Origin of the sequence: Agrococcus sp. BE272 (assembly GCF_031457935.1) — a bacterium.
Lineage (GTDB): Bacteria > Actinomycetota > Actinomycetes > Actinomycetales > Microbacteriaceae > Agrococcus > Agrococcus sediminis.
In genome coordinates this window covers 276,554-386,734 of record NZ_JAVDXL010000002.1, presented here as the reverse complement: position 1 = coordinate 386,734, position 110,181 = coordinate 276,554, and the positions used below count along the sequence as shown (strand labels likewise).

Here is a 110,181-nt window from a genome sequence, read left to right as displayed (position 1 = left end):
GCGGTCGACGGCATCCGCTACGCCAAGCCGCAGATCGTGCTGGCGTACGCCGCCGCCGAGCAGGCCGACGTCGCCTGGCTCGACGAGGCGCTCCCGGCCCTCGACGCCGAGGCCCGCGCGTGGCTCGCCGAGCGCATCGCCGAGGACCACCCCTGGCGCAAGCGCCTGCTCGCCGCGGGCTGAGCGCCGCTCAGCCGGTCGGCTGCGGCGCGTCGACCGCGCCGCCGAAGCGCCGGTCGCGCCCCGTGTACTGGTCGAGCGCGTACCACAGGTCGCGCCGCGTGAAGTCGGGCCACAGCCGGTCGAGGAAGACCATCTCGGCGTAGGCGCCCTGCAGCGTGAGGAAGTTCGAGATGCGCTGCTCGCCGGAGGAGCGGATGTAGAGGTCGACGTCCGGCACGTCCGGGTTGTACATGCGGCTGCGCACGAGCCGGTCGTCGACGGCGGAGGGCTTGAGCCGCCCGGCCGCGACGTCCTCGGCGATCGAGCGCACCGCATCCGCGATCTCGTGCGTGCCCCCGTAGTTGACGCACATCTGCAGGGTCATCGCGGTGTTGCCCGCGGTGCGCCGCTCGGCCTCCTCGAGCTCGCGGATCACCGACGGCCACAGGCGCGGCCGGCGCCCCGCCCAGCGCACCCGCACGCCCCACGCGTCGAGCTGGTCGCGCTGGCGACGCAGCACGTCCTTGTTGAAGCCCATGAGGAAGCGCACCTCGTCGGGGCTGCGCTTCCAGTTCTCGGTCGAGAAGGCGTAGACCGACAGGTGCTGCACCCCGACCTGCAGGGCGCCCGCGACGACGTCGAGCAGGCGCTCCTCGCCCGCGGCGTGCCCCTGCGTGCGCGTGAGGCCGCGGGCGTTGGCCCAGCGCCCGTTGCCGTCCATGATGATCGCGACGTGCGCGGGCAGGCTGCCGGCCGGGTACGCGGGCGGCTGCTCGCCCGTCCAGTCGATGGGCCGCGTCTCGCTCACCTGGCTCCTCGGTCGACGTGCTCGAGCGAGCGCAGGCCCCGCTCGAGGTGCCACTGGACGTAGGCCCCGACGGCGCCGGATGCGCGCGTGCGGACGCCGTGCGGGGTCGCCTCGGCCGCGGCCCAGTCGCCCGTGAGCAGGGCGCCGAGCAGCGCGAGCGTCGGCTCGTCGATGCGCATCGCCCCGGGCGGCGCCGCGTGGTCGGCGACCATGCCGCCGAGCTGCGGCACGAACGCGCGATGCGGCCCCGGCTCGCCCGTGACGGCGCAGTCGGCGAACGACGGCGCCCAGCCGGCGACCGAGAGGGCGCGCAGCAGGTACGAGTCGAGCGTCAGCGACGGGTCGTGCTCGCCGCGCGAGAGCGACCGCAGCGCACCCACGAGCAGCAGGTACTGCTGGCGCGAGCCGTCCTCGTCGGTGAGCCGGTCGGCGGTCTCGACCATCGCGGTCGCGGCGGTGTAGCTGCGGTAGTCGGCGACGATGACCGGCGCGTAGGAGCCGAGGGTCACCGCTTGCGTGACGATGTCGAGGCTGCGGCCGACCGCGAGCTGCAGGTCGGCGACCATGAACGGCTCGAGCCGGCCGCCGAACCGCGACGAGGTGCGCCGCACGCCGCGCGCGACCGCCCGCACCTTGCCGTGCTCGCGCGTCAGCAGCGTGACGATGCGGTCGGCCTCCCCCAGCTGGTGGGTGCGGAGGACGACTCCCTCGTCGCGGTAGGTCGGCACGGGTCAGCCGACCGGGATCGCCCTGCGGTCGTGGATGCGGAGGCCCCGGTTGACGCCCGAGACGATCGCGCGCAGCGCCGCCGACGTCGAGCTCGGGTCGAGGCCGACGCCCCAGACACGCTCGCCGTCGACCTCGAGCTCGATGTAGGCGGCGGCCGTCGCGTCGGAGCTCGCGCCCATCGTGTGCTCGACGTAGTCGGTGAGCGTCACCTCGACGCCCTCCTCGCGCAGCAGCGACAGCATCGCGTCGATCGGCCCGTTGCCGGCGGCGCGCACCTCGCGGACGCTCTCGCCGTCGCGGAGCCGCGCCGTGAGGGTCGTCGCGCCGTCGTTCGAGGAGGTCGTCTCGAACGCCACCAGCTCGAAGCGGCCCCACCGCTCGGCCGCGGTGTGCGGCCCGGCGGGCAGGTACTCGTCGGTGAAGATGTGCCAGATGTCGGCGCTCGAGACCTCGCCGCCCTCGCTGTCGGTGCGGGACTGCACGATGTTCGACAGCTCGATCTGCAGGCGTCGCGGCAGGTCGAGCCCGTGGTCGGACTTCAGCAGGTAGGCGACGCCGCCCTTGCCCGACTGCGAGTTCACGCGGATGACGGCCTCGTAGCTGCGGCCGACGTCCTTCGGGTCGATCGGCAGGTACGGCACGGCCCACGTGATCTCGTCGACGCTCCGGCCCTGCGCAGCCGCGTCCGCGGCCATCCGCTCGAAGCCCTTCTTGATCGCGTCCTGGTGCGATCCCGAGAACGCGGTGTAGACGAGGTCGCCGGCCCACGGGCTGCGCTCGTGCACCTTCAGCTGGTTGCAGTGCTCGGCGACGCGGCGGATCCCGTCGAGGTCGGAGAAGTCGATCTCGGGGTCGATGCCCTGCGTCAGCAGGTTGAGGCCCAGCGCGACGAGGTCGACGTTGCCGGTGCGCTCGCCGTTGCCGAACAGGCAGCCCTCGATGCGGTCCGCGCCGGCCATGTAGCCGAGCTCGGCCGCCGCGACGCCCGTGCCGCGGTCGTTGTGCGGGTGCAGCGACAGGATGACCGACTCGCGCCGCGCCAGGTGGCGGTGCATCCACTCGATCGAGTCGGCGTAGACGTTGGGGGTCGCCATCTCGACGGTCGCCGGCAGGTTGATGATCACGGGCCGCTCGGGGCGCGCGTCGAGCACCTCGATGATCGCGTTGCAGACCTCGAGCGCGTAGTCGAGCTCGGTGCCGGTGTACGACTCGGGGCTGTACTCGTAGAAGACCTGCGTGCCGCTCAGCATGCCCTCGAGCTCGAGGCACAGCTTCGCGCCGTCGATCGCGATCTGCTTCACGCCCTCGCGGTCGGAGCGGAACACCACGTCGCGCTGCAGCGCGCTCGTGGAGTTGTAGATGTGCACGATCGCCTGCTTCGCCCCGTCGATCGACTCGAAGGTGCGGCGGATGAGGTGGTCGCGGCACTGCGTGAGCACCTGGATGGTGACGTCGTCGGGGATGAGCCGCTCGTCGATGAGCTTGCGCACGAAGTCGAAGTCGGTCTGGCTCGCCGACGGGAAGCCGACCTCGATCTCCTTGTAGCCCATCCGCACCAGCAGCTGGAACATCTCGAGCTTGCGGTCGGGCGTCATCGGGTCGATGAGCGCCTGGTTGCCGTCGCGCAGGTCGACGGCGCACCAGCGGGGCGCGCGCTCGATGCGCTTGGAGGGCCACGTGCGGTCGGGCAGGTCGACCTTGATCTGCTCGTGGTAGGGGGTGTAGCGGTGCGCCGGCATCCCGGACGGCTGCTGCATGTTCTTCATCGATCGCTCCTGTCGCTTGCTCCTGAAGTCCGGGCAGGACGACCTCCGCGACGAGGAAGCCCGGGGTTCAGGCCTCGTCGCGGCGAGGAAGGAGCAGCACGCTCTGCATGGGTCCAGGCTACACCCCTCGCCATCCGCGGGGCAGGATGCCGCGGCCGCGCGGTCGCGGGCGCGGGGACTACGCCGCCTCGCCCGCGAGCCCGTGCTCGTAGGCGAAGACGACGAGCTGCACGCGGTCGCGCAGCCCCAGCTTCGCGAGGATGCGCGAGATGTGCGTCTTCACCGTCGCCTCGGAGACGAACTCGGTGCGCGCGATCTCGGTGTTCGACAGTCCCTTCGCCGCGAGCGAGAAGATCTGCCGCTCGCGCTCGGTGAGCCCGCCGAACGCGGGCGGCGCCGCCTGGCGCTGCCGGCCGAACGCCTTGAACAGCTCACGGGTCGCGCTCGCGGCGACGAGCTCGTTGCCCGCGTGCACCGTTCGGATCGCCGCGAGCACGAGCTCGGGCTCCGCGTCCTTGAGGATGAAGCCGGAGGCGCCGGCGCGGATCGCGCGCGCCGCGGCCTCGTCGAGGTCGAACGTCGTCAGCACCACGACCCGCGCACCGGGCCGCGCGCGCACGATCCGGTCGGTCGCCGAGATGCCGTCGAGCACGGGCATGCGCACGTCCATGAGGATCACGTCGGGCTGCTGCTCGTCGGCCAGGCGCACGGCCTGCGCGCCGTCGGCCGCCTCGCCGACGCACACGAGGTCGGGCTGCGACTCGACGAGCATGCGGATGCCGCTGCGGAACAGCGCCTGGTCGTCGACGATGAGCACCCGGATCATGCGCGGCCTCCCAACGCCCGGGCTGCCATCGGGTGCTGCATGCCCGCCGGGAACGCCGCCCGCACGCGGAACCACCCGTCGTCGATGCCCGACCACAGCTCGCCGCCGGCGAGCCGCGCGCGCTCGTGCATCCCGCGCACGCCGTGGCCCGCGCGGCCGGGCATCGCGAGCATCCGGTTGTGCACGTCGATCACCGCGCCGGCACCGCCGAGCAGGCGCACGTGCACCGGCTGGCCGCGGTCGCCGTGCCGCAGCGCGTTCGTCAGCGCCTCCTGCAGGATCCGGTAGGCGGCGATGTCGGCCGTGCGCGGCAGCGCGACCGGGCCGCCCGCCCGCTCGAGCCGCACGTCGAGGCCGGCCGCGCGCATCCGCTCGACCAGCACGTCGACGCCGTCGAGCGACGCGATCGGGTCGGGCGCCTCGCTGTGGCGAAGCTGCTCGAGCAGCAGCCGCACATCGCCGAGCGCGTGCTTCGCGGTGCCGGCGATCGTCTCGAGCGAGGCGTCCTTCACGGCGGGATCGGGCGCGTACCGGGCGCCGTTGGCCTGCGCGATGACGACGGCGAGCGAGTGCGCGACGACGTCGTGCATGTCGCGGGCGAGGGCGGCCCGCTCCTCCTCCTGGTCGGCGCGCCGCTGCGACACCTGCGCGACGACCGTCGCCGCCTCGGTGCGGGCGGCCGCCGCGACGCCCCAGCCGATGAGGATCGCCATCGAGAACAGCAGCATCGGCGGGATCCAGAGGATCGCCGTGAGGCGCACGACCTCGCTCGCGGCCGCGCCGGGGGACGCGAACCCGCCCGTGGTGGTCACCCACCACGACGCGAGCAGCGACGCGGCGAGCGCGAGCGCGAAGGCTGCGAGCCGGCCGGGCCAGCGCGAGAAGCGGCCCGCCGAGTAGAGCACGACGAGCACCGCGAACCAGACCGGGAAGAGCGGCGCGGCGAGCAGCACGTGCACGGCCCCGAGCGCGGTGAGCGCGGCGAGCGCGAGCACCGGGCGGGCGCGGCGCACGAGGATCGCCCCGACCATGGCGACAGCGACGACCGCCGCGAGCAGCCACGGGGTGTCGATCGGCAGCGCCGCCATCAGCACCATCGGCAGCCCGAGGAGGGCGAGCGTGACCGCGGCGAGGATGGCATCCGCGCGGAGCGTGCGCCGGTCGAGGCGCCCGCCGCCGGCGGGGCGCCGGGGGTTGACGGCGGATGCGGTGGTCACGCACGCCAGCGTAGGGCGGCGTCGGGCGCGGGCCGGGCCCGCCCGCCGGGAATCATCCGCTCGGCGGAGGCCGCCCGCGCGGGCCGGTCGCGCCTGGCGCGCGCGTGCGGCCTCGCCGGATAGGCTCTGCCTCGCTGCACCGGTGCAGCTCCCGACCAGGATCGAGGGCACGTGGAAGACACCGCGATCGAGACGGCCCCCGACCGGCCGGAGCGCACCCGTGCGCGCAGCCGGCTCGCGGTGGCCGCCGCCGGGATGCGCGCCGCGGCCCGGCTGCGGCTCGTCGAGCCCGAGATCCGCGGCCTGCATCACCTCGTGCGGCGCGGCGACGTCTGCTTCGACGTGGGCGCCGCCTACGGCATGTACTCGATCCCGCTCGCCGACCTCGTCGGCCCGGACGGCGCCGCGCACAGCTTCGAGCCGCAGCCCCGCCCGCGGGCGCTGCTGTCGGCCGCCCGGCGCGCGACCGGCGCCGGCCACATCCGGCTCTCCGACTCCGGCATGGGCCGCACCGCCGGCCACCTGCCGCTCGTGCTGCCAGTGCGCTTCGGCCTGACGATCAGCGGCCACGCGCACCTCGCCGACGGCCTCGCCACGACCGTGCCGGCGCGCCCGGGCGCCACCCGGCGCATCCACGTGCCCGTCACCACCATCGACGACGTGTGCGCCGCGCGGTCGATCGAGCGCGTGCACTTCATCAAGGCCGACGTCGAGGGCTTCGAGCCCGAGGTGCTGCACGGCGCCGCCGCGGTGCTCGAGCGCGACATGCCGTCGCTGCTGCTCGAGATCGAGAACCGCCACCTCGCGCGCTACGGCCGCACCGCCGACGAGGTCGCGGCGCTGCTGCGCGAGCGCGGCTACGCGATGGCCACGTGGCGCGATGACGGCTGGCAGCCCGCGGAGCGCGTCGTGCTCGGCACGCGCAACTACCTCTTCCGCGCCGCGGCCTGAGCGCTCTGCCGCTCGGCCGCAGGTAGGCTCGCCCGGTGCCGCAGCCCGCTCGACGACCCCGCCCCCGACGACTGCTGACCGCGCTCGCGCTCGCGGCGCTCGCGCTGCTGGGACCCGCGCTGCTCGTCGTCGGCCAGCTCGGCGTGGCGGCGGACGAGGCGCTCGCGGCGTCCGGCGACCGGGTCGCGGGCACCGTCGTGGAGGCGTCCGACTCACAGCGCGCGTCGCAGCGCGACGTGGTGGTGGCCTACCGCGGGTACGACGGGGTCGAGCGCACGGTCGTCGCGAAGTCCGACCACGAGCAGGTCGCGCGCGCGGGCGACGCGGTGGAGGTCGCGGTCGACCCCGCCGACCCTGACCGCGCCGTCGTGCTGGGCTTCGAGAGCGGCTGGACGCCGGTCGCCGGCATGGGCGTCGTGCTGTCGGCGATCGCGGTGCTCATCGCCGCGATCGCGCTCGTGACGAGGCGCGCCCGGGTCAGAAGCCGAAGCGGCCGAGCTGCTTCGGGTCGCCCTGCCACTCCTTCGCAACCTTGACGCGCAGGTCGAGGTGCACCTGCGTGCCGACGATGCGCTCGATCTCGGCCCGCGCATCCGCGCCGACCTGGCGCAGCCGCGAGCCCTTGTGGCCGATGATGATGCCCTTCTGGCTGTCGCGCTCGACCCACAGGTTGGCGTAGACGTCGGTGAGGTCGCGGTCCTCGCGGCGCACGATGTCGTCGATGGTCACCATGATCGAGTGCGGCAGCTCGTCGCGCACGCCCTCGAGCGCGGCCTCGCGCACGAGCTCGGCGATGCGCACGTCGAGCGGCTCCTCGGTCGTCGTCTCGGCCTCGTAGAGCGGCGGGCCCTCCGGCAACAGGCCCACGAGCGCGTCGACGAGCACGTCGAGCTGCGTGCCGGCGACCGACGAGAGCGGCACGACGGCATCCCACTCGCGCAGCTCGGTCACCGCGAGCAGCTGCGCGGCGACGCGCTCGCGCGAGGCGGCGTCGGTCTTCGTCACGACCGCGACCTTGCGCGCGCGCGGGAAGCCCTCGAGCTGCTGGTCGATGTAGCGGTCGCCCGGGCCGAGCGGCTCGTCGGCCGGCACGCACAGGCAGATGACGTCGACGTCGCCGAGCGTCGTCTGCACGACCGCGTTGAGCCGCTTGCCGAGCAGCGTGCGGGGCTTGTGCATGCCCGGCGTGTCGACGATGACGAGCTGCGCGTCGTCGCGGTGCACGACCCCGCGGATCGCGTGCCGCGTCGTCTGCGGCTTCGACGAGGTGATCGCGATCTTCTCGCCCACCAGCGCGTTCATGAGCGTCGACTTGCCGGCGTTCGGCCGGCCGACGAAGGTGACGAACCCGCTGCGATGCGGGCCCTGCTGCTGCTCGGTCATGCTGCCCCCTCGGGCTCCGCCGCGGCCGCGACCTGGCGCGACACCTCCATCTCGCCCGCGTTCCGGCCGCGCCCGTCGAGCGAGCGCACCTCGATCCGCAGGCCGTGCACGTGGACGACGTCGCCGACCTCGGTGATGCGCCCCAGCTCCTTCTGCACGAGCCCGCCGACGGTGTCGACGTCCTCGTCGTCCAGCGTGAGGTCGAACAGGTCGCCGAGCTCGTCGATCTGGAGCCTGGCCGAGACGCGCCACACGTCGTCGCCCGCCTCCACGACCTCGCTGCGCCCGCGGTCGTGCTCGTCGTGGATCTCGCCGACGAGCTCCTCCACGAGGTCCTCGAGCGTGACGAGGCCGGCGATGCCGCCGTACTCGTCGACGACCATCGCGACGTGCACGCGCTCGGCCTGCATGAGCGCGAGCGTGTCGTCGGCCTTCTTCGACTCGGGCACGAGCAGCGCCGGCCGCGCGAGCTCGCCCGCGGTCTCGGTGGCGTCGGGCCGCCAGGTGCGGCTGCGCACCACGTCGCGGAGGTACAGGATGCCGTCGACCTCGTCGGTCGACTCCCCCACCACCGGCATGCGCGACAGGCCGTTGTCGAGGAACTGCCGCAGCGCATCCGTCGCCGTCGTGTCGCGGTCGACCACGATCATGTCGGGCCGCGGCACCATGACCTCGCGCACGAGCGTCTCGTTGAACTCGAAGATGGAGTGGATGAGCTCGCGGTCGTCGTCCTCGAGCACGTCGGACTCGGCGGCCGCGTCGACCATCGACAGCAGCTGCGCCTCGGTCGTGAACGCGGTCTCGCGCTGGCGGCCGGGCGTGACCTTGTCGCCGACCGTCGCGACCAGGATCGCGACCGGCCCCATGAGCACGCGCCAGAAGCGCAGGAAGCCGGCGGATGCGCGCAGCAGCGCGATCGCGTGCGTGCGGCCGACGGCGCGCGGGCTCGTGCCGACGAGCACGAACGAGACGACGATCATGACCCCCGCGGCGATGAGGAGCGTGATCCACCACTCGGTCACGAGCGAGTCGACGGCGAGGGTGATGAGCACCGCCGCGATCGTCTCGCACATGATGCGGCCGAACTGCAGCGTCATCAGGTGGCCGCGCAGGTCGTCGGCGATCGCGAGCATCGCCCGGGAGCGGCGCGCGGTCATCGCCGACATCTGCAGCTCGGCGCGCGAGACGACGCCGAGCGCCGCGTCGCACGCGGCGAGCCAGGCGCCGAACGCGATGAGCAGCGCCGCGACGACGAAGAGGACGGTCTCGAACATCAGGGCATGCGCCCCGGCGTGGCCCGGTCGTGCTCCTCGAAGCCGGCGAGGAGCCGGTCCTGCAGCGTGAACATCTCGTCGCGGTCGGCGGGCTCAGCGTGGTCGAAGCCGAGCAGGTGCAGGAGGCCGTGCGTGGTGAGCAGGCGGAGCTCGGCCATGAGGCTGTGGCCGGCCTCGGCCGCCTGCGCCTGCGCGACCTCGGGGCACAGCACGATGTCGCCGAGCAGCCCGGCGGGCGTCGGGCGGTCGTGCGAGCCGGGCCGCAGCTCGTCCATCGGGAACGACAGGACGTCGGTGGGGCCGGGCTCGTCCATCCACTGCACGTGCAGCTGCTCCATCGCGGCGACGTCGACGAGCACGAGCGACACGTCGGCGTCGGGGTGCACGAAGAGCTTCTCGAGGTCGAAGGCGACGAGCCGCACGAGCTGCGCCTCGTCGACGGTCGCCTCGGTCTCGTTGAGCAGGTCGATCGCCATCAGTGCCTCCCGCGGCGGGCGTGGTGCGACTGCTGCGACTGCCGCGCCTGGCGCGCCATCGCCCGCTGGTCGTGCTCGGTGTAGGCGTCGACGATCTCGCCGACGAGCGTGTGCCGCACGACGTCGGCGCTCGTGAGCATGGCGAAGTGGATGTCGTCGATGCGGCCGAGCACCTGCTGCGCCACCTGCAGGCCCGAGGTGCCGGCGGGCAGGTCGACCTGCGTCGCATCGCCCGTGACGACCATCTTCGAGCCGAAGCCCAGGCGCGTGAGGAACATCTTCATCTGCTCGGGGCTCGTGTTCTGCGCCTCGTCGAGCACGATGAACGAGTCGTTGAGGGTGCGCCCGCGCATGTAGGCGAGCGGCGCGACCTCGACGACCCCGGTCGCGAGCAGCTTCGGAACGAGCTCGGGGTCCATCATCTCGTTGAGCGCGTCGTAGAGCGGCCGCAGGTAGGGGTCGATCTTGTCGGTGAGCGTGCCGGGCAGGAAGCCCAGGCGCTCGCCCGCCTCCACCGCGGGACGCGTGAGGATGATGCGGCTGACCTCCTTGCGGTGGAGCGCCTGCACGGCCTTCGCCATCGCGAGGTAGGTCTTGCCGGTGCCGGCGGGGCCGATGCCGAAGACGATGGTGTGGTGGTCGATCGCCTCGACGTAGGAGCGCTGCCCCTCGGTCTTGGCGCGGATCGACTTCCCGCGCGAGGTGAGGATGACCTCGCCGATCGCGTCGGAGAGGCTGCGCGTGGAGTCCTGCCGGAGGATGCGCGAGCCCTCGGAGACCTCGGTCTGGCTGAGGTTCGCGCCCTGGCGCACGAGGTCGACGAGCTCCTGCACGAGCCGCGTCGCGACCTGCACGTCGTCCTCCGGCCCCTCGAGCGTGACGAGGTTGCCGCGCACCGCGACCCGCACGTCGGGGTGCTCGCGCTCGAGGCGCGTGAGCAGCCGGTCCTGCGGCCCGAGCAGCCGCACCATCTCGATGCCGTCGATCTCGATCGACTGGGAAGCGTCAGGCAAGCGAGCCCTCTCCGAGCGAGCCGGCGAGCACGTGCGCGTGCGCGTGGAAGACCGTCTGGCCCGCCAGCTCGCCGGTGTTGAACACGAGCCGGAAGTCGCCCGCGGCGCGCTCCCGGGCGATGGCCTGCGCCATCTGCACCATCTCGGCGAGCAGCTCCGGGTCGCCGGCAGCGAGCTCGACGACGTCGCGGTAGCGCGCCGTCTTCGGCACCACCAGCACGTGCATCGGCGCCTGCGGGTGGATGTCGCTGAAGGCGATGATGCGGTCGTTCTCGAGCACGATCTCCGCCGGGATCTCGCGCGCGACGATCTTCTCGAACACGGTCTGCTCAGCCATGGGCCCAGCCTACCCGCGGCCCGCTCACCAGCGGCCGAGTCGCATCGACAGCGCCGCGATGCCCGCGAGGCCCGCCGTCGACGTGCGGAGCACGTGGTCGCCCATCCGCGCCCGCACGGCGCCCGCCGCGTCGAGCCGCTCGAGCTCGGCCGGATCGATGCCGCCCTCGGGGCCCACGATGAGCAGCACGTCGCGGTCGACCGGCACGTCGGCGATCGAGCCGGGCGCGGCCGGATCGAGCACGACGAGCCGCCAGTCGCCGGCGAGCGCGGCGAGGCCCTCCGTGTCGACGACGCCCTCCACCTCCGGCAGCCGCGCACGGATCGCCTGCTTCCCCGCCTCGCGCACCACCCGGCGCCAGCGCTCGAGCGCCTTGTCGCCGCGCTCGCCCCGCCACTGCACGACGCTGCGCCGCGCCTGCCAGGGCACGATCGCGTCGACGCCGAGCTCGGTCGAGGCCTGCACCGCGAGCTCGGCGCGGTCGCCCTTCGCGAGCGCCTGCGCGAGGCCGATGCGCGGGCGCGGCGCCGCGACCTCCTCGACCCGGTGCAGCACGACGTCGACCGCGCGCGGCTCGGCGCGCTCGATGACGCCCTCCGCGAGCACACCCCGGCCGTCGCTCACGAGCACCCGCTCGCCGCGGCGCATCCGGGAGACGACCGCGGCGTGGTGGGCCTCCTCGCCGGTGAGCGTGACGACGTCGCCCGCCGCGCTCCCGGCGAGCGCGTCGTGCCAGTAGCAGTGGGCCATCAGAGGCGCAGGCGGTCGCGCATCTTCGCGAACAGGCCCTGCTTGAACGCGGCCAGGTGCGGCGCGGGCGCCTTCGTGCGCTCCCGCAGCTCGCGCAGCAGCTCCTCGGTGCGGCGGTCGATGCGCGACGGCGTCACGACCTGCACGCCGAGCTTCAGGTCGCCCCGGCCGGCGCCGCGCAGCCGCGTCACGCCGCGGTCGTCGATCGTGATGACGTCGCCCGACTGCGTGCCGGCGCGCACCTCGACGTCGACCGGCCCGTCGATGCCCTCCACCGTCGCGCGCGCCCCGAGTGCCGCATCCGGCATCGACACCTCGAGGGTGCCGAGCAGGTCGTCGCCCGCGCGGCTGAAGACGTCGTGGTGCCGCACGTTGACCTCGAGGTACAGCGTGCCCGCGGGGCCGCCGGCCTCGCCGACCTCGCCCTGCCCGGGGAGCTGGATGCGCAGGCCCGTGTCGACGCCCGCGGGGATGTCGACCGGGATCGTGCGCTCGGCGCGCACGCGGCCATGGCCGGCGCATGTGGGGCACGGCTGCGGGATCACGCTGCCGAAGCCCTGGCAGACCGCGCACGGCTGGGTGGTGACGACGTTGCCGAGCAGCGAGCGCACCTGGCGCTGCACGTGGCCGGAGCCGCCGCACATCGTGCAGCGCTCCTCGCTCGTGCCCGGTGCGGTGCACGCGCCGTCGCACGTCTCGCAGAGCACGGCGGTCTGCACGCGCAGCTCGCGGTGCACGCCGAAGACGACGTCGGCGAGCTCGAGGTCGACGCGCAGCAGGCTGTCCTGCCCCGGCTGCCGGCGCGAGCGCGGCCCGGCCGAGCGGCCGCCGCCGAAGAACTGCTCGAAGATGTCGCCGAAGCCGAAGGCGCCGCCGCCGAGGCTCGGCCCCCGGTCGTACTCGGCGCGCGACTGCGGGTCGCCCAGCACGTCGTACGCGTGCGTGACGTCCTTGAACCGCTCGGCCGCGTCAGCGCTCGGGTTGACGTCCGGGTGCAGCTCGCGCGCGAGCCGCCGGTACGCCTTCTTGATCTCGTCCTGGCCGGCGTCGCGTGCGACGCCGAGGGTCTCGTAGTGGTCGGTCACTCAGTCCTCGCTCAGCAGCCGCGTCAGGTAGCGCGCAACTGCGCGCACCGCGGCCATGTTCCCTGCGTAGTCCATCCTGGTCGGGCCCAGCACGCCCACGTGCCCCTCGCTGTCGTCGGCGCTGTAGGTCGAGGCGACGACGGACGCCTCCCCCAGCGGTCCCGCGAGCTCGCGCCCGATGCGGGTCGCGACCTCGCCCTCGGCGCCCATCTCGTGGAACAGGCGCAGGAGCGTCACCTGCTCCTCGATCGCGTCGAGCACCGGGGTCACGGTGCCCTGGAAGTCGCGCTCCTCGCGCACGAGGTTCGAGGCGCCCGCGATCACGATGCGGTCGCCGCCCGCCGCCTGCAGCATCTCGGTCAGCGTCTGCGCGACCGCGGCGGTCGCGCGGGCGATGGATGCGGGGGCGGATGCGGCAGCGCCGGCGAGGCGGGACGCGGCCTCCTTGGGCGGCAGCTCGGCGAGCGTCTCGGTGAACGCCCGCCCGAGCGCTGTGGCCTGCTCGGGCTCGATCGCCTGCTGCGCGTCGAGCAGGCGCTGCTCGACGCGGCCGGAGTCGAGGATGAGCACGGCGAGCAGCCGCGTCTCGGCGATCGCCACGAGCTCGACCCGGCGCACGGCCGCGGGCCGGCGGAGCGGCACCTGCACGAGCGCGACCTGGTTCGTCAGCTGCGAGAGGAGGCGCGCGGTGCGCGCGAGCACGTCGTCGCGGTCGACCGACTCGTCGAGGAAGCGGTGGATCGCGGCGCGCTGCGCCGCCGTGAGCGGCTGCATGCGCTGCAGCCGGTCGACGAAGACGCGGTAGCCCTTGTCGGTCGGCACCCGGCCGGAGGAGGTGTGCGGGGCGACGATCAGCTCCTCCTCCTCGAGGAGCGCCATGTCGTTGCGGATCGTGGCCGCCGAGACGCCGAAGGTGTGCCGCTCGACGATCGACTTCGAGCCCACGGGCTCCCGCAGCGCCACGTAGTCCTGCACGATCGCGCGCAGCACCTCGAGGCCGCGATCCGAGACCATGCCGCGCTCCCCTCGTCGTCCGGGCGACCGCCCGTCGTCCCTGCCGCGGCGGCGCTCGCCCGCGCGCTGGCACTCCCGTCTGCTGACTGCCAATCCTACCGCCTCGCGCCGAGGGGCCGGTCGCGGCGGTTCGGATGCCATCCCCAGCCACCCGGGCGCACAATGTGCACAGCGGGACGCCCCAGCGTGCCGTCCGAACTGACACGAGAGGCACGTCATGTCCGATCCCAACGCTCCGCGCCGCGAGGGGCAGCACGATCCCGCGGACCAGCCCGCCGAGGGCTTCTCCGTGACGGACGAGCAGCACGCGGCCCCCAGCGCGCCCGCCGCGCCCGGCACGCCCGGCGTCGGCCAGCCCGCCCAGTCCTTCACCGCGCCGGCGGCCGACCAGGCCCCCGGCCAGCCCGCCTTCAGCGGGACGCCCGACGACGAGCCCGCGGTCGGCCAGGACTGGCAGCACGGCCAGCACCAGCCGGAGGGCAGCCACCTCGGCCAGCCGTCCGCGCCGCAGGCGCCGCCCGCGTGGGGGCAGCCGGGCCAGGGTGCGTCGGCCCCGCAGCAGCCGGGCGGCTACGGCCAGCAGGGCGGCGCGCAGCAGCCGTTCGCCCAGCCCGGCAGCGCACCGGTCTACGGCGCTCCCGGCCAGCAGGGCGCGGGCTACGGGCAGCCCGGCTACGGGCAGCCGCAGCCCGGGTACGGCCAGCCCCAGCAGGGGCACCCGCAGTACGGGGCGCCCGGCCAGCCGCAGTACGCGACCTCCGCGCCGATGTCGCCCGTCGACGAGAAGAACGCCGGGATGTGGGGGCACCTGTCGGGGCTCTCGACCATCGTCACCGGCGGCTTCGGCGGCTGGATCGGCCCGCTCATCGTCTACATGATCTACAAGGACCGCAGCGCCTTCGCGAAGCAGGAGTCGAAGGAGGCGCTGAACTTCGGCATCTTCATGACGATCCTCGCCGTGGGCCTCATCGTCATCGGCACGCTCACGAGCATCATCGGCATCGGCTTCCTGCTGCTCAGCATCTACTGGGTGCCGGCGCTGCTGCAGGTGATCTTCTCGATCATCGGCGCGATGCGCGTCAACGGCGGCGGCTCGTACCGCTACCCGTTCAACTGGCGGATGGTGAAGTAGGCCCGCTCAGGGCAGCAGCCGGCGCACCACGGCGTCGGCCAGGAGCCGCCCTCGCAGCGTCGGGACCACCCGGCCGGCGAGGGCGGCTCTCCCGTCCACGAGCTCCTCGGCGACGAGCCCCGCGACCGCGCGCCTGCCCTCGTCGTCGAGCAGCGCGATCGGGAGCCCCTCGGCGATGCGCGACTCGAGCAGCACCCGCTCGACGCGCCGCGTCTCGTCGTCGAGCACCTCGCGCGCGAGCGCCGGCGATGCGCCGGCCAGCAGCCGGTCGCGGTACGCCGCCGGGTGCTTGACGTTCCACCACCGCACGCCGCCGACGTGGCTGTGCGCTCCGGGGCCGAAGCCCCACCAGTCGTGCCCGCGCCAGTAGGCGAGGTTGTGCCGGGCGACGCGGTCGCCGCGGGCCCAGTTGGAGACCTCGTACCAGGTGTATCCCGCTGCGCCGAGCGTCGCATCCGCCGCCTCGTACATCGCCGCCTGCGCGTCGTCGTCGGGCGCGACGAGCTCGCCGCGCCGGATGCGGCGGGCGAGCGCCGTGCCCTCCTCGACGATGAGCGCGTACGCCGAGACGTGGTCCGGGCCCATCGCGACCGCCGCGTCGAGCGAGCGCTGCCAGTCGTCCTGCGACTCGCCGGGTGCGCCGTAGATGAGGTCGAGGCTCACCTCGAGCCCCGCGTCGCGCGCCCACGCGACGACCTGCGGCACGCGCGCCGGGTCGTGCGTGCGGTCGAGGGCCGCGAGCACGTGCGGCACCGCCGACTGCATGCCGAACGACACCCGGGTGACCCCGCCGTCGCGCAGCCGCGCGAGCCCGCCCGCGTCGATCGAGTCGGGGTTCGCCTCGACCGTGACCTCCGCGCCCTCGGCCAGGCCGAACGCATCCGCGACCCCGGCGAGCATGCCCACGAGGTCGTCGGCCGGCAGCAGCGTGGGCGTGCCGCCGCCGAAGAACACCGTCTGCGCGGGCCGCACCGGGCCGAGCGCCCCGAGCACGCGGCCGGCGAGCGCGAGCTCGGCGGCGACGTCGGCCGGGTAGCCCGCGCGCGTCGCGCCCCGCAGCTCGTCGGCGGTGTAGGTGTTGAAGTCGCAGTAGCCGCAGCGCACCGAGCAGAACGGCACGTGCACGTAGACGCCGAACGGCGCGTCGACCGCGGTGCCCCGCGGCAGCGCGCCGTCGGCGGGCGCGGTCTCGCCCTCCGGCAGCCTGCCCATCGTCAGCGGACGTCGATCGACCGCAGCACGTCCATGTAGCGGTCGTGGTAGCGGCGGCGCATCGCGCGCGCGATCGGCGAGCCGAGCCGCGCCCACCACTTCGCGTCGCGCACGAGCGCGCGGAAGTGCAGGAAGACGGTCTCGTCCTCGACGATCTCGATCGTGAAGCGCTCCTCGCCCGCCTCCGGGTGCCCCTCGAGGGTGCCGAGGATCACGCCGTGGCTGCTCGCCTCCTCCTCGATCGCGATGACGCGCATCGGGGCGTGGATCTGCATGCCGAGCACGCGCACGCGCTGGTCGATCGAGTCGCCCGGCTGCAGGAACGGCTCGCCGTCGGGGCCGAAGTCCTGCTGCGGCTCGATGCTCGCCGCACGGGTCGCCTCCGTGCCGTCGAAGCCGACGGGGCGGTAGACGGTGCCCTCCTCCGAGCCGACGACGTCGACCTCGATGCCCGACAGCCGCTGCACCTTCCAGGTGCGCAGCGCCGCGACGGCCGCGTCGTAGCGCGGCCGGCCGTGGCCGATGCGCGCGCGGCGCTGGATGACCTCGAAGCCCTTCGGGGGGAAGCGCGAGAAGTCGAAGTGGGCGGTCGCGCCGACGGCGCCGTAGTTGGTGGCGCGCTCGTGGATGGGCTTCACTGCGATCCGTCCTTCACTTCGCGTCCTTCTTCGTCTCGCCGGTCGAGAGCGCGGCGATGAACGCCTCCTGGGGGACCTCGACGCGACCGACCATCTTCATGCGCTTCTTGCCCTCCTTCTGCTTCTCGAGCAGCTTGCGCTTGCGCGTGATGTCGCCGCCGTAGCACTTGGCGAGCACGTCCTTGCGGATCGCGCGGATCGTCTCGCGGGCGATGATGCGCGCGCCGATCGCGGCCTGGATCGGCACCTCGAACTGCTGGCGCGGGATGAGCTCGCGCAGCTTGCCCGCCATGAGCACGCCGTAGGCGTACGCCTTGTCGCGGTGCACGATCGCGCTGAAGGCGTCGACCTGCTCGCCCTGCAGCAGGATGTCGACCTTCACGAGGTCGCCCTCCTCCTCGCCGTCGAGCTCGTAGTCGAGCGAGGCGTAGCCCTGGGTGCGCGACTTCAGCTGGTCGAAGAAGTCGAAGACGATCTCGCCGAGCGGCAGCCGGTAGCGCAGCTCGACGCGGTCCTCCGACAGGTACTCCATGCCGCCGAGCGTGCCGCGGCGCGTCTGGCAGAGCTCCATGATCGCGCCGACGTAGTCCTTCGGCGCGAGGATCGTCGCCCGCACCATCGGCTCGATGACCGAGTGGATCTTGCCGTCGGGGAACTCGCTCGGGTTCGTGACGATGTGGGTCTGCCGGTCCTCGGTCTGCACCTGGTAGACCACGCTCGGCGCGGTCGCGATGAGGTCGAGGTTGAACTCGCGCTCGAGACGCTCGGTGATGATCTCGAGGTGCAGCAGCCCCAGGAAGCCGCAGCGGAAGCCGAAGCCGAGCGCCACCGAGGTCTCGGGCTCGTAGACGAGCGCCGCGTCGGAGAGCTTCAGCTTGTCGAGCGCCTCGCGCAGCACCGGGTAGTCGCTGCCGTCGATCGGGTAGAGGCCCGAGAACACCATCGGCTTCGGGTCGGCGTAGCCCTTGAGCGGCGTGGTCGCGGGCGACTTCACGGTCGTGACGGTGTCGCCGACCTTCGACTGGCGCACGTCCTTCACGCCCGTGATGAGGTAGCCGACCTCGCCGACGCTCAGCCCCTTCGACGGGATGGGCTCCGGGCTCGAGACGCCGATCTCGAGCGCCTCGTGCTTGGAGCCGGTCGACATCATCACGACCTGCTCGCGCGGCCGCAGCGTGCCGTCGACCATGCGCACGTAGGTGACGACGCCGCGGTAGGCGTCGTAGACGGAGTCGAAGATCATCGCGCGCGCGGGCCCGTCGACGTCGCCGACCGGCGCGGGGACGGTGCGGACCACCCGGTCGAGCAGCGCATCCACCCCCTCCCCCGTCTTGCCGCTCACGCGCAGCACGTCGTCGGGGTCGCCGCCGATGAGCCGCGCGATCTCGGCCGCGTACTTCTCGGGATCGGCTGCCGGCAGGTCGATCTTGTTGAGCACCGGGATGATCTCGAGGTCGTTGTCCATCGCGAGGTACAGGTTCGCGAGGGTCTGCGCCTCGATGCCCTGCGCCGCGTCGACCAGCAGGATCGCGCCCTCGCACGCGGCGAGCGAGCGCGACACCTCGTAGGTGAAGTCGACGTGGCCGGGGGTGTCGATCATGTTGAGCGCGAAGGTCTCGCCGTCGAGCTCCCACGGCATGCGCACGGCCTGCGACTTGATCGTGATGCCGCGCTCGCGCTCGATGTCCATGCGGTCGAGGTACTGGGCGCGCATCGAGCGGTCGTCGACGACGCCCGTCAGCTGCAGCATCCGGTCGGCGAGGGTCGACTTGCCGTGGTCGATGTGGGCGATGATGCAGAAGTTGCGGATCCTCGCCGGATCGGTCGAGGCAGGCTCGAGTGCCTTGGAGGCTCGGGGGCTCACGGGTCCTTCTCGTCGGGATGGGCTCGGTGGAGCTGGGTGCGGAAGGTCCCATTCTTCCACAGCGGATGCGGTCGGCCGCGTTGCGAGCGGGCCGCGGCCGCTGGTAGAGTCATCCGTTGGCTTCCCCTTCTCCTGCGCGCCCGTCGCGCGGGGTCGGGTCGCGGCGGGGCTCTGACGAGCACGAGCCGCCGCCAACCACGCTTCGAACCAGGACAGGACACCATGGCGAACATCAAGTCGCAGATCAAGCGCATCCTCACCAACGAGAAGGCGACCCTCCGCAACCGCGCCGTCAAGAGCGAGCTCAAGACCGCTGTGCGCGAGGCCCGCAAGGCCATCGCCGCCGGCGACAAGGAGGCCGCGCAGGTCAAGGTCGCCGCCGCGAACCGCAAGCTCGACAAGGCGGTCTCGAAGGGCGTCATCCACCGCAACCAGGCCGCGAACCGCAAGTCGGCCATCGCGAAGCAGGTCGCGTCGCTCTGAGCTGAGCCGCACGCACGCGAGGGGGTCCCGGACGGGGCCCCCTTCGTCGTGCGCGCCGGCGCCCGCGCTGCCCACGCCGGCGCATCCCCCACCGACCGAGTGGCGCCTCCGGCGATCGAGTGGCGCCCCGTGACATCGGGTGGCGCCCTCGGCGATCGGGTGGCGCCCCGCGACGTCGAGTGGCGCCTCTGGAGAGCGAGTGGCGGCTCCGGCGATCGAGTGGCGCCTTGGAGCGCGCGGTGCAGCGGGCGCCACTCGATCGCGCACGGCGCCACTCGATCGCGCACGGCGCCACTCGATCGCGGGAGGCGCCAGTCGGATGCGCTGGCGGCGTCAGGCGGGGAAGGCGACCGCGCGCACGGGGGCGCCGTCGCCGGCGAGCCGCAGCGGGAAGAAGCCGACCCGCACGCGGTCGGGCACGAGCTCGAGGCCTCGCACGTTCTCGACGATGAGGCCATCGGCGCCGAGCACGGCCTCGTGGACCGGGAACGACGCATCCGCCTCCCCCGTCGCGTCGGGACTCAGGGTGTCGACGGCGAGCACGCGCATGCCCCGGCGCAGCAGCTCGGCCGCGGCCTCCGCCGCGAGCGACGGGTGCCGGAGGCGCCGCGCATCGCCGAACCATCGCGCCCAGCCGGTGTCGAGCAGCACGATCGGCGGGAGGTGCTCCGGCAGCGGTGCCACGGCCTCCAGCCGTTCGAGGTCGATGCGCTCGCCGTAGCCGAGGCCCGGCACGCGCAGCACGATCGCGTCGCCGACGAGCTCGTCGAGCGCCACCTCCGCCATCGTCCGCCCGCCCGGCACCGTGTGCGAGGGCGCGTCGACGTGCGTGCCCGTGTGCGAGCCGAGCTCGAGCCGCACCACGTCGACGCCGTCGGCCGCGACCGTCAGCGCCGGCGCGATCCGCACCTCGGGGTCGCCCGGGTAGACGGGCATGCCCTGCTCGATCGGGTGGCTGAGGTCGATCAGGCCGCTCGCCTGCGCGCGCGACGCCGGCGCGCCCGCCGCGTCAGCGCGCATCCGCCGTCTCGGCCAGGTGCGGCGCCGGCGCCCCGCCCTTCGTGCGGCCCGGCAGCGAGACGAACAGGTAGAGCAGGAAGGTGACGGCGAACGCCGGCACGGTCGCGCCGATCGGCAGCGGCCAGACGTACGCCCACGCGTAGGCGAGCGTCGCGCCGACCGCCCAGCTGCCGATCGCGAGCCAGTTGACGCCGCCGCGGTACCAGTAGCGGCCGCCGCTCGGGCGGAGGATGTCGGCGTCGTAGGAGCGGCGCCGCAGCAGGTAGTAGTCGACGATCATGATCGCGAACACGGGTGCGAAGAGCGCGCTGATGAGCACGAGGAAGGTCGTGAACTGCTCGAGGAGCCCGAAGAACGTCGCGCCGATGATCGAGATGACGCCGAGCACGAGCGCGGTCGCGAGGAACGGGATGCGGCGGCCCGGGATCGCGTTCACGACCGACGTGACCATGCCGTAGACGACCATCGTGTTCGTCGCCATCACCGACAGGAAGATCGCGACGGCGAAGATCGCGCCGAACGGGTCGATCACGGTCACCGGGTCGAACGGCACGGCCTCGCCGCCGCTCAGCACGACGTAGCCGATCGCGGTGGCGCCGAGCGTCATCGCCGTCACCGTCGACAGCGTGTAGCCGATGCCCGAGCCGATCGCGCCTCCCCGCGTGGTGCGCGCGAAGCGGTTGAAGTCGGCCGAGAGCACCGTCCACGAGATGGCGGTCGCGAGCACGACGTCGAAGACCAGGCCGGGCGTGTAGAACGGCTCGGCGGTGCCGGGGATCGCGGCGAACTCGGCCGGCGAGAACGACGAGAAGGCGACGACGAAGACGTAGGCGGCGATCGCGAGGATGACGGCGGCGAACCACGGCTCGACGCGGGCGACGCCCGCGTGGCCGAAGATCGCGAGCACGACCACGATCGTCTGGCAGAGCACCGCGAAGATCACCGGGCTCGAGAAGCCGGTGACGGAGGCGACGATGTAGTCGAGCGAGATGCCGGCGAGCATCGCCTGCACCCAGCTCCACCCCATCAGGATCACGACGTTGGCGACGAGCGGCAGCAGGCTGCCGCGAATGCCGAACGGGCCGCGGGTGAGCGCCATGGTCGGCAGGCCCGTGCGAGTGCCGATCGCGCCGACCAGCACGAGCACGGCGGCGCCGAGCACCGTGCCGCCCACGATGAGGCCGAGCACGAGGCCGAACGGCACGTCGGGGACGAACAGCGTGCCCGTGAGCAGCGTGGTCACGACGAGGTTCGCGGCGAGCCAGATCATGAGCATGCGCCCGGAGCCGTAGGTGCCGCGCACCGGCCCGGCGTCGTCGGCGTTCGCCTGCAGTCGGCGTTCGAGGCGGGAGTAGAGCGACATCGGTCTCCTTCAGCGGTGGGTCGGTGGGTCTCAGCCGAGCGGCGAGAGGTGCTCGTGCACGGCGACCAGGCGGTCGCCGTCGACGGCGAAGACGATCGACTCGCGCTCGCGGTACGACTCGCGGCCCTCGCCCGTCTCGACGGTCGTGTCGACGGTGTGGGTGAAGACCGCGGCGCCCGGCAGCGGCTGCACGAGGCGGTCGCTCGAGCCGCACGCGACCACGCGCCAGCCGCTGTCGACCCACTCCTGCCAGAGGCGCTCGTACGCGGCTCGGTCGTCGAGCCGGGCCGGCTCGGTGTGGAAGACGAAGGATGCGTCGGCGGCGAAGGCGGCGAAGTAGCGCGGCCCGTCGGTGGCGGCGAACGCCTCGACGATGGCGTCGGCCGCCGCCTCGACCTCGCCGCGATCAGGCGTGCGCACGGGACGCTCCCTCGCGGGGCGCCATCGCGCTCAGCAGCTCGTAGACGACGTGGCTCGCGGCGACGGCCGTGAGCTGCGCGTGGTCGTAGGCGGGCGCGACCTCGACGACGTCGGCGCCGACGATCCGGAGGTCGGCCAGCGCCCGCAGCATGCGCAGCAGCTCGCGGCTCGTGAGCCCGCCGGCCTCGGGCGTGCCGGTCCCGGGTGCGTGCGCCGGGTCGAGCACGTCGATGTCGATCGAGATGTAGAGCGGCGCGTCGCCCACCCTGCCTCGGATCCGCTCGATCGCGGCCCCCGCGCCGTGCTCCTCGACGAACTCGCTCGTGACGACAGCGAATCCGAGGCGCTCGTCGTCCTCGAGGTCGCCCTTGTCGTAGAGCGGCCCGCGGGTGCCGACGTGCATGCTCGCCGTCAGGTCGATGAGCCCCTCCTCGGAGGCGCGGCGGAACGGGGTGCCGTGCGTGACGGGCGCCCCGAAGTACGTGTCCCAGGTGTCGAGGTGCGCGTCGAAGTGCAGCACCGCGACGGGGCCGTGCTCGGCGTGCACCGCGCGCAGCAGCGGCAGCGCGATCGTGTGGTCGCCGCCGATGACGACGAGGCGGTCGGCGTGCCGGCGCAGCTCGCGCGCGCCGGCCTCGATCTCGGCGACCGCCGCGGCGATGTCGAAGGGGTTCGCGACCAGGTCGCCCGCGTCGGCGACCTGCTGCGAGGCGAAGGGGAACACGTCCTGCGCCGGGTTGTACGGCCGCAGCAGCCGCGACGCCTCGCGCACGTGCGCGGGGCCGAAGCGCGCGCCGGGGCGGTAGCTCACGCCGCTGTCGAACGGCACGCCCGCGACGGCGATGTCGGCGCGCCCCACCTCGTCGAGGCGCGGCAGGCGGGCGAAGGTCGCGATGCCTGCGAAGCGCGGCACGGCGCTCGCGTCGACCGGTCCGCGCGGGCTCTGGGCGGCGTTCGGAGAGGGTTGCATGCTAGACAACTTTCGATACTCTGGGCGCAACGATTGACCACACGGTACGCCGGGGCCCCGACCGCGTCAAGCGGGCGGCCGGCGAGGCAGGAGCAGCATGCGCGCGATCCACCCTTCGGCCGACGAGACCGCGCTCGCCATCGGCGCGAAGCTGCGGGCGGTCCGCACCTCGCAGGGCATGTCGCTCAGCCAGGTGGCGACGAGCACGGGGCTCTCGAAGGGCTTCCTCAGCCGACTCGAGCGCGATGAGACCTCCCCGAGCGTCTCGACCCTGGTGCAGCTGTGCCAGGTGCTGTCGCTGCCCGTCGGCGCGCTCTTCGCCGAGCCCGACGTGCAGCTGATCTCCTACGCCGACGCGCCCAGGATCAATCTCGGCGGGTTCGGCGCGGACGAGCGGATGCTCTCCCCCCGCAGCCAGGAGCGGGTGCAGGTGCTGCGGTCGGAGCTCGAGCCCGACGCGCACGGCGGCAGCGAGCTCTACACGATCAGCTGCGACGTCGAGGTGCTCCACGTCGTCGAGGGCACGCTGTCGGTGCGCTTCGCCGACCGCACGGTCGTCGTGCGCGCCGGCGACGCGCTCACGCTGCCCGGCCGCGAGCCGCACACGTGGCGCGTCGAGGAGGACCGCCCCGCGGTCGCGATCTGGGTGCTCGTGCCGGCGCCCTGGAGCGGATCCGCGTAGCGGCGCTCAGGCCGCCTGGCGGGTCGCGAGCTGCCGCACGAGGCGCTCGACCGCGTGCTGCGGGTCGCGCTCGGCGCCCTTGACCGCGGCGTCGGCGTGCGCGATCGCCTCGATCGCGTCGCACAGCAGCGCGTCGGAGAGGCCGCGAAGGTCGCGGCGGGCGTTGCGCACCTGCCAGTCCTGCATGCCGAGCTGCCGCGCCGCCTGCCCGTCGCCGCCGCCGGCACCCGAGACCTTCGCGAGCTGCCGGTAGCGCATGGCGAAGGCGGCGACGATCGGCACCGGGTCGGCGCCCGTGGCGATCGCCTGCCGCAGCGTGACGAGGGCGCGCGCGACATCGCCGGCGATCACGGCGTCGACCACGGCGAACGCCGTCGTCTCGACCCGGCCGGCGTAGTAGGTGCGGACGACCTGCTCGGTGACGGTGCCGTCGGTGTCCTGCGCCACCTGGCGCACGGCGTTCGCGAGCTCGGCGATGTCGGAGGCGAACGCGTCGACGAGCGCGGCGATCGCCCCGGGCGTCGCGTCGCGCTCGAGCAGGCGCAGCTCGGCCCGCACGAACGGCACGAGCTCGTCGCGCTTCAGCGGCTGGCACACCACCTCGATCGCGCCCGGCGTGGAGCGGATGGCGTCGAGCATCTTCTTGCCGCGCACGGTCGAGCCGTCGTGGCGGATGACGAGGGTCGTGCCGTCGACGGGCGCGGCCAGGTAGCGCAGGGCGTCGGCGATGAACGCGTCGGTCGCCTTGACGCCGTTCTCGACGCGGATGAGGCGCGGCTCGTCGAACAGCGAGGGGCTCGCGATGAGCTCGAGCGCGCCGTCGCTGTACTGGCCGGCGTCGACGTCGTGCACCTCGAGCTCGGGATCCTCGAGCAGCAGCAGCGCGCGCAGCCGCTGCAGGGCGCGGCCTGCGAGGTACGACTCCTTGCCGAAGACCAGCACGACCGGCGCGGGAGAGATCTGCTCCCAGCCGATCTTCGGGATGCTCGCCGCCATGCCCTCAGCCTACGGCGGGGCGCCCACGCGCTCCGACCAGACGCGCACCTCGCCGGCCTGCTCGTCGCCGACCGACAGCGCGACGGTGCCGAGCTCGTCGGTGCGGAGCACGACGCCGCCCGCGTTCCGCACGATCGCGAGCGCCGCATCCGTCGGGTGGCCGTACTCGTTCTCGCCCACCCCGACGAGCCCCACGGCGGCGCCCAGTCGGCGGTAGAGTGCCGGCAGCTGATCGGCAGAGCCGTGGTGCGCGACGACCACGACGGCGGCCGGCGGCACCCCAGCACGCAGCAGCCGCGACTGCGTCTCGGCGCCGAGGTCGCCCAGCACGACGAGCTCGAGGCCCTCGCCCGGCAGGTCGATGGCGACGGCGACGCTCGCGTCGTTGCCGGGCTCCAGCTCGCCCATCGGCCACAGCGCATCCACCCGCACCTCCCCCGCCTGCCAGGCGTCGCCGCGGCGCGCCTCCTGCGTCGCGGCGCCCGCCGCCGCGAGCTCGGCGACGAGCGGGGCGGCGCGATCGTCGACCGGCCCGTGCACGAGGAGCCCCACGCGGCCCACGAGCGCGGGCGTCCCGCCGACGTGGTCGGCGTCGAAGTGCGTGAGCACGAGCAGGTCGATCCGCTGCACGCCGAGCATCCGGAGGCACCCGTCGATGCGCGCCGGCTCCTGGCCCGCGTCGACGAGCACGACCGCGCCGCCGTGCCGCACGACCGTGGCGCTCCCCTGCCCCACGTCGCACTGCGCGATGCGCCAGTCGGCGAGCGCGCCGAGCCGCACGGCGGGCCACGCCGCGGTCGAGCCGGCGACGAGCGCGACGACGAGCGCCGCCGCGATGCCGCGCCCGAGCCTGCCGCGCGCGTGCGCGGCGACGACGAGCGCGAGCATGGCGGATGCGGCGGCCACGCCCCAGGGCGCGGCCGGCCAGGGCGTCTGCGCGGCCGGGAGCTGCTGCGCGACCATCGCGACCTGCGCGATCCACGCGGCCGGCAGCCACGCGATCCACGCGAGCGCCGTCGCGACGGCCGGCGCGAGCGGCGCGGCGAGGCACGCGGCGAGGCCGACCACCGTGACGATCGGCGCCGCGGGGCCTGCGAGCAGGTTGGCGAGCATCGAGACGACGCTCACGCGCGCGTCGAGGCCGACGAGCACCGGCAGGCACCACAGCTGCGCCGCGGCGGGCACGGCGATGAGCGCGGCGAGCGGCATGGGCACGACGCGCGCGAGCCAGGCGGCGATCGGGCGGGCGTGCACGATGAGGCCGCAGGTGGCGAGCACCGAGAGCGCGAAGCCCGCGCTCGTCGCGAGGTGCGGCTGCGCGGCGAGCACCACGAGCACCGCGAGCGCCAGGAGCGCGATGGCGCCCGTGCGGCGTCCGGTGACGATGCCGACGAGCGCGATCGCCGCCATCGTGCCGGCCCGCACCACGGACGGCTCGGGCGTCACGAGCACGACGAACCCAGCGAGCGCAGCGCCCGCGACGGCGACCCGCACCGGGCGGCGCGCGCCGGCCGCAGCGGCGGCCTGGAACGCCGCACCCACGACGATGACGCAGTTGGCGCCCGAGACGGCGGTGAGGTGGCTGAGCCCCGCGTCGAGCATGGCGGTGCGCAGCACGGGGCTCACGCGCCGCTCGTCGCCGATCGCGAGCCCCGGCAGCAGCTCGCCGCCCATGCCGGGCAGCTGCGCCGAGGCGGTGAGCAGGCCGTCGCGCAGCGCTCCCGCCCACGACGCCCACGGCGGCGGCTCCGCGACCTCGAGCCGCTCGCACGTGATGAGCCAGCGGATGCCGTCGAGCCACGCGTCGCAGCCGCCGGTCGCGGTAGCGCCGATCCGCAGCGGCGCCTCGGTGCGCAGCAGCACGGCGCTGCGCACGATGCCGCCGCCGTCGCAGCCGGTGGCGAGCACTTCGGCGGGCGCCGCCTCGCCGAGCACCAGCAGCGACAGGGCGTCGCACTCGTCGAGCGCGGCCGCGGCCCCCGCGTCGGCGCCGGCGAGCAGCGGCACCGCGAGCGCCGCCCCGACACCCGCGGTGCGGAGCGCCGCTGCGAGGCGGCTGTCGGGACGGCGCGCGGATGCGCCGCGCGCGCCGAGCAGGCACGCGCCGGCCACGAGCGCACAGATGACCGCCGCCGGGCCGACCGCCGCCGCGTGCGGGCTGAGCGCCGCCAGCACCGCCCACGCGAGAGCGACCGGCAGCGCGAGCCGGAGGTCGCGCATCAGCCCGGGCTCGCGATCACAGCGTCACGAGCGGCGTGAGGGTCGCGAGCAGCGCCGGCCCGATGCCCGGCACGTCGTCGAGCTGCGCGACGTCGGTGAAGGGGCCGTGCTCGTCGCGGTGCGCGACGATGGCGGTCGCGAGCGACGGCCCCACCCTCGGCAGGGTCTCGAGCGCCGCCTGGTCGGCGCGGTTGAGCGAGACGAGCCCGCCCTCCTCCGGCGCGGCCGAGGCGAGCGCCGCCTGCTCCTCGGCGGTCGGCACCACCAGCTGCTCGCCGTCCACCACCGCCCGCGCGAGGTTGAGCGCGCCGGGCGCGGCCCCGTGGACGGTGCCGCCGGCGCGGGCGACGGCGTCGAGCACGCGGGCGCCGGCCGGCAGGCGGTAGACGCCGGGCTCCGCCACCGCGCCCTGCACGTCGACGACGAGCTCGGCGGAGGCCGTCGCGACCGGCGCGGGCACGATCGCGGCCGGCTGCGCGTCGACGACCATCCGCTGCGCGACGCCGCCCGCGACGGCGCCGAGCACGAGCAGCACCGCGGCCCCCGCGCCCAGCCGCCAGCGCGCATCCGGGCGCCGCCCATCCCCACTGGCCATCCGGGCACGGTACGGCCGCGCCCCGCCGGCGGGTGCGGGCGGGGCGGGAGGCTGTGGAGGAGGGGGCCCGGGTGGTCTCGACTCGCGCGGCTGCGCCGCGCGGCTCGACCAGCGGAGGGCTGCTAGCCGATCACGAAGTTCACGAGGCGCGGCGCCCGCACGACGACGTGGCGCACCTCGGCGTCGCCGATCGAGCGCACGACGCCCGGCAGCTCGCGCGCAGTGCGCTCGAGGTCGGCGTCGGCGATGTCGGCGGGCACGTCGACGCGGTCGCGCACCTTGCCGTTCACCTGCACGACGGCGGTCACCGACTGCTCCACGAGCAGCGAGCGGTCGGCCTTGCGCCAGCCGGCGTTCGCGATCGACGGCTCGAAGCCGAGGTTCGCCCACATGTCCTCGGCCGTGTACGGCGCGAAGAGCGACAGGCCGAGCGCGATCGTCTCGACCGCCTCGCGCACCGCAGGGTCGGCGGCGCCGGGGCCGGAGTCGACCGCCTTGCGCGTGGCGTTCGTCAGCTCCATGAGGCGCGCGACGACGACGTTGAACTTCAGGCTCTCGATGAGGCCCGGCGAATCCGCGAGGAACCGGTGCGTCTCGCGCCGCAGCGCGCGGTCGCCCGGCTTCGGGTCGGTGCCGGCCCGCGCGAGCGGCTCCTTCGACAGCCGCCAGGCGCGCGCGAGGAACTTCTGCGCGCCGGTGGGGCTGACGTCCTTCCAGTCGATGTCGTCCTCGGGGGGACCGGCGAAGCTCATCGACAGGCGGATGGCGTCGACGCCGAACTGCTCGAGCTCCTCCGAGAGCGTGACGAGGTTGCCCTTCGACTTCGACATCTTCGCGCCGTCGAGGATCACCATGCCCTGGTTGAGCAGCGACTCGAACGGCTCGGTGAACGGCACGTGGCCGAGGTCGAACAGCACCTTCGTGATGAAGCGCGCGTACAGCAGGTGCAGGATGGCGTGCTCGACGCCGCCCACGTAGCGGTCGACGGGCGCCCAGCGCTCCACCTGGCGCGGGTCGAAGGCCTGGGTGTCGTCGTTCGGGCTCAGGAACCGCAGGTAGTACCAGGAGGAGTCGACGAACGTGTCCATCGTGTCGGGGTCGCGGCGCGCCGGGCTGCCGTCGATCGGCGACGGCACGTTCACCCAGTCGTCGGCGGCGCCGAGCGGGCTCGTGCCCTTCGGCGACAGGTCGAGGCCCGCCGAGTCGGGCAGCGTCACGGGCAGCTGCTCGAGCGGCACGGGCACCTCCTGCCCATCGGCCGTGTGGACGATGGGGATGGGCGTGCCCCAGTAGCGCTGCCGGCTCACGAGCCAGTCGCGCAGCCGGAACGACTTCGCGGCGCGGCCGACGCCCTTCGCCTCGAGCAGCTGCACCATGCGGCCGATCGCGTGCTGCTTCGACATCCCGTCGAGCTCGCCCGAGTTGATCATGCGGCCGTCGCCGGTGAGCGCCTCGCCGGTCGTCTTCGGGTCGAGCGCGGGCAGGTCGTCGGGCAGCACGGCGTTGCCGTGCTCGTCGAGCGGGATCGCCGGCATGACGCCGGTGACCGGCGCGTTCGTGTCGACCACGACCTTGACGGGCAGGTCGAACACGCGCGCGAAGTCGAGGTCGCGCTGGTCGTGCGCGGGCACGGCCATCACGGCGCCGTGGCCGTAGTCGGCGAGCACGTAGTCGGCGGCCCACACGGGCAGCCGCTCCCCCGTGAGCGGGTGGATGGCGAAGCGCTGCAGGTCGACGCCCGTCTTCACGCGCTCGGTGCTCTGGCGGTCGATCTCGGTCATGCGGCCGACGTCGTCCAGGTAGGCCTGGAACCGCATCCGCACCTCCGCCGGGGCGCCCGCGACGAGCTCGGCGGCGAGGTCGGAGTCGGGGGCGACCACCATGAACGTGGCGCCGTAGAGGGTGTCGGGCCGGGTCGTGAACACCGGCACGCGCGAGTGGTGGCCCTCGATCTCGAACTCGACCTCGGCGCCCTCGGAGCGGCCGATCCAGTTGCGCTGCATGCGCAGCACCTTCTCGGGCCAGCGGCCCTCGAGCTGGTTGAGGTCGTCGAGCAGCCGGTCGGCGTAGTCGGTGATCTTGAAGTACCACTGCGTCAGCTTCTTCTTCACGACCGGGGTGTCGCAGCGCTCGCAGCGGCCGTCGACGACCTGCTCGTTCGCGAGCACCGTCTGGTCCTTCGGGCACCAGTTGACGTTCGACGGCTTGCGGTACGCGAGGCCCGCCTTGTACAGCTCGAGGAACAGCCACTGGTTCCACTTGTAGTAGGCCGGGTCGGAAGTGTGCAGGATGCGGTCCCAGTCGAACGCCGTCGCGTACTGCCGCATCGAGCGCTTGTGCTGCTCGATGTTCGACTCGGTCCAGGCCTTGGGGTCGACGCCTCGCTTGATCGCCGCGTTCTCGGCCGGCAGGCCGAAGGAGTCCCAGCCGATCGGGTGCAGCACGTTGAAGCCCTGCTGGCGCCAGTAGCGCGCGAGCACGTCGCCGTAGGCGTACGACTCGGCGTGGCCCATGTGCAGGTCGCCGGAGGGGTACGGGAACATGTCGAGCACGTACTTGCGCGGCCGGGCGTCGGTCTCGTCGTCGGTCGCGAAGGGGCGCAGGCGATCCCACACGGGCAGCCAACGCTGCTGGATGCGGGCGAAGTCGTAGGTCTCGTCGGTCACTGAAGGCTCCTGGGTGGCGTCGGCCGGTTGCGGCCGCACATCCTCCGAGTCTACGGCGACCCGTGCCGGGCACCTCGTGACACAATCGAGCGCGAGCGGGGCAGCGAGCCTCGGAGGGAGGTCGTCGGTGCCGGAGTTCGAGAACCCGCCCGCGACCGTCGACGTGCCCGGAGCGCGCGTCACCCGCATCGTCGCCGTCGACGCGCCGCGCAGCGCCGTCTGGCGCTGCCTCACCGAGCCCGAGCTGCTCGCCCGCTGGCTCGGCGACATCGCCGCCTTCCCCGACGGCGTCGTCGCCGGCGCGACCGGCCGCTTCGCGTGGTCGGGCGAGGTCGTGCTCGCCGCGCGCGTGCAGGAGCTCGACCCCGAGTCGCGCTTCGTCTTCGACTGGGCCGAGGGCATCCTCTCCGAGCGGGCGTCGACGGTCGAGATCACCCTGCGCGACGTCGACGGCTCGACGCAGGTGCACCTCGTCGAGCACGGCTTCCCGCTCGAGGGCGACGACGCGACGCGCCGTGAGGCGCTGCGCGCGCTCGCCGCCGGCTGGACGGTCGAGCTCGACGAGCTCGTCGACCTCGCCGAGTCGCTCCGCGCCGCCTGAGCGCGGCCCTGACGCAGGTGCGCAACCCAACGGTTGCGCTTCGCTGTCGCGAGGCGTAGCGTCACCTGCAACCGGACGATTGCAGGAGGAGCCATGGAGGACGCACGCGGCCACGAGCCCGAGGCGCGCATCGACGAGGCGGGGATGCGCGTGATCCGCACGATCGAGGTGCGCGCGCCGATCGACGTGGTCTGGGAGACCCTCACCGACCCGCGCGAGATCGCCGAGTGGTTCGGCCAGCGGGCCGACTTCCCCGACGGCACGGGCACCGGCGCGACCGGCTCCTTCGGCTGGCCGGCGCACGGCGACTTCCCGGGCGCGATCGAGCGCTGGGAGCGCCCGCACGCGTGGGCGTTCCGCTGGGGCACGCCGGGCGAGCCGCTCCGGGAGGACAACAGCACGCTCGTCACCTTCACGCTCGAGCGGACCGCGGATGCGACGCGGGTGACGGTGGTCGAGACGGGCTTCGAGCTGCTCGGCGACGACGCAGCGGCCCGGCGGGCGATGGTGGACAACCGCGAGGGCTGGACGGAGGAGCTCGACGACCTCGTCGCCCTGCTGGCGCGCCGCTGGACGCCCGCGGTCGTCGACCGCGTCGCCGGCACGATCACCCGCAGCCTCGACATCCCGGCGCCCAAGGAGCTCGTCTGGCGCCACCTCACCGACCCCGCGTCGATCGAGGCCTGGTGGGGGCATCCGGCCGACTTCCCCGGCGGGCTGCGGGAGGGCGTCACCGGCACGTTCGAGCACGAGGGCCGCCGGTGGCCGGTCGCGATCCGGCTGCTGCGCGCGCCGGACGCCTTCGCGTTCCGCTGGGGCGACCTCGACGAGGCGGAGCCCGGCCCCGAGTCGTGCGACGTGCGGTTCGACCTCGACGAGACCGAGCACAGCGGCACGCGCGTCACCGTGGTGGAGTCGGGGTGGATGCGCGTGCCCGCCGACCTGCGGGACGAGCGCATGGAGGGCAACAGGGTCGGCTGGGAGCTCGTGCTCGACGGCCTCCGCGCGCACGTGCTCGCGGCGGTCTCGTGAGCGCGCGCCCGACGGCCCTCCAGGCGCCGACCCGGCAGCTCGCCGCGCTCGCCGACGACACGCGCTGGGCGATCCTGGAGCTGCTGGGCAGCCGCGCGCGCTCGGCGAGCGAGCTCGCGGCCGAGCTGCCGGTGAGCCGCCAGGCGATCGCGAAGCATCTCGCGATCCTCGAGGCCGCGGGCCTCGTCGACTCGGTGCGCGAGGGCCGCTCGGTGCGGCACCGGGCGATCGGCGCGAGCCTCAGCGCGCTCGCCGACCGGCTCGAGGCCATCGGTCAGCAGTGGGAGTCGCGGCTCGACCGGCTCGCGCAGCGCGCCGAGGCGCGGGCGGGGGCCGGCGGGGACTGACCCGCGCGGCGCGAGCGACGCTCAGGCGCCGAGCGGCACGAGCGACGCGAGCATCGCAGCGGCCTTCACGTGCAGCTCGTCGACCTCGAACGCCGCCTCCGACAGCGCCGTCACGCCGCCGCCGACGCCGATGTGGGCGCCCGCCGCGTCGGCGACGACGCCCCGGATGGTCATCGCCAGCTGGCACGACTCCCCCGCGACCAGCCCGAAGCATCCGGCGTACACGCCCCGCGGCGCGCCCTCGAGCGCCTGCAGCAGCTCGACCGTGCGGCGCTTCGGCGCGCCCGTCATCGACCCGGCCGGGAAGAGCGAGCGCACGGCGTCGAGCGGCCCGAGGCCCGGCAGCAGCCGGCCCTGCACCGTGGAGACGAGCTGGTGCACGGTCGGGTAGGTCTCGACGCCGAGCAGGCTCGTCACGTCGACGGTGCCCGGCACGCACACGCGCTGCAGGTCGTTGCGGCACAGGTCGACGATCATGACGTTCTCGGCGCGCTCCTTCTCGCTCTCGAACAGCTCGGTCGCGAGCGCCGCGTCGTCGTCGGCGCCGCGGCGGCGCGTGCCCTTGATGGGCCGCGTGGTGGCGACGCCGTGCTCGACGCGGAGGAACGTCTCGGGGCTCGCGCTCGAGAGCGTCACCCCGGCGATGCGCAGCAGCCCGCCGTGGTGCACGGGGCTCGCGGCGCGCAGCCGCGCGTGGGTCGCGACCATGTCGAGCGGCGGCGCCTCGATGGCGGTCGTGAGGCACAGCACGTACGAGTCGCCGTCGTGGATGTGCTCGCGGCAGCGCTCGACCTTCGCGGCGTAGCCGGCGTCGTCGTCGCGCCAGCGCAGCCGACGCGCGTCGACGTGCGCGATCGGCGGCAGCGCGACCGGCGGCGCGGGCGGCAGCGCCCAGGGCTCGCCGAGCCGCGACTGCAGCTGGGCCCGCCCGCCCTCGACCACCACCCACCGGTCGAGCAGCAGCCACGCCGCCTCGGGGAAGCGGCCCGCGGCGGGCTCGAGCCCGAGCATCCGCACCCCCGCCTCGTAGCCGAGCCAGCCCACCCACGCGCCCGGCAGCACGGCGCGTGCCGCCTCGAGCGCCGCCACCGCGTCGGCGGCCTCGAGCGGCTCGCCGTCGAGCGTCGCGGCGCCGTCGCGCACGACGAGCACGTGCTCGCCCGTGCCGATCACATGGGCGCCCGACGAGGAGGAGTCGAGCCACACGACGTCGGCCGCCGCGGCCTCGAGGGCGGCGAACGCCGCCTCCGCGCTCGTCTCGACCGGAGCCGTCCACCGAGCGCCGAGGTGCGGCAGGAGAGCCGCAGAGGTCGCTGGCATAAGGTGCATCCTATGAGCGGGGACGGCGGCGTGCGCGCCTGGACGGGCACCCGCTTCTCCCCCGTCGACGAGCCGGTCGGCGCCACCCTCGCCGCCGACTCGTGGCTGAGCGTCGACGGCGCGGTGCTCGCGTTCGAGCGGCACCGGGCGCGCTTCGCGGATGCCGTGGCCGACGCGGGCGGGAGCCGGCACGACGCGCTCGCCGCGGCCGACGCCGTCGCGCAGCTCGTTCCCGTCGGGCGCTGGTCGCCGCGCCTCGACCTGACCCCCGCCGGGATCCGCCTGCGCCTCCGCACGCCGCCGCCCGCGGGCGGCACGGTCGAGGTCGTCACCGCGTCGCGCGACCCGCGCACGCTGCCGCTGCGGAAGGGCCCCGACCTCGCCGCGCTCGGCGACCTGCAGGCCGAGGAGCGGGCGCGCGTGGGCGCCGACGTCGAGCCCGTGCTCATGCACGAGGGGCTCGTCGCCGAGGGCACCTGGTCGGCGCTCGTGTGGTGGCGCGGCGACGCGCTGCACGTGCCGGATGCCGCGATCCCGCGGCTGCCGTCGGTCACCGCCGCGGTGCTCGCCGAGCTCGCCCGGGAGGCGGGCGTCGCGCTGCGCGAGGAGCGGGCGCGACCCGAGGACCTCGCGGGCGCGGAGGTGTGGCTCGCGAACGCGCTGCGCGGCATCCGCGTCGTCTCCGCATGGCACGGCGGCCCCGCGCTCGCCCCCGGCGACACCGGCCCGGGAAGCCGAGCCGCCGCCTGGCGGGCAGTCCTCGAGGCTGCCCGCACGAACCCGGCGGGCCGGCCGTGATCGACGACCTCATCGACGTCGCGCTCGAGACGATCGGCTCGATCGACCCGTGGCTGCGCACCCTCATCGCCGGGCTCGCGATCCTGCTCGAGACGAGCGTGCTGCTGGGGCTCGTGGTGCCCGGCGACACGATCGTCATCATCGCGGCGCTCGCCGTCGAGGAGTGGCCGTGGTGGCTCGCGCTCATCGGCGCGACCGTGGTCGGCGCGCTCTGCGGCGAGACCATCGGCTTCGCGATCGGCCGGTGGCTCGGGCCCTCGATCGACCGGTGGCTCGCCCGCCGCTGGCCGCGCGCCTCGGAGCGCTGGCGCCGCACCGAGCGCTACCTCTCCCGCCGCGGCGGCATCGCCATCTTCCTCTCGCGGTTCCTGCCGGTCGCGCACTCGCTCGTGCCGCTCATCGTCGGCGGCGCGGGCATGCCGTACCGGCGCTTCCTCGCGTGGACGCTCCCCGCGTGCGTGCTGTGGGCGAGCGCCTACGCCACCGCGGGCTGGCTCGCCGGCGGCACGTACCGCGAGCTCGCCGACGAGCTCCACGGCGCCGGCTTCGTGCTCGTCGGCGCGGTCGTCGCGTTCCTGCTGCTCGTGTGGCTCGTGAAGCACCTCGTCTCGCGGGGCGAGGCGCGCCACATGGAGGACTGAGCCCGCCCCGCGCTCACGCGGCGCGCACCGCGACCATGCGATCGACGAGGTCGGCCGGCAGGGGCGTGTGGCTGATGGCGAGCACGATGCGGCCGTCGCCGCGGGCAGCTTGGAGGATGTCGCGGAGCATCGGCTCGGCGAGCTCGCGGTCGACGGATGCGGTGGGCTCGTCGAGCACGAGGACGCGCACGTCGGCGAGCAGCGCGCGGGCGAGCGCGATGCGCTGCGCCTGCCCGCCGGAGACGAGGCCGCCGCGCTCCCCCAGCTGCGTCGAGAGCCCGTCGCGCTCGCGCGCCCAGTCGGCGAGACCGACCCGCTCGAGCACCGCCCACAGCTCGGCGTCGTCGGCGGTGTCGCGGGCGAAGCGCAGGTTCTGCTCGAGGTCCTCGTCGAAGATGTGCGGGCGCTGCTCGACCAGCAGCACCGAGCGACGCAGCGCGTCGGGGTCGGTGCCGCGCACATCGCGCCCGCCGATGCGGTAGCCGCCGGTCGACTCGAGCAGCCGCACGAGCGCGAGCGCGAGGGTCGACTTGCCGGCGCCCGAGGGGCCGACGACCGCGACGGTCTCGCCCGGCTGCGCGACGAGGTCGACCGGCCGGAAGGCGGGCGCGCGCCCGGGCCACGCGGCCTGCAGGCCCGAGAGCTCGAGCGCGCCCGACGGCGGCACCGCGTCGCCGCCGTCGGCGGGCACGGCGGCCGCCGAGGCCTCGTCGGGCAGTGCCTCGGCGACCCGCTCGGCGGCGGCGCGCGACTCTCTCCAGGCGATCACCGCCGGCGGCACGGCGCCCCACACCTCGAAGACCGCGAGCCCGATGAGCGCCACGAGCGCGGCGAGCGGGCCCGAGAGGCGGCCCTCCGCGACCGCCGGGGCCGCGATGAGCACGGCGGCGAGCACGCTGCCGCCGGCGGCGAGCGCGATGAGCCCGGCTCCTGCCCCGGCGGCGAGCGCGTGCCGGCGGGCGCGGCGCGCGAGCTCGGCGTCGAGCGCCTCGAGCGCGCGGCGCCGCTCGCGCTCCGCACCGTAGGCGCGCAGCAGGTCGAGGGCGCGCACGTGGTCGACGAGCGCCGCCTCGAGCCGCGACCGCAGCGGCCCGAGCGCCGCGTCGGCGCTGCCGGCGATGCGCGCGGTCACGAGCGCCGCGAGCCCTCCCGCGACGACAACGGCCACGAGCAGCGCCGCCCCGGCGGCGGGCAGGATCCATGCCACGGTCGCGATCGCGAGCCCGACCGCGATGCCGCTCGCCGTCAGCGGCCCGACGACGCGCAGCGGCCAGTCCTGCAGCCGGTCGACGTCGCCCACGAGCCTCGGCATGAGCTCGCTCGAGCGGCCGACCCCGACGGGCGCCACCGGCCGCAGCCGGTCGAAGGCCGCGCGCCGGGCCGAGCCGAGCATCCGGAACGCCGCCTCGTGCGAGACGAGCCGCTCGAGGTAGCGACCGGCGGCGCGGCCGATGGCGAAGGCGCGCACGCCCACGATCGCCATCTGCAGGTGCAGGATCGGCGGCTGGGCCGACGCGGCGGCGAGCAGCCAGCCGGCGGTGGCCATGAGCGCGATCGCGAGCGTCGCGGTGAGCGCCGCCGCCGCGATGCCGCCGGCCATGCGCCGCCGCTGGCCGAGGGTCCTGAGCACCTCGCGGCCGGTCACGCGGCCACCTCCGCGCCCAGTCGCACGACCCGGTCGGCGGCCGCGATCACCGCGGGCCGGTGGCTCGCGACGAGCACGATCGCCCCGTCGTCGGCCGCCGCGCGCAGCCCATCGAGCACCCGCAGCTCGCTGTCGGCGTCGAGCGCGCTCGTGGGCTCGTCGACGAGCAGCACGGCGGCGCCGGTCGCGACGCGGTGGAGCGCCCGCGCGAGCACCACGCGCTGCGCCTGGCCGCCTGAGAGCCCGAGCGAGCCGCCGGTCGCCGGCTCGAGCCGGGCCTGCAGTTCGACGGCGATGCCGGCGCGGGCGAGCGCGGCCTCGACGGCGCGGTCGACTTCGGCGGCGCTGTCGGTTCCGGCGGCGCTGCCGGATGCGTCGGGCCGGCCGAGCGCGACGTTGTCGCGCACCGTGCCGGTCACCACGGCGTCCCAGGCGCCCTGCGGCGCCCAGGCCAGCGCCGACGCATCCGGCACCGCGCCGTCGAGGCCGACCCGGCCGCGCGCCGGGGCGAGGCCGAGCAGCCCCGCGAAGGCGCTCGACTTGCCCGCGCCCGACGCCCCGGCGAGCACCACGAGCTCGCCGGGCATCGCGCGCAGCGACACCGGCGGCAGCCAGCGCTCCCCGCGGCGCACCTCGAGCGACTCGACGACGAGGCCGGGCCCGGCGGCGGGCGCCGGCCGCACGGTGCTCGCCGGCGCCTCGATGAGGTCGAGCACCGCGCGGGACGCCTCGAGGCCCTCGGTCGACGCGTGGTACGCGGCCCCGACCTGCCGGACCGGCAGGAACGCATCCGGCACCAGGATGAGCACGCTGAAGGCGAGCCCGAGCGCGATGTCGCCCTCGACGAGTCGGATGCCGACCGAGACGGCGACGAGCGCCACCGAGAGCGCACCGGCGAGCTCGAGCACCATCGACGACACGAACGAGACGCGCAGCACCGCCATCGTGCGCTCGCGGTGCTGGTCGCTCAGCGCGTCGACGCGCGCGGCCGCGCGCCGGTCGCGGCCGAACAGCCGCAGCGTCGCGAGCCCCTCGAGGGTGTCGAGCCACGAGCGGGCGAGCTTGGCGGTGGACGCCCACTGCTCGCGCTGCAGCCGCTCGGTCGCGAGGCCGATGAGCACCATGAAGACGGGGATGAGCGGCAGGCACAGCAGCACCGCGATGCCGCTGAAGGGGTCTTGCAGCCACAGCGCCGCGACCACGATCGGCGTCGCGACGACCGTGCGCACGAGCTGCGGCAGGAACTGGCCGAACCAGCCGTCGAGCGCAGCGAGCCCCCGGCCGAGCGCCGTCGCGGTGTCGGCGGCCCCGGCGGGGCTGCCGTGCTCGCCGATGCGCGCGAGCGCCGCGGTGCGCAGCTGCGACTGCACTCGCGCGGCGGCTGCCGGCGCCAGGGAGCCCGACAGCCACGCGGTCGCGGCCCGCACGAGCACGGCGACCGCCGCGAGCGCGACGTCGGGCACGACCGACGCCGGCGGCGCTCCCTGCACGACGGCGCCGATCGCGTGCCCCGCGAACCACGCGAACGCGACGATCGCCCCCGTCTGCACGAGCGCGACGACCCCCTCCCGCAGCAGGTGAGCTCGCGCGCCGGGGGCGTGCCGCAGCAGGCGCGGATCGAGCGGGGCGCGGCTGGCGCGCGCGGGCGGCTGCGGCCGGTGGGCCCTCGGCACGTCGGCGATCGGGAGGCTCGGCTCGGTCAGTGCGCTGCCGCTTCGACGGCCGCGACGGTGACGCGCCGGCGGAAGACCCAGTAGGTCCACGCCTGGTAGGCCAGCACGAGCGGCAGGCAGATGAGCGCCGCCCACGTCATCACCTCGAGCGTGTAGGGGCTCGAGGAGGCGTTCGCGACGGTGAGCCCGACGAAGTCGGCGGTCGGGTTCGACGCCGGCATGACGAACGGCCCGCCCGCGCGAGTCAGCAGCGAGCCGAAGAGCGCGAGCACGGCGAAGGCGACGGTCGCGGCGGTGAGGGCGAACGCGCGCCCGTCGCGGCCCACGCCGTTCATGAGCCAGGCGCCCACGAGCGCCACCGCGGCGAGCGCCGAGAGCACGACGACGAGCGGCGTGGGGTTCTGGGCGACCGTCCACGCGAGGAACACGACGGCGACGACGCCGGTGCCGAGCAGCGCCCGGCCGGCGAGCGCGTGCGCGCGCTGCTTGAGGTCGCCGTCGGTCTTGAGCGCGAGGAACACGGCGCCGTGCGCCAGGAAGAGCCCGAGCGTCGTGATGCCGCCGAGCAGCGCGTAGGGGCTCAGCAGCGACAGCAGGCCGCCGGTCATGAGCGCTCCGCCCTGGTGCGGCTCCATCGGCAGGCCCTGGGCGAGGCTCGCGAACGCGACGCCCCACAGCAGCGCCGGGATGGCGGAGCCGACGACGATGCAGAGGTCCCAGCCCGCGCGCCAGCGGGCCGAGTCGCGCTGGTGCCGGAACTCGAAGGACACCGCGCGCACGATGAGGCCGAGCAGGAGCACGAGGAGCGCGAGGAAGAACCCCGAGAACATCGTCGCGTACCACTCGGGGAACGCGGCGAACAGGCTCGCGCCGGCCACGATCAGCCAGGTCTCGTTGAGGTCCCACACCGGCCCGATGGCGTTGATGATGCGGCGCCGGTCGGTCTCGGAGCGCCCGAGCACGGGCAGGCTCATGCCGACGCCGAAGTCGAAGCCGTCGAGCACGAAGTACATGACGAACATGAACCCGATGAGCAGGAACCAGATGAGCGAGAGGTCCATCGCCGCCTCCTAGTAGACCGTCACCGGCTGCGCGGGCCGGCCGGTCTCGTCGAGCTCGGGGGCGTCGGCCGGGCCGCGCTGGGCCGCGCGCTGCATGAGGCGGAACTCGATGACGCCGAGGATGCCGTAGATGAAGGTGAAGGCGATGAGCGAGGTGAGCACCTCGGCGCCGGTGACGCCCGGGCTCACGCCGTCCTCGGTGCGCATCTGCGAGAAGACGAGCCACGGCTGCCGGCCCATCTCGGTGAAGATCCACCCGACGGTCATGCCCAGCAGCGGCAGCGGCAGGCTCCAGATCGCGACCGTCCACACCCAGCGCGGCAGATCGACGCGGCCCTTGCGCGTGAGCCACAGGCCCACGAGCGCGATGCCGAACGAGAGGAAGCCGAGGCCCATCATCCAGCGGAACGACCAGTACGTGACCCAGATGATGGGCGTGTAGTCGGCCTCGCCCCAGAGGGCGGTGTACTCGGCCTGCAGGTCGTTGATGCCCTCGACGGTGCCGAGCGGGTCGTGCGTCGACAGCAGCGCGAGCAGGTAGGGCACGCGCACCGAGAAGATCTCGTGCTCGCCGTCGGGGGTGCCGAGGCTGAAGAGGGAGAAGGATGCGTCGTAGCCGGAGGCCGTGTCGTAGAGGGCCTCGGCGGCGGCCATCTTCATCGGCTGGGCGGCGACCATCGCGAGCGACACCATGTCGCCGGTGACGAACGTGAGCATGCCGCCGCCGACGACGCTCCAGAGGCCGACGCGAAGCGACCGGTGCATCATCCCGGTGTGCTGGCCGCGCTTGAGGTGCCAGGCCGAGACGCCGACCATCACCGCGCCCGCCACCATCACGGAGGCGAACATCGTGTGCGGGAACGACGCGAGCGCGACGGGGTTGGTGAGCACCGCGCCGATGTCGGTCAGCTCGGCGCGCTGCCGGTCCTCGTTGATCACGAACCCGACGGGGTTCTGCATGAAGGCGTTCGCCGCGAGGATGAAGTAGGCGCTCGCCATCGTGCCCAGCGCCGTCATGTAGATCGTGAGCAGGTGCACCTTGGGCGAGAGCCGGTTCCAGCCGAAGATCCACAGGCCGATGAACGTCGCCTCGAAGAAGAAGGCGATGAGCCCCTCGAAGGCGAGCGGGGCGCCGAAGACGTCGCCGATGAACCGCGAGTAGTCGGACCAGTTCATGCCGAACTGGAACTCCTGCACGATGCCCGTCGCGACGCCGATCGCGAAGTTGATGAGGAAGAGCTTCCCGAAGAAGTGCGTCAGCCGCAGGTGCTCGACGTTGCCGGTGCGCACCCACGCGGTCTGGAAGCCCGCCGTGAGCCAGACCATGCCCAGGGTGATGGGCACGAACAGGAAGTGGTAGACCGTCGTCAGCCCGAACTGCCACTGGGACAGGACGAGCGGATCGAGCTCCTGCGCGAGGGGGACGATGGGCATGGGCCGCCTTTCGACACCCTCCATTCAACGCCGGTCGCCCATCGATCGGCAAAGACACGCCGAGCGCTATCTGATCCCTCCCGGGTCCCCGAGGGAGGGGTCGCTCAGGCCTCGCCGAAGGCGGCCGTGAGGTGCCGGAGCGCGCACTCGCGGCCGAGCTCGAGGTAGCGCGCATCGCCGTCGGCGTCGTGCAGGAACGCGTACGTCACGAGCGCGTCGAGCCCGCCGATCGCCTTCTCCAGGTCGATGCGGCCGGCGTCGTCGAGCTCGATCCCCCAGCGCTCCCGCACGTGGGCCTCGACGACCGCGGCGAACTGCGGCGCGACCGGCTCGCGGTGCTGCGGGCCGAGGTCGAGGCCCTCGCCGGCGCGCAGCGAGCGGAACGACGGCAGCTCGCGGAAGATCTCGATCATCGTGTCGAAGAGCGCCTCCGCGGCCTCCTGCCACGTCTCGTGCGGCATCGCCAGCACCCGCCCGACGGCGTGCCGCATCCGCTCGTGGTTGCGCTCCGCGAGCGCGACGAGCACCGCGACGCGGTCGGGGAAGTAGCGGTAGACGGTGCCGATCGAGGCGCCGGCGCGCTCGGCGACCAGCGCGGTCGTCAAGTGCTCGATGCCGTGCTCGACGACGACCGCCGCCGCGGCGTCGAGCAGTGCCTCGACCCGCTGCGCCGCCCGGGCCTGCACCGGCTCGTGGCGGACGGTGACCGACGGGACTGACGGCCCGTCGTCGCTGCGATCGTTCATGGGCACATCATCTCGCATGGCGGCGCCGCGAGGTGAGACCCTTTCATCCATGTGCGGCCGCTACGTCCTCGCCACCCCCACGCCCGACCTCGTGGCGCTCTTCGAGATCGACGAGGCGGGCGCCGACCTGCCCGAGCCCAGCTGGAACATCCCGCCGACGACACAGGTGCCGATCGTGGTCGAGCCGCGGCCACGCGACGACGCGCCGCCCGCGCGACGGCTCGAGTCGGCCCGCTGGGGGCTCGTGCCCGCGTGGGCCGACGACGTCTCGGTCGGCCAGCGCGCCTTCAACGCCCGCAGCGAGACCGCGGCCTCGAAGCCGATGTTCCGGGATGCGGTGCGCGAGCGGCGCGCACTGGTGCCGGCCGACGGGTGGTACGAGTGGCGGCGCGCCGGCGACGAGAAGACGCCGTTCTACATCCACGGCGACGCGCCCATCGCGTTCGCCGGCCTGTACGCGTGGTGGAAGCAGCCCGACGGCACGTGGCTCCTCTCGACCAGCATCCTCACCACGGCGTCGGCCGGGCAGCTCGCCGGCATCCACGAGCGCATGCCGCTCGTGGTCTCGCCCGAGCTGCGCGACGCGTGGCTCGACCCGACCGAGGACGGCGAGGCCGCCCTCGAGGCGGTCGTCGCCGAGGCGCCGGACGTCGTCGCCTCGCTCGCGCTGCACCCGGTCGACCGACGGGTGGGCAGCGTGCGCGAGCAGGGGTCCGACCTCATCGCGCCCGCTCCCACCGAGTAGGGTCGAGTCGCATCCACGGCTCGGGAGGTCACGCATGGAGGAGCTCGATCCGCTCGCGCGCATCCCTGAGCCGATCAAGCACACCGCGGCGCGCGTCGAGGACTGGCTGCACGAGCAGCGCGAGGCCATCGCGCTGCGCGCCGGCCGGCTGCCCGCGATCGTCGCCTACCCCGGGTACGGCGGCGACGGCTGGGTGCGCGTGCTCGCGCGCGTGCTGCTCGTGGAGCCCGGCGGCGAGCGCGGCGCGCAGTACGAGGACGTGCGCGGCTGGCGCTCGTTCACGTCGCTCTCCCTCAACGACGTCGACGTCACGATCGAGGGCGGGGGCGTGCGGCACGTGGTGACCGCCGACCGCGGCGGCGTGCTCGACGCCATCGTGCCCATCCGCCTCGATCCCGGCTGGCAGGAGGTGACGGTGTCGGTGCCCGGCTCCGCGCCCGTCGTCGCGCCGGTCTTCGTCGTCGATCCCGCCACGCGCTTCGGCATCGTCAGCGACATCGACGACACGGTGATGGTGACGTCGCTCCCCCGGCCGCTGCTCGCCGCCTGGAACGCCTTCGTGCTCGACGAGCACGGGCGCACGCCGGTCCCCGGCATGGCCGTGCTCTACGAGCGCATCGCGCAGCAGCACCCGGGCAGCCCCTTCATCTACCTCTCGACCGGTGCCTGGAACGCGGCGCCCGCGCTCACGCGCTTCCTCTCGCGCAACCTCTACCCCGCCGGCAGCCTGCTGCTGACCGACTGGGGGCCCACGCACGACCGCTTCTTCCGCTCCGGCAAGGAGCACAAGCGCGCGCAGCTGCGGCGGCTCGCGCGCGAGTTCCCGCACATGCAGTGGCTGCTCGTCGGCGACGACGGCCAGCACGACGAGGAGCTCTACGGCGAGTTCGCGAACGCCCACCCGCAGAACGTGCGGGCCGTGGCGATCCGCGCGCTGTCGACGCAGGAAGCGGTGCTGGCCGGTGGCCGCAAGCACGCCGAGACGCGGTCGATGCACCCGTGGGTGTGGTCGTCGAACGGCGGCGGCCTGGCGAAGGAGCTCGGCGCCATCCCCGAGCTCGCGGTGCTGTGACGCCGTGAGGCTGCAGATCTCGGGCACCCACGACGGGCCGCGCGCCATCGCGGTCGCGGCCATCCGCGACGCCGCGGGGCGGCTGCTCGTCACGAGCGCGGGCGTCGAGGGTCGCACCTACGCCCGGCCGCCGGGCGGCGGCATCGACCTCGGCGAGCGGGCGGCGGATGCGGTGGTGCGGGAGCTGCGCGAGGAGCTCGGCCTCGAGGCGGTCGAGCCGCGGCTGCTCGGCGTGCTCGAGAGCCCGCTGCGGCTGCCGCAGGGCCTGCGCCACGAGATCGTGTTCGTCTTCGAGGTGCACGTCGACGCGGAGGCGATCCTGCCGTGCACGACCGACGCCGGCCATCCGGTGTGGTGGCTGACCGCCGAGCACCGCGCCGACCCCGACCTCACGCTCGTGCCCGAGGGGCTCACCGAGCTGCTCGGCCTCGATTGACCGAGCGCCTGCCTAGCGGGCGAGCACCTCGCCCGCGTGCCCCGAGGCACGCACCCAGCCGCCGGCCTCGGTGACGCGCACTGGCGCGTCGCCCAGGAAGCGCATGGCCACGAGCGCCGCCGCCTGCCCGGCGGTCAGCCCGCTCGGGTCGACCGCGCGCGCCCAGACCGCGCGCTCCGCGCGGCGCCGCACCGCCTCGCCCGGCGAGCGCGGCAGCGCGGCCTCGACGTCGGCCGCCGCCTGCGCGGCGAGCGCCCGCACCGCCTCCGCATCGACGTCGCCCGCGTGCGCCCAGCCGCCCCGCGGCGGCGAGACGGCCGCCCACGCCGGGCGACCCACGGCATCCGGCACCTCGACGTCGGCGCCCTCGCGCAGCGCGTCGCGCAGCGCCGGCAGCGCCACGACGCCGTCGAACCTCGCCGGCTCGCGCATGCGCGACGCCCGCGCGACGAGGATCGTCGGGCCGGTGTCGAGCAAGCCGCTCGAGGCGGTCATGGGCGTGGTCAGCAGCGCGACGTCGCCGTCGGCCGCGAGCCGCACCGTGCCGTCGCCGAAGACGGCGGCGCGGTCGAGCAGGAGGACGAGGTCGGCGCGGGCGCGCTCGTCGAGGGAGAGGATGGCGTGCATGCGCTCCCTAGACTAGAGCGGCCCCGTCGGGCACCGTTCGAGAGGACCCGCATGACCGAGCGCATCCGCATCCTGCTGGAGACCCTGGCCCTGGCCGAGACGGGCGCCCGCACGAGCGAGGACATCTTCACCGGCACGAGCCACCCGATGCCGTTCGGCCGCGTGTTCGGCGGCCAGGTCATGGCGCAGGCCGTCGTCGCCGCGCAGCGCACGGTCGCCGAGGCGCGGCGCATCCACTCGGTGCACGGCTACTTCGTGCGGCCGGGCGACGTCGAGCTGCCGATCACGCTCGCCGTCGAGCGCATCCACGACGGCCGCTCGTTCTCGACGCGGCGCGTGCAGGCCTACCAGCAGGGCGTGCCGATCATGTCGATGATCTCGTCCTTCCAGGACGACGACCCCGGCCCCAGCTCGCAGCACACGATGCCGGAGGGCCTGCCGCGGCCCGAGGAGCTGCCGAGCTCGGAGGACCTCCTCGCGCCCTACGCCGGCCACCCGCAGGCGCGCGCCGTCATCGCCCGCCCCTTCGACATCCGCCACGTCGAGGGGCCCGTCTACGTGCCCGACCCCACGCGCCCCCGGCACGGCAAGCAGCACGTCTGGATCAAGGCGAAGGACCGCCTGCCCGACGACGACGCGCTGCACCGCGCGGCGCTCGCCTACCTCTCCGACTACGCGATCCTCGAGCCGATCGTGCGCATGCACGGCGCCGCCTGGGCGACGCCCGGGCTCAAGGCCGCGAGCCTCGACCACGCCGTCTGGTGGCACCGGCCGGCGCGGGTCGACGAGTGGCTGCTGCTCGAGCTCGAGACGAGCTCCTCCGGCGGCGGTCGCGGCCTCGCGAACGGCTTCGTCTACACGGCCGACGGCACCCACGTCGCGACGATCGCGCAGGAGGGCATGGTGCGCGTGCCCGAGCAGCCGGGCGACCCCGCATGAGGGTCGAGCCGATCGCCCCCGCCGAGGCCATGCGCACCCTGCGCGACGCGCTGCCGCTGCGCACCGAGCGCCTCGTGCTGCGCACGCTCCGGCCCGACGACCTCGACGCCGTGCGCGACTACCGCAACGCCCCCGGGCAGCGGCGCTGGACCTACAACCGCGACCAGACCGAGGCCGAGCTCATGGCCTGGACGGCCGGCGGCGCCCCCGTCTACCTGCGCGACGGCGACGCGGCGCAGCTGGGCATCGAGCTCGACGGCCGGCTCGTCGGCGACCTCATGCTGCGCATCACGAGCCTCGCCGGCCGGCAGTTCGAGCTCGGCTGGATGATCGCCGCCGACGCGCAGGGCAAGGGCATCGCCACCGAGGCCGCGCGGGCGGCGCTGCAGCTCGCGTGGGCGATGGGCGCGCACCGCGTGATCGCCGACCTCGACGAGGAGAACGTCGCCTCGCGGATCGTGGCCGAGCGGCTCGGCATGGCGGTCGAGGCGCGACTGGTCGAGAACGAGGTCAACCCGGCCACCGGCGAGCTCGGCACCGCGCTCATCCTCGCCGTCCGGCGCGACGCGGCATAGCGACGGCGCCCCGTCCGGAGGCGGGGCGCCGTGCGCTCAGGGCTCGTACTCGGGGCTAGTTCTCGGGGAAGCCGAGGTTCAGGCCGCCGTGGCTCGGGTCGAGCCAGCGGCTCGTGACGACCTTCTCGCGCGTGTAGAACTCGAACGCGTGCTTGCCGTAGGCCTTGCCCTGGCCGAAGATCGAGCGCTTCCAGCCGCCGAACGAGTGGTAGCCGACGGGCACCGGGATCGGCACGTTGATGCCGACCATGCCCACCTGCACCTCGTTCTGGAACCGGCGCGCGGCGCCGCCGTCGTTCGTGAAGATGGCGGTGCCGTTGCCGTAGGGGTTGCTGTTGATGAGCTCGAGGCCCTCCTCGTAGGAGGCCACGCGCACGACCGAGAGCACCGGCCCGAAGATCTCCTCCTTGTAGGCGGCGGAGTCCGTCGGCACGTTGTCGATGAGCGTCGGCTTCAGCCAGAAGCCGTTCGGGTCGCCGTCGACCTCGGGGTCGCGGCCGTCGACGACCAGGTCGGCGCCGTCGTCGGCGGCGGTCTGGATGTAGCCGGCCACCTTGTCGCGGTGCGCGCCGGTGATGAGCGGGCCCATGTCGTTGTCGCGCGTGCCGTCGCCCGTGCGGATCGCCGCCATCTTCTCCTTGATCTTGGCGGTCAGCTCGTCGGCGATCGAGTCGACGGCGACGACGACCGAGATCGCCATGCAGCGCTCGCCCGCCGAGCCGAAGCCCGCGTTCACGGCCGCGTCGGCGGTGACGTCGAGGTCGGCGTCGGGCAGCACGAGCATGTGGTTCTTCGCGCCGCCGAGGGCCTGCACGCGCTTGCCGTGCTTCGAGCCCGTCTCGTACACGTACTCGGCGATCGGCGTCGAGCCGACGAACGAGATCGCCTGCACGTCGGGGTGCGTCAGCAGCGTGTCGACGGCCTCCTTGTCACCGTGCACGACCGTGAGCACGCCGTCGGGCAGGCCGGCCTCCTGGAAGAGCTCGGCGATGAAGACCGCCGCCGACGGGTCCTTCTCGCTCGGCTTGATGACGACGCAGTTGCCCGCGGCGAGCGCGACCGGCGCGAACCACAGCGGGATCATCGCCGGGAAGTTGAACGGGCTGATGATCCCGACCACGCCGAGCGGCTGGCGCAGCGAGTAGACGTCGACGCCCGTCGACGCGTTCTCCGAGTACTCGCCCTTCGTGAGCAGCGGGAACGCGGTGGCGAGCTCGGCGACCTCGATGCCGCGCGCGATCTCGCCGAGCGCGTCGGAGTGCACCTTGCCGTGCTCGCGCGTGACGATCGTCGCGAGCTCGTCGCGGCGCTGCACGATGAGCTCGCGGAAGCGGAACATGATCGACTGCCGCTTCGCGATCGACAGGTCGCGCCAGGCGGGGAACGCCGCCTTCGCGGTCGCGATCGCCTCCGAGACCTCGTCGGCGCTCGCGAGGCCGACCTCCGACACGGCGACGCCGATCGCGGGGTTGAACACGGGCGCCGTGCGGCCGTGGCCCTCGCGGCGCCGGCCTGCGATCCAGTGCGGGATGCGGGTGGGGGCGGTGGACTGCTCGGTGGTCTCGACAGCGGTGTCGGTCATGGTGGGAGCTCCTCCAGAAGGGTGGCCTCGTTGCGCTGCCAGCCTACCGGCGGGCCTCAGCCCCGGCGGAACTCGACCGGCGCCTCCACGTAGGGCGCCCAGGCCTCCCGCTCCGCGTCGCTCAGCCGGCGCGGCCGGCCCGTCGACGCATCCAGCATCACCACGGTCGTCGCCGCCCGCGCGTACACCTCGGAGCGATCGGGCGAGAGTACCTCGTAGCAGACCTGCATGCTCGCGCCGCCGAGCTGCCCGACCCAGATGTCGACGACGATCGGCTCGCGGTGGTGCGGGATCTGCCCGAGGTACTCGGCCTCCTGCCGCGCGATGACGGTCACGCTCGTCGCGCCGGGCCCGGCATCGATGATCGCGGTGGTGGGCGAGCCCTCCGGCCCGCCCGCCCAGAACGCCGAGACGCGGGCCTCCTCGAGCAGGGTCAGCAGCGCCGCGTTGTTGACGTGCCCGTACGCGTCGAGGTCGGACCAGCGCACGCGCACCGGCACCGCGAGGCGCATCAGTCCCTCGTGAGCTTGCGGTACGCCGAGCGGTGGGGCTTCGCCGCCTCCGGGCCGAGCCGCTCGATCTTGTTCTGCTCGTAGGCCTCGAAGTTGCCCTCGAACCAGTACCACTCGGCCGGGTGCTCGTCGGTGCCCTCGTAGGCGAGGATGTGCGTGGCGATGCGGTCGAGGAACCACCGGTCGTGGGTGATCACGACGGCGCAGCCGGGGAACTCGAGCAGCGCGTTCTCGAGGCTCGAGAGCGTGTCGATGTCAAGGTCGTTCGTGGGCTCGTCGAGCAGCAGCAGGTTGCCGCCCTGCTTGAGCGTGAGCGCGAGGTTGAGGCGGTTGCGCTCACCGCCCGAGAGGACGCCGGCCTTCTTCTGCTGGTCCGGGCCCTTGAAGCCGAACTTGCTGACGTAGGCGCGCGACGGGATCTCGACGTTGCCGACCTGGATGTAGTCGAGCCCGTCGGACACGACCTCCCACAGGTTCTTGTTGGGGTCGATGTTGGAGCGGCCCTGGTCGACGTAGCTGAGCTTGACGGTCTCGCCGATCTTCAGGTCGCCGCCGTCGAGCGGCTCGAGGCCCACGATGGTCTTGAAGAGGGTGGTCTTGCCGACGCCGTTCGGGCCGATGACGCCGACGATGCCGTTGCGCGGCAGGCTGAACGACAGCCCGTCGATGAGCATGCGGTCGCCGAAGCCCTTCTCGAGGTCGTTCGCCTCGAGCACGATCGAGCCGAGGCGCGGGCCCGGCGGGATCTGGATCTCCTCGAAGTCGAGCTTCTTGGTGCGCTCGGCCTCGGTCGCCATCTCCTCGTAGCGGGCGAGGCGGGCCTTCGACTTCGCCTGGCGGCCCTTCTGGTTGCTGCGCACCCAGTCGAGCTCCTCGGAGAGGCGCTTCGCGAGCTTGGCGTCCTTCTTGCCCTGCACCTGCAGTCGCTCGGCCTTCTTCTCGAGGTAGGTCGAGTAGTTGCCCTCGTACGGGTAGAGGCGGCCGCGGTCGACCTCGCAGATCCAGCCCGCGACGTGGTCGAGGAAGTACCGGTCGTGGGTGACGGCCATGACCGCGCCGGGATACTTGGCAAGGTGCTGCTCGAGCCACAGCACGCTCTCGGCGTCGAGGTGGTTGGTGGGCTCGTCGAGCAGCAGCAGGTCGGGCTTCTCGAGCAGCAGCTTGCACAGCGCCACGCGGCGCTTCTCGCCGCCGGAGAGGGTGGTGACCGGCCAGTCGCCGGGCGGGCAGCGCAGCGCGTCCATCGCCTGCTCGAGCTGGGAGTCGAGGTCCCACGCGTCGGCCGCGTCGATCTGCTCCTGCAGCGTGCCCATCTCGGTCATGAGCGCGTCGAAGTCGGCGTCGGGGTTCGCCATCTCGGCCGAGATCTCGTTGAAGCGCGCGATCTTCGCCATCATCGGGCCGAAGGCCTCCTGCACGTTCTCGAGCACGGTCTTCGACTCGTCGAGCTCGGGCTCCTGCATGAGGATGCCGACCGAGTAGCCGGGCGAGAGCTTTGCCTCGCCGTTCGAGGGCGTGTCGAGGCCGGCGATGATCTTCAGGATCGTCGACTTGCCCGCGCCGTTGGGGCCGACCACGCCGATCTTCGCGCCGGGGATCACCGCGGTCGTGACGTCGTCGAGGATCACCTTGTCGCCCACCGTCTTGCGGGCGCGCACGAGGGAGTAGATGTATTCGGCCATGCCCTCAGTCTACGGTGACGATCTCCCCCACCAGGCACCGGCCGCTGCCGAGCGCGCTCGCCCGGACGGCGGTCGCCTCGCCCTCGCCGACGCTGCCGACGAGGCATCCGTCGCGCTCCCTGACCGCGATCTGCACGAACGTGACGGGCGCGCCGAGCGAGTCGACCTCGCGCGTGCGCTCGATCGCCGACCGCTCGAAGCCAGCGGCCTCGACCGCCGCCACGAGCGCGTCGGGGGCGCTCGGCGACTGCCCCTCGAGCGCCGAGCGGAAGACGGCGAGCGCCTCGTCGCCCTCGTCCGAGGGTGCGGGAGCGTCGGCGAGGCCGCCGGCCTCCGGCGATGCCGCGGGGACCGGCTCAGCCGGCCCCGGCGACGACGCGCAGCCGGCGAGGACGAGCGAGGCGAGCAGCACGACTGCCGCGAGCTGGCGCACGCGCCCTCCTCCACCTGCCGGACCGGACGGCCCCAGCCTAGGGCTCAGAAGGGCGGATCGGCGTCGGCTCCGGGCGCGAGCCACTGCTCGGCGCCTGCGCCGACCAGTGCCGGCGCAGGCGCCTGCGCCTCGCGGTCGGCGGGTGCCGGCTCGCGGTGCTCAGCGTCGGGCTGCGGCTGCCGGCGCTCGCGCGTCACCGGGCCGACGCGCAGCGAATGCCCGACGTGCTCGGCGCGGATCTTGACGCTCGTGCCGCGCTTGTCGCCCGACTCCCACTGGTCGACCTTGAGCTTGCCGAGCACGACGACGAGGTCGCCCTTGCGCAGCGACGATCCGACGTGCTCGGCGAAGCCGCCCCACGCCTCGACGGAGAACCAGTTGGTGTGGGCGTCGACCCACTGCTCGTCCTCCTTGCGGCGACTCGTGCTCGCGAGCCGGAACTCGGCCACGCGGTCGCCGTTGACGGTCTTCACGATCGGGTCGCCTCCGAGGGACCCGACGACGGTGATTGCATCGTTCATGCCGCGAGGATGCACCGCGGTGCTCGGCGCGCGGGCGCGGCCGGGCCCGAGCTGTGGAGAACCCCGATCAGCCGCGCAGGTACTCGGCGAAGCCGGCGCGGATCTTGTTGACCTTCGGCACCGCGACGGCGAGGCAGTAGCCCTGCGTCGGGTTCTTCGCGAAGAAGTCCTGGTGGTGCTCCTCGGCGTCGAAGAACTCGCCGAGCGGCTCGAGCGTCGTGACGATCTCGCCCGGCCACCACTCGCCGGCGCGCGCGATCGCGGCCTCGAAGGCCTCGCGCTCGGCGTCGTCGCGGTAGAACATCGCCGACCGGTACTGCGTGCCGACGTCGTTGCCCTGCCGGTTGAGCTGCCGCGGGTCGTGCATCGTGAAGAACATGTCGAGCACGACCTCGGTCGGCAGCCGCTCCTCGTCGTAGACGACCTTGACGGCCTCGGCGTGCCCGGTGGTGCCGGTGCACACGAGGTCGTAGCTCGGGTGGGCGACGGAGCCGCCGGTGTAGCCGGAGACGACCTCCTCCACGCCCTCGACGACGCGGTACGCCGCGTCGAGGCACCAGAAGCAGCCACCGGCAAGCACGATCTCACGCATGCGTCGAGCCTAGACGGCGAGCCTGTGCGCACCCCATGCCCGCGGGCGCGCCCGCGGCATGTGGGTGGCCGCTCGTAGCGTCGGTGGTGCGGAAGGAGTCGCGATGGCCATCATGAGCAGCACCCAGCGGGGCACAGCCCCTCGAGCGGCGCACGTCGCCACGCGCCGCGTGCGCGACGACCTCTGGCGCGTGGTGAGCGCATCCGGCCTCGCCCTCGGCTACATCGCGCGCGTCGACGGGCCGGGCGGCCCCGCGTTCGAGTCGCGCCGCCTGCTGCCGGGCGGCACCACCCTGCTGCCGATCGGACGCGGCTGGTCGCTCGACGACGCGCTCGCCTGCTTCACCGGCCCCTGATGCCGGCCGCCAACATGCGAGGAGCGGGGCCGGGGCGTGCGCCCCGACCCCGCTCCGCAGGTGTGTGCCGCCGGCTCAGGCCGCGACGGGGGCCTGCTGGATCGCCGAGATCTCGATCTCGATGTCGACGTCGTCCGACAGCATGACGCCACCGGTCTCGATGGCGACGTTCCAGCTGATGCCGAAGTCGCTGCGCTTGATGCGCGTGCGGGCCGAGGCGCCGGCGCGGGTGTTGCCCCACGTGTCGGGGCCGATGCCGCCGAACTCGAGCAGCAGCGAGACGGGCTTCGTCACGCCGCGCAGCGTCAGGTCGCCGTCGACGTAGAGGTCGTCGCCGTCGACGCGCGCGCCAGTGGAGACGAAGGTCCACTCGGGGTGCTCCTCGATCGCGAAGAAGTCGTTCGAGCGCAGGTGCTGGTCGCGGTCGGCGTTCTTGGTGTTGATCGTCGACGGGTCGACGGTCGCCGTGATCGACGACTCCTCGGGCTGCTCGGCGAGCACGATGGTGCCCTCGAGGCCCTCGATCTCGCCGCGGACCTTCGCCACCATCATGTGGCGCACGGAGAAGGTGACGTTCGAGTGCGAGCCGTCGATGACGTAGGTGCCGGGCTGATAGCCGGGGATGTTCTGCAGCATGGGAGCCTTTCGGTGAGTCGGAAGTCCTTCAGAATCGAACCAACCGGCGGCGACGCGATCGCATTCCCGATCCATCCGAGCATCCCCGCCGCTCACTCGCCGTGCAGGAGGTCCTTGCCCTCGCGGCGGTTGCGCAGCACGCGCGCGGTCACCCACCACGCGATCACGACGAGCACGACCGCGACGACCACCCACTGGAGCGTGTCCATGTAGGGCTCGATCACGTGGTAGTTCCGGCCGAGCGAGAAGCCGATCATGATGAAGATCGTGTTCCAGATGGCCGAGCCGACGAGCGTCAGGCCGAGGAACAGCGGCAGCGGCATGCGCTCGATGCCCGCCGGGATCGAGATGAGGCTGCGGAAGATCGGCAGGAACCGCCCGAAGAGCACCGTCTTCCAGCCGTGCCGCGCGAACCACGCGGTCGTCTTGTCGATGTCGCTCGCCCGCACGAGCGGCACGCGGCTCGCGATCCTCGCCAGCCGCTCGTGGCCGAGCCACCTGCCCAGCAGGTAGAGCGCGAGCGCGCCGACGACGGACCCGATGGTGGTCCAGATGATGGCCTCGGCGAGCGTGAAGCCGCCCTGCGCCGCGGTGAAGCCCGCGAGCGGCAGGATCACCTCGCTGGGGATCGGCGGGAACAGGTTCTCGGCGGCGATCGCGATCGCCGCACCGGGAGCGCCGACCGTCTCCATCAGGCTGACGGCCCAGCCGGCGACGCCGGTGAGGTCGTCGGCGGGCTGGGTCTGGGTGAGGACGTCGAGCATGGAGGGCATGTGCCCCCGGCAGGAGTCGAACCTGCGACCAAGAGATTAGAAGGCTCCTGCTCTATCCGCTGAGCTACGGGGGCGGGCACAGCGATTCTAAGCGGGGGCATCTGAGCCGATCCTGCGGCTGACGAGCGACGCCCGGTCGCGGCGCCGCCGGTCCTGGAGCCCGCGTCATGCCAGGCTAGGCTCATGACCGGCGCACTCCTGTTCGACATGGACGGCACGCTCATCGACTCGGAGCCCATGTGGCACGACGAGATGCGCCGATTCGCGCGGGCGCACCGCATCGAGTGGACGACCGAGGACTGCCACTGGACCACGGGGCGGCCGATGGTCGAGTGGGGCGAGCGGATGCGCGAGCGCGGCGTCGACATGGACCGAGCAGCGATCGTCGCCGAGATCGCCGGCGCCGTCGCGGCGGGCGTCCGGGAGGACGTGCCGTGGCTGCCGGGCAGCCTCGCGCTGCTCGAGCGCGTCGCCGAGCGCGGCATCCCCGCGGCGCTCATCACCAACGCATCGGGCGAGAACGCCCGCGCGCTGCTCGAGGCCGCGCCGAAGGGGGCGCTGCGGTTCGCGGTCTCGGCCGACGACGTGGAGCGGTCGAAGCCCGACCCCGAGCCCTACGCGCTCGCCGTCCGCCGGCTCGGCGCCGACGCATCCGCCTCGATCGCGTTCGAGGACTCGGGCAGCGGCGCGCGCTCGGCGGCGGCGGCCGGCGCCCGCCTGTGGTTCCTCACGACGCAACTGCCCCAGTCGCCGGTGCCTGCAGAGCGCACGATCGGCACCCTCGCCGACGTCGACTCCGACGAGCTCTTCGCCGCGCTCGGCTGAGCGCGGCGGCGCATACGATGAGGCTATGGCTGCGAGTGACCGGATCGTCTGGATCGACTGCGAGATGACGGGGCTCGACCCGAGCGTCGACGAGCTGGTGGAGATCGCGGTCGTCGTGACCGACTTCGAGCTCGAGGTGCTCGACCCGGGCCTGCAGATCGTGATCAAGCCCTCCGACGCGGCGCTCGAGCAGATGGGCGACTTCGTGCGGCAGATGCACGCGACGAGCGGCCTCGACGCCGAGATCCCGCACGGCATGCCGCTCGCCGAGGCCGAGCTCGAGGTGCTCGCCTACGTGCAGCGCTTCGTGCCGCTCGAGCGCACCGCGCCGCTCGGCGGCAACACGATCGGCACCGACCGCATGTTCCTCGCGCGCTACATGCCCGTGCTCGACGGCTTCCTGCACTACCGCTCGATCGACGTCTCGAGCATCAAGGAGCTCTCGCGCCGCTGGTTCCCGCGCGCCTACTTCCAGGCGCCCGAGAAGGCCGGCGGCCACCGCGCGCTCGCCGACATCCTCGAGTCGATCCGCGAGCTGCGCTACTACCGGCGCGCAGTGTTCACGGATGCGCCCGGCCGCGCGAGCGACGAGCTCCAGGCGATCGCGCGCGACGTCTCCGACGGGTTCGGGGCGCACCTGCCAGGGTGAGCCCCCGATGCGGCGATCCGGCCCCGGATGTCGTATGCTGTCCTGGTTGCGTTCTGAGCGCACATGGTGGGTATAGCTCAGTTGGTAGAGCGCCGCCTTGTGGTGGCGGATGTCGCGGGTTCAAGTCCCGTTACTCACCCAGATGAAGGCCCGGAGGAGATCCTCCGGGCCTTCACTCGTGCTCGGGCGCAGCATCCGGCGTGCGACGGATGCGGATCGGCCCGCGCGCGAGCTCGGGGTCGACCTCGCTCCCCCGCTGCGTGATCACGACCTCGCCGCGCTCGACGAGCCGCGCGGCGGCCGCCCGCGCGTCGTCCATGCGCGGCCGCCACGCCGCCGGGTCGTCGCCCGCGACGCGCCGTGCCGCATCGCTCGGGCAGATGGTGGCGCCGTCGCGGCGCTCGGCGAGCAGGGCGAGGATGGCCGACTCCATCGCGGCGCCGTCGGCGCTCATGCCTCGCGCGGCACGATCTCGCCGATCGGCTCGCGCTTCTCGGCCTGGAAGCGGTCCTCGGTGCGGCCGAGCGCCCAGTAGCCCGAGAGCGACACGCGGTCGCGGGGCAGCCCGCGCCGACCGAGCAGCTCGTCGCGCATCGCCTTCATCGACTCCCGCTCGCCGTGCACGAACGCGTGCACCCGGCCCTCCGGCAGCGCCAGCGCCGCGACGGCGTCGGCGAGCCGCCGTGTCGTCGCGGTGCTCGGCTCGCCGCGGTGCAGCCAGCGCACCTCGACGCCCGCCGGGTGCCGCAGCGGGATCTCCTCCGAGGCATCCCGCGCCTCGAGGATCGCGATGCCGCGCGCGTCGGCCGGCAGCGCCTCGAGCGCGCTCGCGATCGCGGGCAGCGCCGACTCGTCGCCCGCGAGCAGGTGCCAGTCGGCCGTCGGGTCGGGGGCGTAGGCGCCGCCGGGGCCGCTGAGCACCACGCGCTCCCCCGGCTGCGCCCGGGCCGCCCACGGGCCGGCGATCCCCGCGTCGCCGTGCACGACGACATCGATCGCGAGCGCGTCGTCGGCGACCGCGCGCACCGTGTAGGTGCGCGTGACCGGCAGGTCCTCGGGGGCGAGCGACTCGCGCAGCGCCGCGAGGTCGTAGGGCGGCTCGAGGCCGAGCTCGGGCTTCGCGAACGAGAGCTTCACGTAGGCGTCGGTGAACGCGTTGGGCGCGAACGTCGCGAACCCGCCCCCGCCGATCCACACGCGCACGAGGCTCGGACCGATGCGCTCGGTGCGGATGACCTCCATGACGTGCTGCGGACGCTTCGGGCGGGGCGGGCGGCCGGGGATGCTCATGGTGCTCCCGACGCTAGCAGCGGGCTCGCGCCCGGCGGCCGTCGATAGGCTCGAGCGCATCGCGCACAGCCGAGGGGGACGCATGCTCGAGATGGGCCACGAGGCGTTCGAGGAGCTCGTGACGGAGGTGCTCGACGCGCTGCCGGACGAGATGGTCGAGGATCTCGACAACGTCGTCTTCCTGGTCGAGGACGAGCACCCCGAGGAGGACCTGCTCGGCATCTACGAGGGCGTCGCGATCACCGATCGCGGGCAGTACGGCTTCGGCGAGCTGCCGGACCGGATCATGGTCTACCGGCTGCCGCACCTCGACGCGAGCGAGACGCTCGAGGAGCTGCGCGCCGAGGTGCGCACCACGCTCGTGCACGAGATCGCGCACTTCTACGGGATCGACGACGAGCAGCTCCACGAGCTGGGGTGGGCGTAGCCGCCCACCCCTGGGCCGCTATGCGGCAGGCGTCGCGTCGGCGAGCGCCGTGGTGTCGATGACGAAGCGGAACCGCACGTCGCCGTCGACCACCCGGTCGTACGCGGCATCCACGTCGTCGATGCCGATCCGCTCGATGACGGCGCCGATGCCGTGCTCGGCGCAGAAGTCGAGCATCTCCTGCGTCTGCCGGATGCCGCCGATGTTGGAGCCCGCGAGCACCTTGCCGCCCATGATGAGCGAGCCGAGGTGCAGCGGCTGCGGCGCCGGCGGCAGGCCGACGTTCACCATCGCGCCGTGCGGCTTGAGGATCGACAGGTAGGTGCCGAGGTCGAGGTCGGCGCTCACGGTGTTGAGGATGACGTCGAACTCGCCCTTGTGCGCCTCGGCCCAGCCGTCCTCGCCGGTCGCGATCGTGCTGGCGGCACCCAGCTCCTTCGCGAGCTCGGCCTTCGCGAGGCTGCGCGAGAGCACCGTGACCTCGGCGCCCTTCGCGGCCGAGAGCTGCACGCCCATGTGGCCGAGCCCGCCCAGGCCGACGACGGCCACCTTCTTGCCGGGGCCCACGCCCCAGCGGTCGATCGGCGAGTAGAGCGTGATGCCGGCGCAGAGCAGCGGCGCCGCGACGTCGAGCTCGAGCCCATCCGGGATGCGCAGCACGAAGCGCTCGTCGACCACGACGCGCTCGCTGTAGCCGCCCTGCGTGATGGTGCCGTCGCGGTCGACGGCGGCATAGGTGCCGACGGCGCCGTTCAGGCAGTCCTGCTCCTCGTCGGCGAGGCACTGCTCGCACTCGCCGCACGAGTCGACGAGGCAGCCGACGCCGACGCGGTCGCCGACGGCGTGGCGCGTGACCGCGTCGCCGACGGCCTCGACGATGCCCGCGATCTCGTGGCCGACCGTGAGCGGGAAGGGCGCGGCGCCCCACTCGTCGCGGATGGTGTGGATGTCGCTGTGGCAGATGCCGGCGGCCTGGATGGAGATGACCACGTCGTTCGGGCGCGGGTCGCGGCGCTCGATCGTGGCGACGCGGAACGGCTGGTCGGCTGCGGTCTTCTGCAGCGCCTTCGTCGGGATGGGCATGCGGCCTCCTCGAGGATCGTGCGGCATCGGCGGATGCCGGCGGCAAGCCTACGCGCCGGATGCAGGGAACCCGCCCGGCGGCGGCCCCGCGGTGTCGCGCACCTCGTCGGCGAGCGCGACCGGGCCGTTGGCGGCGATGTGCGCGTCCTCCTGCTCGCGCCACAGCATCCACCACGAGTCGTCGCCGTCGCGCTCGAGCGCCCGCGCCCGCCGGACCGCCTCGGGCGCCTCCAGCCAGATCGCGAGGTCGGCGTGCTCGCGGCTCTCGAGCGTGAGCGAGCCGCAGCCCTCGACGACGAGCGCCTCGCCGGGCTCGGCGCTGTCCTCGGCGCCCCAGTCGCCCACCGCCCAGTCCCAGCGGCGCCAGACGGCCGTCCGCCCCTCGGCGAGCGGCGCGAGGATGCCGCGCTCGAGCAGGCGCGAGCCGGTCGCGAGGCCGTGCCAGCCGGCGTAGAGGTCGTCCATGTGGATGATGCGCGCACCGGAGTCGGCGGCGATGCGCTCGGCGAGGGCCGTCTTGCCCGAGCCGGAGCGCCCGTCGACGATCGTGATGGTCACTGCGCCCCCTCCCACACCGGTGCGAACGATCCTGCCGCGAGCGACGCCCCGATCGCGGTCGCCGCGACGGCGATGGCCAGGATCAGCAGCAGCGCGTCGACGCGCCCGACGGTCGAGGGCCGCGCCCAGGTGCGCTCGGCACCGCCGAAGCCGCGCGCCTCCATCGCGGTCGCGAGCGTGCCGCCGCGGCGCAGCGCCACCACGAGCAGCGCGAAGGCAGCCTGCAGCGCGCGCCGCACCGCACCCGTGTCGCCGAGGCCCCGCGCCCGGCGGGCGAGCGCGATCTGCCGCCAGTCCTCGGCCAGCACGCCGAACAGCCTCGTGCCGGCGAGCGCCGCGAGCACGAACCGGTGCGGCAGGCGCGCGACCTGCGCGAGCCCGTCGGCGAGCCGGGTCGGGTCGAGGCCCACGAGCGCCACGAGCGTCGGCACGCCGAGCGCGAGCACGCGCAGCCCGATCGCGAGCGCGAGCTCGATCGAGCGGTCGCTGATGGTGGCGAGCCACACCTGGGCGTGGATGCGCCCGGCCGGCTCGGCGTAGAGCAGCATGCTCACCGCCGACAGCGGCGCGGCGATGAGCAGCGGCCACGTGCGGCGCAGCACGGTGCGAGGCCCGATGCCGGCGGCCGCGAAGACCACGAGCCACGCGGCGAGCGCGACCGCGGCGCTCACGACGTCGATCGTGAGCAGCATGGGGATCGAGTAGAGCACCGCCGCGAGCAGCGGCGTGACCGGGTTGACCCGAGCGAGCGCGCTCACCGCTCGCCGCCCAGCCGCAGCACGCGGTCGCCGAGCACCCGCTCGACGTCGGCGTCGTGCGTCACGGCGACGACGGCGCAGCCGCGGTCGTCGACGAGCGAGGCGATGAGGCGCACGAGCTCGCTCCAGGTGCGGCGGTCCTGGCCGAACGTGGGCTCGTCGAGCACCATCACGCGCGGCGCGGGCGCGAGCACCGTCGCCACCGAGAGCCGGCGCTGCTCGCCGCCGGAGAGCGTGAAGGGGTTGGCGTCGGCGAGCGCGTCGAGCCGCAGCGCGGCGAGGACCCCCCCGACGCGCGCGTCGACCTCGTGCTGCGGCAGCCGGAGCGCCCGCAGCCCCGCCGCGACCTCGTCGCGCACGCGCGCGGCGACGAACTGGTGCTCCGGCTGCTGGAAGACGGTGCCGATGCGGCTCGCGAGCTGCTTCGGACGCCAGCGGATGGGCGCCTCCGCCGCGAGCTCGCCCCGCAGCGGCGCGGTGGCGCGCACGGCGCCCGCGACCGGGGGAAGGAGGCCGGCGAGCGTCAGCGCGAGGGTCGACTTGCCGGCGCCGTTGCGCCCGGTGACGACGAGCGCCTCCCCCGCGCGCACCTGCACGTCGAGCGGCTCGTGCACGGCGGCGCCGTCGCGCCCGGAGCGCAGCGCCTCCCCGACGAGCAGCGCCTCGCCCGGATGCCGGCCGCCGCGGGCGACCTCGACCGGGAGCCCAGGCACCCACACGCCGTCGTGCGCGAGCTGCGCCCGGTGGACGTCGAGGACGGCGGCCGGCGAGCCGTCGGCCACCGCTCCGCCGCCTGCCGCGAGCACGACGACGCGGTCGACGACCGGCAGCCACGTCTCGACGCGGTGCTCGACGACGACGAGCGTCGCGCCGGTCTCGGCCGCGACGCGGGCGACCGCATCCCGAACCTCCACGACCCCCTCGGGGTCGAGGTTCGCGGTCGGCTCGTCGAGCAGGATGAGCCCCGGCCGCATGGCGAGCACGCCCGCGAGCGCGAGGCGCTGCCGCTGGCCGCCCGAGAGCGCCGCCGTCGAACGGTCGAGCGCCACGTCGAGCCCGACCGCGTCGAGCGCCTCGCGCACGCGCCGCCAGATCTCGTCGCGCGGCACGGCGAGGTTCTCGCAGCCGAACGCGACGTCGTCGCCCACGCGGGACATGATCGTGTTGGCCTGCGGATCCTGCAGCACGAGCCCGGCCGTGCCGCGCAGCCCGGCCGGGTGCGCGCCGTCGACGGCGAGCGCTCCGGTCTCGTCGCCCTCGTCCTCGCCGCCGAGCACACCCGCGAGCGCCGCGAGCAGCGTCGACTTGCCGGCGCCCGAGGGGCCGAGCAGCAGCACGCGCTCGCCGGGCTCGACATCGAGGTCGAGCCCGGCGACGGCGGGCACCGCGCGGCCTGCGTGCCGCCAGCCCCACCCGCGCGCGCGGATGCGGGAGCCGGTCACCGGGCGCGCGACCGCCCCGACGCGAAGCGGTCGAGCACGCCGGTCGCGGCGAGCGCCCGCGTCAGCAGCCAGCCGACGAGGCCGGCGAGCAGCGCGCCGGAGACGACGAGGCTGCCGAGGTAGATGCCGAGGAACTCGGGGCTCTTGGCGATGTTGCCGCTCAGGAACAGCTCGAGCACGAACGCGGCGACGGCCGCGCCGACGCCCGCGAGCATCGCGACCGGCAGCCCGAAGCGGCGGTAGGCGAAGAGCAGGAAGACGAGCTCGGCGCCGAGGCCCTGCGCGATGCCGGAGTAGACCGTCTCGATCGACCACTGGCTGCCCAGCAGCATCGAGACGCTCGCGGCGAGCAGCTCGACGAACAGGGCGGCGCCGGGCTTGCGGATGATGAGGCCGCCGAGCACGCCGCCGATGAGCCAGATGCCGACGGCGAGGCCGCCGAAGCCGGGCGTGAGCGCGTCCATGGCGGTGAACCAGGCGTAGCCGACGCTGTTCCAGAGCACGAACAGGAGGCCGGTGGCGACGCCGAGCACGGCGGCGACGACGATGTCGACGACCCGCCAGCGGGTGCGGGGGCGCGCGGGCGCCGTCGACGGGGCGGATGCGGTGGGTGCGGTGGTCATTCGGTGCCTTCCTCGGATGAGATGGCACGGGTGCAGTGTCCTCCCTGCGCTGGCATGATCCAGATCAGGTTTGACGGTCGAAGGCTTCGGCCTTCCTCTCAGCCCGGCGCACCGGACTCCCGTGTCGACAGCCACTCTAGCCCCGCCGCAGCGGCGGACGGGGCACCTAGGCTGGGAGGGTGCAGCGCATCGGATCGTTCGTGGCCATCGGCGACAGCTTCACCGAGGGGGTGGGCGACGAGCTGCCCGACGGCTCGGTGCGCGGATGGGCCGACTTCGTCGCCGCCGGGCTCGCCTCGGCGCAGGGAGCGCCGGTGCGCTACGCGAACCTCGCCATCCGCGGCCGCAAGCTCGGGCCCATCCTGCACGAGCAGCTCGACGCGGCCATCGCGCTCGGGCCCGATGCGATCAGCATCAACGGCGGCGGCAACGACATCCTGCGCCCGAAGGTCTCGATCGAGCACGTCGGCGAGCGCCTCGCCGACGCCGCGCACCGCATCGCCGCCGCGGGCATCCGCCCCATCCTGCTCTCGGGCGGCAACCCGAGCGGCGTGATGCCGATCGGCGCCGTCATGCAGCGGCGCGGCGACGCGCTCGCGCGCGCGGTGGAGTCGCGGATCGGCGACCTCGACGCGCCCTACGTCGACAACTGGTCCGACCCCGAGCTCGCCGCGCCGCGCTTCTGGTCGCGCGACCGCCTGCACCTCAACGCCGCAGGCCACGCCCACGTCGCGCGCAACGTGCTGCGGGCGCTCGGCATGCCGGCGCCGGAGGCCTGGCGCGACCTCGCGGGCGCGTCGACCGCCGAGGGCCGCCGCGACCTCATGTACTACCGCGAGTACGTGCTGCCGTGGCTCGGGCGGCGCTTCACCGGCCGCTCCTCCGGCGACGGCCGCGACCCGAAGCTGCCCGCCTTCGTCGAGGTGCCGCCCATCGTCTGAGCGCCCCTCGGCGCACGAGCGAGGGCCGCGGCTCCCGCCGCGGTCCTCGCCGTCATGGATGGTGCGTCCGTCAGCCGGCGTCGACCAGCTGCTCCTTGAGCGAGTCGATCGCGCCCGCGAGCGTCTCGACGTGCATGCCGAGGCCCTCCGCGATCGCGTCGGCCGGCAGCTCGCCCGCCGAGATCTCCTCGAAGAAGGCGCCGGCGGTCGGCCGGTAGTCGTCGAGGTCGGCGAGCGCCTGCTCGGCACCGGCGGCGTCGTCGCCCGCGATCGCGACCGCGTAGTCGACGAAGAAGCCGATGTGCTCGCGCCACAGCTCGAGGAACGCCGTGCCGTTCTCCTCACCGGCGAGCGAGCCGATGGCCTCGCTCAGCGCGACCGAGTTGGCGTCGAGCGTCGCGGCTGCGCCCTCGAACGCGGGCGACTCGGGGCCGCCCTCGGCCGTGTAGGCGGTGAAGACCGCGATGCCGGCGAGGTAGACGTGCTCCTGCAGGCCCGCGACCAGCTGCGAGCGCAGCGTCGAGGCCTCGTCGGAGACGTCGCCCTCGAGGCCCGCGGCGGCGGCCAGGCCGCCGGAGAGCGTCTCGGCCGACATGACCACGTGGCCCGCGGCCTCCTGCAGCACGTCGGTCGCGTTCGGCTCGCCCGCCGCGAAGGCGTCGATGGCGGCGCTGAGCGTGTCGACGTGCATCGTCAGGCTCTCGGCGACCGCGTCCGCCGGCAGCTCGCCGCCGGAGATCGACTCGAAGAACGCGCCGGCCTCCTCGGTGTAGCCCTGCAGCTGCATGAGCGCCTCATCGGCCGCTGCCTGGTCGCCGCCCTCGACGGCCACCGCGTAGTCGACGAAGAAGCCGATGTGCTGGCGCCACAGCTCGAGGAACGCCGCGCCCTGCTCCTCGTCGGAGAGCGACGCGACCGCCTCGGAGAGGTCGACCGAGTTGGTGTCGAGCGCTGCCGCGGCAGCCTCGAACTGCGCCGAGTCGGCGCCCGCGTGGTAGGCGGTCGCGACCGCCATGCCGGCGAGGTAGACGTGCTCCTGGAGGAGCGACGTCAGGTCGGCGCGCAGGTTGGCCGCGTCGGACTCCACCTCACCGGGGATGTCGAGCGCGCCGACGAAGCCGCCGGCGAGCGTCGTGGCCGTCATGGGCATGTGGCCGGCGGCGGTGCGCGCGTCGGCGAACGGGTCGCCGGTGCCGGCGGGCATGAGCATCGAGCCCGACTCGGTCTCCATCGGCGATGCCGACGTCTCGGGGGCCGTGCTCGTGCCCGGGTCGGCGGGCGACGAGCACGCGCTCGCCCCCAGGATCACGGCGGCGGCGCTGAAACCGACCGCCGTCCGGAGGAAGATGGACTTCCGCATGGTGCGACTCCTCTGTGCTGGGGATGCCCTGCATCCCTCGTCGTGTTGCGTGCATCAGGGGTTCGCCGCCCTCGGGCGAGCGGATTGGACGGGTTCAGCCGGCGGGCGCCGTCACGAAGTCGATGAGCTCCTCGACGCGGGCGAGGAGGGCCGGCTCGAGGTCGTTCCAGTCGCGCACCCGGCCGCGGATCCGCTGCCACGCGTGCGCGACATCCGCCTGGCTCTCGTGCGGCATGCCGAGGCGGCGCAGCGTGCCGCGCTTCCAGTCCTCGCCGCGCGGCACATCCGGCCACCGCTCGATGCCGAGGCGCGCCGGCTTCACCGCCTGCCAGATGTCGATGTACGGATGCCCGACGACGCGCACGTGCGCACCGTGCGGTCCGCGCATGACGGCCTCTGCGATCCGCGTCTCCTTCGAGCCGGGCACGAGGTGGTCGACGAGGATCCCCAGCCGGCGCGAGCGCGTCGGGGCGAACTCGGCGACGATGCCCGCGAGGTCGTCGACGCCGTGCAGCGGCTCGACGACGACGCCCTCCACGCGCAGGTCGTGGCCCCAGACCTGCTCGACGAGCTCGGCGTCGTGCGTGCCCTCGACGAGGATGCGGCTCGGCAGCGCGACGCGGGCCTTGAGCCCCTCGACCGCGCGCGAGCCGGACGCGGTGCGGGTCGGCGCCGCCGCCCGGGTCGCCGCGGGCGGGACGAGCTCGACCTCCGCGCCGTCGACGAGGAACCCGCGCCCGAGCGGGAACAGGCGCACCCTGCCCGCGCGGTCCTCGAGGCGCACGTGCCCGGCCTCGATGCCGACGACGGCGCCGACGAACCCGTCGACCCGCTCGACCACGAGGTCGCGCTCGGCGGCGACGCGCGCGGGCGGCGCGGGGCGCCGTGCGGCTTTCGCCTCGGGCGAGAGCACGTCGCCGCCCCACGAGTCCCAGTCCACGAGCACCGGTCGATCCTAGCCGCGCAGCCTCGCCACGGCCTCGAGCGCCGCGAGGTCGCCCTGCACGAGGATCCGGGTCACGACCGACGCCTCCCAGCGCGCGAGCCCGTCGCGCACGCGCTCGATCGGTCCGACGAGCGCGATCTCGTCGACGAGCGCCGTCGGCACCGCCGCGATCGCCTCGGCCTTCCTGCCCTCGAGGTAGAGCTCCTGGATGCGCAGGCACGCCTCCTCGTACCCGAGCCGCGCGACGGCGTCGAAGTGGAAGTTCGCGCCCTTCGCGCCCATCCCGCCGACGTAGAGGGCGATCATCGGCCGGACGCGGTCGGCAGCCGCCTCGACGTCGCGGTCGACGACGATCGGCACGGGCACCGACACCTCGAACGCCTCCGCCGGCGGCAGGGACGGATCGCGCTTCGCGAAGCCCTCCGCGAGCAGCGCGCGCGCGGCGGCGTCCTGCGAGGGCGAGTGGAGGAACGGCAGCCACCCGTCGGCGATCTCGGCGGCGAGCGCGGTGTTGCGGGGCCCCTCCGCGGCGAGGTGGATGGGGATGCGCGGCCGCACCGGGTGCAGGGTCGAGAGGAGCGGCTTGCCGAGCCCCGTCGTGCCCTCCCCCGTCAGCGGCAGCGGCAGCTGCGGCCCGGGCGCCGTGACGGGCGCCTCGCGCGCCATGATGCTGCGCAGGATCGCGACGTACTCGCGCGTCCGGGCGAGCGGCTTCGGGAACGGCTGGCCGTACCAGCCCTCGACGACCTGCGGCCCGCTGACGCCGAGCCCCAGGATGACGCGGCCGCCCGAGAGGTGGTCGAGCGTCATCGCGGTCATCGCCGTCGAGGCCGCGGTGCGCGCCGAGAGCTGCGCGATGCCGGTCGCGAGCCGGATCCGCGACGTCGACGCGCCCCACCACGCGAGCGGCGTGAACGCGTCCGAGCCGTACGCCTCCGACGTCCAGACCGAGTCGAAGCCGAGCCGCTCCGCTGCGAGCACCGCCTCGAGCGCTCCCGCGGGCGGGGCCGATCGCCAGTAGCCGAGCATGTAGCCGTAGTCCATGGTGCGATCCTGCCAAGCCCCGCCGCCCGCATCCGCCCGCTTGTCCTGGATGCACGAGCCGCGGGCCGCTTCCGTAGGCTCGGCCCATGGACTTCCGCATCTTCACCGAGCCCCAGCAGGGCGCCTCCTACGACGAGCTGCTCGCGGTCGCGCTGCGCACCGAGCAGCTCGGCTTCGACGGCTTCTTCCGCTCCGACCACTACCTGCGCATGGGCGAAGGCGACCCCGGCTACGGGCCGACGGATGCGTGGACGACGCTCGCGGGGCTGGCGCGCGACACCGAGCGGGTGCGGCTCGGCACGCTCGTCTCCTCCGTCACCTACCGGCAGCCGGGCATCCTGGCCGTGCAGGTCGCGAACGTCGACCAGATGTCGGGCGGGCGGGTGGAGCTCGGGCTCGGGACCGGCTGGTTCGCCCAGGAGCACTCGGCGCTCGGCATCCCCTTCCCCGAGCGGCGCTTCGACCTGCTCGAGGAGCAGCTGGCGATCGTGACGGGCCTGTGGCAGACGCCGCGCGGCGCCCGCTTCTCGTTCGACGGCGACCACTACCGCCTCGACGACTCCCCGGCGCTGCCGAAGCCGGTGCAGGAGCGCATCCCCGTGATCGTGGGCGGGCTGGGCGAGCGGCGCACCCCGCGCCTCGCGGCCGAGTTCGCCGACGAGCACAACCTCTCGTTCCCCGCGTTCGACCGCATCCGCCCCCTCTTCGCCGCCCTCGACCGCGCCATCGAGCGCGCCGAGCGCGAGCGGCCCGTCGTGCGCTCGGTGGCGCTCGTCGCGTGCGTCGGCGAGGACGAGGCGTCGTTCGCGCGACGCGCGGCCGCGATCGGCCGGGAGCCGGCGGAGCTGCGCGAGCACGGCGTGGCAGGCACGCGCAGCGAGGTGCAGGACCTGCTCGGACGCCTCGCCGACGACGGCGTGGAGCGGGTCTACCTGCAGGTGCTCGACCTCGGCGACCTCGAACACCTCGACGAGCTCGCGTCGTTCGCAGGCGTCTCGCCCGTCGCCCGGTAGCGCCCGGGCATGCGGAAGGGGGCCGCCCGCAGGCAGCCCCCTTCATTGCGGTGCGTCGAGCGTCAGGCGCTCGTGCGACCGCGGTTCTTCGTCACGAGGCCCCAGATCAGCAGCACGATGATCGCGCCGACGATCGCGACGATCCACGTCTGCAGCGACCAGAAGTCCTCCAGGCCGACGTTGAAGATCATCGATCCGAGCCAGCCGCCGAGCAGTGCTCCGACGACGCCCAGGATGAGGGTCATGATCCAGCCGCCGCCCTGACGGCCGGGGAGGATCAGCTTTGCGATGGCCCCAGCGATGAGGCCGAGGACGATCCAACCGAGAATGCCCATGTGTGTGGTCCCTTCTCCGAGACAGCGGTGCAAGGGTTTCACTCCGCTGGGCCCCCGCAATTCGGGGAACCAGGAATGAGCGTACCCCGGTACCTTGAAGATTCCTGGAGAGTTCCTGGTCAGCTGCTAGCGCGCTCCAAGACGATCTCCCGCACCCGGGCCGCGTCGGCCTGGCCGCGCATCGCCTTCATGACCGCCCCGATGACGGCGCCGGCCGCCTGCACCTTGCCGTCGCGGATCTTCTGCAGCACGTCGGGCTGGGCCGCGAGCGCCTCGTCGACCGCCGCCACGAGCGCCGACTCGTCGGTGACGACCTGCAGGCCGCGCGCCGCAGCCACCTCGCTCGGGCTGCCCTCGCCCGCGATGACGCCCTCGAGCGCCTGCCGGGCGAGCCGGTCGGTGAGGGTGCCCTCGTCGATGAGCCGCTGCAGCTCGGCCACGTGGGCCGGCTCGACGAGCGTCGACGCGTCGACGCCGCGCTCGTTGGCGACGCGCGCGAGCTCGCCCGTCCACCACTTGCGCGCCGCCTGGGGGGCGGCGCCTGCGGCGACGGTCGCCTCGACGACGTGCAGCATGTCGCCGTTCACGACGTCCTGGAACTCGAGGTCGCTGAAGCCCCAGTCGCCCTTCAGGCGTCGGCGGCGCGCGACGGGCTGCTCGGGCAGCAGCGCGCGCAGCTCCTCGACGAGCTCGCGGCTCGGCTGCACGGGCAGCAGATCGGGCTCGGGGAAGTAGCGGTAGTCGTCGGCATCCGACTTCACGCGGCCGGCGCTCGTCGTGCCGGTGTCCTCGTGCCAGTGGCGGGTCTCCTGCGTGATCGTGCCGCCGTCGGCGAGGATCGCCGCCTGCCGCTGGATCTCGTAGCGCACGGCGCGCTCGACCGAGCGCATCGAGTTGACGTTCTTCGTCTCGGTGCGCGTGCCGAGGCGCTCCTGGCCGCGGGGGCGCAGGCTCACGTTGGCGTCGCAGCGCAGGTTGCCGCGCTCCATCCGCGCCTCGGAGATGCCGAGCGAGAGCACGATGTCGCGGATCGCCGCGACGTACGCCTTGGCAAGCTCGGGCGCGTCGTGCTCGGCGCCGAAGATCGGCTTCGTCACGATCTCGACGAGCGGCACGCCTGCGCGGTTGTAGTCGACGAGCGAGTACTCGGCGCCCTGGATGCGGCCCGTCGAGCCGCCCACGTGCGTGAGCTTGCCGGCGTCCTCCTCCATGTGCGCGCGCTCGATGGGGATCGTCACCTGGCGCCCGTCGGCGAGCTCGATCTCCACCTGCCCCTCGAACGCGATGGGCTCGTCGTATTGCGAGATCTGGTAGTTCTTCGGCACGTCGGGGTAGAAGTAGTTCTTCCGCGCGAACCGGCTCGACTCGGCGATCTCGCAGCCGAGCGCGAGGCCGAGCGCGATCGAGTGCCGCACGGCGAGCGCGTTCACGACCGGGAGGCTGCCGGGCAGGCCCAGGCTCAGCGGGTCGACGAGCGTGTTGGGCTCCACGTCGTGGAAGTCCGGATGCGCGGGGTTGGGCGCCGCCGAGAACATCTTCGTGCGCGTGCCGAGCTCGACGTGCACCTCGAAGCCGAGCACGGGCTCGAAGAGCTCGAGCGCCCGGTCGAAGTCCATCAGCTTGTCCTTCATCGCGCCGCCTCCGTGCGGTCGGTCCCTGAGGAGCCGCCGGCGGCGTCTCGAAGGGTAGGTGCCTTGGTGGTGAGGATGCCGCCCCAGCGCTCGGCGAGCAGCGCCTCGATGGCGGCGCCGGCGCGGTAGAGCCGGTCGTCCTCGAACATCGGGGCGAGCAGCTGGAGGCCGACGGGCAGGCCGTCGTCGCCGAGCCCCATCGGGAGCCCCATGCCGGGGATGCCCGCGAGGTTCGCGGGGATCGTCGTGATGTCGTTGACGTACATCGCGAGCGGGTCGTCGAGCTTCTCGCCCAGCTTGAACGCCGTCGTGGGCGCCGCGGGGCTGATGAGCAGGTCGGCCTGCGCGAAGGCCGCGTCGAAGTCGCGCTGGATGAGCGTGCGCACCTTCTGCGCGGAGCCGTAGTAGGCGTCGTAGTAGCCGGCCGAGAGCGCGTAGGTGCCGAGGATGATGCGGCGCTTGACCTCGGGGCCGAACCCGGCCTCGCGGGTCGCGCCCATCACATCCTCGACCGTCTGGCCGGGCCGCTCGACGCGGAGCCCGAAGCGCACCGAGTCGAAGCGGGCGAGGTTGCTCGACGCCTCGGCGGGGAGGATCAGGTAGTACGCGGCGACGGAGTACGCGAACGACGGGCAGGAGACCTCGACGACCTCGGCCCCCGCGTCCGTCATGAGCTGCACGGCCTCCTGGAAGCGCGCGTCGACGTCGGCAGCGATGCCGTCGCTGTCGAGCTCGCGCACGACGCCCACGCGCAGGCCGCGCAGGTCGCCCGCGGCGGCGCCCTCGCGGGCGGCGGCGGCGAACGACGGCCAGTCGCGGTCGAGGCTCGTGGAGTCGTGCGGGTCGTGCCCGCCGATGACGTCGTGCAGGAGCGCCGAGTCGAGCACCGTGCGCGTCACGGGCCCGACCTGGTCGAGGCTCGAGGCGAGCGCGATCGAGCCGTAGCGGCTCACGCCGCCGTAGGTGGGCTTCACGCCCACCGTGCCGGTCACGGCCGCCGGCTGACGGATCGAGCCGCCGGTGTCGGAGCCGAGGGCGAAGGGCGCCTCGAAGGAGGCGACCGCCGCCGCCGAGCCGCCGCCGGAGCCGCCCGGGATGCGCTCGAGGTCCCACGGGTTGCGCGTGGGGCCGTAGGCGGAGTGCTCGGTCGACGAGCCCATGGCGAACTCGTCCATGTTGGTCTTGCCGAGCGGCACGAGGCCCGCAGCCTTGAGGCGCGCGACGGGCGTCGCGTCGTACGGCGGGATCCAGCCCTCGAGGATGCGCGAGCCCGAGGTCGAGGGCATGCCGACCGTGCAGAGCACGTCCTTGATGGCGACGGGCGCGCCCGCGAGCTCGTGCAGCTGCTCGCCGCTCGCGCGGCGCTCGTCGATCGCGCGCGCCTGGTCGATCGCGCCGGCGTTGACGTGCAGGAAGGCGTGCAGCTCGCCGTCGACCGCGGCGATGCGGTCGAGGTGCGCCTGCGTCGCCTCGACGCTCGAGACCTCGCCGGCGGCGAGGAGCCCGGCGAGCTCGTGCCCGGCGAGGCGGGTGAGGTCGGCGCTCACTGCTCCTCCCCCAGGATCGCCGAGACGCGGAACCGCTCGCCGTCGTGGCTCGGGGCGCCGGCGAAGACCTGCTCGCGCGTGAGCGTCTCGCCCACCTCGTCGTCGCGCATGACGTTGGCCATCGGCACGGGGTGGCTCGTGGCGGGCACATCGGGCCCGGCGACCTCGCGCACCTCGGCGATGGCGTCGACGATCTTCGACAGCTCGGAGGTGAGGCTCGTCACCTCGTCGTCGGTGAGCGCGATGCGGGCCAGTCCAGCCAGGTGCTGGACCTCCTCGCGGGTGATCTCGGACATGCGTCTCCTCGGTCGTCCCCGGCGCGGCCGGGATGCGTGGGGGTCGCCCCAATCCTACGGGCGCGCCACGAGCAGCCAGGCCGCGAGCGCCTCGAGCACGACGGCCGCGGCGATGCACCACCACCGGAGGTCGGATGCGACGGCGAGGGCCTCGCGCACGACCGCGCCGGGCCGGTAGGACGGCCGGGTCCAGGCTCCGACCACCGTGCCGTCGATGCCCTCGTCGGCGAGCAGCCAGGCGGTGCGGTACGCGTGGTACTCGCTCGTGACCACCGCGAGCGGCGCGCGCCCTGGCCCCGTGACGAGCGGGCGCGACAGCCGCAGGTTCTCGCGCGTCGTGGCCGAGGCCTGCTCGAGGTCGATCGCGTCGGCGGGCACGCCCAGGTGCCGCTCGAGGTGCTCGGCCATCGCCGAGGCCTCCGTGCGCACCTCGTCGGGGCCCTGCCCGCCGGCGACGACGATGCGCGCGTCGGGGCGACGGGTGCGGGCCGAGCGCCACACCGCCGCGCCGCGCTCCACGCGGCGGCGCAGCAGCGGCCCGACATCGCGGCCGCGGAGGCCCGCGCCGAGGATGAGCACGGTGCCGGGGGCAGGGGCGGCGCGGCTCGCTCGAGCGTGGATGAGCATGGCCATCGCGAGCACCGCGGCCGCGAGCCCCGCCGCCCACAGCGGCAGCGCGAGCAGCAGCGCCGCCCGCCCGAGCGCCGGCGCGACGGCGACGAGCGCCACGATCGTCGCGGCGAGCAGCAGCATCCCGGCGCCGAGCCCGGCGATGAGCACGTCGATGCGCCGCACGCGCACGAGCCTCGGCAGCATGAGCGCGTGCCAGAGCGACGCGCCGCCGAGCCCCAGCGTCGCCACGAGCGCCGCGGCGGCGAGCAGCGCCCAGCCGCCCTCGGCCGCCGGCACGTCGAGCCAGGCGGCGACCGGCCGGCGCAGCACGCGCGTGAGCAGCAGCGTGCCCGCGGTGACGATCATCGCGGCCCAGAGCGCGGGCCGGACCAGCCGCATCCGTCGTCCGCCCCTCACGGTCAGCACCCTAGCCCGCCCGGCGCGGCCGCTTGCGCGTCGATCGAACGTGTGTTCGAATGGATGTCATGCGATGGGACGGGCAGACGGCGACCCACGTCGACGCGGATGCGCTGCCGGGGCTCGAGGAGCGCGGGAGCGTGCTCGACGCGTGGCCGACCCCGGGCTTCGACGGCGCGTCGTTCCTCGAGGTGACGGCCAGGAGCGCGCTCAACCACGTCGCCGGCGACGGCTTCATGGGCGGCGCGTGGACGATCAACCCCTACCGCGGCTGCCAGCACGCGTGCCGCTACTGCTTCGCGCGGAAGACGCACACCTACCTCGACCTCGACGCGGGCGCCGACTTCGACTCCCGCATCGTCGTGAAGGCCAACCTCGTCGAGGTGCTCGAGCGCGAGCTCGCGGGCCCGCGGCGCGAGGTCGCCGCCGTGCAGCTGGGCACGAACACCGATCCCTACCAGCGGGCCGAGGGCCGCTACCGGCTCATGCCCGGCGTGCTGCGCGCGCTCGCCCGCCACGGCGCATCCATCTCGATCCTCACGAAGGGGACGCTGCTGCGCCGCGACCTGCCGCTGCTCGCCGCGATCGCCCGGGATGTGCCGGTGTCGATCGCGATGTCGATCGCGATCTTCGACGACGAGCTGCAGCAGCAGGTCGAGCCCGGCACGCCCACCACCCGCGCGCGGCTCGACACGGTGCGCGCGGTGCGCGACGCGGGCCTCGACTGCGCCGTCTTCGCGATGCCGATCCTGCCGGGCCTCACCGACACGCGGGCGCACCTCGAGCCGGCGTTCGCCGCGATCGCGGAGGCGGGCGCGACGAGCGCGATCGCGAGCGCGCTGCACCTGCGGCCGGGCGCCCGCGAGTGGTACATGGCCTGGCTGCGGCAGGAGCATCCGCACCTCGTGCCGCTCTACGGGCGCGTCTACGGCGGCGGCACCTACGCGCACCGCGACTACCGCGACTGGCTGCGCGCCCGCATCCGCCCGCTGCTGCGCGAGCACCGGCTGGCGCCGGTGCGCACGAGCGCCGGCACAGGGCTCGCCGCTCCCCCGCGCCGGGCGACGCAGCTGCCGTCGACCAGCGGGCCGGTGGCCGTCCCCGTGTCCGTGTCCGCCCCCGCGGTGCCCACCCTCTTCTAGCGACGCGGCCAGTGCCAGGAGGGCTGGTCGAGCGGGCCCTCGCGGCCCGCGACGCGGGTCTCGCCCGAGATCTTCTCGAGCTCGACGCGCAGCCCGCCGAGCTCGTCGGCGAGCGCGGCCTGGTGCGTGACGACGAGCACCTGCGTCTCGCCCGCGGCGTCGCGGATGCGCGCGGCGAGCGCGGGCAGGAGGTCGGCGTGGAGGCTGCGCTCCGGCTCGTTGAGCACGATGAGCCCCGGCTTCTCGGCGGAGAGCATCGCCGCCGTCAGCAGCAGGTACTGCAGCGTGCCGTCGGAGAGCTCGGGCGCCGACAGCGGCCGCAGCATCCCCTGCTGCTCGAGCGCGACCGTCATGCGGCCGTCGACCACCGGCAGGCGCAGGCGGGAGCCGGGGAAGGCGTCGGCGACGGCGCGCTCGAGCTCGCGATGCCAGCCCATCTCGATCGCCGTCTGCAGCACCGCCGCGAGGTTCGCGCCGTCGTCGTCGAGCCTCGCCGCGCGCGTCGCGACCTGCGGCTGCCGAGCGGGAGCGCCCGCGTCGGTGCGCAGCGCGTCGTGGAACCGCCAGCCGCGCAGCATGCGGCGTGTGCCCGCGAGCTCGGCGGCATCGGCCCGCCCCGCGAACTCGTCGAGCACCGACGCCCACGGGTGCATGCCGGCGGCGAGATCGCTCCAGCCGTCGTCGAGGCGCACGCGCGCGGCGCCGCGCCGTCGCTCGACGAGCACGCCCGCCGGCCGCGGGTCGGAGCCTGCGAAGACGTGCTCCTGCTTGATCTCGGGATCGAGGTCGAAGGCGCTGCGCTGCGCGACCGGCAGGCCCAGGTCGATCGCGTAGCCGAGGCCGTCGGTCGCGACGCCGAGGCGCAGCGCGACCGGCCCCGACCGCACGGTGCCCTCGGTGCGCTGCCCGCCCGCCGTGCCGCGCTCGGGACCCGCCCACCGCACGGCGTCGAGCCCGCCGACGCCTGCGAGCGACGCGATGACACGCCCCTCGCCGCAGTCGGCGAGCAGCCGCAGCGCCCGGTACAGGCTCGACTTGCCCGAGCCGTTCGCGCCCGTCACGACCGTCAGCGGCGCGAGGTCGACCACGAGGGACCGGATCGAGCGGTAGCCCTCGATCGCGAGCCGCGAGATCACGCGCCGAGCAGCCCGCGCGCGTACGCCGCCTGGCCGGCGTGCTGCACGTCGTCGTCGACGATGCTCACGAGGCGCGCGCCGAGCGTCACCGGCGGGTCCCACGCCTCGTCGACGACCCGGTCGAGGTCGTCGGCGTCGAGCATGCCGAGGTAGCGCTGCGTCGCGGCGTGCACGGCGTCGAGGTAGTCGAGCAGGGCCTCGGCCGACTCGGGGCGCACCGCGCGCACGTCGTCGGGCTCGTGGCCGTAGCCGGTGTCGCCGGCGTCCGGATCGCGCCCGAAGCGCGCCGCCCAGTCGCCCTGCAGGTAGACCTGCTCGGTGCCGGCGACCGCGGCGACCTGCGCATCCTGCCCGCGGGCGAGGTGCCACACGAGCCAGCCGATCGGGTTCGCGCCCCCGCCCGGCGCCTCGACGAGCTGCTCGGGTGTGAGGCCGCGCACCGCGCGGCGGGCCTCGTCGGGGATGCGCGAGAAGGCCTCGGCGAGCACGGCGACCGCGTCCATCAGGACTCGGCTCCCGTCTCGGCCGCCGGGAGCGCCTCCGGGCCCTGCTCGACGAGCACGCGGAACTGCGCGGCGTCGAGGATGCGGATGCCGAGGTCCTCGGCCTTCGCGAGCTTCGAGCCCGCACCCGGCCCGGCAGCGACGAAGTCGGTCTTCTTCGAGACGCTCGACGCGGCCTTGCCGCCGGCCGCGATGATCGCCTCCTGCGCGCCCTCGCGGGTGTAGCCCTCGAGCGTGCCGGTCGCGACCACGGTGAGGCCTGCGAGCACGCCGCCGCGCTCGCCCGCCTTGCCGGGGCCGGGGTGACCGGGCGTCGCGAACCGCACGCCCGCGTCGCGCCACGCGCGCACGATCTCCTGGTGCCAGTCGACGGCGAGCCACTCGACCACCGCCTCGGCGATGGTCGGGCCCACGCCCTCGACCTCCGCCAGCTCCTCGGGGGTCGCCGCTTCGATCGCCGCGAGGGAGCCGAACCAGTCGGCGAGCGCGCGCGCCGCCACGGGCCCCACATGCCGGATGTTGAGCGAGACGAGCTGCCGCCAGAGATCCTTGGTCTTCGCGCGCTCGAGCTCGGCGAGCAGCGTCTCGGCCTGCTTCGACGGCTGCGGCCCCTCGGCGCCCGCCTTCCGCTCGGCGGCGCTCGCCGCGCGCTGGAAGGGCCGGCGCACGACCGGCGCGCCCTCGTCGTCGAGCTTCGGCTGCCCCGTCTCGGCGTCGCGGACGACCACCTCGATCGGCACGAGCTGCTCGAGCGTGAGCGCGAACAGGCCCGCCTCGGTCGCGAGCGGCGGCTCGGCGGGCACGCTCGGCTGCGTCAGCGCGGCCGCCGTCACCTCGCCGAGCGCCTCGACGTCGAGCGCCCCGCGGCTGCCGATGTGCTCGACGCGGCCGCGCACCTGGGCCGGGCAGTCCTTCGCGTTGGGGCACCGCAGGTCGACGTCGCCCTCCTTCATCGGGCGGAGCGTCGTGCCGCACTCGGGGCACGCGGTCGGCATCACGAACTCGCGCTCGGTGCCGTCGCGCAGCTCGACCACCGGCCCGAGCACCTCGGGGATCACGTCGCCGGCCTTCCGCAGCACGACCGTGTCGCCGATCAGCACGCCCTTGACGCGCACGACGTCCTGGTTGTGGAGCGTCGCCTGCCGCACGACCGAGCCGGCCACGTGCACCGGCTCCATGTTGGCGTACGGGGTCGCGCGCCCCGTGCGGCCCACGCTCACCACGATGTCGAGGAGCTTCGTGTGCACCTCCTCCGGCGGGTACTTGTAGGCGATCGCCCAGCGGGGCGCGCGCGACGTCTGCCCGAGCTCGTCGTGCAGCGCCAGCTCGTCGACCTTCACGACGATGCCGTCGAGCTGGTGCTCGACCGCGTGCCGGCGCTCACCGAAGCGCTCGACGTAGGCGACGACGTCGTCGATGCCCTCCAGCACCTCGACGTGCGGGCTCGTCGGCAGGCCCCAGCCGGCGAGCAGCCCGTAGACCTCGCTCTGCGCCGCGACCGGCGGATCGGGCCACGCGCCGAAGCCGTGCACGTACATCGCGAGCGCCGCGATGCGCTCCTCGCCCGCCTCGCGCTCGAGCCCGGTCTTCTTCTCGAGCTGCTGGCGCAGGCCGCCCGAGGCGGCGTTGCGCGGGTTGGCGAACGCCGGGAACCGGCGCGCTGCGCGGTCGGCCGCGCGCTCCTCGTCGAACTCGCCTCGGCTCGCGGCGGGGCGACGCGCGTGCTTCTCGCGATCCTCCTCGACCGAGCGGCCGCGCAGCTCGGCCTGGAGGGCGTTCAGCCGCTCGAAGGCCTCGACGGGGATGAAGACCTCGCCGCGCACCTCGACGAGCGCGGGATGCCCCGAGCCCGCGAGCCGCTCGGGCACCCCCGCGACGCGCAGCGCGTTGACCGTCACGACCTCGCCGACCCGGCCGTCGCCGCGCGTCGCGGCGGAGGTCAGCTCGCCGTGCTCGTAGCGCAGCGAGACCGCGAGGCCGTCGATCTTCAGCTCGGTCAGCCACCGAACCCGCCGCCCTGCCGCGGCCTCGGCCTTCGCGCACCACTCCCGCAGCTCGTCGACCGAGAAGACGTTGTCGAGGCTGAGCATGCGCTCGCGGTGCTCGATCGTCGGCAGCCCGCTGCCGGTGCCGCCCTGCACCGCCTGGGTCGGCGAGTCCTGGCTCTGCAGCTCGGGGTGCTCGCGCTCGAGCGCGTCGAGCTCCTGCACGAGGGCGTCGTAGGTCGCGTCGTCGATGAGCGACTGGTCGCGGTCGTAGTAGGCGGCGCTCGCCTCCTCGATCTGCGAGCGCAGCTCCTGCGCCCTGGCGTTCGCGTCGCTGAGGGAGGCCTCGGCCTCGATTCCCACCATGCGCCCATTCTGCACTCAGGTGCTGACAGCCAGGCTGTCCCGCAGTGTCCTATGCAGCGGCTGTCGATCTCCACAGCGATTCCTCGCATGCGGCCAATCCGCCCCGGTCGGGGCTCCGAACCCTGACCGACATCCCGCGCCGACCCGGCGCAGGCCGGCAACGGCCCAGACAGAAGGAGAAGTCATGTCCCAGTCCCCCAACCGCCTCGTCGCCACCGTCTTCGGCGCCGTCTACCTGCTCGTCGGCGTCCTCGGCCTCTTCGTGGCCGGCTCGAACTTCGCCGGGGAGGAGGGCGGGCTGCTGCTCGGCATCTTCCAGGTGAACCACCTGCACAACATCGCCCACCTGCTGATCGGCGCCGCGCTGCTGGCCGCCGGCCTGCGCAGCACCGCCGCCGCGAAGCGCGTCAACGTCACCGTCGGCGCCGTCTACCTGCTGCTCGGCATCGTCGGCTTCTTCCTGGTCGGCACGGCGCTCAACATCCTGGCGCTCAACACGGCCGACCACATCCTGCACCTCGCCTCGGCGATCGTGCTGCTCGGCACGGGCCTCGCCCTCGACCGCAGCACCACGACCCGCCACGCGGCGGCGTAGGACCGACCATGGATGCGCTGATGCGGATCTGCGGAGCCGTGGCAGCGCTCGGCGCGGCGCTCATCGCACTCGCGGTGGGCGCCGCGGCACCCGTCTGGATCGCGGTGCTCGTGCTCGCCGCCGGCGCCGCGCAGCTCGTGGTCGCGGTGCTCGCCCTGCGGGGCAGCCCGCTGCCGGGGCCGGCGATCCTCGCCCCCTTCGCGGCACCGACCGCGGTCTGGCTCGCGGCGCTCGTCGCCGCCCCTGCCGCGGCGTCGTCCCTCCCCCTCGGACCGATGCTCGCCGAGACGGGACTCGCGCTCGGCGCCGCCGCGCTGCTCGCCCTCGGCCGCCGCACGAGCGCCGAGCCGCGGGCGCTGCCGGCGCTACTGGCCGTCGCGGCCTCGGCGGCCGTCGTCGCGACCGTCGCCACCGCGGCCCTCGCGGGCACGAACGCGGGCGCCTTCGCGCAGCCCCACGGCGAGCACGGAGCGGCCGTCGACGCCCCCGCCGACGAGCCGGCGCTCGAGGGCCCCGTGCTCGTGGAGCACAGCGGCCACTGACGCCTCCCTGCCGCCGCTGGGCCGCCCCGACGCGTCAGGCGGGCACGGCGTCGGCCGCGACCGTGCGGTCGATCGTGCACTGCCCGAGCACCCGCGTGCCGAGGTAGAGCACCGCCGACTGCCCCGTCGCCACGCCGCGCAGCGGCGCGGCCGGATCGATCACGAGCTCGTCGCCCACCATCCGCGCCCGCGCGGGCACGGGGTCGGCGTGCGCGCGGATCTGCACCTCGACGTCGAGGCCCTCGGCGAGGCCCGGATGCGCCGGCCCGGCGTGGGAGACGCGGGTGCCGGCCAGCCGCGACACGGCCAGGGCCTCCTCGGGCCCGACGACGAGCTGCCGGGTCGAGGGCTTCACCTCGAGCACGAAGCGCGGCCTGCCGTCGGGCGAGGGCACCCCGAGCGAGAGCCCGCGGCGCTGGCCGACGGTGTAGCCGTGCACGCCGGCGTGCTGGCCCACGACCGCGCCGTCGCGGTCGACGATCTCGCCCGGCTCGGCCCCCAGCCGCTCGGCGAGGAAGCCGCGCGTGTCGCCGTCGGGGATGAAGCAGATGTCGTGGCTGTCGGGCTTCTGCGCGAGCAGGAAGCCGCGCTCGGCCGCCTCCGCGCGCACCGCCGCCTTGGTCGGCGTGTCGGCGAGCGGGAACCAGCAGTGCCGCAGCTGCGCCTCCGTCAGCACGCCGAGCACGTACGACTGGTCCTTCGCCCAGTCGGCGGCGCGGTGCAGCTGCGGCCCGTCGTCGCCGTGCTCGACGCGCGCGTAGTGGCCCGTGACGACGCGGTCGAAGCCGAGGCCGATGGCGCGGTCGAGCAGCGCCTCGAACTTGATGCGCTCGTTGCAGCGCAGGCACGGGTTCGGCGTGCGGCCGGCCGCGTACTCGTCGACGAAGTCCTGCACGACGTCGGCGTGGAAGCGCTCCGAGAAGTCCCACACGTAGAACGGGATGCCGAGCCGGTCGGCGACCCGGCGCGCATCCATCGCGTCCTCGACGGTGCAGCAGCCGCGGCTGCCGGTGCGGAGGGTGCCCGGCATGCGGCTGAGCGCGAGGTGCACGCCGACGACCTCGTGGCCGGCGTCGACGGCGCGCGCCGCGGCGACGGCCGAGTCGACCCCGCCCGACATGGCTGCCAGCACCTTCATGCGCTCCCCCTCGCATCCAGGCTACCGATCGGCGGGCGCGGCCCGGCGGCTCGTGGCACTCTGGTGACGTGACGGATGCGCCCAGCTCGAGCCCCCTGCGCGTCTCCGTCGTGATCCCGGTGCTCGACGACGCGCCCGCGCTCGCCCGCTGCCTCGAGCGGCTGCGCGCGCAGACCGTCGCGCCGCTCGAGGTGATCGTCGTCGACAACGGCTGCCTCGACGACTCGGCCGCGGTCGCGCTCGCGGCCGGCGCGCGCGTCGTGCAGGAGCCGCGGCCCGGCATCCCCGCGGCCGCCGCGGCCGGCTACGACGCCGCCGCGGGCGACGTCATCGCGCGCTGCGACGCCGACTCGGTCGTGCCCGCCGACTGGATCGAGCGCATCCGCGCCGCCTTCGCCGCCGACCCGGCGCTCCAGGGGCTCACGGGGCCCGGCCGGTTCCACGACCTGCCGCCGCGCTGGACGGCCATCGCGAGCACCGCCTACGCGCTCGGCACCTTCGTCGCGGGCGGCGCCGCGATCGCGAACGTGCCGCTGTGGGGCTCGAACATGGCGCTGCGCCGCTCGACGTGGACGGCCGTCTCGCCGCTCGTCGAGCGCGACGACCCGGCCCTGCACGACGACCTCGACCTCACGATGCGGCTCGGCCCGTGCGCGCGGCTGCGGTTCGACCGCGACCTGCGCGTCGAGGTGGAGGGCCGCATCTTCCGCAGCCGCGACGACGCTCGTGACCGCGTCGCCGTCGCCATGCGCACGTTCCGCCGCAACTGGGAGACGGAGGGGTCTCCCGGCCGCCGCTGGGTGCTGCGCGCGGGCGGTCCCGACCTGCGCGCCCGCGCGTGACCTGGCTCGCCTCCCAGGGTCGCTGGCTGCCGGGCGACGCGCTGCGGCTCGTGGTCGCGGCCTCGGTGCCGCTCGCCGGCGCCGTTGCGGGCGGCCCATCGGCCGCCGCGATGCTCCTCACGCTCGGCGGCGCGATGGCGCTGCGCTTCGCCCGGGTGCCGACCGTCACCGACCTCGTCGGCCAGGCGGTGCTGCTCGCCTCCGCCTGGTTCGCGGTGACGGGTGCCTATGAGGTGGTGGCGTGGCTCGACGTCGCCGCGCACGTCGGCAGCGGCGCGGTGCTCGCGCTGCTGACGCGCGACGTGCTGCTGCAGCTGCGACTGGTGCCGTCGGAGCCGGGGCGGCGGGATGCGGCGGCCCGGGTGCTGCACGTCACGAGCGCGGTGGTCGTGCTGGGGCTGCTGTGGGAGCTCGGCGAGTGGGCGGGGCACGCGCTCCTGACGGAGACGATCCGCGTCGGCTACGAGGACACCATCACCGACCTGCTCGCCGACGGCGCGGGCGCGCTGGCCGCGGCCGTCGTCGCCGAGCGCGTCGCGGCCCCGCGCCGTGCGGTGCGCTGAGGCGCGACGAAGCGAGGGTCAGCGCAGCGCGCGCGCCCGCGCCACCGCGGTGGGCAGCGCTCCGAGCAGCGCCTCGACGTCGTCCTCGGTGGTCGTGCGCCCGAGCGAGAGCCGCAGCGGCGCGACGCCGCTGAGCCCGCACGCGCGCACCACGTGCGACTCGCGCGCGACGCCCGCCGAGCACGCCGAGCCGTTGGAGACCGCGAAGCCCGCCTCGTCGAGCAGGAACTGCAGCGCCTCGCCCTCGGCGCCCTCCACCACGAGGTGCGCGATGTGCGGCAGGCGCGGCTCGGCGACGAGCAGGCGCACGCCCTCGATCGCCGCGGCGGCCGTCAGCATGCGCTCCGTGAGCGCCCGCAGCCGCGCCGCCTCGGCGTCGAGCTCGGCGAGCGCCTCCTCCGCGGCGAGCGCGAAGAGCGACGCGCCGAGCGCATCCTGCGTGCCCGACCGCAGCCCGCGCTGCTGGCCGCCGCCGTGGTGCAGCGCCTCGAGGCGCGCGTCGCGCCGCACGACGAGCGCGCCGACGCCGTGCGGTCCGCCGATCTTGTGGCTCGCGACGCTCATGAGCGCCGCGCCCGTCTCGGCGAACCGCAGCGGCACGTGGCCCAGCGCGCCCACGGCGTCGAGGTGCAGCGGCACGCCCGCGCGCGCCGACGCAGCCGCGACCGCCTCGACCGGCTGCAGCGAGCCCACCTCGTTGCTCGCGACGAGCATGGTCGCGAGCGACGCGCGGCCGCCGTCGACGAGCGCCGCCGCGAGCGCCTCGGCGTCGGTGACCGCGTGCGCGTCGACGCCCACCCAGCGCACCGGCGCCCCCTGCCGCTCGAGCCACGCGACGGCGTCGAGCGTCGCGTGGTGCTCGGCGACCGGCACCACGAGCGCGCCGGGCTCGCCCGCGTCTCGCGCCGCCCACCAGGCGCCCTTGAGGGCGAGGTTGATGGATTCGGTGCCGCCCGAGGTGAGGACGACCTCGGTCGGGTGCGCCCCGAGCACCGCCGCGAGCCGCTCCCGCGCATCCTCGAGCACCGCCCGCGCGCGCTGCCCCTCGCGATGGGTCGAGGCCGGGTTGGCCAGGGGCGCAGCCTCGGCGAGCGCCCGCCGCACCGACGGCCGCATGCTGGTCGCCGCGGCGTGATCGAACAGGCGCATGCTCCCCTACCCTAGAGCGCGTGGATCAGCCAGTCCGAGCGCGGGGCATCGAGCGCACCGCAGCCGGGCACCGGCTCACCGTGTGGTCGCGCCACGCGACCGCGATCGAGCTGCGCGTCTTCGACCGCGACGACCCCGACTGGCTGCTGCACTCGGTGCCGATGGAGCGGGTCGGCGACGACTTCACGATCGACTCCGAGCTGCTGCAGATCGGCACCCCGTTCGCGGTCGGCGTGCACGGGCCGAGCGGGCCGGGCCACGCGTTCGACCCCGAGCGCCACGCCGTGCCGCCGCATGCGCGCGGCATCGTGCGCACCCCGCACGGTCAGCACCGCGCGACCGTCATCGACCCCGCCTTCGACTGGGGCGGCGTCGCGCGGCCGACGGTGCCGCTGTCGCAGCAGGTGATCTACGAGGCGCACGTGAAGGGGCTCACGAAGCTCAGCCCCCACCTGCCCGCCGAGCTGCGCGGCACCTATGCCGGCCTCGCGCATCCGTCGACCATCGCCTACCTGCAGGACCTCGGCGTCACGACGGTGCAGCTGCTGCCGATCCACCTGTTCGTCTCCGAGCAGCGGCTGCTGCAGCAGGGCCGCGTCAACTACTGGGGCTACAACACGCTCAGCTTCTTCGCGCCCCACGGCGCCTACGCGTCGCGCCGCGCGCAGTTCGACGGCACCGGCGGCGTGCTGCGCGAGTTCAAGGGCATGGTGCGGCTGCTGCACGAGGCGGGGCTCCAGGTCTACCTCGACGTCGTCTACAACCACACCTCCGAGGAGGGGCTCGGCGGGCCGCCCTCGAGCCTGCGGCTCATCGACAACGCCTCCTACTACCGCGTCGCCGACGACGGCGGGCTCGTCGACTGGACCGGCTGCGGGAACACCGTCGACTTCTCGGTGCCGGCCGCGCAGCAGCTCGTCATCGACTCGCTGCGCTACTGGCACCAGGACCTGCAGATCGACGGCTTCCGCTTCGACCTCGCCCCGGTGCTCGGCCGCGGCGCCGACGGCGCCTTCGACCCGCAGCACCCGCTGCTGCGGCGCATCCTCACCGACCCCGCGCTCGCCGACGCGACGATGATCGCCGAGCCGTGGGACGTGGGCCCCGACGGCTGGCAGACCGGCCGCTTCCCCGACGGCTTCAGCGAGTGGAACGACCGCTACCGCGACACGGTGCGGCAGTTCTGGCTCAGCGACTACCGCTCGTTCCGCCACGGCGGGCAGGGCGCGACCGGGGTCGGCCCGCTCGCGCACGCCGTCTCGGGCTCGGAGGGGCTCTTCGCGAGCGGGCGCGGGCCGCTCGAGAGCGTCAACCTCATCACCGCCCACGACGGCTTCACGCTCACCGACCTCACCCGCTACGACCAGAAGCACAACGAGGGCAACGGCGAGGAGAACCGCGACGGCGCCGACGAGAACCGCTCGTACAACCACGGCGTCGAGGGCCGCACCGAGGACGTCGCGATCCAGCTCGACCGCCGCCGGTCGATGCGCAACCTGCTCGGCACCCTGCTCGTCTCGGCCGGCGTGCCGATGCTCACGATGGGCGACGAGTTCGGCCGCACGCAACGGGGCAACAACAACGCCTACTGCCAGGACTCGGCGCTGACATGGATGCGGTGGGACCGGAAGGACTGGCAGGACGCGTTCCACGCGCAGACGCGGCGGCTCCTGCAGCTTCGGCGCGAGCACCCGGCGCTCCGCCCGCTCGAGTACGGCCAGACCGGGCAGCGCGTGGCCGGCTCGTCGCGGCTCGACTGGTACAACGCCGCGGGGCTGCGCATGACGATCGACGACTGGGACCACTCCCACGACCGCACGATGCAGATGCTCGCCGAGTCGACGCCGATCGAGGAGCCCTACTCGCGCGTGCTCGTGGTCTTCCACGGCTCGCCGCGCGAGGCGGTCGTCACGCTGCCCGAGGCCGACGGCGCCACCGGCTACGCCCTGCTGTGGGACTCGGCCTCCGACCGCATCGACGACGCGCTCGCGGTCCCCGCCGAGCGGGTGCCGATGCCGGCGATGAGCATGCGCGTGTACGCCGTGCACGGGATGCCCGCGGCCGGCGCGCCGGAGGCGACGGTGGTGCGCCTGCGCACCCCTGCCTCGCCGCCGGCGGCCGATCCGGCCTAGTCTGCGTCAAGCCGAGGCGCGGCGCCAACCTGACCGTAGACGAGCTGCGCGCCGAGCAGCACTCCGCATCGAACCACGGTCAGCGCGAACGCCTGCGGTGTCGGTGGTCGGTAGCCGCTCTGGGCGCTACGGCCCAGCGACCAGGAACTCACCGATCACCGTGAAGCCGTCCTGGGCGTACACGGGGATCGTAGGGTCGGCCACACCTCGTGCAACCTCTGCCGCTCGCTCGGCCTGCCAGGCGAGCGCCTCCTCCGGCGACCTGAAGCCGGCAGCTGCCGCAGAGCCATTCGCGCCGTCGAGGTCGGTCTTCCTCACGTAGCCTTGGCGTCCGTTCGTCGCCATGGCAGCGATGAGATCAGGCTCCTGATCCGGTGACGCGGCTTCGGCGGCTGACCCGTAGGTGAGGCCGGAGTCGTTCTCCGCGTAGTCAGGAGCCGGCATCGGCTGCGTTCTGGTATCCGTCGACACGCCGAGCGGAGCGAAGAGCACGGGCGCTACTCCGGCCGCTGCTCCGGCGCCGAATCCAAGGCCTGCGACCACGAGCACAGCTCCGCTGAGAGCGGCGAACTTCATCTTGCGCTGCATCGCATCCCTGCCCTAGCTGTACTGGATTCCCGACTTGAAGGCCATCCTCGGAACCCTTGCTGACGGTCGACCGAACTCCTCTGAATCCCTCTCGATCGCCAGGGATTCCCGCTGTTGATCGGATGCTACCCCGCCGACCCGATCCTGACACCCCTCAATATGAGTGCCCTCTCGGGACACGTCCGCAGGGTCTGATCGGGTTCAAGCTCGACCGTGCTGCGGTCCACCGTCGCCATGAGCACGGAGTCCTCGTCAGGTCCGAGGCTGCGTCGAGCCGCCCGTCAGCCCCGGGCGTAGGCGACGAGCCCCAGCTCTGCGTCGGAGGCGAGCATCGCGTGCCGCGGCACGACCCGCACCGTGTAGCCGAAGGTGCCCGCGAGCGCGAGCGGGATCGCCGACTCGAAGCGGTGCACGCCGCCCTCGACCTCTGTGGGCTCGAGCGCGAAGCGCCGGGTGCGGCGCAGGTCGCCCTCCTCCGTGATCGAGCCCGCGATCACCTCGACCGTGACGTCCTCGGGCGTCAGCGAGCCGAGGTGCACGAAGGCGCGCACGCGCACCTCGTCGCCCACGATCGGCGGCGTGTCGACGCCGTCGACCTCCACGTGACGCACCTCGATGTCGTCGAACGCCTCGCGCATCCGCCGTGTCCACGCCGCGAAGGCGCGGGCGGGCGCCGCGTCGTCCGCGAGCGCCGCGGCCGACGCGGCGGCCGCGGGCGCGTAGAGCCGCGTCACGTACTCGCCGAGCATGCGCTCGGCCGACAGGCCGGGGCTCAGCGTCGCGAGCGTGTGGCGGATCGACGCGATCCACGCGGTCGGGAGGCCCCGCTCGTCGCGGTCGTAGAAGCGCGGCGCCACCTGGTGCTCGATGAGCTCGTAGAGCGCGTTCGCCTCGAACGCGTCGCGCGCCGCGGCATCCATCTGCTCGTGGGCCGAGGGGATCGCCCAGCCGTTGTGGCCGTCGAAGTACTCCTCCCACCAGCCGTCGAGGATCGACAGGTTGAGCGAGCCGTTGAGCGCCGCCTTCATGCCGCTCGTGCCGCACGCCTCGAGCGGGCGCAGCGGGTTGTTGAGCCACACGTCGCAGCCCGGGTAGAGCGACTTCGCCATCGAGATGTCGTAGTTCTCGAGGAACACGATGCGGCCGCGCACGTCGGGCTCCTGCGAGAAGCGCACGAGCTCCTGGATGAGCGCCTTGCCGGCCTCGTCGGCCGGGTGCGACTTGCCGGCGATCACGAGCTGCACGGGACGCTCGGCGTTCGTGAGGATCGCGCGCAGGCGGTCGCGGTCGTGGAGCATGAGCGTGAGCCGCTTGTAGGTCGGCACGCGGCGGGCGAAGCCGATCGTGAGGGCCTCGGGGTCGAGCATGTCGTCGATCCACGCCGGCGCCACGCCCTCGTTGCGCTCGTGCTTGCGGCGCGTGCGCATGCGCGCGTCCTCGATGAGGTGCGCGCGCATCTCGGTGCGGGCGCGCCAGATCGTCTCGTCCGAGACCGCGTCCGAGGCCCAGTCGCAGCGCGTCGTGTCGAGCGTGCCGAGCTCGCGCTCGGCGAGGTGCTTGAGCACGGGCGACGTCCAGGTCGGCGCGTGGACGCCGTTCGTGACCGACGTGATCGGCACCTCGACGGTGTCGAAGCCGGGCCATCGCGACTGGAACATGCTGCGCGAGACGGCGCCGTGCAGCTTCGAGACGCCGTTCGCGCGCTGCGCGATCGAGAAGCCGAGCTGCGCCATGTTGAAGATGCCCGGATCCTCCTCGCGGCCGAGCTGCAGCACCCGCTCGACGTCGACGCCGGGCACGAGCTCGCCGGTGAGGTGGCGGCGCACGAGCTCGATGTCGAAGCGGTCGATGCCGGCCGGCACGGGCGTGTGCGTCGTGAAGACGGTGCCGGCGCGCACGACCTGCAGCGCCTCGTCGAACGACAGGCCGCGGCCGATGAGCTGCGACATCCGCTCGATGCCGAGGAAGCCGGCGTGGCCCTCGTTGGAGTGGAACACCGCGGGCGCGGGCGCCCCGGTGAGCTCGGAGAAGACGGCGAGCGCGCGCACGCCGCCGATGCCGAGCAGCAGCTCCTGGCGCAGGCGGTGCTCGCCGCCGCCGCCGTAGAGGCGGGCGGCGACGCCGCGCAGCTCGTCGTCGTTCTCGTGGATGTTCGTGTCGAGCAGCAGCAGCGGCACGCGGCCGATCGTGGCCTGCCAGATGCGCGCATGGAGCGTGCGGCCGCCGGGCAGCGCGAGCGACACGGTCGCGTGCGTGCCGTCGGCGCGGCGGAGGATCGTGAGCGGCAGCCCGTCGGGGTCGAGCACCGGGTAGGACTCCTCCTGCCAGCCCTCGCGCGAGATCGCCTGCTTGAAGTAGCCCGCCTGGTAGAAGAGGCCGACGCCGACGATGGGCACGCCCAGGTCGCTCGCCGCCTTCAGGTGGTCGCCCGCGAGGATGCCGAGGCCGCCGGAGTACTGCGGCAGCGCGCTCGTGATGCCGAACTCGGGCGAGAAGTACGCGATCGACTCGGGCGCGTCCTCGAGGGACTGGTACCACCGCGCCTGCGACAGGTAGTCGTCGAGGTCGTCGGCGAGCGCCTCGACGCGCGCGACGAAGTCGTCGTCGGCGGCGAGCTGCGCGAGCCGCTCGGTGCCCACCCAGCCCAGCAGCTGCACGGGGTCGTGGCCGGTCTCGCGCCAGCCGTCGAGCGAGATCTCGCGGAACAGCTCGCGCGTCGGCTCGTGCCACGACCAGCGCAGGTTGGAGGCGAGCGTCTCGAGCCGGCGCAGGCGCTCGGGCAGGGACGTGCGGACGGTGAACTTGCGGATCGCTCTCACGAGCACAGAGCCTAGTGGCGCGGCCCTCCCCCCTCGCAGGCGCGCCTCGGTAGGTTGGTCGCGTGGTGAAGCAGATGGATGTCCTGTCCGGCCGGATCCCGGTGCTCGACCTTGCCCCGCAGCAGCCCGGCAACCGATTCCCCGCGAAGGCGGTGGTCGGCGACGTCGTGCCGTTCGAGGCGGTGGCGTTCCGCGAGGGCCACGACCGCATCGGCGTGACGCTCGTGCTCCGCGCCCCCTCGGGCGCGCGCCGCCGCGTGCCGATGGAGCCGCTGCACGACGGCCTCGACCGGCACCGCGCGCTCGCGCAGGTCGACGAGCAGGGCCTGTGGCGCTGGCACGTCGAGGCGTGGGCCGACGAGTGGGCCACGTGGCACCACAACGCCGAGATCAAGATCGCCGCCGGCATCGACGTCGAGCTCATGGCGACCATGGGCTCGCAGCTGCTCGCGCGGGCCGCGGGTGCCGCGAAGGGCGCCGAGGCGCTCCTGCTCAGCCGCGCAGCCGCCGCCATCGCCGACACCGCGGTGCCGCCGCTCGCCCGCTGGGCGGCGGTCAACGACCCCGACGTGCTCGCCGCGGTCGACCGGCACCGTCCCCGCTCGCTCGTCACCGCATCCGAGACCCTCAAGCTCCGCGTCGAGCGCACCCGCGCCGCCGTCGGCGCCTGGTACGAGTTCTTCCCGCGCTCCGAGGGCGCCGTGCGGCTCGAGGACGGCAGCTGGCGCTCCGGCACGTTCGCGACCGCCGCCGAGCGGCTGCCGGGCGTCGCCGAGATGGGCTTCGACGTGCTCTACCTGCCGCCGGTGCACCCCATCGGCGAGGTCAACCGCAAGGGCCCCAACAACACCCTCACGCCGCAGCCGGGCGACCCGGGCAGCCCGTGGGCGATCGGCTCGAAGGCGGGCGGCCACGACACCATCCACCCCGACCTCGGCACGATCGACGACTTCCGAGAGTTCGTGCGCCGGGCGGCGGATGCGGGGCTCGAGGTCGCGATGGACCTCGCCCTCCAGGCGGCCCCCGACCACCCGTGGGTCACCGAGCACCCCGAGTGGTTCACGACCCTCCCCGACGGCACGATCGCCTTCGCCGAGAACCCGCCGAAGAAGTACCAGGACATCTACCCGGTCAACTTCGACAACGACCCCGAGGGCATCCTCGACGAGGTGCTGCGCATCATCGACCTGTGGGTCGGCTGCGGCGTGCAGATCTTCCGCGTCGACAACCCGCACACGAAGCCCCTGTGGTTCTGGGAGCGGCTCATCCGCGACGTGAACGCGAAGCACCCCGACGTCGTCTTCCTCGCCGAGGCCTTCACGCGCCCGGCGATGATGCAGGCGCTCGGCAAGGTCGGCTTCCAGCAGTCGTACACGTACTTCGCGTGGCGCAACACGAAGGCCGAGCTCGAGGAGTACCTGCGCGAGGTCTCCGGCCCCCAGGCGGCGTGGTTCAAGCCCGCGTTCTGGGTGAACACGCCCGACATCCTCACCGAGTTCCTGCAGTTCGGCGGCGTGCCCGCCTTCAAGCTGCGCGCGGCGATCGCCGCGACCGCGGTGCCCACGTGGGGCATGTACGCCGGCTACGAGCTCATCGAGGACGTCGCGCGCCCCGGCGCCGAGGAGGCGATCGACAACGAGAAGTACGAGTACCGGCCGCGCGACTGGGAGCAGGCGGCGCGCAACGGCACGACCATCGCGCCCTACATCGCCCGCCTCAACGAGATCCGCCGCGAGCATCCCGCGATCCGGCAGCTGTGGGCGCTCGACGTGCACTGGTCCGACGACGACGCGATCCTCGTATACTCGAAGCACGTCGAGGGCCGCTTCACCGAGTCGGGCGAGGACGACACGATCATCGTCGTCGCGAACGTCGACCCGCACTCCGCGCGCGAGACGACCGTGCACCTCGACCTGACGAAGCTCGGCCTGCGGCACGGCGAGTCGTTCGAGGCGCACGACCTCATCACCGGCCAGACGTGGACCTGGAGCGACCACAGCTTCGTGCGGCTCGACGCGTTCGTCGAGCCGGTGCACGTGATCCACGTGCGACGATCGGGGGCATGATGCTCGACGACGCCACCCTCCACCGCCTCGCCGCGGGCGAGCACCCCGCGCCGCACGACCTGCTCGGCGCGCATCCGGCGGACGGCGCGGATGCGTCGCACGTCGTGCGCGCCGTGCGGCACCTGGCCGACGCGGTCGCGGTCGTCGGCGAGGCGACGACGCCCATGGAGCACCTCGGCGCCGGCGTGTGGGAGGCCGTGGTGCCCGGGCCCATCCGCCCCTACCGCCTGCGCACGACCTACGGCGACGGCGGCAGCTGGGAGGACGAGGACCCGTACCGCTTCACGCCCACGCTCGGCGAGCTCGACCTGCACCTCTGGCGCGAGGGCCGGCACGAGCAGGCCTGGCAGGTGCTCGGCTCCCGGCTGCGCGAGCACGAGGGCGTCGCGGGCGCCTCGTTCGCGGTCTGGGCGCCCAACGCCCGCGCGGTGCGCGTCATCGGCGACTTCAACGACTGGTCGGGCCGCTCGCACGCGATGCGCACCATGGGCGCGAGCGGCGTCTGGGAGCTCTTCGTGCCCGGCGACCTCGAGCACAGCGCCTACAAGTACGAGATCCTCACCGACCACGGCTGGGCGACGCGCGCCGACCCGATGGCGCGCTACACCGAGGTGCCGCCCGCGACGGCCTCGAAGGTCGGCCGCAGCCGCTTCGCGTGGAGCGACGACGAGTGGATGCGCTCCCGTGCCGCGCGCGACGTGCACAACTCCCCCATGTCGATCTACGAGCTGCACTTCGGCTCGTGGCGGCCGGGCCTCGGCTACCGCGAGATGGCGGATGCGCTCATCGAGCACCTGGAGGAGACGGGCTTCACGCACGTCGAGTTCATGCCGCTCGCCGAGCATCCGTTCGGCGGCTCGTGGGGCTACCAGGTGACCGGCTACTTCGCGCCGACGAGCCGCTTCGGCCACCCCGACGACCTGCGCTACCTCATCGACCGGCTGCACCGCGCCGGCTACGGCGTGCTCGTCGACTGGGTGCCCGGGCACTTCCCGAAGGACGAGTGGGCGCTCGCCCGCTTCGACGGCCGCGCGCTCTACGAGCACCCCGACCCGCGGCGCGGCGACCAGCCCGACTGGGGCACGCACGTGTTCGACTTCGGCCGCCCGGAGGTGAAGAACTTCCTGGTCGCGAACGCCGTGTACTGGATGGAGGAGTTCCACATCGACGGCCTGCGCGTCGACGCGGTCGCCTCGATGCTCTACCTCGACTACTCCCGCAAGGACGGCGAGTGGCTGCCGAACGTGCACGGCGGACGCGAGCACCTCGAGGCCATCGCGCTACTGCAGGAGGTCAACGCGACCGTCTACCGCCGCTGCCCCGGCATCGTCATGATCGCCGAGGAGTCGACCTCGTGGCCCGGCGTCACGAAGCCCACGAGCGCCGACGGCCTCGGCTTCGGCATGAAGTGGAACATGGGCTGGATGCACGACACGCTCCAGTACATGGCGGTCGACCCGATGTATCGCTCGCACCACCACGGCGAGATCACGTTCTCGTTCCTCTACGCGTTCAGCGAGCAGTTCGTGCTGCCCATCAGCCACGACGAGGTCGTGCACGGCAAGGGCTCGCTGCTCGGCAAGATGCCGGGCGACCAGTGGCAGAAGCTCGCCTCGGTGCGCGCGTACCTGACCTTCATGTGGGCGCACCCGGGCAAGCAGCTGCTGTTCATGGGCCAGGAGTTCGGGCAGCCGAGCGAGTGGAGCGAGGCGCGCGGGCTCGACTGGTGGATCCTCGACCAGCCCGTGCACCGCGGGCTCATGGCGCTCGTGTCGCAGCTGAACCGCGTGTACCGCGAGACCGAGGCGCTGTGGCTGCGCGACAACGAGCCCGGCGGCTTCGAGTGGATCGACGGCGGCAACTCCTCCGACAACGTCATCGCGTTCCTCCGCTGGGGCGCGAACGGCGACCCGCTCGCGGCGATCGTCAACTTCTCCGGCCGTCCCATCGAGGGCTACCGGATGGGGCTGCCGTTCGCGGGCGAGTGGGAGGAGGTGGTGAACTCCGACGCGGTCGAGTTCGGCGGCTCCGGCGTCGGCAACCTCGGCGCCGTCCGCGCGCTCGAGGAGCCGTGGGGCGGCCGCCCCGCGTCCGCGACGGTCACGATCCCGCCGCTCGCCGGCCTGCTGCTGCGCCCGAAGGCGACGCCGGCCGCCTGAGGCGCTGAGGCCTGACGCGCGAAGGGCGCCTCCCAGGGGAGGCGCCCTTCGGCGTCAGGTGCTGCGGGTCAGTACAGGAGCGTCGTGAGGCGACGGCGCGCCGCGTGCACGCGCGGGTCGTCGAGGCCGACGATCTCGAAGTGGTCGAGCAGACGCAGCCGCACGTCCTGCTTCGCGTCGCCGGTCAGGCTGCCGATGAGGTCGAGCAGGCGCAGGAAGGCGTCCTCGACGTGCCCGCCCGAGAGGTCGAGGTCGGCGGCGAGCATCTGCGCCTCCGGGTCGCCCGGCCGCTCGGCCGCGGCCGCGCGGATCTCATCGGCCGTGCGGCCCTGCAGGCGCGCCAGCAGCCGCACCTGCGCGAGCCCGGCGATCGCCTCCGCGTCGCGGGGGCTCTGCGCGATCGCCTTCTCGAACGCGGCGATCGCGGTCTCGTAGTCGCCCTGCTCGATGGCGTCGAACGCCTCCTGGTGCAGCGGCGGCACGGGCTCGGGCTCCGGCTCCCCCGCGGGCTCGCCGTCGCCGACGGGCACGCTGCCGGTGATGCCCTGCTGCTCGGCGAACGCGAGCACCTGCTCGAGCACGTCGCGCACCTGCTCCTCGGGCAGCGCGCCGGTGAAGAGCGGCGCGGGGCGCCCGCCGATCACCGCGGCGACCGTCGGGATGGACTGCGCGTTGAACGCCTGCACGAGCTGCGGGTTGCGGTCGGCGTCCACCTTCGCGAGCACGAGCCGGCCGCGCTGCGCCTCGACGAGGCGCTCGAGCACGGGCGAGAGCTGCTTGCACGGCCCGCACCACTCCGCCCAGATGTCGATGATGACCGGCACCCGCTCGGAGAGCTCGACGACGGCGCCGAAGTCGGCGTCGGTGATGTCGATGACGACGCCGGTCGCGGCGCCCTGCGCGGCGGGCGCGGCCTCGGGCTGCGGCGATGCCGCCTGCTGGTGCCGGGCGGCGAGCGCCGACAGGTCGACGGCTCCCCCGAGCGATGCGGGCACGTGCTCCTGGCTCATCAGCCGACCTCCCTCGCGTCCAGGAGCGACTGGCTGTAGCCCACCACCTGGATCTGCGTGCCCTCCGGAGCGCCGGCCGGCGGCACGGCGAAGAGCACCTGGATCTGATACGTCGTCTCGATGCCGGTGTCGGACTGCTCGACCCCGGCGAGGATGCCCGCGCCGTCACGGGCCTCGATCTCGACGCCCTCCTCGCGCGGCGTCGCGCGCTGCGTCTCGGTGAAGGAGGTCGCGAGCAGCGCACCGCCCTCGTTCGTGACGAGCATGAGCGGCGCCTGCTCGTCGTCGGAGGCGCCCCACTCGAGCAGCGACAGCTCGAACTCCGGGCGCTGCACGAGCTCGTCCTTCGCGGCGCGGCCGACGGCCTCGCGCAGCGCGTCGCCCTCCTCCTGGAACCAGGACGCGTACTCCGACTCGTCGCCGCGCAGCAGCACGCTCGCGTAGCCCGACGTGATCTCGTCGGGACGGTGCAGCAGCAGCGGGGTGTCGCCCGGCAGGCTCGCGGCGCCGATCGTCGGGCTCGCCACCGCCGGCAGCTGCACGCCCGAGGCGAGCGTCATCTGGTAGACGAGGCGGTAGTCGGCGCGCGCGTCGGTCTGCTGGAAGACGAGCGTCGACTGCGCCTGCGCGCCGTCCTCCCAGCCCACGACGGCCATCACCGTGCGCGGCCAGACCTCGGTCTGCTGCGGCAGCAGCAGCTCGACGTCGCCGTCGGGGATGCCCTGGAGCGCCGGGAGCTCGCCGTTCTGCGAGCGCACCTCGTAGTTCGTGCGGCGCGCGTCGAGCGCAGGGCCCGCCAGGCGATCGGCGGCTCGCTCGATGTCGAGCGCCTCGTCGGCCTCGGCCACCGCCTCGCGGGTCGACTCGAGCACGCGCGTGAACTGCGACTCGGTGAGCGCGACCGGGGGCAGCGTCTCCTCGAGGCTCGTCGGCTGCGGCGCCGCGTCGCTCGTCGCCGCCGGCTCGGCGCTCGGCCAGTACTGCGGGCCGCAGCCCGTGAGCCCGACCACGGCGATCACGGGCAGGGCGACGAGGCCCAGGCGGCGACGGCGCGGCGCGGCGACGGTGCGCTCGGCACGGCCGCGGTCCTGCTCAGCGTCGTCGGGGGCGGATGCGGTGCCCTCGTCGGTCGAGGCGGGCGCGCTGCCGTCGGTGCCGTCGACGGGCGTGCCGTCCGAGACGTCCGCCGGCGAGGCATCCGAGCCATCGGCGTCAGCCGGCTCGAGCGCGGGGCGCGCGTCGCCCGCGGCGACGGCGCCCTGCGGCCGCGGCAGCCCCTCGCGCGCCTCGCGGCGCAGCGCCCGGCGCTCGGCGCGCGAGAGCTCGCGGTGCGAGCGGCGCTGCGGCCCGCGGCTGCGGCGGTGGCGGCGCAGCGCCAGGAGGAACAGCAGCAGCGCGAGCGCGAGCAGCACGAGCCCCGCGGTGAGCAGCGGCCCGAACAGCGGCGTCTTCGCGTCGAACGGCCACTCCACCCGCACATCGGCGGGAGCGGCCTGGCCGGGCTCGCCGGCGATGAGCAGCGAGTAGCCGACCGGCAGGTCGATCGGGATCCGCACCTCGCCCTCGCCGAGGTGCTCCTCGATCCAGAGGTCGCCGCCCGCGAGCTCCGGCAGCGGCTCCTCGTTCCCGGCCTGCTCCTCGAGCGCCATCGTCTGCGTGTCGTCGATGCTCGCGACGGAGTGCGCCGCGTCGCCGACCCAGCCGAGCACGTCGTGATCGCGTCCGACCACGGCGTTGATCGGGCCATCCGCCGTGATGGTCACCGTCTGGCGGCCGTCGTGCGCGTTCATCGTCTCGCCCGAGATGAGCAGCAGCTGCGAGTCCGGGGACTCCTCGAGCTGGGAGACGATCGTGTCCGGCGGAGCCCAGACGGTGCGCTGGCCGATCGCGAGTCCGAGCAGCACGAGCGAGAGCACGAGGCTCACGGCCGCGAGGATGTATCGCACGGGTCAGAGGTCCTTTCACGCTCGCCGAGGGATCCGGCACGCCGCCCGGAGGGGACGACGATGAGCGGGCAAGCCTCCAGGGTACCGAGACAGGGGCCGCTGTGCCAAGCCCCCGCGGCCGCGCGCCTGGCGGCCGCCTCCTCGGCGCCGCCATAGGATCCGCAGTGTGAAGATTCGGAACGGCTTCCTGCTGGGACTCGTGGGCGGCCTGGGCGTGCTGCTCGCCATCGCCATCGGCGCCTCGGTGCAGCAGATCAGCACGGTGCTCGTCTGGGCGTTCGCGGGCATCTTCCTCGCGCTCGGCGTCGAGCCGGTCATCCAGTTCCTCATCCGCCGCAAGGTGCCGCGCTGGGCCGCGGTGCTGCTCATCTTCCTCGTCATCGTCGCGGGCCTGACCGGCGCCACGTGGCTGATCGTGCCGACGATCGTGGCGCAGTTCGCGGTGCTCGTGCAGTCGATCGTCGCCGAGATCGAGGGCGGCGCCTTCGAGAGCGTGCTCGACTGGGTGCGCGAGACCTTCCCGCAGTTCGACGTCGACGGCTCGCTCGAGCAGCTCGGCGGCGCGCTCAGCGACTTCGACACCTGGTCGAGCCTCCCGCCGTGGGTGGCCGACATCGCGGCCGGCATCGTCGGCGGCGCCGTGCAGGTGCTCTTCGCGCTCGGCGGGCTGCTGATCGTCGTCGTGCTGATGCTCTACTTCACCGGCTCGCTGCCCTCGCTCAAGTCGGGCATGTACCGGCTCGTGCCCGCCTCGTCGCGGCCGAAGTTCATCGAGATCGCCGAGCAGATCATGAAGTCGGTCGGGCGCTTCGTGCTCGGCCAGGGCGCGCTCGGCGTGCTGAACGGCATCCTCTCGTTCATCGTGCTGTCGATCGTGGGCTCCGAGCTCGCCGGCGTCTACGCGTTCCTTGCGCTCATCGCCTCGACGATCCCGCTCGTCGGCACCATCTCGGCGTCGGTCATCATCTCGCTGCTCGTGCTGCTGCTCGACGGCCCCGAGACGGCGCTGCCGGTGGCGATCTGGTACCTGATCTACATGCAGCTCGAGGCCTACGTGATCAGCCCGCAGATCATGAACCGCGCGGTCAAGGTGCCCGGCGTGGTGGTCGTGCTCTCGGCGCTCATCGGCGGCACGCTGCTCGGCATCCTGGGCGCGCTCGTCGCGATCCCGGTCGCCGCGGCGATCCAGCTGATCCTCAAGGAGGTCGTCATCCCGAGGCAGGACCTGCGCTGACGCGAGCCCCGGGCTGCTAGGCGGCTCGCCAGCAGCCGGTGTGCCAGTGGCGGCGATCCTCGATCGCGCGGTCGCCGAAGATCGAGTCGGCCCGCCACACGACCACGTGCGCCGTGCCCTGCACGACCGTGCCGCCGCATCCGGGGCACACGTAGTCCTTGACGGCGCTCCGCGGCGCCATCGGCTGCACGTGCCACTCGGCGCCCGCGCGTCGCTCGACGCGGGCGGCGCCCTGCATCAGGCGGTCGACGTCGAGCGGCACGTACGGCTGCGCGCGGCGACTCGGCCGCCGCGAGGGCATCAGTACCAGCCGACCTGCTCGGAATGGCCCCAGGCACCGCACGGGGTGCCGTAGCGGCCCGCGATGTAGTCGAGGCCCCAGCTGATCTGCGTCACCGGGTTGGTCTGCCAGTCGCCGCCGTGCGTCGCCATCTTCGAGCCCGGGAGCGCCTGCGGGATGCCGTAGGCGCCGCTCGAGCTGTTCTGCGCGTACACGTTCCAGTTGGACTCGCGCTGCCACAGGCTGTAGAGGCAGGAGTACTGCCCCTCGCCCCAGCCGCGGCTGAGCACCATCTGCCGCGCGATCTCCTGCGCGCTGCCCGGGTTGGGCGCGGCGACGGCGGGGATGCTGATGGATGCGGCCTGCTGGCCGGAGGAGGATGCCTCGGCAGCGGCTGCGGGCTCGGGCTCAGGCGTGGGGGTGGGCGTCGGCGTCGGCGTGTGCACGACGATCTCGTCGCGCACGAACGACGCCTGCTCGCCGGTGATCTCGCCCAGGTCCTGCCCGGGCCGGTTCTCGCTCGGCAGGGAGGCCGGCTCGGCCATCACCTGCTGCGTCGGGTCGGCGGCGACCGAGACGAGCACGAAGCCCGCGGCGGCCAGCAGCGACAGGCCCGACAGCACGCCGCGGGTGCGCGTCGAGCGCGCGCCGGCGGAGGAGGATCGGGTGAACACGAGGACCGACCGTATCACGGAACGGTAACGACGCCCAGGCTCGGGCGGTCAGCGCACCGCCAGCATCAGGCTCACGACGGTGTCGAGCAGGTGGTCGACCTCGTCCTCGTCGTAGCCGCCGAACTGCGCGTCGAACTGGGCCGTGCGCACCTCGCGCGCGGTCATCTCGGGGCCGTCCGAGAGGTACTCGGCGATGCGCTGCGCGAAGCGGTCGACGTCGGTGACCCGGTAGCCGCGCGAGATGCGGCTGACGCGACGGAACCGCTCCCCCTCGGGGCGGCGCAGCTGCTCGAGCGTCTCCTGCGCGCGCTCCCGCACCCGGGCGTACCAGGCCTCCTCGCCGTGCTCGAGCACGCCGCGCTCGTGCTCGCGGCGGGCGAACGCCTCCTCGAGCCGCTCGAGCGCTGCGTCGACGTGCGCGGGCGAGTAGCCGCCCTTCTGCATCGGGAAGCTAGTGCGGCGGATGGTGGCCGAGTCGATCGCGGTCGCGGCCCGGGCGTCGGTCGCGTACGCGCGCCGAGCATCCTCGAGGAAGTCCTCGACCTGCTCGATGTCGTAGCCGGGCTGGGACCGCCGGGCTCTCGGGAACGTGCTCATCGCATCCATGATGCCAGCGCGCGGCCGTGCGTCACGCGTGCACCACCTGGAACAGCGCCATCATCACGACGGCGCTCGGCAGGATGGAGTCGAGGCGATCGAGGAAGCCGCCGTGCCCGGGCAGGAACGAGCCGATGTCCTTGATGCCGAGGTCGCGCTTGATGATCGACTCTGCGAGGTCGCCGACCGTGGCGGTCGCGACGAGCAGCGCCGTGAGGATGAAGCCGAACCACCACTCCTGCTGCAGCATCCACACCGACAGCGCGATGCCCGCGGCGGTCGCGAGCACCGCCCCGCCGAGCAGGCCCTCCCAGGTCTTGCCGGGGCTGATGCGCGGCGCGAGCTTGTGCTTGCCGAGCCAGACGCCGGCCGCGAGGGCCCCCGTGTCGATGACCGTCGTCATGATGATCATCGCGAGGGTCCACCACTGGCCGCCCTCCTGCGACGTCAGCAGCGCGGCGAAGGCGCCGAGCACCGCGACGTAGCCGATGCAGAGCGCCCCGCCGGTGATGTCGGCGAACACCGCGCCGCGGCCCGTGCGCGTCGTCGGCGACGCGAGCTCCACCAGGCGCACGACGGCCACGATGCCGATCGCGCCGAGCGTCGACCACCACAGGCCCGCAGCGCCGAAGTACCAGGTGATCGGCACGATCGCGCTGCCGAGGAGCACGAGCGGGATCCGCGGCACGTCGCGCCCCGCGAAGCGGAGCGCGCTCGCGAGCTCGTACAGTGCGAACCCGACCATGACGGTCGCGAAGAGCATGAAGAGCGTCTTCACCCACAGCAGGCTCGCGAGCAGCACGGCGCCCAGCACGACACCGATGGCGACCGCTGCCGCGAGGTCGCGACCGGTGCGCTTGTTCACCCGCGCGCGGGTCGCCTCGATCTGGTCCCTCGCCGCGTGGATCTGCGCCTGGATCTGGGCCTCGATCTCGGCGGCGCTCCGATGCTCGCGTCGCACGCGTCGCCTCCCGACTCCTCGGTCAGACCTCGAGGAGCTCGGACTCCTTCTTCTTCGCCGCCTCGTCGATGCCGTCGACGGCCTGCTTCGTCGCGAGCTCGAGCTCCTTCTCGGCGCGCGCGATCTCGTCGTCGCCGACCTCGCCCGCGAGCTTGTCGAGGTCGGTCATCGCCTGGCGGCGCACGTTGCGGATCGCGACCCGGGCCTGCTCGGCCTTGTCCTTGACGATCTTCACGTAGTCGCGCCGGCGCTCCTCGGTGAGCTCCGGCATCGTGATGCGGATGATGCTGCCGTCGTTCGACGGCGTGACGCCGAGGTGCGGCGCGTTCACGATCGCGCGCTCGATGTCCTTGAGCGCGCCCTTGTCGAACGGCGTGATGATGAGCACGCGTGCCTCGGGCTGCTGGAACGACGCGAGCTGCTGCAGCGGCGTCGGCGAGCCGTAGTAGTCGACGTTCACGCGCTGGAACAGCGCCGGGTTCGCGCGACCCGCGCTCACCGTCTGGAAGTCGTCCTTCGCGACCTCGATCGACTGGGCCATCTTCTCCTTGGCCGAAGCCAGAACGTCGCTGATCACAGGGTTCCTTCCGTCGCTGTCGATTCTATGGGCGGGCGCCGGTCAGGCGCGCACGAGCGTGCCGACCGGCTCGCCGAGGATGGCCTTGGTGAGCGCTCGCTCGCCGTCCATCCCGAACACCCGCATGGGCATCCGGTTGTCCATGCACAGGCTGAAGGCCGTCGAGTCGACGACCTTGAGGCCGCTGACGAGCGCGTCCTGGTAGGTGATCTCGTCGAAGCGGGTGGCGGTGGGGTCGTGCTTGGGGTCGGCGGAGTAGACGCCGTCGACGCCGTTCTTCGCGACCAGCACCTGGTCGGCGTCGATCTCGAGCGCGCGCTGCGCCGCGACCGTGTCGGTCGAGAAGTACGGCAGGCCGGCACCGGCGCCGAAGATCACGACCCGGCCCTTCTCGAGGTGGCGCTCGGCGCGGCGCGGGATGTACGGCTCGGCCACCTGCGTCATCTGGATGGCCGACTGCACGCGCGTCTCGGCGCCTGCCTGCTCGAGGAAGTCCTGCAGGGCGAGCGCGTTCATGACCGTGCCGAGCATGCCCATGTAGTCGGCGCGGCCGCGCTCCATGCCGCGCTGGCTGAGCTCTGCGCCGCGGAAGAAGTTGCCGCCGCCGACGACGATCGCGATCTCGACCGTCTCGGCCGCCTCGGCGATCTGCTTGGCGATGGAGGAGACCACGTCGGGGTTCACGCCGAGCGCGCCGCCGCCGAACGCCTCGCCCGACAGCTTCAGGAGGACTCTGCGGCGCGGCTGTGCTGGCATGGGCTCCTCCTGGGGGTCTCGACCCGAGCGCGGGCCGTGCAGAAGCCTATCCTGTCGCGCACCGGCCGGGACGCGACGGAGGGCCGGGGTCTCCCCCGGCCCTCCGTCGTGCGCGTCGTGGCTACGCGCCGACCTTGAAGCGGGCGAAGCCGGTGACGGCGAGGCCTGCGGCCTCGAGCACCTTGGCGACGGTCTGCTTGCTGTCGCGAGCGTAGTCCTGGTCGAGCAGGACGATCTGCTTGAAGAAGCCGGTGAGGCGGCCCTCGATGATCTTCGGCAGGGCGCCCTCGGGCTTGCCCTCGCCGCGCGCGATCTCCGAGACGAGCTCGCGCTCCTTCTCGACCTGCTCGGCCGGCACCTCGTCGCGGGAGACGTAGGTGGGGTCGAACATGGCGATGTGCTGCGCGACAGCGCGGGCGGTCTCGGCGTCGTCGCCCGTGTAGGCGACCACGACGCCGACCTGCGGGGGCAGGTCCTTCGACGTGCGGTGCAGGTAGACCGCGTGCTCGGCGCCCTCGATGCGGGCCACCTTCGTGAGCTCGATCTTCTCGCCGATGGTCGCGGCCTGCTCCTCGATGATCGACTGCACGGTGCCCGACTCGGCCGGCGCGGCGAGCGCGGCGGCCAGGTCGGCGGCGCCCGATGCGGCGACGGCGGCGACGACGCGGTCGGCGAGCGCGATGAACTTCTCGTTCTTCGCGACGAAGTCCGTCTCGCAGCCGAGCGCGATCATCGTGACGGCGCCCTCGCCCTCGGCGACGGCGACGAGGCCCTCGCTCGTGGAGCGGTCGGCGCGCTTCGCGTTGCCCTTGGCGCCCTTCAGGCGCAGGATCTCGGTGGCCTTGTCGACGTCGCCGCCGGCCTCCTCGAGTGCCGCCTTGGTGTCGCTCATGCCGGTGCCGAGCTGCTCGCGCAGCATCTTGAGGTCGGCGATGCTGATGTTTGCCATGCGCTGGTCCTTACTTCGACTCGGACGCGGCGGCGTCCTCGGTGGTCTCGGCGGGAGCGGCGGCCTCATCGGCTGCCGGCGCCTCGGCGGCGGGCTCCTCGGCGGGCGCCTGCTCAGCGGCGGGCTCCTCGGCGGGGGCCTCCTCCGCGGCGGGCTCCTCAGCGGCGGGCGCGGCCTGCTCGCCCGTCTGCTCGGCGAGCAGCTCGCGCTCCCACTCGGCCATCGGCTCGGCCTCGGCATCGGCGCCGCCACCGTGGCGCTGCATGAGGCCCTCGGCGGCCGCGTCGGCCACGATCTTCGTCAGCAGCGCGACGGAGCGGATCGCGTCGTCGTTGCCCGGGATCGGGTACTGCACGTCGTCCGGGTCGCAGTTCGTGTCGAGGATCGCGATGATCGGGATGCCGAGCTTCTTCGCCTCGTCGACCGCGAGGTGCTCCTTGTTGGTGTCGACGATCCACAGCGCGGAGGGCGTGCGCTGCAGGTTGCGGATGCCGCCGAGCGACTTCTGCAGCTTCAGGAGCTCGCGCTTCTTGAGCAGCAGCTCCTTCTTGGTGTAGCCCTGCGTGGTGTCCTCGAAGTCGAGCTCCTCGAGCTCCTTCATGCGGCTCAGGCGCTTCGAGACCGTGTTGAAGTTGGTGAGGAGGCCACCGAGCCAGCGCTGGTTGACGTAGGGCTGGCCCACGCGCGTCGCCTGCTCGGCGATCGACTCCTGCGCCTGCTTCTTCGTGCCGACGAACAGCACGGTGCCGCCGTGCGAGACGGTCTCCTTGACGAAGTCGTACGCCTTGTCGATGTAGGCGAGCGACTGCTGCAGGTCGATGATGTAGATGCCGGAGCGCTCCGTGAAGATGAAGCGCTTCATCTTGGGGTTCCAGCGACGGGTCTGGTGCCCGAAGTGGACGCCGCTGTCGAGCAGCTGGCGAGTCGTGACGACGGCCATGGCCGCCTCCTTCTTCTGTTCTGGTTGCCGGCCCGACCGGTCGGTCGAGCCCCTGGCGCCCTGACGCACCGCCGCCAGCCGCGCGGGCACGGGGCTCGAGCTGCTGGACCGGGAGGAGGTGTCGTCGTGACGGGCACGCGAAGTCATCGCACACGCGATGCCCTCCCATGCTACATGCTCGGCGGACGCATCACGCGTGGGCGGTTCTCCACCGCGCGACCGCTTCCCCGCACGCGCAGCGCGCGATCCTCGGCACCATGCCGGGATGCGCCTCCTCGCCCTCCTCGTCGCCGCGGCGCTCGCGCCGTGGGCGTGGCCGGTCGAGCCGCACGAGGTCGTGCGCGCCTTCGACGCGCCCGCGAGCGCCTACGGGCCGGGCCATCGCGGGATCGACATCGCCGCGCCGGCCGGCTCGGCGGTGCTCGCGCCCGACGACGGCGTCGTCCGCTTCGCGGGGCCGGTGGCCGGCCGCCCCGTGGTGTCGATCGAGCACGCCGGCGGCCTCGTGTCGAGCTTCGAGCCCGTCGAGCCCTCCGTGGCTGCGGGCGACGCCGTCGAGCGGGGCCAGCAGATCGGCGTGCTGCTGCCCGGCCACGCGGCGGGCGGGGCGCGGCTGCACCTCGGGGCGCGGCTGCACGGCGCCTACGTCGACCCGCTGCCGCTGCTGGGTGTCGAGCGGCCGGTGCTGCTGCCGATGCGCGAGGCCAAGCGGTCGGCCGACCGGCCCGCGGGCAGAGCGGTCAGGCCCGAGGATGGGCGGTGCGGTACGCGTCGGCGAGGCGCTCGAGCGACACGTGCGTGTAGATCTGCGTCGTCCCGAGGCTCGCGTGCCCGAGCAGCTCCTGCACCGCGCGGAGGTCGGCGCCGCCGTCGAGCAGGTGCGTCGCGGCGGTGTGGCGGAGGGTGTGCGGCCCGTGCGGTCCGGAGCCGGGGACCGCCTCGAGCAGGCCCGTGACGAGCTCGTGCACGCGGCGCTGGCCGAGGCGGCCGCCGCGCGCACCGAGGAAGAGGGCCGGATGCGGCTTGGCGGGGTCGGCGAGCCGGTCGCGGCCGACGCGCATCCAGTCGAGCACCGCGTCGAGCGCGGGACGGCCGAACGGGACGACCCGCTCCTTGGCGCCCTTGCCCGTCACGCGCACGGTGAGCCGCTCGAGGTCGACGTCGTCGACGTCGAGCCCGACGAGCTCGCTCACGCGCAGCGCGCTCGCGTAGAGCAGCTCGACGACGGCGAGGTCGCGGAGCGCGACGGGATCGCCCTCGGCGGCAGCGGCGGCGAGGCTCGAGAGCACGCCGTCCATCGCCTGTCGCGAGAGCACCCGGGGCAGGTGCTGGTCGCGCTTCGGCGTGCGCAGGCGGCCGGCCACGTCTTGCCCGCCGTGCGCCGCGACCCAGCGGCTGAGGCCGCGCGCGGCGGCACTCCGCCGCGCGATCGAGGCCTTGCCCATGCCGGCCTCGGTGCTCGCGTAGAGCCAGTCGCGGAGCGCCTCGATGTCGAGCGCCGCCGCCTCGTCAATGCCGGCGGCGGCGCAGTGCTCGGCGAGGCTGCGGAGGTCGCCGCGGTAGCCGCGGACGGTGTTCGGCGAGTAGCCGCGCTCGCGCTCGAGGTGCGCGAGGTAGCCGTCGATCGCGTCGTCGAGGCGCACTCAGCCCGGCTTCCTGCTGAAGCGCTCCATCCGCTCGGCCGGGTCGAGCGCATGGACCTGCTCGGCGAGGTGCGCCGGGATCGTCTCGCGGCTCGGGTGCGGGAGCGCCGGGACGACCGAGTGGGCGATCGCGTCGGTGTAGACCTCGACGAGGTTGAAGGACTGGGCGGCGTCGATGCCGTGCATCGCGGGCGGCGGGCCGGCGAGGTCGTCGGCGTAGCTCGTGGCGCCGGCGAGGACGACGGGGATCTCGGCGAAGGTGCCGGAGCCGTCGACGTGCAGGTGGCCCGAGAGGATCGCGCGCACGTCGGCGCCGTCGAGCACCTCGGTGAGCCGCTGCTCGTCGCGGAACTCGAGCAGCCGCATGAGCCTGCTCCGGTACGGCAGCGGCGGGTGGTGCATCACGAGCACCGAGCCGAGCGCGGGCGGGTCGCCGAGCGCCGCGGCGAGCCACTCCGCCTGCCCCTCGTCGAAGCCGCCGTGGTGCCAGCCCGGCAGGCTCGTGTCGAGCGCGACGATGCGCAGCCCCGCCACCTCGGTCACCGAGTCGATCGGGTCGCGCGGCGCTCCCCGCATGCCGAGCGCCGCGCGCATCGCGGCGCGCTCGTCGTGGTTGCCGGCCGTCCAGACGATGGGCGCGCCCAGCGCGTCGGCGACGGGCTCGAGGATCTCGCGCGCGAGCGCGTACGCCTCGGGCTCGCCGAGGTCGGCGACGTCGCCGGAGACGACGATCACGTGCGCGTCGGCAGCGGCGACCCGCAGTCGCTCGGCGGTCTGCCGCAGGTGCGCCTCGGTGTCGACGAGGCCGCCCAGCAGCGCGCCGCCGGCCAGCAGGTGGGTGTCGCTCAGGTGCGCGATCACCGCGGCCGGTTCGGGGTGGATGCCGTAGCTCACGCGCACAGGCTATCCGCGCCGGGGCATGCTCGACCCCGACGCGTCGAGCGCTGGCGAAGGCCGTGCCATAGGCTGGCGGGCTCTGCGCGACGGCGTGCGGCCGCTGGCGGCCTCCGCGTCGCTGGCCGCACCGACTCGGAGGCAGGACACCCATGGCCGTCACGCTCGCGACGCCCGGCACGACGGACCTCGGCGGTCTGCGCGACGCGCTCGCGGCATGGCAGGTGGATCACGGGCCGGTGCAGCTGCACCCGGGCGACCTCGGCTGGCATGCGCTCCGGGGGGCGACGGCGACCGCGGCGGCGCTCCGGGTGTGGCGCGACAGGGGGCGGGTCGTCGCGATGGCGCTGCTCGACGGCCCCGACCTCCTGCGCTTCGGCGTCGACCCCGGTCACCGGGAGGACGACGCACTGGCGCAACGCATCGTCGCGGACCTCGACGACGTCGAAGCGGGCGTGCTGCCTGCAGGCCCGGCGGCGGTCGAGGCTCGGGGCGCTGCGGCGCTCGGGGCGCGGCTCGCGACCGGAGGCTGGGTGCCGGACGAGCCGTGGACGCCGCTGCACCGCGACCTCCGCGCACCCGTCGATGCTGCGGATCTCCAGATCGAGACGCTCGATCCAGCCGATACCGCCGAGTGGGCGGAGGTGCACTGGTCGGCCTTCCGCGGCGCGGCGATGCCGCACGACCGGCGCCGCCGCGTCGTGGAGGGGTGGCTGGCGACGGCCGGTACCCCGCTCTTCGACGGCGCCCGCATCCTGGCGGGGCGCGACACCGACGGGCGGATGGTCGCTGTCGCGGCGGTCTGGGCCGCGGGCCGCGGCCGCCCGGGCCTGATCGAGCCGATGGGCGTGCACGCAGAGCACCGGGGCAAGGGATACGGCGCGATCGTGACGCGCGCGGCGGCGGCGGCACTGCGGGACCTCGGCGCGTCGAGCGCGACCGTCTGCACCGAGAGCGCGAACGCGGCCGCGGTCGCCACCTACACCGCGGCCGGCTTCGCCGCGGACCCGCAGGTGGCCGATTGGAGCCGGAGCACCTGACCCGGTCCGCCGGCGGCGGCGCGCGGCACCCTACGCCGCGCGCACCCAGCCGGTCGCGCGCTCCGCGGCCCGCGCCCCGAGCTCGAGCAGCGCGAGCGACGCGACGACGTCGCCCCTCGCCATGCCCGTGCGGACGGCCAACTCGTCGATGCCGCGGGGCGCGCGGGCGCTCAGGGCGTCGAGCACCCGCAGCTCGTCGCTCGTCAGCCCGCCGAGCGCCTGCACCTCCTCGCCCGGGCCTTCGAGCAGCTCGACGACGTGCTCCGCGCGCTCGACCACTGCCGCGCCGTACTCGCGCAGCAGCCGGTGGCAGCCGGTGCTGGAGCCTGAGGTGACCGGGCCTGGCACCGCGCCGAGGGGCCTGCCGAGGGCCGCCGCGTGCCCCGCCGTGTTGATCGAGCCCGACCGCTGCCCCGCCTCGACGACGACCGTCGCGCTCGCGAGCGCCGCGATCAGCCGGTTGCGCGCGAGGAACCGCCAGCGGGTGGGCGGCACGCCGCTGGGCGCCTCGGCGATGACGCAGCCGCTCGAGGCGACCCGCCGCAGCAGCTCGTCGTGCCCGGCCGGGTAGAAGCGGTCGAGCCCGCCGGCGAGCACCGCGACCGTCGTGCCTCCCGCCGCGAGCGCGGCCCGGTGCGCGGCGCCGTCGATGCCGTAGGCGCCGCCGGAGACGACCGCGAACCCGCGCGCGACGAGCCCGGAGGCGAGCTGCGCGGTGACGAGCTCGCCGTAGCCCGACGACGCGCGCGAGCCGACCAGCGCGGCCGAGCGCGCGCAGGCCGACAGGGCCGCCGGGTCGCCGCGCACCCAGACCGCGGCCGGCGCGTGCGGGCCGAGGTCATCGAGCCCGGCCGGCCAGTGCGCGTCGTCGCGCGTCACGAGCCGCTGGCCGAAGGCGGCGCCCTGCGAGAAGGCGGCGAGGATGCGCTCGGCGGCGAGGCGGGGCTGCCAGCGGCCGAGCGCGTCGGCCACCGCCCGCCGATCCTCGGCGTCGTCGAGCTCGCGACCCCAGTCGGCGGCCGAGGCGCCCTCCACCAGCAGCTGCAGCGCGCGCACGGCGCCGAGCCGCTCGCGCACGATGCCTGCGGCGCCGTCGCCCGGCTCGGGCAGCACCGTCCAGGCACCGGCGGCGAAGCGAGCGGCCACGGCCGCGTCATCGGGCTCGGTCGCGCCCGGCGGCAGCGTCGGGACGACCGCCTCGCGCAGCCGCGCGGGCTCGAGTCGGAACGGCGTCATGCCGGGATCCCCTTCCTGAGGGCGAGCGCTCGACCGATGTGGGCGCGCGTGGGCGCGTCGGCGCCGTCGAGGTCGGCCATCGTCCACGCGACGCGCACGGCGCGGTCCATGCCGCGCATCGTCAGCGCGCCGCGCTCGACCGCGACGACCAGCGGCTCGAGCAGGCTCGCGTCGAGCGGGAGGCTGCGGCGCAGCCACGGGCCCGGCACGTGGCCCATCGCCGTCCAGCCGGTGCCGGCCAGCCGGCGCGCGGCGCGGGCGCGGGCCTCGGCGACCCGCGCCGACGCATCCGCCGTCGTCCGCCGGTCGCCGTCGAGCCCGGGCGCGACGCGGTCGACGCGCACGTGGAGGTCGACGCGGTCGAGCAGCGGACCGGAGAGCCGGCCGAAGTAGCGCCGCCGCTGCTGCGGCGCGCACGTGCAGTCGCCGGTGCCGAAGAGCCCGCACGGGCACGGGTTGGCGGCGAGCAGCAGCTGGAAGCGCGCGGGGAAGGCGGCGACGCCCGCCGCGCGGTGGATCGTGATGGTGCCCGACTCGAGCGGCTGGCGCAGCATGTCGAGCACGGTGCGCGGGAACTCGGGCGCCTCGTCGAGGAAGAGCACGCCGTGCGTCGCGCGGGCCGCGGCGCCGGGCCGGATCGTGCCCGAGCCGCCGCCGATGAGCGCTGCCGCGGTCGCCGAGTGGTGCGGCTGCTCGAACGGCGGCACGACGTCGAGCGTCGCGGGCGGCGGCTCGCCCGCGAGCGAGCGCAGCGACGCGACCTCGAGCGCCTGCTCGGGCTCGAGCGGCGGCAGGATGCCCGGCAGCCGCATCGCGAGCATCGTCTTGCCCGCGCCGGGCGGCCCGACCATCATCAGGTGGTGCGCGCCGGCGGCGGCGACCTCGAGCGCGGCGACGGCGTCGCGGTTGCCGACCACGTCGGCGAGGTCGAGCGCCGCCGCCTCCCGCTGCGGCGCGGGCGCCGCCGTCACGGGCTCGACGGGCTCCGGGTCGAGCTCGGCGCCGAGCAGCGCCGCAGCGTGGGCGAGGCTCGGCGCGCCGAGCACGCGCAGGCCCGCCACGAGCGACGCCTCGTCGACGGACGCCGTGGGCACGACGATGCGGGTCATGCCCGCCTCGGCCGCGGCGCGGGCGAGCGGCAGCGTGCCCGCGACCGGCCGCAGGCGGCCGTCGAGCCCCAGCTCGCCGAGCAGCGCCGTCTCGCCGTCGTCGGGCGGCACCACCCCGGAGGTGCGCAGCACCGCGACGGCCATCGCCAGGTCGAAGTGGGTGCCCGCCTTCGGCAGCGACGCGGGCGTGAGGTTGATCACCGTCTTGCCCTGCGGCGCGCTGAGCCCCATGCGGGCGATGGCGCTCCAGGTGCGGTGCTGCGCCTGCTGCACCGCGCGGTCGGGCAGCCCGACGATGTGCACGCGCGGCAGCCCCGCCGAGGCATGCACCTCGATCTGCACGCCGACGCCCGCGAGCCCCTGCAGCGCGACGCACGCGGCGCGGCCGAAGCCGCTCACTCGATGCCCCGCAGATGCTCGACCCGCCACGTGCCCGAGCGCGGCGCGATGACGCCCACGGCATCCATGCGGATCGGGCCGCGATGCCCGGTGGCCGAGAGCCACAGCCCCGCGAGCGTGCGCAGCCGCCGCACCTTGTCGGGCGTGATGGCCTCGAACGGGTGCCCGAAGCCGAGCCCGCGGCGGGTCTTCACCTCGACGAAGACGAGCGTCTCGCCGTCGAGGGCGACGATGTCGAGCTCGCCGTGCGGGCAGCGCCACCGCCGGTCGATGATGCGCATGCCCGCCCGCTCGAGGTGCACGCTCGCGGCCGCCTCGCCGTCGAGGCCCAGCTGATCCTTCGCTCGCATGCGGGCATGGAAGCGGATGCGCGGCGGCGCGCGGGCGGGCACGGTGCCCGCCTGTGGAGAACGGCCGCCGTCGCCCGGCGGCCGTCGCCGATCACTCCTCGATCGCGAGGTCCTTCGGCAGCTCCAGGTCGCGCGAGGCGAGCTCCTCGACGTTGACGTCCTTGAACGTCAGCACCCGGGCCGACTTGATGAAGCGGTCGGAGCGGTAGATGTCCCACACCCACACGTCGGTGAGCTCGAGCTCGAAGTAGAAGTCGGTGCCGGCGTCGTGCCGGGTGACCTTCACGTCGTTCGCGAGGTAGAAGCGACGCTCGGTCTCGACCACGTGCTTGAACATGCCGACGACGTCTCGATACTCCTTGAAGAGGGCCAGCTCGACCTCGCGGTCGTAGTCCTCGATGTCCTCGGGTTCCATGCCGCCATCGTATGTCCACCGGACCCAGGGCGACCGCTTCGCAGATGCTGAGGCGCGCTGCGCACCGCGCACAGCCGCGAGGTCGTAGATTCTGAACCGGAAACTTTGCACGGAACGGAGCTGCCATGCGGCGGATCGTCCTGACGCTCGCGCTCAGCGGCGCGCTCGCGCTCGCCGCGGGCGCGCTCCAGCCCGCCCCCGCGACCGCGACGTCGCCGTCGACCGGCGACGGCGGGCTCATGATCGTCGTCGACTCCTCGGGCTCGATGGCCGAGCCCACCACCGACGGCACGTCGCGCATGGACGCGGCGCAGTCGGCCCTCGGTGTCGTGATCGGCGAGCTGCCCGACCCCAACCGCGTGGGCCTGCGCGTCTTCGGCGCGACCGAGCTCGGCAGCGCCGCCTCCTGCAGCGACTCGCAGCTGCTCGTGCCCATCGGCACCGACAACCGCGACGCGCTCCGCGCATCCGTCGACGCCCTCTCCCCCGCCGGCGAGACGCCGATCGGGCACGCGCTGCAGCAGGCCGGCGCCGACCTCGGCGACGACGGCCAGCGCGCGATCCTGCTCGTCTCGGACGGCATCGCCAACTGCGAGCCCGACCCCTGCGTCGTCGCGGCCGAGCTGACGGCGAACGACATCGCGATGCGCATCGACGTCATCGGCTTCGACGTCGACGACGCGGCGCGCGAGCAGCTGCAGTGCGTCGCCGACCGCGGCCGGGGCGACTACCTCGACGTGTCGGAGGCCTCGAGCCTGCAGCACGCCCTCGAGCGGCTCTCGACGCGCGCGTTCCGCCCCTTCGACGTCGTCGGCGAGCCCATCGACGGGGTGGCCGAGGCGGAGGGGGCGCCCGCGCTCGTGCCCGGCACGCAGTACGTCGACGAGCTCGGCGGCGACGTCGCCTCGCTGCACTACCTCGTCGAGCGCACCCGGCCCGGGTCGGTCATCCACGTCGGGCTCGCCGGCCGCCTGCCGCACGAGGGCAGCCTCGAGGTCGACGCGTCGCTCAGCACCCTCGCGGGCGAGCCGTGCGACACGACCGACATCATCGCGCTCGGCGACGACCGCTTCTCGGTCTTCACCGGCCGGCTCTCGGCCGCCGAGGGCTCGCCGCAGCACCCGTGCGCGACCGCCGAGCAGCTGCTGCTGCGGCTCGAGGTGGTGACGCCGCCCGACGCGCCGGTGCCCTTCGAGCTGCGCATCGCCGAGCACGCGTGGCCGAGCGACGCCGCGCAGCTGCCGCCGCCGATCGACGCGGAGCGCGGCTGGGAGCTCTCGATCCCCGCCGACGGCGCTGCGGGCGCCGCCGTGGGCGGCTCGAGCCTCAACGACGCGCCGCTCGTCGAGCCCGGCTCCTACACGACCGAGATGCTGCCGAGCGAGTTCCAGTTCTTCCGGGTGCAGGCCGACTGGGGCCAGTCGGTGCGCGTGCACGCGAGCCTCGACCCGGCGCTCCCGGCGCCCGCGAACGCGTGGGGCATCCTGCAGGTGCTCGACCCCGTGGGGGCGGATGTCGCGGCGCTGCTCGCGACCACGGCCGACGGCACGCGCTGGTCGCAGGCGATGCCCGAGGCGGGCGACGCGGTCGCCGCGACCACCGCGCCCGTGCGCTTCGACGCGAACCCGGGCCTCGTGCGGCGCGCCGTGATGTCGGGCGAGCACATCGTCGCCGTCGGCTTCGGCGCCGACGCGGGCACGACCCCCTCGCGCCTCATCGTCACCATCGAGGTGGTCGGCGAGGCCCAGGGCGCGCCCGACCTCTCGGGCACCGCGCCGCCGCCGACCGACGGCGAGCAGGCGGCGGGCGAGGCGGTGCAGCCCGGGCAGACGGCCGTGCCGTGGGCGCTCATCGGCGTGCTCGTCGCGATCGGCGCCGTGCTCATCGCGATCATCGCGCTCGTCGTGTGGCTGTGGCAGCGGCGCTCCCGCCGCTCCTTCGACGTCTGAGCCCGGAGCCCGGCGGCGCGGTGCGCGGCTGCGCCGACGGGGGCGGATGCGTCAGTGCAGCCAGGTGCGCCGGTGCAGCGCGCTCGGCCCGAGCTCGGCGATCGCGCTGAGGTGGGCCGCGGAGCCGTAGCCCTTGTTCGAGTGCCAGCCGTAGCCGGGGTGCACGCCATCGGCCTCCACCATGCGCCCGTCGCGCTCGACCTTCGCGACGAGCGCGGCGCCCGAGACGGAGGCGCAGTCGCGGTCGGCCTTGGCGCGCAGGATCGTGCGCACCGGGGCGCGCAGCGCCGGCGCGAGCCAGTCGTGCGTGCCGTCGAGGAGGATCGCGGCGCGCGGCACGTCGATGCCGGCCTCGTGGAGCCCGACGAGCGCGCGGCGGCCGGCGAGGCCGAGCGCCACCTGGATGCCGAGCCGGTCGATCTCCTCGTTCGTCGCGTGCCCGACGGCGCTCACCCCCCACGAGCGCACGAGCGGCGCCGTCGCCGTGCGCCGCAGCACGGTCATCGTCTTCGAGTCGCGCAGGTGCTCGGGCGTCGGCCCGCAGTCGGCGCCGAGCGCGAGCGCGCCGACGCTCACCGGCCCGGCGAGCGCGCCGCGGCCGACCTCGTCCATCCCGATGACGAGGGACGCATCCGCCCACAGCTCCCGCTCGAGCTCGAGCGTCGGGACCGCAGGCATCAGCCCGGGACGACGAGCGGCAGCTCGCGGGCGACCGCCGCGCCCTGCGGCTCGACGCCGACGAAGGACGAGTCGTAGCTGTCGAGCCACGTCCAGCGCTCGACGGGCCACGAGATGAGCACGGCGCGGCCGACGACGGAGGCGATGGGCACGAAGCCGCCGCCCGGGGCGTCCATGTGCGCGCGGGAGTCG

Annotated in this window: 112 protein-coding genes, 2 tRNA genes, 1 pseudogene and 1 riboswitch (2 of these 116 only partly in view); of the genes and pseudogenes, 35 read left to right on the top strand and 80 right to left on the bottom strand. The window is 74.0% G+C overall.

The genetic code is table 11. The features are described 5' to 3' along the window. A protein-coding gene (locus J2X49_RS08285) for a nucleotidyltransferase domain-containing protein (protein ID WP_146356342.1) crosses the window boundary here: on the top strand, positions 1–183 show its end. Its footprint begins 426 nt before the window's first position; 183 of the gene's 609 nt are visible here — the last part of the coding sequence; the start codon falls outside the window, past its left edge; the stop codon is at positions 181–183. A gap of 7 nt (positions 184–190) precedes the next feature. Here the strand turns inward: J2X49_RS08285 and J2X49_RS08280 are convergent, their stop codons facing one another. From J2X49_RS08280 to J2X49_RS08260, 5 genes are all read right to left on the bottom strand, one after another. After that, positions 191–970 (bottom strand): isoprenyl transferase, encoded by a 780-nt coding sequence (locus tag J2X49_RS08280; RefSeq protein ID WP_128188641.1) that lies wholly within the window; start codon positions 968–970, stop codon positions 191–193. Further along, positions 967–1,698, bottom strand: coding sequence for a DNA repair protein RecO (gene recO, locus J2X49_RS08275; protein WP_310124870.1), 732 nt, complete (start codon positions 1,696–1,698; stop codon positions 967–969). Before recO ends, J2X49_RS08280 begins: the two co-directional genes overlap by 4 nt. Before the next feature lie 3 nt (positions 1,699–1,701). Further along, entirely contained in the window at positions 1,702–3,465 is a 1,764-nt protein-coding gene (gene leuA / locus J2X49_RS08270; RefSeq protein ID WP_310124867.1) for a 2-isopropylmalate synthase, read from the bottom strand. A 178-nt stretch (positions 3,466–3,643) separates the two neighbouring features. Next, entirely contained in the window at positions 3,644–4,291 is a 648-nt protein-coding gene (locus J2X49_RS08265) for a response regulator transcription factor (RefSeq protein WP_310124865.1), read from the bottom strand. Then, positions 4,288–5,508, bottom strand: a complete 1,221-nt coding sequence (locus tag J2X49_RS08260; protein WP_310124862.1) for a histidine kinase — start codon at positions 5,506–5,508, stop codon at positions 4,288–4,290. The genes J2X49_RS08265 and J2X49_RS08260 overlap by 4 nt, the downstream gene beginning before the upstream one ends. A gap of 171 nt (positions 5,509–5,679) precedes the next feature. Between J2X49_RS08260 and J2X49_RS08255 the strand changes: the two genes are divergently transcribed. Both J2X49_RS08255 and J2X49_RS08250 read left to right on the top strand, forming a co-directional pair. Further along, the gene (locus J2X49_RS08255; protein WP_310124859.1) at positions 5,680–6,459 is read left to right on the top strand and encodes an FkbM family methyltransferase; all 780 of its coding nucleotides are present in this window, start codon (positions 5,680–5,682) and stop codon (positions 6,457–6,459) included. A 35-nt stretch (positions 6,460–6,494) separates the two neighbouring features. Further along, positions 6,495–6,995: a DUF3592 domain-containing protein gene (locus J2X49_RS08250; RefSeq protein ID WP_310124858.1), complete on the top strand. Its 501-nt coding sequence runs from the start codon at positions 6,495–6,497 to the stop codon at positions 6,993–6,995. Here J2X49_RS08250 and era read toward each other — a convergent pair. From era to hrcA, 8 genes are read right to left on the bottom strand one after another with little or no spacing between them, the layout of a single operon-like run. Then, a complete protein-coding gene (gene era, locus J2X49_RS08245) occupies positions 6,937–7,842 on the bottom strand; it encodes a GTPase Era (protein WP_146356358.1) in 906 nt (301 codons plus the stop codon). The genes J2X49_RS08250 and era overlap by 59 nt on opposite strands. Beyond that, positions 7,839–9,116: a hemolysin family protein gene (locus tag J2X49_RS08240; RefSeq protein WP_128188633.1), complete on the bottom strand. Its 1,278-nt coding sequence runs from the start codon at positions 9,114–9,116 to the stop codon at positions 7,839–7,841. Before J2X49_RS08240 ends, era begins: the two co-directional genes overlap by 4 nt. Continuing rightward, entirely contained in the window at positions 9,116–9,592 is a 477-nt protein-coding gene (gene ybeY, locus J2X49_RS08235; RefSeq protein WP_146356362.1) for an rRNA maturation RNase YbeY, read from the bottom strand. Before ybeY ends, J2X49_RS08240 begins: the two co-directional genes overlap by 1 nt. Then, positions 9,592–10,563: a PhoH family protein gene (locus J2X49_RS08230; protein ID WP_128188677.1), complete on the bottom strand. Its 972-nt coding sequence runs from the start codon at positions 10,561–10,563 to the stop codon at positions 9,592–9,594. Before J2X49_RS08230 ends, ybeY begins: the two co-directional genes overlap by 1 nt. A gap of 34 nt (positions 10,564–10,597) precedes the next feature. Further along, positions 10,598–10,942 carry a histidine triad nucleotide-binding protein gene (locus J2X49_RS08225; RefSeq protein ID WP_128188631.1) on the bottom strand — a complete coding sequence of 115 codons (345 nt, stop codon included), beginning with the start codon at positions 10,940–10,942 and terminating at the stop codon, positions 10,598–10,600. A gap of 24 nt (positions 10,943–10,966) precedes the next feature. Then, positions 10,967–11,692 (bottom strand): 16S rRNA (uracil(1498)-N(3))-methyltransferase, encoded by a 726-nt coding sequence (locus J2X49_RS08220; RefSeq protein ID WP_310124849.1) that lies wholly within the window; start codon positions 11,690–11,692, stop codon positions 10,967–10,969. After that, positions 11,692–12,777, bottom strand: a complete 1,086-nt coding sequence (locus J2X49_RS08215; protein ID WP_128188629.1) for a DnaJ C-terminal domain-containing protein — start codon at positions 12,775–12,777, stop codon at positions 11,692–11,694. Before J2X49_RS08215 ends, J2X49_RS08220 begins: the two co-directional genes overlap by 1 nt. After that, positions 12,778–13,791, bottom strand: a complete 1,014-nt coding sequence (hrcA, locus tag J2X49_RS08210; RefSeq protein ID WP_128188628.1) for a heat-inducible transcriptional repressor HrcA — start codon at positions 13,789–13,791, stop codon at positions 12,778–12,780. Between the two features lie 217 nt (positions 13,792–14,008). Between hrcA and J2X49_RS08205 the strand changes: the two genes are divergently transcribed. Beyond that, entirely contained in the window at positions 14,009–14,923 is a 915-nt protein-coding gene (locus J2X49_RS08205; RefSeq protein WP_310124843.1) for a DUF4870 domain-containing protein, read from the top strand. Positions 14,924–14,929: 6 nt separating this feature from the next. Here the strand turns inward: J2X49_RS08205 and hemW are convergent, their stop codons facing one another. Genes hemW through lepA form a run of 3 tightly spaced genes read right to left on the bottom strand, consistent with a single transcriptional unit; the run spans position 14,930 to position 18,637 of the window. Further along, positions 14,930–16,135 (bottom strand): radical SAM family heme chaperone HemW, encoded by a 1,206-nt coding sequence (hemW, locus tag J2X49_RS08200; RefSeq protein WP_310124840.1) that lies wholly within the window; start codon positions 16,133–16,135, stop codon positions 14,930–14,932. A 2-nt stretch (positions 16,136–16,137) separates the two neighbouring features. Continuing rightward, complete coding sequence (locus J2X49_RS08195) at positions 16,138–16,773, bottom strand: DUF1990 domain-containing protein (protein WP_310124838.1); 636 nt, start codon at positions 16,771–16,773, stop codon at positions 16,138–16,140. A 13-nt stretch (positions 16,774–16,786) separates the two neighbouring features. Then, the gene (gene lepA, locus J2X49_RS08190) at positions 16,787–18,637 is read right to left on the bottom strand and encodes a translation elongation factor 4 (protein ID WP_128188624.1); all 1,851 of its coding nucleotides are present in this window, start codon (positions 18,635–18,637) and stop codon (positions 16,787–16,789) included. A 222-nt stretch (positions 18,638–18,859) separates the two neighbouring features. Between lepA and rpsT the strand changes: the two genes are divergently transcribed. Continuing rightward, entirely contained in the window at positions 18,860–19,120 is a 261-nt protein-coding gene (gene rpsT, locus J2X49_RS08185) for a 30S ribosomal protein S20 (RefSeq protein ID WP_128188623.1), read from the top strand. A gap of 333 nt (positions 19,121–19,453) precedes the next feature. Here the strand turns inward: rpsT and J2X49_RS08180 are convergent, their stop codons facing one another. From J2X49_RS08180 to speB, 4 genes are read right to left on the bottom strand one after another with little or no spacing between them, the layout of a single operon-like run. Continuing rightward, positions 19,454–20,140, bottom strand: a complete 687-nt coding sequence (locus J2X49_RS08180; protein WP_310124831.1) for a cyclase family protein — start codon at positions 20,138–20,140, stop codon at positions 19,454–19,456. Further along, positions 20,130–21,503: a cytosine permease gene (locus J2X49_RS08175; RefSeq protein ID WP_310124828.1), complete on the bottom strand. Its 1,374-nt coding sequence runs from the start codon at positions 21,501–21,503 to the stop codon at positions 20,130–20,132. The genes J2X49_RS08180 and J2X49_RS08175 overlap by 11 nt, the downstream gene beginning before the upstream one ends. Positions 21,504–21,533: 30 nt before the next feature. Then, positions 21,534–21,923 (bottom strand): nuclear transport factor 2 family protein, encoded by a 390-nt coding sequence (locus J2X49_RS08170; protein WP_310124825.1) that lies wholly within the window; start codon positions 21,921–21,923, stop codon positions 21,534–21,536. Then, complete coding sequence (speB, locus tag J2X49_RS08165; protein WP_128189609.1) at positions 21,910–22,893, bottom strand: agmatinase; 984 nt, start codon at positions 22,891–22,893, stop codon at positions 21,910–21,912. The genes J2X49_RS08170 and speB overlap by 14 nt, the downstream gene beginning before the upstream one ends. Positions 22,894–22,990: 97 nt before the next feature. Between speB and J2X49_RS08160 the strand changes: the two genes are divergently transcribed. Beyond that, positions 22,991–23,575: a helix-turn-helix domain-containing protein gene (locus J2X49_RS08160; protein WP_310124820.1), complete on the top strand. Its 585-nt coding sequence runs from the start codon at positions 22,991–22,993 to the stop codon at positions 23,573–23,575. 6 nt (positions 23,576–23,581) lie between these two features. Here J2X49_RS08160 and holA read toward each other — a convergent pair whose 3' ends face one another. From holA to leuS, 4 genes are all read right to left on the bottom strand, one after another. Continuing rightward, on the bottom strand, positions 23,582–24,571 hold the full coding sequence (gene holA, locus J2X49_RS08155) for a DNA polymerase III subunit delta (RefSeq protein WP_310124818.1): 990 nt from the start codon (positions 24,569–24,571) through the stop codon (positions 23,582–23,584). Between the two features lie 9 nt (positions 24,572–24,580). Beyond that, positions 24,581–26,791: a ComEC/Rec2 family competence protein gene (locus J2X49_RS08150; protein ID WP_310124815.1), complete on the bottom strand. Its 2,211-nt coding sequence runs from the start codon at positions 26,789–26,791 to the stop codon at positions 24,581–24,583. 16 nt (positions 26,792–26,807) lie between these two features. Further along, positions 26,808–27,386, bottom strand: coding sequence for a ComEA family DNA-binding protein (locus J2X49_RS08145; RefSeq protein WP_310124813.1), 579 nt, complete (start codon positions 27,384–27,386; stop codon positions 26,808–26,810). 122 nt (positions 27,387–27,508) lie between these two features. Beyond that, positions 27,509–30,091, bottom strand: coding sequence for a leucine--tRNA ligase (leuS, locus tag J2X49_RS08140; protein WP_310124812.1), 2,583 nt, complete (start codon positions 30,089–30,091; stop codon positions 27,509–27,511). Between the two features lie 88 nt (positions 30,092–30,179). Between leuS and J2X49_RS08135 the strand changes: the two genes are divergently transcribed. The 3 genes from J2X49_RS08135 to J2X49_RS08125 all read left to right on the top strand — a co-directional run bounded on the left by J2X49_RS08135 (position 30,180) and on the right by J2X49_RS08125 (position 32,032). After that, on the top strand, positions 30,180–30,653 hold the full coding sequence (locus J2X49_RS08135; RefSeq protein ID WP_128189615.1) for an SRPBCC domain-containing protein: 474 nt from the start codon (positions 30,180–30,182) through the stop codon (positions 30,651–30,653). Between the two features lie 93 nt (positions 30,654–30,746). Next, positions 30,747–31,685, top strand: a complete 939-nt coding sequence (locus J2X49_RS08130; RefSeq protein ID WP_310124807.1) for an SRPBCC domain-containing protein — start codon at positions 30,747–30,749, stop codon at positions 31,683–31,685. Beyond that, positions 31,682–32,032 (top strand): metalloregulator ArsR/SmtB family transcription factor, encoded by a 351-nt coding sequence (locus J2X49_RS08125; RefSeq protein WP_310124805.1) that lies wholly within the window; start codon positions 31,682–31,684, stop codon positions 32,030–32,032. The genes J2X49_RS08130 and J2X49_RS08125 overlap by 4 nt, the downstream gene beginning before the upstream one ends. A gap of 21 nt (positions 32,033–32,053) precedes the next feature. Here the strand turns inward: J2X49_RS08125 and J2X49_RS08120 are convergent, their stop codons facing one another. Beyond that, entirely contained in the window at positions 32,054–33,352 is a 1,299-nt protein-coding gene (locus tag J2X49_RS08120; RefSeq protein WP_310124802.1) for an anthranilate synthase component I family protein, read from the bottom strand. 12 nt (positions 33,353–33,364) lie between these two features. On the opposite strand from J2X49_RS08120, the gene J2X49_RS08115 reads away from it, so the two are divergent. Together J2X49_RS08115 and J2X49_RS08110 are read left to right on the top strand one after the other, a co-directional pair. After that, positions 33,365–34,150 carry an aminotransferase class IV gene (locus tag J2X49_RS08115; protein WP_310124799.1) on the top strand — a complete coding sequence of 262 codons (786 nt, stop codon included), beginning with the start codon at positions 33,365–33,367 and terminating at the stop codon, positions 34,148–34,150. Continuing rightward, entirely contained in the window at positions 34,147–34,791 is a 645-nt protein-coding gene (locus tag J2X49_RS08110; RefSeq protein WP_310124796.1) for a DedA family protein, read from the top strand. The genes J2X49_RS08115 and J2X49_RS08110 overlap by 4 nt, the downstream gene beginning before the upstream one ends. Before the next feature lie 13 nt (positions 34,792–34,804). Here J2X49_RS08110 and cydC read toward each other — a convergent pair whose 3' ends face one another. The 5 genes from cydC to J2X49_RS08085 all read right to left on the bottom strand — a co-directional run bounded on the left by cydC (position 34,805) and on the right by J2X49_RS08085 (position 41,350). After that, positions 34,805–36,436, bottom strand: coding sequence for a thiol reductant ABC exporter subunit CydC (gene cydC / locus J2X49_RS08105; protein ID WP_310124794.1), 1,632 nt, complete (start codon positions 36,434–36,436; stop codon positions 34,805–34,807). After that, positions 36,433–38,109: a thiol reductant ABC exporter subunit CydD gene (cydD, locus tag J2X49_RS08100; RefSeq protein WP_310124792.1), complete on the bottom strand. Its 1,677-nt coding sequence runs from the start codon at positions 38,107–38,109 to the stop codon at positions 36,433–36,435. Before cydD ends, cydC begins: the two co-directional genes overlap by 4 nt. A gap of 26 nt (positions 38,110–38,135) precedes the next feature. Next, the gene (cydB, locus tag J2X49_RS08095) at positions 38,136–39,170 is read right to left on the bottom strand and encodes a cytochrome d ubiquinol oxidase subunit II (RefSeq protein ID WP_128189621.1); all 1,035 of its coding nucleotides are present in this window, start codon (positions 39,168–39,170) and stop codon (positions 38,136–38,138) included. A gap of 9 nt (positions 39,171–39,179) precedes the next feature. Continuing rightward, entirely contained in the window at positions 39,180–40,604 is a 1,425-nt protein-coding gene (locus J2X49_RS08090; RefSeq protein WP_310124790.1) for a cytochrome ubiquinol oxidase subunit I, read from the bottom strand. A 104-nt stretch (positions 40,605–40,708) separates the two neighbouring features. Further along, positions 40,709–41,350 carry a TetR/AcrR family transcriptional regulator gene (locus J2X49_RS08085; protein WP_192575870.1) on the bottom strand — a complete coding sequence of 214 codons (642 nt, stop codon included), beginning with the start codon at positions 41,348–41,350 and terminating at the stop codon, positions 40,709–40,711. A gap of 49 nt (positions 41,351–41,399) precedes the next feature. Between J2X49_RS08085 and J2X49_RS08080 the strand changes: the two genes are divergently transcribed. From J2X49_RS08080 to J2X49_RS08070, 3 genes are read left to right on the top strand one after another with little or no spacing between them, the layout of a single operon-like run. Beyond that, entirely contained in the window at positions 41,400–42,095 is a 696-nt protein-coding gene (locus J2X49_RS08080) for an SOS response-associated peptidase (protein WP_310124786.1), read from the top strand. 34 nt (positions 42,096–42,129) lie between these two features. Beyond that, on the top strand, positions 42,130–43,167 hold the full coding sequence (locus J2X49_RS08075) for an App1 family protein (RefSeq protein WP_128189625.1): 1,038 nt from the start codon (positions 42,130–42,132) through the stop codon (positions 43,165–43,167). Positions 43,168–43,171: 4 nt separating this feature from the next. Continuing rightward, positions 43,172–43,603 (top strand): NUDIX domain-containing protein, encoded by a 432-nt coding sequence (locus J2X49_RS08070; protein ID WP_310124781.1) that lies wholly within the window; start codon positions 43,172–43,174, stop codon positions 43,601–43,603. 12 nt (positions 43,604–43,615) lie between these two features. On the opposite strand, the gene J2X49_RS08065 is transcribed toward J2X49_RS08070, so the two are convergent. Then, positions 43,616–44,230: a hypothetical protein gene (locus J2X49_RS08065; RefSeq protein ID WP_310124779.1), complete on the bottom strand. Its 615-nt coding sequence runs from the start codon at positions 44,228–44,230 to the stop codon at positions 43,616–43,618. Between the two features lie 51 nt (positions 44,231–44,281). Between J2X49_RS08065 and J2X49_RS08060 the strand changes: the two genes are divergently transcribed. Together J2X49_RS08060 and J2X49_RS08055 are read left to right on the top strand one after the other, a co-directional pair. Then, positions 44,282–45,169 (top strand): acyl-CoA thioesterase II, encoded by an 888-nt coding sequence (locus tag J2X49_RS08060; RefSeq protein ID WP_310124774.1) that lies wholly within the window; start codon positions 44,282–44,284, stop codon positions 45,167–45,169. Beyond that, positions 45,166–45,744 carry a GNAT family N-acetyltransferase gene (locus J2X49_RS08055; RefSeq protein ID WP_310124771.1) on the top strand — a complete coding sequence of 193 codons (579 nt, stop codon included), beginning with the start codon at positions 45,166–45,168 and terminating at the stop codon, positions 45,742–45,744. Before J2X49_RS08060 ends, J2X49_RS08055 begins: the two co-directional genes overlap by 4 nt. A gap of 55 nt (positions 45,745–45,799) precedes the next feature. Here the strand turns inward: J2X49_RS08055 and J2X49_RS08050 are convergent, their stop codons facing one another. The 6 genes from J2X49_RS08050 to msrA form a co-directional block, all read right to left on the bottom strand. Further along, the gene (locus J2X49_RS08050; protein WP_246991358.1) at positions 45,800–47,326 is read right to left on the bottom strand and encodes a CoA-acylating methylmalonate-semialdehyde dehydrogenase; all 1,527 of its coding nucleotides are present in this window, start codon (positions 47,324–47,326) and stop codon (positions 45,800–45,802) included. A gap of 56 nt (positions 47,327–47,382) precedes the next feature. Further along, the gene (locus J2X49_RS08045; RefSeq protein ID WP_128190743.1) at positions 47,383–47,838 is read right to left on the bottom strand and encodes a thioesterase family protein; all 456 of its coding nucleotides are present in this window, start codon (positions 47,836–47,838) and stop codon (positions 47,383–47,385) included. Next, the gene (gene ettA, locus J2X49_RS08040; RefSeq protein ID WP_310124764.1) at positions 47,838–49,520 is read right to left on the bottom strand and encodes an energy-dependent translational throttle protein EttA; all 1,683 of its coding nucleotides are present in this window, start codon (positions 49,518–49,520) and stop codon (positions 47,838–47,840) included. The genes J2X49_RS08045 and ettA overlap by 1 nt, the downstream gene beginning before the upstream one ends. Before the next feature lie 4 nt (positions 49,521–49,524). Then, positions 49,525–49,953: a DUF6993 domain-containing protein gene (locus tag J2X49_RS08035; RefSeq protein ID WP_310124760.1), complete on the bottom strand. Its 429-nt coding sequence runs from the start codon at positions 49,951–49,953 to the stop codon at positions 49,525–49,527. 44 nt (positions 49,954–49,997) lie between these two features. Next, entirely contained in the window at positions 49,998–50,474 is a 477-nt protein-coding gene (locus tag J2X49_RS08030; RefSeq protein WP_310124757.1) for a single-stranded DNA-binding protein, read from the bottom strand. Positions 50,475–50,541: 67 nt separating this feature from the next. Further along, complete coding sequence (gene msrA / locus J2X49_RS08025; RefSeq protein WP_310124753.1) at positions 50,542–51,066, bottom strand: peptide-methionine (S)-S-oxide reductase MsrA; 525 nt, start codon at positions 51,064–51,066, stop codon at positions 50,542–50,544. A 112-nt stretch (positions 51,067–51,178) separates the two neighbouring features. On the opposite strand from msrA, the gene J2X49_RS08020 reads away from it, so the two are divergent. After that, positions 51,179–51,421, top strand: a complete 243-nt coding sequence (locus J2X49_RS08020; protein ID WP_246991380.1) for a hypothetical protein — start codon at positions 51,179–51,181, stop codon at positions 51,419–51,421. Positions 51,422–51,496: 75 nt separating this feature from the next. Here the strand turns inward: J2X49_RS08020 and J2X49_RS08015 are convergent, their stop codons facing one another. The 3 genes from J2X49_RS08015 to J2X49_RS08005 form a co-directional block, all read right to left on the bottom strand. Then, on the bottom strand, positions 51,497–52,057 hold the full coding sequence (locus tag J2X49_RS08015) for a YceI family protein (protein ID WP_128190231.1): 561 nt from the start codon (positions 52,055–52,057) through the stop codon (positions 51,497–51,499). 92 nt (positions 52,058–52,149) lie between these two features. Next, on the bottom strand, positions 52,150–52,821 hold the full coding sequence (locus J2X49_RS08010) for a DedA family protein (RefSeq protein WP_310124746.1): 672 nt from the start codon (positions 52,819–52,821) through the stop codon (positions 52,150–52,152). A gap of 10 nt (positions 52,822–52,831) precedes the next feature. Continuing rightward, positions 52,832–52,904: transfer RNA gene (locus J2X49_RS08005), tRNA-Arg, on the bottom strand. 109 nt (positions 52,905–53,013) lie between these two features. On the opposite strand from J2X49_RS08005, the gene J2X49_RS08000 reads away from it, so the two are divergent. The 3 genes from J2X49_RS08000 to J2X49_RS07990 all read left to right on the top strand — a co-directional run bounded on the left by J2X49_RS08000 (position 53,014) and on the right by J2X49_RS07990 (position 54,443). Further along, positions 53,014–53,655 carry an HAD-IA family hydrolase gene (locus J2X49_RS08000; protein WP_310124743.1) on the top strand — a complete coding sequence of 214 codons (642 nt, stop codon included), beginning with the start codon at positions 53,014–53,016 and terminating at the stop codon, positions 53,653–53,655. 25 nt (positions 53,656–53,680) lie between these two features. After that, the gene (gene orn / locus J2X49_RS07995) at positions 53,681–54,304 is read left to right on the top strand and encodes an oligoribonuclease (protein ID WP_128190229.1); all 624 of its coding nucleotides are present in this window, start codon (positions 53,681–53,683) and stop codon (positions 54,302–54,304) included. A 66-nt stretch (positions 54,305–54,370) separates the two neighbouring features. Continuing rightward, a tRNA-His gene (locus tag J2X49_RS07990) sits at positions 54,371–54,443 on the top strand. Between the two features lie 33 nt (positions 54,444–54,476). On the opposite strand, the gene J2X49_RS07985 is transcribed toward J2X49_RS07990, so the two are convergent. Then, a complete protein-coding gene (locus tag J2X49_RS07985) occupies positions 54,477–54,758 on the bottom strand; it encodes a DUF3253 domain-containing protein (RefSeq protein ID WP_310124735.1) in 282 nt (93 codons plus the stop codon). After that, a complete protein-coding gene (locus J2X49_RS07980; protein WP_310124732.1) occupies positions 54,755–55,594 on the bottom strand; it encodes a siderophore-interacting protein in 840 nt (279 codons plus the stop codon). Before J2X49_RS07980 ends, J2X49_RS07985 begins: the two co-directional genes overlap by 4 nt. Before the next feature lie 82 nt (positions 55,595–55,676). Here J2X49_RS07980 and J2X49_RS07975 point away from each other — a divergent pair, with 82 nt between their 5' ends. Further along, positions 55,677–56,021: a metallopeptidase family protein gene (locus J2X49_RS07975; protein WP_128190524.1), complete on the top strand. Its 345-nt coding sequence runs from the start codon at positions 55,677–55,679 to the stop codon at positions 56,019–56,021. Between the two features lie 18 nt (positions 56,022–56,039). Here the strand turns inward: J2X49_RS07975 and J2X49_RS07970 are convergent, their stop codons facing one another. The 5 genes from J2X49_RS07970 to J2X49_RS07950 are packed head-to-tail and all read right to left on the bottom strand — an operon-like array spanning position 56,040 to position 60,485. Beyond that, complete coding sequence (locus tag J2X49_RS07970) at positions 56,040–57,104, bottom strand: NAD(P)-dependent alcohol dehydrogenase (protein WP_246991428.1); 1,065 nt, start codon at positions 57,102–57,104, stop codon at positions 56,040–56,042. A gap of 48 nt (positions 57,105–57,152) precedes the next feature. Beyond that, positions 57,153–57,662 carry a hypothetical protein gene (locus J2X49_RS07965; protein ID WP_310124727.1) on the bottom strand — a complete coding sequence of 170 codons (510 nt, stop codon included), beginning with the start codon at positions 57,660–57,662 and terminating at the stop codon, positions 57,153–57,155. After that, positions 57,659–58,420 (bottom strand): energy-coupling factor transporter transmembrane component T, encoded by a 762-nt coding sequence (locus tag J2X49_RS07960; RefSeq protein WP_310124722.1) that lies wholly within the window; start codon positions 58,418–58,420, stop codon positions 57,659–57,661. Before J2X49_RS07960 ends, J2X49_RS07965 begins: the two co-directional genes overlap by 4 nt. Continuing rightward, positions 58,417–59,862, bottom strand: coding sequence for an ABC transporter ATP-binding protein (locus tag J2X49_RS07955; protein ID WP_310124719.1), 1,446 nt, complete (start codon positions 59,860–59,862; stop codon positions 58,417–58,419). Before J2X49_RS07955 ends, J2X49_RS07960 begins: the two co-directional genes overlap by 4 nt. After that, entirely contained in the window at positions 59,859–60,485 is a 627-nt protein-coding gene (locus J2X49_RS07950; RefSeq protein WP_310124716.1) for an ECF transporter S component, read from the bottom strand. Before J2X49_RS07950 ends, J2X49_RS07955 begins: the two co-directional genes overlap by 4 nt. A gap of 23 nt (positions 60,486–60,508) precedes the next feature. After that, a riboswitch (TPP riboswitch) is annotated at positions 60,509–60,618 on the bottom strand. A 46-nt stretch (positions 60,619–60,664) separates the two neighbouring features. On the opposite strand from J2X49_RS07950, the gene J2X49_RS07945 reads away from it, so the two are divergent. Beyond that, positions 60,665–61,426: an SGNH/GDSL hydrolase family protein gene (locus J2X49_RS07945; protein ID WP_310124713.1), complete on the top strand. Its 762-nt coding sequence runs from the start codon at positions 60,665–60,667 to the stop codon at positions 61,424–61,426. 70 nt (positions 61,427–61,496) lie between these two features. Here J2X49_RS07945 and J2X49_RS07940 read toward each other — a convergent pair whose 3' ends face one another. The 3 genes from J2X49_RS07940 to J2X49_RS07930 form a co-directional block, all read right to left on the bottom strand. Continuing rightward, a complete protein-coding gene (locus J2X49_RS07940; protein ID WP_310124709.1) occupies positions 61,497–62,786 on the bottom strand; it encodes a hypothetical protein in 1,290 nt (429 codons plus the stop codon). 94 nt (positions 62,787–62,880) lie between these two features. Beyond that, the gene (locus tag J2X49_RS07935) at positions 62,881–63,732 is read right to left on the bottom strand and encodes a DUF3097 family protein (RefSeq protein WP_396131096.1); all 852 of its coding nucleotides are present in this window, start codon (positions 63,730–63,732) and stop codon (positions 62,881–62,883) included. A 9-nt stretch (positions 63,733–63,741) separates the two neighbouring features. Beyond that, on the bottom strand, positions 63,742–64,776 hold the full coding sequence (locus J2X49_RS07930) for an LLM class F420-dependent oxidoreductase (protein ID WP_310124707.1): 1,035 nt from the start codon (positions 64,774–64,776) through the stop codon (positions 63,742–63,744). A gap of 86 nt (positions 64,777–64,862) precedes the next feature. Here J2X49_RS07930 and J2X49_RS07925 point away from each other — a divergent pair, with 86 nt between their 5' ends. After that, positions 64,863–65,789, top strand: a complete 927-nt coding sequence (locus tag J2X49_RS07925) for an LLM class F420-dependent oxidoreductase (RefSeq protein WP_310124704.1) — start codon at positions 64,863–64,865, stop codon at positions 65,787–65,789. Between the two features lie 62 nt (positions 65,790–65,851). Here J2X49_RS07925 and J2X49_RS07920 read toward each other — a convergent pair whose 3' ends face one another. From J2X49_RS07920 to J2X49_RS07900, 5 genes are all read right to left on the bottom strand, one after another. After that, on the bottom strand, positions 65,852–66,124 hold the full coding sequence (locus tag J2X49_RS07920; protein WP_310124701.1) for a GlsB/YeaQ/YmgE family stress response membrane protein: 273 nt from the start codon (positions 66,122–66,124) through the stop codon (positions 65,852–65,854). 119 nt (positions 66,125–66,243) lie between these two features. Beyond that, on the bottom strand, positions 66,244–67,755 hold the full coding sequence (gene gatB, locus J2X49_RS07915) for an Asp-tRNA(Asn)/Glu-tRNA(Gln) amidotransferase subunit GatB (protein ID WP_146356925.1): 1,512 nt from the start codon (positions 67,753–67,755) through the stop codon (positions 66,244–66,246). After that, a complete protein-coding gene (gene gatA / locus J2X49_RS07910; RefSeq protein WP_310124695.1) occupies positions 67,752–69,302 on the bottom strand; it encodes an Asp-tRNA(Asn)/Glu-tRNA(Gln) amidotransferase subunit GatA in 1,551 nt (516 codons plus the stop codon). The genes gatB and gatA overlap by 4 nt, the downstream gene beginning before the upstream one ends. After that, positions 69,299–69,598 (bottom strand): Asp-tRNA(Asn)/Glu-tRNA(Gln) amidotransferase subunit GatC, encoded by a 300-nt coding sequence (gene gatC / locus J2X49_RS07905; protein WP_146356921.1) that lies wholly within the window; start codon positions 69,596–69,598, stop codon positions 69,299–69,301. The genes gatA and gatC overlap by 4 nt, the downstream gene beginning before the upstream one ends. A 54-nt stretch (positions 69,599–69,652) precedes the next feature. Continuing rightward, complete coding sequence (locus J2X49_RS07900; protein ID WP_310124692.1) at positions 69,653–70,627, bottom strand: YdcF family protein; 975 nt, start codon at positions 70,625–70,627, stop codon at positions 69,653–69,655. A 59-nt stretch (positions 70,628–70,686) separates the two neighbouring features. Here J2X49_RS07900 and J2X49_RS07895 point away from each other — a divergent pair, with 59 nt between their 5' ends. After that, positions 70,687–71,769 carry an Rv2578c family radical SAM protein gene (locus tag J2X49_RS07895; RefSeq protein ID WP_396131093.1) on the top strand — a complete coding sequence of 361 codons (1,083 nt, stop codon included), beginning with the start codon at positions 70,687–70,689 and terminating at the stop codon, positions 71,767–71,769. Here the strand turns inward: J2X49_RS07895 and J2X49_RS07890 are convergent. From J2X49_RS07890 to ligA, 3 genes are read right to left on the bottom strand one after another with little or no spacing between them, the layout of a single operon-like run. Further along, the gene (locus J2X49_RS07890) at positions 71,766–72,905 is read right to left on the bottom strand and encodes an AAA family ATPase (protein WP_310124688.1); all 1,140 of its coding nucleotides are present in this window, start codon (positions 72,903–72,905) and stop codon (positions 71,766–71,768) included. The two genes, J2X49_RS07895 and J2X49_RS07890, sit on opposite strands and share 4 nt — an antisense overlap. Next, positions 72,902–73,408, bottom strand: a complete 507-nt coding sequence (locus J2X49_RS07885) for a mycothiol transferase (protein ID WP_310124685.1) — start codon at positions 73,406–73,408, stop codon at positions 72,902–72,904. The genes J2X49_RS07890 and J2X49_RS07885 overlap by 4 nt, the downstream gene beginning before the upstream one ends. Further along, entirely contained in the window at positions 73,408–75,759 is a 2,352-nt protein-coding gene (gene ligA, locus J2X49_RS07880; RefSeq protein ID WP_310124682.1) for an NAD-dependent DNA ligase LigA, read from the bottom strand. Before ligA ends, J2X49_RS07885 begins: the two co-directional genes overlap by 1 nt. Before the next feature lie 184 nt (positions 75,760–75,943). Between ligA and J2X49_RS07875 the strand changes: the two genes are divergently transcribed. Together J2X49_RS07875 and J2X49_RS07870 are read left to right on the top strand one after the other, a co-directional pair. Further along, on the top strand, positions 75,944–76,354 hold the full coding sequence (locus tag J2X49_RS07875) for a DUF4383 domain-containing protein (protein ID WP_146356911.1): 411 nt from the start codon (positions 75,944–75,946) through the stop codon (positions 76,352–76,354). 20 nt (positions 76,355–76,374) lie between these two features. Next, positions 76,375–76,896, top strand: coding sequence for a hypothetical protein (locus tag J2X49_RS07870; protein ID WP_310124678.1), 522 nt, complete (start codon positions 76,375–76,377; stop codon positions 76,894–76,896). A 34-nt stretch (positions 76,897–76,930) separates the two neighbouring features. Here the strand turns inward: J2X49_RS07870 and mnmA are convergent, their stop codons facing one another. Continuing rightward, entirely contained in the window at positions 76,931–78,034 is a 1,104-nt protein-coding gene (gene mnmA / locus J2X49_RS07865; protein ID WP_310124675.1) for a tRNA 2-thiouridine(34) synthase MnmA, read from the bottom strand. Positions 78,035–78,102: 68 nt separating this feature from the next. Between mnmA and J2X49_RS07860 the strand changes: the two genes are divergently transcribed. Then, the gene (locus J2X49_RS07860) at positions 78,103–78,876 is read left to right on the top strand and encodes a glycosyltransferase family 2 protein (RefSeq protein ID WP_310124673.1); all 774 of its coding nucleotides are present in this window, start codon (positions 78,103–78,105) and stop codon (positions 78,874–78,876) included. Next, on the top strand, positions 78,873–79,439 hold the full coding sequence (locus tag J2X49_RS07855) for a hypothetical protein (protein ID WP_310124670.1): 567 nt from the start codon (positions 78,873–78,875) through the stop codon (positions 79,437–79,439). The genes J2X49_RS07860 and J2X49_RS07855 overlap by 4 nt, the downstream gene beginning before the upstream one ends. Before the next feature lie 18 nt (positions 79,440–79,457). Here the strand turns inward: J2X49_RS07855 and J2X49_RS07850 are convergent, their stop codons facing one another. Continuing rightward, positions 79,458–80,588, bottom strand: coding sequence for a cysteine desulfurase family protein (locus J2X49_RS07850; RefSeq protein ID WP_310124667.1), 1,131 nt, complete (start codon positions 80,586–80,588; stop codon positions 79,458–79,460). A 20-nt stretch (positions 80,589–80,608) separates the two neighbouring features. On the opposite strand from J2X49_RS07850, the gene glgX reads away from it, so the two are divergent. Further along, a complete protein-coding gene (gene glgX, locus J2X49_RS07845; RefSeq protein WP_310124665.1) occupies positions 80,609–82,720 on the top strand; it encodes a glycogen debranching protein GlgX in 2,112 nt (703 codons plus the stop codon). A 126-nt stretch (positions 82,721–82,846) separates the two neighbouring features. Here glgX and J2X49_RS07840 read toward each other — a convergent pair whose 3' ends face one another. Then, positions 82,847–83,308, bottom strand: coding sequence for a hypothetical protein (locus J2X49_RS07840; RefSeq protein WP_310124662.1), 462 nt, complete (start codon positions 83,306–83,308; stop codon positions 82,847–82,849). A gap of 281 nt (positions 83,309–83,589) precedes the next feature. Further along, the gene (gene glgP / locus J2X49_RS07835) at positions 83,590–86,127 is read right to left on the bottom strand and encodes an alpha-glucan family phosphorylase (protein WP_310124660.1); all 2,538 of its coding nucleotides are present in this window, start codon (positions 86,125–86,127) and stop codon (positions 83,590–83,592) included. Between the two features lie 74 nt (positions 86,128–86,201). Here glgP and J2X49_RS07830 point away from each other — a divergent pair, with 74 nt between their 5' ends. Next, positions 86,202–88,193 (top strand): alpha-1,4-glucan--maltose-1-phosphate maltosyltransferase, encoded by a 1,992-nt coding sequence (locus tag J2X49_RS07830; RefSeq protein WP_310125989.1) that lies wholly within the window; start codon positions 86,202–86,204, stop codon positions 88,191–88,193. After that, on the top strand, positions 88,190–90,352 hold the full coding sequence (gene glgB / locus J2X49_RS07825) for a 1,4-alpha-glucan branching protein GlgB (RefSeq protein ID WP_310124657.1): 2,163 nt from the start codon (positions 88,190–88,192) through the stop codon (positions 90,350–90,352). The genes J2X49_RS07830 and glgB overlap by 4 nt, the downstream gene beginning before the upstream one ends. Positions 90,353–90,420: 68 nt before the next feature. Here glgB and J2X49_RS07820 read toward each other — a convergent pair whose 3' ends face one another. Beyond that, on the bottom strand, positions 90,421–91,362 hold the full coding sequence (locus tag J2X49_RS07820) for a tetratricopeptide repeat protein (RefSeq protein ID WP_310124655.1): 942 nt from the start codon (positions 91,360–91,362) through the stop codon (positions 90,421–90,423). After that, complete coding sequence (locus tag J2X49_RS07815; RefSeq protein ID WP_310124653.1) at positions 91,362–93,287, bottom strand: hypothetical protein; 1,926 nt, start codon at positions 93,285–93,287, stop codon at positions 91,362–91,364. Before J2X49_RS07815 ends, J2X49_RS07820 begins: the two co-directional genes overlap by 1 nt. Before the next feature lie 187 nt (positions 93,288–93,474). On the opposite strand from J2X49_RS07815, the gene J2X49_RS07810 reads away from it, so the two are divergent. After that, the gene (locus J2X49_RS07810; protein ID WP_146356897.1) at positions 93,475–94,542 is read left to right on the top strand and encodes an AI-2E family transporter; all 1,068 of its coding nucleotides are present in this window, start codon (positions 93,475–93,477) and stop codon (positions 94,540–94,542) included. Between the two features lie 16 nt (positions 94,543–94,558). Here J2X49_RS07810 and J2X49_RS07805 read toward each other — a convergent pair whose 3' ends face one another. The 8 genes from J2X49_RS07805 to rpsB all read right to left on the bottom strand — a co-directional run bounded on the left by J2X49_RS07805 (position 94,559) and on the right by rpsB (position 100,276). Then, entirely contained in the window at positions 94,559–94,843 is a 285-nt protein-coding gene (locus tag J2X49_RS07805) for a hypothetical protein (protein ID WP_128188703.1), read from the bottom strand. Then, positions 94,843–95,514, bottom strand: a complete 672-nt coding sequence (locus tag J2X49_RS07800; RefSeq protein WP_310124646.1) for a lytic transglycosylase domain-containing protein — start codon at positions 95,512–95,514, stop codon at positions 94,843–94,845. The genes J2X49_RS07805 and J2X49_RS07800 overlap by 1 nt, the downstream gene beginning before the upstream one ends. A 30-nt stretch (positions 95,515–95,544) precedes the next feature. Next, positions 95,545–96,093 carry a DivIVA domain-containing protein gene (locus J2X49_RS07795; protein ID WP_128188705.1) on the bottom strand — a complete coding sequence of 183 codons (549 nt, stop codon included), beginning with the start codon at positions 96,091–96,093 and terminating at the stop codon, positions 95,545–95,547. A gap of 31 nt (positions 96,094–96,124) precedes the next feature. Then, positions 96,125–97,054 (bottom strand): phosphatidate cytidylyltransferase, encoded by a 930-nt coding sequence (locus J2X49_RS07790; protein ID WP_310124643.1) that lies wholly within the window; start codon positions 97,052–97,054, stop codon positions 96,125–96,127. A gap of 22 nt (positions 97,055–97,076) precedes the next feature. Then, complete coding sequence (gene frr / locus J2X49_RS07785) at positions 97,077–97,631, bottom strand: ribosome recycling factor (RefSeq protein ID WP_310124640.1); 555 nt, start codon at positions 97,629–97,631, stop codon at positions 97,077–97,079. A gap of 42 nt (positions 97,632–97,673) precedes the next feature. Further along, positions 97,674–98,387: a UMP kinase gene (gene pyrH / locus J2X49_RS07780; protein WP_128188707.1), complete on the bottom strand. Its 714-nt coding sequence runs from the start codon at positions 98,385–98,387 to the stop codon at positions 97,674–97,676. A gap of 121 nt (positions 98,388–98,508) precedes the next feature. Then, entirely contained in the window at positions 98,509–99,336 is an 828-nt protein-coding gene (gene tsf / locus J2X49_RS07775; RefSeq protein WP_128188708.1) for a translation elongation factor Ts, read from the bottom strand. A gap of 10 nt (positions 99,337–99,346) precedes the next feature. Further along, a complete protein-coding gene (rpsB, locus tag J2X49_RS07770; protein ID WP_310124635.1) occupies positions 99,347–100,276 on the bottom strand; it encodes a 30S ribosomal protein S2 in 930 nt (309 codons plus the stop codon). A gap of 157 nt (positions 100,277–100,433) precedes the next feature. Here rpsB and J2X49_RS07765 point away from each other — a divergent pair. Beyond that, a pseudogene (locus tag J2X49_RS07765) lies at positions 100,434–100,871 on the top strand (murein hydrolase activator EnvC family protein); the annotation flags it as partial. Positions 100,872–101,016: 145 nt separating this feature from the next. On the opposite strand, the gene J2X49_RS07760 reads toward J2X49_RS07765, so the two are convergent. Then, complete coding sequence (locus J2X49_RS07760; RefSeq protein ID WP_310124632.1) at positions 101,017–101,919, bottom strand: tyrosine recombinase XerC; 903 nt, start codon at positions 101,917–101,919, stop codon at positions 101,017–101,019. Next, positions 101,920–102,813 carry a metallophosphoesterase gene (locus J2X49_RS07755; RefSeq protein WP_310124629.1) on the bottom strand — a complete coding sequence of 298 codons (894 nt, stop codon included), beginning with the start codon at positions 102,811–102,813 and terminating at the stop codon, positions 101,920–101,922. 152 nt (positions 102,814–102,965) lie between these two features. Between J2X49_RS07755 and J2X49_RS07750 the strand changes: the two genes are divergently transcribed. After that, positions 102,966–103,853, top strand: a complete 888-nt coding sequence (locus J2X49_RS07750) for a GNAT family N-acetyltransferase (protein ID WP_310124626.1) — start codon at positions 102,966–102,968, stop codon at positions 103,851–103,853. A gap of 30 nt (positions 103,854–103,883) precedes the next feature. On the opposite strand, the gene dprA is transcribed toward J2X49_RS07750, so the two are convergent. From dprA to J2X49_RS07730, 4 genes are all read right to left on the bottom strand, one after another. Then, positions 103,884–105,089: a DNA-processing protein DprA gene (dprA, locus tag J2X49_RS07745; RefSeq protein ID WP_310124623.1), complete on the bottom strand. Its 1,206-nt coding sequence runs from the start codon at positions 105,087–105,089 to the stop codon at positions 103,884–103,886. After that, complete coding sequence (locus J2X49_RS07740) at positions 105,086–106,597, bottom strand: YifB family Mg chelatase-like AAA ATPase (RefSeq protein WP_310124620.1); 1,512 nt, start codon at positions 106,595–106,597, stop codon at positions 105,086–105,088. Before J2X49_RS07740 ends, dprA begins: the two co-directional genes overlap by 4 nt. Further along, positions 106,594–106,947 (bottom strand): YraN family protein, encoded by a 354-nt coding sequence (locus J2X49_RS07735; protein ID WP_310124618.1) that lies wholly within the window; start codon positions 106,945–106,947, stop codon positions 106,594–106,596. The genes J2X49_RS07740 and J2X49_RS07735 overlap by 4 nt, the downstream gene beginning before the upstream one ends. 91 nt (positions 106,948–107,038) lie before the next feature. Beyond that, positions 107,039–107,362, bottom strand: coding sequence for a DUF2469 domain-containing protein (locus tag J2X49_RS07730; RefSeq protein WP_123698192.1), 324 nt, complete (start codon positions 107,360–107,362; stop codon positions 107,039–107,041). A 125-nt stretch (positions 107,363–107,487) separates the two neighbouring features. Here J2X49_RS07730 and J2X49_RS07725 point away from each other — a divergent pair, with 125 nt between their 5' ends. Next, positions 107,488–109,311: a VWA domain-containing protein gene (locus tag J2X49_RS07725; RefSeq protein WP_310124612.1), complete on the top strand. Its 1,824-nt coding sequence runs from the start codon at positions 107,488–107,490 to the stop codon at positions 109,309–109,311. A gap of 51 nt (positions 109,312–109,362) precedes the next feature. Here J2X49_RS07725 and J2X49_RS07720 read toward each other — a convergent pair whose 3' ends face one another. Further along, on the bottom strand, positions 109,363–109,989 hold the full coding sequence (locus J2X49_RS07720) for a ribonuclease HII (RefSeq protein ID WP_192575893.1): 627 nt from the start codon (positions 109,987–109,989) through the stop codon (positions 109,363–109,365). Further along, positions 109,989–110,181 carry the final stretch of a signal peptidase I gene (lepB, locus tag J2X49_RS07715; RefSeq protein ID WP_146356877.1) on the bottom strand. It continues 581 nt past the right edge of the window, so the window shows 193 of its 774 coding nt (coding positions 582–774); its start codon lies off the right edge, out of view; the stop codon is at positions 109,989–109,991. The genes J2X49_RS07720 and lepB overlap by 1 nt, the downstream gene beginning before the upstream one ends.

Excerpts from the sequence above, each read along its gene's own strand:
- J2X49_RS08015 (WP_128190231.1), bottom strand. The coding sequence starts at position 52,057 with ATGCTGCAGAACATCCCCGGCTATCAGCCCGGCACCTACGTCATCGAC.
- ligA (WP_310124682.1), bottom strand. The coding sequence starts at position 75,759 with ATGGTGGGAATCGAGGCCGAGGCCTCCCTCAGCGACGCGAACGCCAGG.
- J2X49_RS08030 (WP_310124757.1), bottom strand. The coding sequence starts at position 50,474 with ATGAACGATGCAATCACCGTCGTCGGGTCCCTCGGAGGCGACCCGATC.
- J2X49_RS07885 (WP_310124685.1), bottom strand. The coding sequence starts at position 73,408 with ATGGACGCGGTCGCCGTGCTCGCCGAGGCCTTCTCGCGCATCCCCGAC.
- J2X49_RS08175 (WP_310124828.1), bottom strand. The coding sequence starts at position 21,503 with ATGTCGCTCTACTCCCGCCTCGAACGCCGACTGCAGGCGAACGCCGAC.
- J2X49_RS07725 (WP_310124612.1), top strand. The coding sequence starts at position 107,488 with ATGCGGCGGATCGTCCTGACGCTCGCGCTCAGCGGCGCGCTCGCGCTC.
- J2X49_RS07720 (WP_192575893.1), bottom strand. The coding sequence starts at position 109,989 with ATGCCTGCGGTCCCGACGCTCGAGCTCGAGCGGGAGCTGTGGGCGGAT.
- hemW (WP_310124840.1), bottom strand. The coding sequence starts at position 16,135 with ATGGGCAGGCTGCCGGAGGGCGAGACCGCGCCCGCCGACGGCGCGCTG.
- J2X49_RS07940 (WP_310124709.1), bottom strand. The coding sequence starts at position 62,786 with ATGCGGAAGTCCATCTTCCTCCGGACGGCGGTCGGTTTCAGCGCCGCC.
- J2X49_RS08240 (WP_128188633.1), bottom strand. The coding sequence starts at position 9,116 with ATGTTCGAGACCGTCCTCTTCGTCGTCGCGGCGCTGCTCATCGCGTTC.
- J2X49_RS08180 (WP_310124831.1), bottom strand. The coding sequence starts at position 20,140 with ATGCGCGCTGACGCGGCGGGCGCGCCGGCGTCGCGCGCGCAGGCGAGC.
- J2X49_RS07730 (WP_123698192.1), bottom strand. The coding sequence starts at position 107,362 with ATGGAACCCGAGGACATCGAGGACTACGACCGCGAGGTCGAGCTGGCC.
- J2X49_RS08120 (WP_310124802.1), bottom strand. The coding sequence starts at position 33,352 with ATGCCAGCGACCTCTGCGGCTCTCCTGCCGCACCTCGGCGCTCGGTGG.
- J2X49_RS08055 (WP_310124771.1), top strand. The coding sequence starts at position 45,166 with ATGAGGGTCGAGCCGATCGCCCCCGCCGAGGCCATGCGCACCCTGCGC.
- J2X49_RS08020 (WP_246991380.1), top strand. The coding sequence starts at position 51,179 with ATGAGCAGCACCCAGCGGGGCACAGCCCCTCGAGCGGCGCACGTCGCC.
- J2X49_RS07750 (WP_310124626.1), top strand. The coding sequence starts at position 102,966 with ATGGCCGTCACGCTCGCGACGCCCGGCACGACGGACCTCGGCGGTCTG.
- J2X49_RS08075 (WP_128189625.1), top strand. The coding sequence starts at position 42,130 with ATGGAGGAGCTCGATCCGCTCGCGCGCATCCCTGAGCCGATCAAGCAC.
- holA (WP_310124818.1), bottom strand. The coding sequence starts at position 24,571 with ATGGCGGCGAGCATCCCGAAGATCGGCTGGGAGCAGATCTCTCCCGCG.
- J2X49_RS08225 (WP_128188631.1), bottom strand. The coding sequence starts at position 10,942 with ATGGCTGAGCAGACCGTGTTCGAGAAGATCGTCGCGCGCGAGATCCCG.
- J2X49_RS08060 (WP_310124774.1), top strand. The coding sequence starts at position 44,282 with ATGACCGAGCGCATCCGCATCCTGCTGGAGACCCTGGCCCTGGCCGAG.
- J2X49_RS08160 (WP_310124820.1), top strand. The coding sequence starts at position 22,991 with ATGCGCGCGATCCACCCTTCGGCCGACGAGACCGCGCTCGCCATCGGC.
- J2X49_RS07870 (WP_310124678.1), top strand. The coding sequence starts at position 76,375 with ATGCGGATCTGCGGAGCCGTGGCAGCGCTCGGCGCGGCGCTCATCGCA.
- J2X49_RS08045 (WP_128190743.1), bottom strand. The coding sequence starts at position 47,838 with ATGCGCCTCGCGGTGCCGGTGCGCGTGCGCTGGTCCGACCTCGACGCG.
- J2X49_RS08010 (WP_310124746.1), bottom strand. The coding sequence starts at position 52,821 with ATGCTCGACGTCCTCACCCAGACCCAGCCCGCCGACGACCTCACCGGC.
- J2X49_RS07735 (WP_310124618.1), bottom strand. The coding sequence starts at position 106,947 with ATGCGAGCGAAGGATCAGCTGGGCCTCGACGGCGAGGCGGCCGCGAGC.
- J2X49_RS07950 (WP_310124716.1), bottom strand. The coding sequence starts at position 60,485 with ATGACCACCGCACCCACCGCATCCGCCCCGTCGACGGCGCCCGCGCGC.
- J2X49_RS08080 (WP_310124786.1), top strand. The coding sequence starts at position 41,400 with ATGTGCGGCCGCTACGTCCTCGCCACCCCCACGCCCGACCTCGTGGCG.
- glgB (WP_310124657.1), top strand. The coding sequence starts at position 88,190 with ATGATGCTCGACGACGCCACCCTCCACCGCCTCGCCGCGGGCGAGCAC.
- tsf (WP_128188708.1), bottom strand. The coding sequence starts at position 99,336 with ATGGCAAACATCAGCATCGCCGACCTCAAGATGCTGCGCGAGCAGCTC.
- J2X49_RS07895 (WP_396131093.1), top strand. The coding sequence starts at position 70,687 with ATGGATGTCATGCGATGGGACGGGCAGACGGCGACCCACGTCGACGCG.
- J2X49_RS07840 (WP_310124662.1), bottom strand. The coding sequence starts at position 83,308 with ATGCAGCGCAAGATGAAGTTCGCCGCTCTCAGCGGAGCTGTGCTCGTG.
- dprA (WP_310124623.1), bottom strand. The coding sequence starts at position 105,089 with ATGACGCCGTTCCGACTCGAGCCCGCGCGGCTGCGCGAGGCGGTCGTC.
- rpsB (WP_310124635.1), bottom strand. The coding sequence starts at position 100,276 with ATGGCCGTCGTCACGACTCGCCAGCTGCTCGACAGCGGCGTCCACTTC.
- rpsT (WP_128188623.1), top strand. The coding sequence starts at position 18,860 with ATGGCGAACATCAAGTCGCAGATCAAGCGCATCCTCACCAACGAGAAG.
- J2X49_RS07975 (WP_128190524.1), top strand. The coding sequence starts at position 55,677 with ATGCTCGAGATGGGCCACGAGGCGTTCGAGGAGCTCGTGACGGAGGTG.
- J2X49_RS08085 (WP_192575870.1), bottom strand. The coding sequence starts at position 41,350 with ATGAACGATCGCAGCGACGACGGGCCGTCAGTCCCGTCGGTCACCGTC.
- J2X49_RS07925 (WP_310124704.1), top strand. The coding sequence starts at position 64,863 with ATGGACTTCCGCATCTTCACCGAGCCCCAGCAGGGCGCCTCCTACGAC.
- cydB (WP_128189621.1), bottom strand. The coding sequence starts at position 39,170 with ATGGACCTCTCGCTCATCTGGTTCCTGCTCATCGGGTTCATGTTCGTC.
- J2X49_RS08130 (WP_310124807.1), top strand. The coding sequence starts at position 30,747 with ATGGAGGACGCACGCGGCCACGAGCCCGAGGCGCGCATCGACGAGGCG.
- era (WP_146356358.1), bottom strand. The coding sequence starts at position 7,842 with ATGACCGAGCAGCAGCAGGGCCCGCATCGCAGCGGGTTCGTCACCTTC.
- J2X49_RS08265 (WP_310124865.1), bottom strand. The coding sequence starts at position 4,291 with ATGATCCGGGTGCTCATCGTCGACGACCAGGCGCTGTTCCGCAGCGGC.
- J2X49_RS07875 (WP_146356911.1), top strand. The coding sequence starts at position 75,944 with ATGTCCCAGTCCCCCAACCGCCTCGTCGCCACCGTCTTCGGCGCCGTC.
- J2X49_RS08220 (WP_310124849.1), bottom strand. The coding sequence starts at position 11,692 with ATGGCCCACTGCTACTGGCACGACGCGCTCGCCGGGAGCGCGGCGGGC.
- speB (WP_128189609.1), bottom strand. The coding sequence starts at position 22,893 with ATGCAACCCTCTCCGAACGCCGCCCAGAGCCCGCGCGGACCGGTCGAC.
- J2X49_RS08050 (WP_246991358.1), bottom strand. The coding sequence starts at position 47,326 with ATGACCGACACCGCTGTCGAGACCACCGAGCAGTCCACCGCCCCCACC.
- msrA (WP_310124753.1), bottom strand. The coding sequence starts at position 51,066 with ATGCGTGAGATCGTGCTTGCCGGTGGCTGCTTCTGGTGCCTCGACGCG.
- J2X49_RS07830 (WP_310125989.1), top strand. The coding sequence starts at position 86,202 with ATGGATGTCCTGTCCGGCCGGATCCCGGTGCTCGACCTTGCCCCGCAG.
- J2X49_RS07930 (WP_310124707.1), bottom strand. The coding sequence starts at position 64,776 with ATGGACTACGGCTACATGCTCGGCTACTGGCGATCGGCCCCGCCCGCG.
- hrcA (WP_128188628.1), bottom strand. The coding sequence starts at position 13,791 with ATGGTCTCGGATCGCGGCCTCGAGGTGCTGCGCGCGATCGTGCAGGAC.
- J2X49_RS08230 (WP_128188677.1), bottom strand. The coding sequence starts at position 10,563 with ATGGTGCGGCTGCTCGGGCCGCAGGACCGGCTGCTCACGCGCCTCGAG.
- J2X49_RS08090 (WP_310124790.1), bottom strand. The coding sequence starts at position 40,604 with ATGCCCATCGTCCCCCTCGCGCAGGAGCTCGATCCGCTCGTCCTGTCC.
- ettA (WP_310124764.1), bottom strand. The coding sequence starts at position 49,520 with ATGGCCGAATACATCTACTCCCTCGTGCGCGCCCGCAAGACGGTGGGC.
- J2X49_RS08000 (WP_310124743.1), top strand. The coding sequence starts at position 53,014 with ATGACCGGCGCACTCCTGTTCGACATGGACGGCACGCTCATCGACTCG.
- J2X49_RS08065 (WP_310124779.1), bottom strand. The coding sequence starts at position 44,230 with ATGCACGCCATCCTCTCCCTCGACGAGCGCGCCCGCGCCGACCTCGTC.
- J2X49_RS07820 (WP_310124655.1), bottom strand. The coding sequence starts at position 91,362 with ATGAGCCAGGAGCACGTGCCCGCATCGCTCGGGGGAGCCGTCGACCTG.
- leuA (WP_310124867.1), bottom strand. The coding sequence starts at position 3,465 with ATGAAGAACATGCAGCAGCCGTCCGGGATGCCGGCGCACCGCTACACC.
- mnmA (WP_310124675.1), bottom strand. The coding sequence starts at position 78,034 with ATGAAGGTGCTGGCAGCCATGTCGGGCGGGGTCGACTCGGCCGTCGCC.
- orn (WP_128190229.1), top strand. The coding sequence starts at position 53,681 with ATGGCTGCGAGTGACCGGATCGTCTGGATCGACTGCGAGATGACGGGG.
- J2X49_RS08150 (WP_310124815.1), bottom strand. The coding sequence starts at position 26,791 with ATGCGCGACCTCCGGCTCGCGCTGCCGGTCGCTCTCGCGTGGGCGGTG.
- gatC (WP_146356921.1), bottom strand. The coding sequence starts at position 69,598 with ATGTCCGAGATCACCCGCGAGGAGGTCCAGCACCTGGCTGGACTGGCC.
- J2X49_RS07795 (WP_128188705.1), bottom strand. The coding sequence starts at position 96,093 with ATGAGCACGTTCCCGAGAGCCCGGCGGTCCCAGCCCGGCTACGACATC.
- J2X49_RS07920 (WP_310124701.1), bottom strand. The coding sequence starts at position 66,124 with ATGGGCATTCTCGGTTGGATCGTCCTCGGCCTCATCGCTGGGGCCATC.
- pyrH (WP_128188707.1), bottom strand. The coding sequence starts at position 98,387 with ATGCCAGCACAGCCGCGCCGCAGAGTCCTCCTGAAGCTGTCGGGCGAG.
- J2X49_RS08115 (WP_310124799.1), top strand. The coding sequence starts at position 33,365 with ATGAGCGGGGACGGCGGCGTGCGCGCCTGGACGGGCACCCGCTTCTCC.
- J2X49_RS07970 (WP_246991428.1), bottom strand. The coding sequence starts at position 57,104 with ATGCCCATCCCGACGAAGGCGCTGCAGAAGACCGCAGCCGACCAGCCG.
- J2X49_RS07805 (WP_128188703.1), bottom strand. The coding sequence starts at position 94,843 with ATGCCCTCGCGGCGGCCGAGTCGCCGCGCGCAGCCGTACGTGCCGCTC.
- gatB (WP_146356925.1), bottom strand. The coding sequence starts at position 67,755 with ATGAAGGACAAGCTGATGGACTTCGACCGGGCGCTCGAGCTCTTCGAG.
- J2X49_RS08145 (WP_310124813.1), bottom strand. The coding sequence starts at position 27,386 with ATGGCCAGTGGGGATGGGCGGCGCCCGGATGCGCGCTGGCGGCTGGGC.
- J2X49_RS07980 (WP_310124732.1), bottom strand. The coding sequence starts at position 55,594 with ATGAGCATCCCCGGCCGCCCGCCCCGCCCGAAGCGTCCGCAGCACGTC.
- J2X49_RS07850 (WP_310124667.1), bottom strand. The coding sequence starts at position 80,588 with ATGCGCCTGTTCGATCACGCCGCGGCGACCAGCATGCGGCCGTCGGTG.
- ybeY (WP_146356362.1), bottom strand. The coding sequence starts at position 9,592 with ATGGCGATCGACCTGCTCAACGAGACCGAGGCGACCGTCGACGAGGCG.
- J2X49_RS08205 (WP_310124843.1), top strand. The coding sequence starts at position 14,009 with ATGTCCGATCCCAACGCTCCGCGCCGCGAGGGGCAGCACGATCCCGCG.
- J2X49_RS07985 (WP_310124735.1), bottom strand. The coding sequence starts at position 54,758 with ATGAGCGCCGACGGCGCCGCGATGGAGTCGGCCATCCTCGCCCTGCTC.